The following is a 114,539-nucleotide window of genomic DNA, read 5'->3' as shown; positions in this document are numbered from 1 at the left end:
AACAGGGCGAGGTGGAGCTTCGGCATGGGGCGTCTCCTGGTTGCGCGAGCCTCGATCCGGGCGACCGCCCGGCGAAGGGGGCCGGGCGTCCCCATCGTCCCGCTTCGCCGAGGGCGTCGCAAGCCTCCGGCGGGGGCGTGCGGGACGGTGGGGTCGGGCGTCCTCGGTACGTCAGCGCAGGCCCCAGTACGGGGGCGGCCCGGCGACCGATTCGAGGGTGAACACGCGTTGATTCGGCGGCCAGCCGAGGTTGATGAGCATCTGGAGGTCGATCAAGAGCTGCTTCACGTCGGCCCAGTAGCCGTGCCCGAGGAACGAGGTGTTCGCCTTGCGGGCGTCGATGTTGTCCAGCCCGTCGACGGGGACCACGCCTCGGCCCGCTCGGGGCTCGCCGGGGTGGCGCGCCTGCGAGGCCAGGAGCGCGTTGTCGTCGGGGCAGAAGTAGAGCGAGGTCCGATCGGAACGGCGATGCGCCGCGGGGAGCCGCTGGGTGAACTCCGCGACCGAGACGTCGGGGGCGGCCAGGATGAGCTGGCCGAACGGCCGTTCTCCGGCGGGGAGTTCGGAGTCGAGCGCGTCGAGCGCCCGCAGCGTGACGCGGTTGCCCAGGCTGTGGGCGATGACGTGGACCTTGCCCCGCAGCGCCTCGGGGCGGGCCGCCTGCTCGTCGATCGCTTCCTTCAGGACGGCCGCCAGGTCGTCCACGCTCCGCTCGGCGTTCTGCTCGTCCTGGTCGTAGTCCCACACCGACCCGTGCGACGGCCAGCTGAAGGCCACGGGGACGCCCGCGAAGCGGATGTCGTGGACGATCTGCGCCAGGCGCATCACGGCGAAGTCGAAGGGCGTATTGAAGCCGTGGACGTAGATCAGCACGTCCCGCCGCGAATTTCCGCCGCGAAGCATCGCGCGGAATTCCTGGTCGTCCAGGATGTTCGTGGCGTCGATCAGGAAGAACCGCGTGGGATCGTTCCAATTGAACCACCGGGGCAGTTCCAGCGATCCCTGGACGTGGTTCTCGATGGGGATGTTCACCAGGCAGGAGCCGCGACGGATGGTCGCGTCGAGGTCGTCGCCGAACCGCTCGGAGGGGGTGCCCGTCGCGGCCCGAACCGTTCGATTCGTGGCGAAGAGGATGGAACGCTTGGGCAGGACCAGGAACGGCGAAGCCGGCGCCTGGGGGGCCGGGGCCGCCGCGAAAATCTCGGGCGACATCGGCGCCTGGGGCGCGGGGGCGGTTTTGCTCGGCGCCTGGGGAGAGGGGAGGGGCTCGCCCGGGGCGATGGGGGCGGCGGCGGGAGTGAGGGGAGGAAGCGCGCCGAGCGGGGTCTGGGTGGCGAGCGCGATCGGCGGCGCTTCGAGTCGAAGCCCCGGCGGCAAGACTCCAACGGACGACTCCGAGAACTCCTGATCCTCGCCGACCCGGCCCGTCAGGAGATACCACATCTGGGCGACCCCGGGGCCGACGTCGAGGGCCGCGTGTGGGACGACGATCGACACCTCCACGACGCCGTCGCCCCCGGCGAGAACCGCCGACGAGGCGAATCGGAACTGGCCTTCTGGGTCGCGAAACTCATCGCCCCGGCCGTCCAGGTACCTCGGCGCTTCCGGGGGGCGTCGGGGGCCTGGGGATCGGCGATGGCGGGGTACGTGATCGCCCGAACCTCCAGGTCGACCCGGTCCGTGCCCGGATAAAGGAGCACCGTCGCGACCAGGCGGTCGCCGGGCGGTTCTTGCGAGCCGTTCGGCGTCAGCGTGAGGTTGAGGAGGGCGGCCCTCGGTGGCGCGGGGAGCGCGAGTTGACCAAATGCCGGTGTGCCGAGCAGCCCGACCGCCCAGACGAGGATCGTACCAGGACCGAAGTGGCGCCTTTTCATACTGCCTCCGCGAGTCGTTGACGACTCGACATTCCGAACCCGCTTTCCCAGGAGCCGCGAAGCGTGGTTTCGGGGCTCTGCGGGCTCTGTGCAGTATGGATTGGATACTTTTGGCGGCCTCATGTCCAATGGGAAACGCCTGATTTGGACGAGAATCGTCCGATTCGCGCCGGGGCCTGGCAATCCCCGGCACGGTCGGGAGGTCAGCGAGGGCTGGGGGGGTCGTTGGTCCCGGCGACTTGCTGGACGTCGGCGTCGCGGGGCTGCTTCGCCAGGGCGCGACGGGGGTCGGGGAGGGGCTTTTCGATGACGAACGTATCGGCGACCTCGCCGGCGATCGTCCACGCGCGGTAGGTGAGGCGGCGCGTGACCTCGTCGATCTCGATGGTCTGGTAGGTGGAGGTCCTGGTGCGGCCGAACTCGATGTACTCGCGTTGCGGCTGGTCGACGACGAACTTGTCGCCGGAGACGGCCACGACGTAGGTGGTCCCCTCCTCGGATGTCGAGACCCGCTGATGATTTCGCATCGGCGGGGTGCGGAGGTAGGCGTGGTCGTGGCCCTGGAGGACCATGTCGACGTGGTGGCGGTCGAAGACGGGTACCCAGGCGTCGCGGATGACGGGGTTGTCGCGGGTGGGGTGCGAGGGATAGATCGGGTGGTGGAAGATCACGAACTTCCAGTCCTCCCGACAGCCGGCGAGGGCCTGGTCGAGCCAATCGGCCTGGCGACGGGCCTCGGTCTCGCTCATGACGGCCGAGGTGCTGTCGAGCACCGCGAAGAACGCGCCGCCGTACCGGAAGGTGTAGGCCAGGCCGGGGGTCAGGTCGGGGGGGCCGTCCTGGGGGAGCCGGAACACGGAGTTGTAGAGCCAGGGGCCGCGGTCCAGATACTCATGGTTTCCGGCCGCGGGCATCAGCGGCACGCGATCGAAGATCGCCGCGGCGCGGAGGAAGAAGTGGTCCCAGTTGGTCCGTTCGTTGCCGCGATCGACGAGGTCGCCGGCCAGGAGGATGAAGTCCATGCCGGGGTGGCGTCGGTAGGCGGCCGTGAGCAGCTTCCCCCACGACTCGAAGCCGGTCTGGGCGTCTCCCAGATAAAGGAACTCCATCCGACGGGGCCGGGCGGGGCCGGTCTTGACGGTCCGCCAGGGGCCCCAGTTCTTCGGCGAGCCGTCGCCCACGGAATAGTAGTAGACCGTGTCCGGCTCCAGGCCGTCGATCACGACGGCGTGCCGCTGCACGACGGGGTCGTTGAGCAGGCCGTCGGCCCGCAAGGGGCGGGCCTGGCCCTGGATGGTCCGCGTGCCGACGAGGTCGGGGGGGGAGGTCGGGTCGTCCTCGGGCGTCTGATATTTCGCCGGGGCGATGCGGACGACGCTCGACGTGACTTCCGGGGAGGTCCGCCAGCCGACGACCAGTTGCCGGGTCGGATCCTCGCCGAAGCTGATGACGGTCTGGTCGGGCACGTTCGTCGAGACGGAGTGGGTCTTCCAGACCCGTCCGCCGGCCAGCAAGGCCGCGTGGCGCCGGTCGTGCGCGGGCTGGAGGAGGACCGAGCCCTCGAGTTCGGCGGGCAGCTCCCGGATCGGCCGGAGCCCGTCGTTGGTCGCGCTGACGCCTTCGCTCGCGAGGACCGCCTTCCAGGGCGAATCCGCGTCGTGGACCAGGGCGATCGAGGAGGCGTCGAGGGGATCGCGGCCGGGGGCGGCCTGGACGAAGGCGACATAATGGGACTGGGGCGAGCGGTCCAGGCCGTTGACGCCAAGGCCGACCCAGCCGGCGGGGAACGTCTTGCGCCGGACGTCCCAGGGGCGACCGTCGACGTGGATCGTCAGGCCTGAGCGTCGGAAACCCTGATCGTCGAGCCAGAAGGGGGCCGATTCCGAGGGGGAGGCGACGGCGACCATCACCGGGGCCTCGGCGCGGAACCGGACCGCGTTGCGCCCCAGCGCGTCCCGTTCGGCGGGGTCGAGCCAGGGGAGGAGCATGGCCTGGCGGGTCGCGGCGGCGGTCAACTCGCGTTCCGACTTGATCTGGCTGAGCCGTACGCCGGCGGCGTCCAGCGAGGCCCGGACGCCCGGGAGGCTCTCGACGGGCGCGGAGTCCCGGCAGCCGGCCGAAGCCAGCGCCAGCAGAACGAGCCACACTCGGCATCGCTTCCATTCGTGCATGTTCCGCCGTCCCTCCTGGATCTGGCGCTAGGTCTTGGAGAATGATAGATACCGCATCGGGCCGACTCTTCAAATGGCGATTTGTCGCCGCCGACGCTCCTTCCCCGATTGAGACGAAGTATGCTCCCGGCCGAATCCCCCCCGTTCGCCCCGCTTCCGCTCATCTGGGCCGCCGGGGAGTCGGTCGACCTGAGAATCTGGGCGGTCGTGCTGGGCGTGGGGCTGACGCTCCTGATCGCCGAGCTGGTCCGGATGGGCCTCCGGGCGCGTCGGGAATCGCGAGACGCCTCGGCGCGGCCCGCCTCGACGGGGCCGATCGTCAACCCCACCCTCGGGGTCGTCCCGCTCCGCCTGGAGCCGAACGAGCCGAACTCGGGGAATCCTCGCTATTTCCGCTATCTGGGGCCGTTTCGCGACGAGGATCGGGCACCGGAACGGCCGGCGATGCCCTGGCGTCGGGTCGCGTGTCCGCCCCTGCGGGGGCGGGTCGTCCTGGTCTCGCTGTTCGTCGGCGCGGACGGCCGGGGATGGAGCGAGGAGGAGATCGCCCGCCACCTCGGGGCCCTCGAACGCGCGGCGAAGTGGATGGAGGAGCAGGCCGGCGATTATGGGGCGGCGGTCGGAGTGGGAGTGTCGGACGTTTATTTCCAGGTCGACGGCGAATCGACGCCCGAGACCGACGTGGTGATCGCCCAGAGCGGGGGCGAGGTCGGGCTGTTCGAGGCCGACATGACGGTTCGCGCCCTGACCTTGATGAGCCGGGCGGCGGCGGCGCAAGGGTTCCGCGACGCCGTCGATTTCGTCCAGGAGGTCGCCGCGAGGCTCCCCGACGCGACCGTCGCCTGGCTGTTGCACCTCCGGCTGGCGGGGCGATCTTACGCCGTGCCCCTGGACCGGACGGAACTCGACGGCGTGAGCCTGGCCTTCTGCCACGCTCGCCAGGCCAATTTCACCGAGCCCCTGATCCGTCCCCCCGTCCCCCGCGCGGCGGTGATCGCGCATGAGATCCTGCACCTGTTCGGCGCCCAGGACAAGTACGGCTGGCCCCTGAGCCACTTTCCCCCCCGGTCCGTGACCCGTCGCGACGTCATGCGCCTGGACTCGGAGCGGCTCTCGGAGCTTCGCGTCGACCCCCTGACCGCCGCCGAGCTGGGGTGGACGGCCTGAGCGGCTTCCGCGGCTTCTTCCGCAGTTCCGCGATCGAGAGGTCTACGGGTCTGGATTTCGCCGCTGGATTGCCGGGAGGATCGGGGCTAAGATTTCGGTCGGGGTCCTTTCCTCCCCGCTCGTCCTTCCCCGCGGGGTTCGACTTCCCAGCCGAGGAGTCGGGGCATGTCCCATCCCGCCAGCGACCACCCGCTCTACGACCCCGAATTCGACTTCGGAGACGACCTGTCCGACGAGGAAGCCGCCTATCGCGTCGAGCTCGTCGGGAGCCGGGTGGATGCGGCGACGGTCGAGCTGCTGGATTTCCCATCGGCGATCGCGGCTCGCGAAACGGGCCGCTCGCCGGCGGAGTCTCCGGTCGCGGGCCGATCGTCCGGCTGGGGCGCGATGGTCCTCTGGATCGGCCTGGCGATGAGCCTCGGCGGCGTCGTCCTGGGGGGCGGGCGGCTCAAGGACCTGATCCGGGAGGGCCCCAGGACGAATTACGGCGTGATCCTCGGCCAGGGATCGGTAAGGGGCGATCTCGGCCTGATCCGGGGGGACCGGGGGTGGGTCGGGTATCGGATGGGGTCGGAAGGCTGGAACGGAGGAACGTCGGGGGGGACGATCTTCCTCTCGTCCCCGGGCGCGAAATTCGTCGACGTCGTCGGCTTCGGCGAGGTCCACGGCCGGATCGAGGAGATGGAGACGCGCGGCCTGGGCGTCGCCTTGCGGGGCGAGAGCGCCTGGACCGCCACCTCCTTGCTGGTCGCGGCGGGGCTCGTGCAGTCGACCTTGTGGGCGATCGCCCTGGGGCTCGCCGTGATGCGTCGCCGCGCGGCCTGGGCGTGCCTGGTCCTCATGGCCTGCGGGGATCTGGTCGAGGCCGCGATCTGGCTACAACTCGAGACCTGGCACGCGACCGCGGTGGGTTCGCTGGCCTTTCCCATCCTCATGCTCCTCGTCCTCACCCGCCCCGAGGTGAGAGCCTATTTCGACCCGGCCTTCGACCCGTCGCCGCCCGAGACGGTCAAGCTGGCGAAGCCGGGCCGGTCCCAGGCCTGGGCCGATCTCGCGTGAGTCGGACCCCGCGTCGACTTGCCGAGCCGGGCCGTCGCCGCAACAATGGGACCGGACCAACCGACTCGCCACTACCCGATCGGACGATTCGCCGTGCCCACCCCCGAAACCGCGACGGCTCCCCCCGCTCCCGCTCCCGCCCCCTCGCCTTCGTCTTCGTCCGAGGACAAGTCGAACCAGCGCGTGCGGCGCATGTTCGCGTCGATCGCGAAGCGGTACGACCTGCTGAATCACCTGCTGAGCTTGAACATCGACCGTTCCTGGCGACGGTTCACCACCCGGACCGTCCCGCCGACGCCGGGCGTGCCGGTCCTCGACTGCTGCACCGGGACGGCCGACCTCGCCTTGCAGTACGACAAGGCGGGCCAAGGCCGGTCGCCGATCGTCGGGGCTGATTTCTGCCGCGAGATGCTGCTGGTGGGCGAACGGAAGGTGAAGAAAGCCGGGGCCGAGGGCCGCGTTACGCTCGTCGAGGGGGACGCCCAGCACTTGCCCGTCCCCAGCGACACCTTCGGCGTGGTCAGCGTGGCGTTCGGCCTCCGCAACGTCCGCGACACCGTCGCCGGGCTGGACGAGCTGATCCGCGCGGCGAAGCCGGGGGGCAAGGTGGCCGTCCTGGAATTCTCCCGACCTCGGGGACGCATCCTGGGGCCGCTGTACATGACGTTCTTCCGCAAGGTCCTCCCCCGGATCGGCCAGGCGGTCGCCCCGAATCAGGACTCCGCGTACCACTACCTGCCGAAGACGGTCCTGGAATTCCCCGACGGCCAGGACCTGCTGGATCTCATGGGCTCGCGGGGGCTGGTCCACCTGGAGATGCACCCGCTGACGTTCGGGATCGCCACGCTTTACGTCGGCGTCAAGCCGATCGCCCGCTCATGACGACCGCCGGTCGAGTCGTCCTGATCACCGGCGCGTCCGCCGGCCTGGGCGCGACGATCGCCCGCGAGGTCGTGCGCCGCGGCCGGGCGCGTGCGCTCGTGCTGGTCGCGCGGCGGGCCGACCGCCTGGACGCGCTCGCCGCCGAGCTGCGGCGAGATTCCCCGGCCCTCGAAGTCCTGACGATCCCGGCCGACCTCTCCGAGCCCGACGCCTGCGCCCGAGTGGCGGTCGAGGCGGTCGAGCGACTGGGGGGCGTGGACGTCCTGGTGAACAACGCCGGGCTCGGCCTGCCCACCCTGTTCGCCGACGCGCCCGCCGAGGACATCGCGAGACAGATCGCCGTCAACTTCCAGGCCCCGATCCTCCTGACCCGGCATCTGGTCGCGTCGCTGACTTCGAGGCGGGGGACGGTGATCAACGTCGGGTCGGCGATCACCTGCGTGGCGAACTCGGCCCTGGGGGTCTACGGCGCGACCAAGGCCGGGCTCGCGTACTGGAACGACGCGATCCGGCGGGAGCTGGCGCGAGACGGCGTGACCGTCTGCCTGGTCGAGCCGGGTCCGATCCGGACCGAGTTCTCCGAGGCGTTCGGGAAACTGGCCCGCGAGGGGGCCTCGGCGCATCCGGTGGTGGAGACGCCCTCGCCCTGGATGACGGCCGACGTGGAGGATGTGGCCCGTCGCGTCGTCGATCTGCTGGATCGGCCTCGACGGCGGCTTTCGGTGCTTCGGCGGATGGTCTGGCCGTTCCGGATCCTGGGGGCGGCGGCCTGGGCGTTTCCGGCGCTCGGGGATTGGTTCGTGACGCGGGTTTTCGGCGTCGATCAGGCTTCGGGACGTGCAAGGGAGGCTCGCTGAGCCGATGTCGATCGCATTGCGGCGCGTCCGCGACTATCTGGAGTTGGTGCGGTTCAGCCACACGCTGTTCGCCCTGCCGTTCGCCCTGATGGGCGCCGTGCTGGCGGCCTGGGGGCCGGACGGCCTGTCGGGGAGGCCCCGCGACTGGCTGGGCGTCCTCCTTTGCATGGCGACGGCCCGGTCGGCGGCGATGGCCTTCAACCGGCTCGTCGACCGCGACCTCGACGCCCGAAACCCGCGCACCGCCGGGCGGCACATCCCGCGGGGAGCGCTCTCGCCGGCGGCCGTCGCCCTGTTCACCCTCTTCTGCGCCGGGGCGTTCGTGGCCTCGACCCTGATCTTCCTGCCGAACCCCTGGCCGCTGCGGCTGGCGGTCCCGGTGCTGCTCTGGCTGCTGGCCTACTCCTACACGAAACGGTTCACCAGCCTGGCGCATTTCTGGCTGGGGGCCTCGCTGAGCCTCTCGCCGATCGCCGCCTGGATCGCCCTGCGCGGCGACATCGCCTGGCCCCCGGTCTGGCTCGGCCTGGCCGTCTTCTGGTGGGTCTCGGGCTTCGACCTGATCTACGCCTGCCAGGACGCCGATTACGACCGCAAGGCCGGGCTGAACAGCGTCCCGGCGCGGCTGGGGATCGGCGGGGCGCTCCGGCTGGCGGCCGTCTGCCACGCATTGATGATCGTCGGCCTCGTCGGGCTGGGCGTCTCTTATCCGCTGGGCGCGATCTACTGGGCCGGTGTCGCCGCCGCCGTGGTCCTCCTGGTCTACGAGCACTCGCTGGTGCGGCCGGACGACCTCGACCGCGTGAACCTGGCGTTCTTCCACGTGAACGTGATCATCAGCGTCGGCCTGCTGCTGGCGACGCTCCTGGACCTGGCCGTCTGACGCGGAGACTTCGGCTCCGTCGGACGCGACCTCCCGGCAGACGTTGCCGTATCGTTCAATCAGGACTAAAATTCGAGAAGCCGCCCGGATCGCGGGCCGAACCGATATCGAGGATGGGAGCAGACATGGCCGAAGACGTCGCTCGTCTGAAGGTGATTCGCGAGAAGGTGGAGGCCGGTGAGCGGCTCAGCTTCGAAGACGGCCTGGCGCTTGAGGCGTCGCACGACATCCTCGAGATCGGCGCGCTGGCGAATCTCGTCCGCGAGCGGAAGAACGGCAATCTCGGGTTCTACAACGTCAACACGCACATCAACCCGACCAACGTCTGCGTCTACACCTGCGACTTCTGCGCCTTCCGGGCCGACCTCGACGAGCCCAAGGCGTACGTGATGTACCGCGACCAAGTGACCGAGCGCGCCCGCCAGGCGAGCGAGCGGGGCGCGACCGAGATCCACATCGTCGGCGGCCTGCACCACAAGCTGAAGCTCGACTACTACTGCGACGTCATCCGCTGGATCCGGGAGGTCGCCCCCGAGATCCACGTGAAGGCGTACACCGCCGTGGAGATCGAGTTCTTCGCCAAGATCACCCGGATCTCCACCGAGGAGGTCCTCAAGCGCCTGATCGACGCCGGGCTGGGGAGCCTCCCCGGCGGCGGGGCCGAGATCTTCCATCCCGAGGTCCGCGAGAAGATCTGCGGGGCCAAGGCGACCACCGAGCAGTGGCTCGACGTCCACCGCAATGCGCACCGGCTGGGGCTGCACTCCAACGCCACCATGCTCTACGGCCATATCGACGGCCCGGTCCACCGGATCGACCACATGGTCCGGCTCCGCGAGCTGCAGGACGAGACCGGCGGCTTCCAGACCTTCATCCCCCTGGCGTTCCACCCCGACAACTCCGAGATGTCCGAGATCCCCAAGCCCTCGGGGATGATGGACCTCAAGACGATGGCCATCAGCCGCCTGATGCTGGACAACTTCCCGCACATCAAGGCGTACTGGATCATGCTGGGGCTCAAGACGGCGCAGGTCGCGCTGTCGTTCGGGGCCGACGACCTGGACGGCACCGTGGTCCACGAGAAGATCTACCACGAGGCGGGCGCCGAGACTCCCCAGGAGTCGACCGTCGACGAGATCCGCCGCCTGATCACCGAAGCCGGTCGCGTTCCCATCGAGCGCGACACGCTCTATCGGGAGATCCGCCGCGAGGGGGGCCGCTGGACCGCCGGGGCGAAGATCAAGACCCCCTCCCTGGCCATCCTGAACTCCTGATTGGCCTTGCCCGGCTTCCCGACGGCTGGCATCCTCCCGGCGATCGCCGGCGCGCACGAGGCGCGTCGGCGTTTCTCGCCGAAAGGAAGCGGCCATGCAACCGATCCTGTTCGAACTGCTCGGATTCAAGGTCCACGCCTACGGCCTCATGATGGCCCTCGCCTGCGCCTCGGCGCTGGCGATCGCCGTCTGGCGGGCGCGACGCGACGGGATCGACCCGGACGCCGTGTATGAGCTGGCGACCTGGCTGTTCCTCGGCGGCGTGGTCGGGGCGAGGGCGCTTTACGTCGCGGTCTGGCCCGAGTCGATCCGCTCGCCGCTGGACCTGTTCCGGGTCTGGGAGGGAGGGGGCGTCTTCTACGGCTGCATCCTCGGCGGTTTCGGCGGGACGATGCTCTATTACCGTCGTCGGCCGTTCCCGTTCCTGAAGATGGCCGACGCCGTGGCCCCCGCCCTGGCGATCGGGGCCTTTTTCGGCCGGATCGGCTGCCATCTCAACGGTTGCTGCCACGGGGCGGCCACACAGGCCGCGTGGGGCGTCCGGTTCCCCTACGGCTCGCACGCCTGGGCCGAGCACGTCGACCGCGGGCTGATCCCGCCCGACGCCGCATGGTCGCTGCCGGTGCATCCCACCCAGCTCCTCGCGGCCGCGGCCGGACTCGCGCTGCTGGCGGCGTTGACGGCCTACCTGCCGTTCCGGCGTCGTCCCGGCCAGGTGATGGCGCTCCTGATGATCGCCTACCCGATCAGCCGGTGGCCCGTCGAGGTCCTCCGCGGCGACGACGCGGGCCTGGTCGCGGGCCTCACCATCTCCCAGCTCATCAGCCTGGGACTCTGCGCGGGCGGCGTGATCCTCTGGGTTCGGCTGCGACGCGATGCGGGCGAGGCGTCGCCGGCCGCACCCTCGCTGGAAGCCCGCGTGGCCGCGACCTGACCGAAACAGGATCACTCCTCGGATGGACCCAAGTCTTTACGTCGCGCCTTGGTCTCGCTGTGCTTCCGCTTGGAGGCGAGTCGGCGCTTCTGGGAGCCGAGGGTCGGCCTGGAGGGTCGGCGCGGCTTGGGGCGTTCGCAGGCCCTGGCGATCAGCTCGACCAGGCGTTCGACGGCGTCGCGGCGGTTGGTCTCCTGCGTCCGCCCGGATTGGGCGAGGATCGTCAGGAAGCCGTCGCCGCCGATGCGACGGCCGGCCATCGTGAGCAGGCGGGCGCGGACGTCCTCCGGCAGCGACGGCGAGGCTGTCGCGTTGAACCGGAGGCGGACGGCCGTGGAGACCTTGTTGACGTTCTGCCCCCCGGGGCCGGACGATCGGATGAACTCGAATTCGAGTTCGTCGTCGTCCAGGGACACCCGGCCGTTGACTTCGATCATCGTCCCGTCCAGCCTGCTCGAGAGGAAACGCGCGATCGCCGCTTCTTCTAAGTGTACTCCGAGGTCCTGGAAATTGCTCCGGGACTTCGCGTCGTCGCTGGGGGATACTGGATATCCTCATGGCGGCTTCACACAATCTTCATGACCCGGGATTATACTGGGAAAGCCTCCGGTGCGTTCTCGGACGTCCCTGGTGAGGCGATCTTGAAAGGATCGGGCCGACCGCCGAGGGGCGGAGCGGCCTCGACCCCCTCCCCGATACGAGGATGCGGACCCATGCGGTCTTGGCGTGAACGAGCCTGGCTCCCGGCCTTGTCGGCGGCCCTGGCGGTCGCCGGCGGTTGCGGCGGCGGCGACGCGGGCCCGACGGCGACGATCATCATCGACGGGTCCAGCACCGTCTTCCGGATCAGCAAGGCGGCGCAGGAGGCGTTCGCGGACGTCGATCCCGGCGTGACGGTGGTCGTGGACAACCACGGGACCGGCGGCGGCTTCAGCCGCTACCTCCAGGGTGAGGTCGACATCGTCGACGCCTCGCGCGACGCCAAGCCCGATGAGGAATCCAAGGCCCGGAGCCAGGGGATCGAGTGGACCCGCCTTCTCGTCGGCTACGACGGGATCACCCTGGCGGTCAACGCGAAGAACGACTTCGCCAGGGCGCTCACCGTCGAGCAGCTCAAGAAGCTGTGGGAGCCCGACTCGAAGGTCCAGACCTGGAAGGACCTCGACCCGACCTGGCCCGACCGCAAGATCGTCCTCTACTCGCCCGACAACGACTCCGGCACCTTCGAGTTCTTCACCGAGGCCGTCGTCGGTAAGGCGGGGTTGCAGCGCGAGGGGGTCCAGCAGAACTCCGACGACAACATCCTCATCAGCGGCGTCGCCGGCGACCCGGACGGGATCGGCTACTTCGGCTACGCCTACTACGCGGCCAACCGGAATCGGCTCAACGCGCTGGCCGTGCAGGCCGGCCCCGACGCCCCGGCCGTGGTCCCGAGCCCAGAGAGCATCGCCGACAAGTCGTACCGGCCGCTCTCGCGACCGCTCTACCTGTTCGTGAAGAATTCGGCGGCGAGGCGGCCCGAGGTCGGCCGATTCCTGAAGTTCTACCTGGACGAGATCTCGACGCTCGCCCCGGCGGGGGGGTACGATCCCCCGACCCCCGAGGACGATCGGGCCAACCACGAGGCGCTCGCCCGCCTGAACCCCGCGGTGGGGACGGGCGGAGACGCGGCCTCGCCCGCGGCCGAGACGCCCGAGGCCCCCTGAGCGACCGAGCCCCCCAAGACGACAGCCCCGGGCCCTGACACGATCATGATGCAAGCCGCGTCGCCGACCCCGCCGAATACCATCGCGCCGGAACTGGAAGACGATTCGTGGGGCGGGCAGTCGCGGATCTCGGCCATCGCCGAGGTCCTCGCGCCCGTCCTGCTGGGCGTCTGCGGGCTGGTCACGGTGCTGACGACCCTCGGCATCCTGCTGGTGCTGGTCGTGCAGAGCGTCGAATTCTTCCTCGCGGCGCGAGTTGGGGTGGTGGATTTTCTCTTCGGCGCCACGCTCAAGCCCGAGGCCTCGCCCCCGAAGTACGGCATCCTGCCGCTGATCTGGGGGACGTTCATGATCGCCTTCGGCTCGACGGCCATCGCGCTTCCGATCGGGCTCATGAGCGCGATCTACCTGAGCGAGTACGCCCCCCGGACGGTTCGCGCGGTCCTCAAGCCGACGCTGGAACTCCTCGCGGGCGTGCCGACGATCGTCTACGGTTACCTGGCCTTGCTCCTCATCACGCCGGTCCTCAAGGCGGTGCTGGAGCCGATGGGCCTGCGGGTGGAGCAGTTCAACGCGCTTTCGGCGTGCATCGTGGTGGGGGTGATGATCGTCCCCCTGGTCTCGTCGCTGAGCGAGGACGTCCTCTCGGCCGTGCCTCGGGGCCTGCGCGAGGCGGCCTACGGGCTGGGGGCGACGAAGTTCGAGGTCTCGACGCGGATCGTCCTGCCGGCGGGGCTCTCGGGGGTGGTCGCCTCGTTCATCCTGGCGATCAGCCGGGCGGTGGGCGAGACGATGGCCGTGGTGCTGGCGGCCGGGATGATGCCCCAGATCACGCTCAATCCGCTGACGTCGGTCGAGACGATGACCACCTACATCGTCCAGGTGATCGGCGGCGAGGCCTCGTACGGCACGCCCAAGTACCTGTCGCTCTTCGCGGTGGGCCTGACGCTGTTCGGGATCACGCTGACGCTCAACATCCTTTCCAGCCTGGTGCTCAGGCGCTATCGCGAGGTCTACCAATGAGCGACGCGGCGGCCGACGCGTTCCGACCGCATCGCCGGCTGCGACGGTGGCTGGGGCCGATCTTCGGCGCGGCCTGCCTGCTGGCGACCCTGACCGGCGTGGTCGTCCTGACGATCCTGATGCTGGCGATCCTGGCGGCGGCGCTCTCGGGCCCGCCCCACGCCCCCTGGTACGACCTGGGCGCCAACCTCCGGGAGTTGGGTTCGCTGCTGAAGCGGCTGGCCCTCAATCGACAGTCGAGCAACCCGGCGACGGCCGGCTACCACGTCGGGCTGATCGGCAGCCTCTGGCTGCTGGGGCTGGTCGCCGCCATCGGCATCCCGGTGGGCATCGGCGCGGGGGTGTTCCTGGAGGAGTATCTGCCGGCGGGGCGTGTGCGGCGGATCATCCAGACCAACATCGCCAACCTGGCGGGCGTCCCCTCGATCGTCTACGGGATCCTCGGGCTGGCCCTGTTCGTCCGGGCGTTCGGGGTCAACGGGCTGGCGTTGGGGCCGTCGCTCCTGGCGGGCGTCCTGACGCTGGGGCTGCTGATCCTGCCGACGATCGTGATCACGACCCAGGAGGCGCTCCGCACCGTGCCGCCGTCGCTCCGCCAGGCGGCGCTGGCCCTGGGGGCGACGCGGTGGCAGGTGGTCAGCGGCCACGTCCTGCCGGCCGCCCTGCCGGGGATCATGACCGGCACGATCCTGGGGCTCTCGCGGGCCGTGGGCGAGACGGCCCCGCTCCTGATGGTGGGCGCCGCCGGATCGCTGCTGCGGGCGCCCCGGGGGCCGCTCGACCGCTACACGGCCCTCCCGGTGGAGATCTACAACTACGCCAAGGAGCCGAATCGGGAGTTCCAGGCGGTCGCCGCGGGCGGTATCCTGATCCTGGTGGTGTTGCTGCTGTCCATGAACGCGGTCGCCATCCTGATCCGCAATCGCTTCCGGCGCGCCCGCTGAGCCGAACCCCGCGCCCTCTTTCTCCAACCAACCCCGGCGACCCGACCATGAACGCCCACGAGACCCGCGTGAAGCAGGCCCCGCCCGTTCCCGACGCCGAGGCGGCGGGCGACGCCTCCCCCGCGCCGCGGCCCGAAGACCCCACGGTCCTGCAGACCCGCGGGCTGTACGTCTGGTACGGCCGCTCGCTGGCCCTGAACCACATTGACATCGAGATCCCCCGCCACAAGATCACCGCCATGATCGGCCCCTCGGGCTGCGGCAAGAGCACGCTCCTGCGCTGCTTCAACCGCATGAACGACCTGATCCCCGACGCCCGGATGGAGGGCGAGGTCCGGTTCGACGGCGTGCCGATCGACGGGCCCAAGGTCGACGCGGTGGCGCTGCGGCGGCGGATCGGCATGGTCTTCCAGAAGCCCAACCCGTTCCCCAAGAGCATCTACAACAACATCGCCTGGGGCGCGCGGATCAACGGCTACCGGGGCGACATGGACGAGCTGGTCGAGCGCTCGCTCCGCCGCGCCGCGCTGTGGGACGAGGTCAAGAACAAGATCCACCGCTCGGGCCTGGAGCTCTCCGGCGGCCAGCAGCAGCGTCTCTGCATCGCGCGGACGCTGGCGGTCGAGCCCGAGGTGATCCTCATGGACGAGCCCTGCTCGGCGCTCGACCCGATCTCGACGGCCCGGGTCGAGGACCTGATGGACGACCTCAAGGACGATTACACGATCGTGATCGTCACCCACAACATGCAGCAGGCCCGCCGCGTCAGCGACATGACCGCCTGCCTCATGCCCGACGAGGCCGCCACCGACGGCCACCGGACCGGCATCCTCGTGGAGTTCAGCCCGACCGACCTCCTGTTCACCAACCCCAAGGACAAGCGGACCGAGGCGTACATCACCGGCCGCATCGGTTGATCGTCCCGCGCGACGTCACGTCGCGAGCATCCGAATTCCGCCCCGCCCGCCCCCTTCGAGGCGATTTCCCATCATGCCCGATTGGCGAGACTCGCTGGACCGCTGGCTCGACTCGAACGCCGAGCGGATGCGATCGGTCCGGCGGCACCTCCACTCCCACCCCGAGCCCAGCCGCGAGGAATACCAGACGGCCCGATTCCTCGCAGAGCGGCTGGATGAGGCCGGGGTCCCGTACTCGTTCGTCCCGTCTCGTCGGGGGATCCTGGCCGGGACGCTCGATTCCTCCCGCCCCCTCGCTGCCTTCCGCGCCGATATCGACGCCCTGCCGATCACCGACGCCAAGGACGCCCCCTATCGGTCGCACCGCGAGGGGGTGATGCACGCCTGCGGCCACGACGCGCACGCCGCGATGGCGCTGGGGGCGGCCGAGGCGCTCTGGGCCTGCCGCGACACGCTGCCGAAGCCGGACTGCTGGCGCGTCGTCTTCCAGCCGGCCGAGGAGGTCGGCGAGGGGGCCCGCGAGATGGTCGCCGCCGGGGCCATGGAGGGGGTCCGCGCGGTCACGGCGCTGCACGTCGACCCCGAGCGGCCGGTCGGCCGGGTCGGCTGCCGTCGGCGGGAGATGACCGCCTTCTGCCAGGAGCTGCGGGTCGTCGTCCGGGGCGTCGGCGGCCACGCGGCGAGGCCGCACCAGGCCAGCGACCCGCTGCTCGCCGCCGCCCAGTTCATCACGACGGTCTACCAGGCGATCCCGCGGAGCGTCGACGCCCGCGACCCGACCGTCGTGACCTTCGGCAGCCTCCAGGCGGGCTCGGGAGGGAACGTCATCCCCGAGGAGGCCGTCATCCGAGGGACGATCCGCACGCTCACCAGGCAATCCTCGCAGCGCGTCGCCGAGCGGCTCAAGCAGATCGCCGACGGCCTCGGCGCGGCGACCGAGACGATCTTCTCGCTGGCCCTCAGCCAGAGCACCGACGGCGTGTTCAACGACCCCGCCGTGACGGCCGTCTGCACCGGGGCGGCGGCCGAGATCCTCGGCGCCGGGAACGTCGAGGAGATTCGCCTTCCCAGCATGGGGGGGGAGGATTTTTCGGGGTATCTGGAAACGACCCCCGGCTGCCTGCTCCGCCTGGGCGTGGCCAGCCCGGGAGTGACCGCCCCCCACCTCCACTCGCCGCTCTTCGACATCGACGAGCGGGCCCTGACGCTGGGAGCGAAGATCTTGGCCCGATCGGCCGTCCTCATGGCCGAGGCCTTCGCCGGGGCTCGCGACGAGGAGGATTCATGATTTCTTCACGTCGGGTTCATCACGGCGACAACGCCGCCGGTACACTTGTCTGTGGAGATGAACGACTTCGGGCCGCGAAGCCCGCGAACCGGACGCGACGACCATGCCCAAGCCGAAAATCCTGATCGTCGAGGACGAGCGCTCGCTCGTCGAGATCCTCTGCTGCAATCTCGAACGCGAGGGCTATGAGACGATCATCGCCGGCGACGGCGTCGAGGCGCTCCGGCAAGCCAACCTGAAGTCGCCCGACCTGATCGTGCTCGACCTGATGCTCCCGCTCAAGGGGGGCCTGGACGTCTGCCGCGAGCTGAAGTCGAGCCCCCGCACGAAGGACGTGCCGGTCGTCATGGTCACCGCCCGCGCCGAGGAGTCCGACCAGCTGGTGGGATTCGCGACCGGCGCCGACGATTACGTGACGAAGCCCTACAGCATGAAAGTGCTGATCCAGCGGATCAAGAAGGAGTTGCGCCGGGCCCAGACCCGGGAGGAGGTCCCCGCGGGCTCCCAACTCGCCAGCCAGGGGGTGCGGATCGACCGCCACGGTCACCGGGCGTTCTCCGGCGATCAGGAACTGGTCCTGACCCCGACCGAGTTCCGGCTCCTGGAGGTCTTGCTCCGCCAGATCGGCCGCGCGTTCACCCGCTACGAGCTGATGGACGCGGCGATCGGCGAGGACGCCGTGGTCCTGGAGCGGACGATCGACGTCCACATCAAGAGCCTGCGGAAGAAACTCGGCACGGCCGGCGACCTCATTGAAACCGTTCGCGGCGTGGGGTATCGCTTCCACGAGCCGCGACTTGTGGACGCCTGACCGCGGCGTCGACGACCGCTTCGTCGCTGCGGGCTCGCCGGACCGGCGTCTCCGCCAGGCGCTCCGGGACGAGCTCGGCCCGGACGACCGCCACCTCGCGCGGGGCCTCGATCCCCAGTCGCACCTGGCCCCCCTCCAGCCGAACGACCGTCACGCAGACGTCGTTGCCGATATAGAGCCTCTCCATGAGCTTCCGCGTCAAGACCAGCATGGTGTCGTCCCTCCGATGGTCCCTGATGCTCGTCCCCAGCTCTTGATGCTCCCGCCGAGGAAGCGACCGACTCCGGTCATCAGGGTGTCTGCTGGAAATCTAGGTCACGACCCCCTAGGATTGTGAGTCGATCGGCGAGAATGCGCAAAATTTCGGAGTCGCGTCCGCCCGGGGGACGCTCCCCGGAGACTCCCGATCCCGGAGGCCCTCCCACCCGCCCCGCGAGCGGGTCCGCCACTCGGGCGGCCGGTGCGGCCTGGTCCGGTTCGATTCGATCTGGTTCGCGATCCGCCTTGCTCGGAAAGGGTGACGATGTCTGCTGCTCATTCGGCCGTGATCATCATCGGCTCGGGGTCCGCCGGGCTCACCGCCGCGATCTACGCCTCGCGCGCCAACCTGGCCCCCCTGGTCTTCGAAGGGAAGGAGCCCGGGGGCCAGCTCACGCTCACGACCACGGTCGACAACTTTCCCGGCTTCCCCGACGGCATCGACGGGCCGGAGTTGATGGACCGGATGCGCAAGCAGGCGCAGCGGTTCGGCGCCGACACCCGCTGGGAGACCGTCTTCGAGGTCGACCTCTCGAAGCGGCCGTTCACCGTCAAGACCACCGACGACCCCAGCGGCGACCCCTCCAGCGGCGAGATCCGCACCTACACCGCCGACTCGGTGATCATCGCCACCGGCGCCGCGGCCCGCTGGCTGGGCGTCGAGGGGCCTTACCGGGGCAACGGCGTCACCACCTGCGCCACCTGCGACGGCGCGCTCTACAAGGGGAAGGAGATCGCCGTCGTCGGCGGCGGCGACTCGGCCATCGAGGAGGCCACCTTCCTCACCCGGTTCGCCACCAAGGTCACCCTGATCCACCGCCGCGAGGAGTACCGCGCGTCCAAGATCATGCAGGAGCGGCTCAAGGATCATCCCAAGATCGAGTACGCCTTCAATTCGGTGGTCGAGGAGATCCTGGGCGATACGTCCGACGGCCCCCCGAGCCTCCAGGGCGTCCGGCTCCGCTCCACCGTGGACGACTCCCGGCGCGACCTGAAGATCGCCGGGCTGTTCCTGGCGATCGGCCACGACCCCAATTCGGCCATCTTCAAGGGCCAGGTCGCGATGACCCCTTCGGGCTACGTCCTCACCCGGACCGCCCTGGCCTGGCAGGAATCCGGAGCGCCGGAAGGCCTGCTTGAGAAGCTCCTCGACTACGGCACGGCGACCAGCGTCGAAGGGGTCTTCGCCTGCGGCGACGTGGTCGACACGCACTATCGACAGGCCATCACCGCCGCCGGCTCCGGCTGCTCCGCGGCGATGGACTGCGAGAAGTGGCTGGAGACCCAGCACAGATGACCCGCCGCCTCGCCCCCCGCCGGATCAGGGCGGGGGCGCGGCCGAGGCGGGGGGGGCGACGGGCGTGATCGGCGCCGCGGCGCGGGGGAGCCGGACGGTGAACCGCGACCCGGAGCTGAGCCGGCTGGCGACTTCCACCCGCCCGTCGAGCGACGAGACCAGGTGCTTGACGATCGCCAGCCCCAGGCCGGTCCCCCCTAGCTCTCGGCTCCTCGCCCTGTCGACGCGGTAGAATCGCTCGAAGATCCGCCCCTGGTCTTCCCGGGGGATGCCGACGCCGGTGTCGCTCACCTCGACGGCGACCTCCCCGGCCGTGGCTGAACACACGACCTTCACGCGGCCCCCCGGCGGCGTGTACTTGATCGCGTTGTCGATCAGGTTGTCCACGATTTGACGCATCGCCTCCTCGTCGGCGAGGACCGTGACCCCGCGATCGAGCCCCCCCGCGTCGATCGACAAGGTGAGGTCGCCGGCCTCGGCGCGGTCGCGATGGGCCTCCACCAGGCGTTCGAGCACCGGGATCAGGACCAGCGGTTCGTGGCGGAAGACGTCCTGGTTCGCCTCCAGGCGGGCCAGGGCGAGCATGTCGCGGATCAAGGCGTCGAGCCGGTCGATCTGCTCGGCGATCCGTTCGAGGAACCGCCGATTCACGGCCGGGTCCTCGAGCGCCCAGTCGATCAGGGTTTCGGCGTAGGCCTTGATCGACGCCAGCGGCGTCTTCAACTCGTGCGAGGCGTTCGCGACGAAATCCTGGCGCATGCGTTCGAGACGTCGGAGGTCGGTCACGTCGTGGAAGACCAGCACCGCGCCGGCCGCCTGCCCCCCCGGCAGCGGTGAGCCCCGGACCGACAGGATGCGAGGCGCGAGGCGCAGGACGTCCCGGCCCGGCAGTGCGAACTCGGCGAGGTAGGCGTCCGGGTGGACCAGGCGGAAGGTGGCTTCGACGGCGTCGTGGACCTGCGGGCTGCGGATCAGCTCGGGCATCAGGCGGCCGACCGACGAGGCGTCCAGGCCGAAGAGGGCGTCGGCGCTGGCGTTGGCGAAGAGGAGTCGGCGCCGTGGGTCGACGGCGAGCACGGCTTCCGCCATCGCCCCCAGGACCACCCGGAGCTGCTGACGATCGGCTTCCAGCCGTCGCGTCCGCTCGTGGACCTCCGGCGCCGCGGCGTTGAAAGCGGCGACCAGGGCGCCCAGCCTCCCCGACGGCAGGACGAGGACCGGGCGGGCGCGTCGCCCTTCGGCCAGTCGAGCCAGCCCCCGAGCCACGTCCCTCGCCGCCCGCGCCCGCCTGAGGACGATCGCGAGGATCGCGACCGCCGCGACGGCGACGAGGGTCGATGCGAGGTACGCCATCATCGTCCATCCAGGCCCGGGCGGCTCATTCCATCATCACGTCCTTTTAGTATCACGTCTTCGGGCGAGCGGGTCAACGGTCCAGGGCCGACCCGGCTCCGAGGCCGAGCGACGGCGACGGCCTCGCCAGGTCGTCGGCGTGCGTCACCCGGTTGCGGCCCTCGCGCTTCGACACATACAGGGCTCGATCCGCGCTCTCCACCAGGCTCACGGCCGAGGTCTGCGGGCCGACGTCCTTGTGCCGGAGGGTGGCCGCCCCGAAGCTCGCCCGGATCGGCCGGGTCTCCCAGGGGTGGGCCTCCAGGGTGAGCCGCACTCGCTCGGCCATCGCCGACGCGCCGTCGCGCCCGGTCCCCGGGAGCAGGATCGCGAACTCCTCGCCTCCGTAACGCGCCACCACGTCATGGTCGCGGACGCAACTGCGGACGATCAGGGCGACCTGCCGCAGCACCTCGTCGCCCGCGGCGTGGCCGTAGGCGTCGTTGAACGCCTTGAAGCCGTCGACGTCCAGGAGCACGAACGACAGCGCGAGCCGGTGCCGCACCGCGAACGAATACGAGACGTCGAGGGAATCGATCAGGAATCGACGATTCCAGAGTTCGGTCAGCGGATCGGTCGAGGCCACGCGCTTCAGGCGGTGGAGGTCGTCCTCCAGGCCGGTCCCCTTGCTTCGGAGCGAGTCGATGGTCGCGCGGGCCTCCTCCAGCCGCAGGCGGAGCAGGTGGATCTCCGCCATCAAGGCCGGCGTCGCCTCGACCTCGTCGTCCCGCTCGTGCCGTGGGTCTTCGAACCAGTTCATATAGCCTTCCCGTGCGGTGTCCGGCCCTCGTCGGCATCGCCCGGGCCTCGCCTGGTGGGTTCCTCTCCCTCGGGCGGGGAGGCGCGGCGTCTCCAATCGGGCCGCCGGGGTAGGGGGCTCGATCCGGTCGCGCCGGCCTTTTGGCCCGCTACCAGGAGAGTAGGCCGCGGCGACGGTTCCGGACGGGGAGTTTCCTGGTTTCAGCGCGTCGGAGGATCTGTTGCGTGCATGCAACCGAATTCGCCGGCTGGTCACTCCGACGGCTCAACTGCTGGCGCTCCGGTAGGAGCGGAGCGCGACCTGGAAGAACCGTCGGCTGACCCAGAGCGAGGCCAGCGCGACGGCCACGGTCCAGGCGACCATCCACGGCTCCAGCACGCGCACCATCACGTTCGCCGGCACGTTCGAGACCAGCAGGATCGGGATGATGAACGTGAAGAAATTCCCGAGCGGCTCGGCCCAGCGCCCGGAGAAGATCTCGCGGGGGTAGCGGGCGAGGCTGGAGAAGAGCCACCACATCTCCATCAGGCTCGTGTTCCGCACCATCCAGACCGAGACCGAGGTCAGCATCATCATGAAGCTGTAGGCGATGGCGACGCCGCAGGCGAAGGTCGCGAAGAACGCCGCCACCCGCGCCGGGTCGAACGCCCAGTCTTTCTGGACCAGGGCGACGACCATGAGGATCGCTCCCATCAGCAGGTTGGGCGCGGTCCCCCAGTCGATGCGGCGGCAGGAGACGAGGAACTGCTCGTCGATCGGCTTGAGCAGCAGGAAGTCGAGGTCGCCCGTCCGGACCAGTTCGGCGAACTCGTTGCAGTTCTCCAGAAACAGGGTCTCGATCAGGCCGTTGAGCGCGAAGAAGCAGCCGACGAAGAAGAAGTAGTCGGGCTCGCTCCAGGCCGCGATGTGGCTGGTCTTGGCGAAGACGGTCCGGTAGAAGGCGATCAGGATGCCCATCCAGAGCAGCTCGACCGACACCTTGACCAGGAAGTTGCCGCGGAAGGCCATCTCGCGGGCCAGCGTGAAGCGGGCGAGCCCGCCCAGCAGCCGCGTGTATCGGGGGACGCCAGGGAGCACGGGTCAGCCTCCGTAGGCGCTGTAGCGCCGCAGGCCCGCGCGGTAGAGCGTCCGCGCCAGGACGAAAAACGCGACCGCCCAGAACAGCTCCAGGCCCAGGTGGAGGATCAGCTCCGTTCCCCGGATCTTCCCCTGGAACACCACGGCCGGGAAGTACGCCATGTACTGGAAGGGGAGCACCTTGAGGATCCCCGACCACGGCTGCGGCAGCAGGTCCAGCGGGAGCATGTGGCCGGAGATGAAGAAGTTGAGCGTCATCACGATGTAGAGCAGCGACGTCACCTCCAGGAACCAGAACCCGACCATCCCCACGCTGGCCTCGAAGTAGAAGCCGACCAGGAACGAGAGGATGAGCGAGACCGCGTAGGCCGCCAGCGTGGCCGCGTCCGGGAAGCCGTCGAAGTAGCCCCGGCAGAGGTAGAACAGCCCCGCATACGGAAGGAACGACATCGTGATGTAGGCGGCCTTGTGCGCCACCCGCGACGCGAGCAAGAAGCCGGTCAGGTCGAGCGGCTGGATGAGATAGCGTTTGAGGGTCCCTTCGCGGACCTCGCGGGCGACGCCCGCCGCCAGGCCCGGCATGCTGGAGAACATCCGGCTGATGTTCGTGAGCAGGAGGTACGCGATCATCTCGCGATAGCGGAACCCTCCCAGCTCGTCCTGGCCGGAGCCCTCGTAGATCGCCTTCCAGAGCAGGATCGTGGTGACGATCGGCAGGAAGCGGAGGATCGTGGCCAGGAAGAAGTCGCCGCGGTAGGTCATCCGTTCGATGAGCGAGACGCGGAAGATCCGCGCGTACTTGACCATCGACTGGAGGAAGCCGGGTCGGGCGGGGGCCGGCGCGGGCCCGCCGAACTCCGGCGCGAGGCGGTCCTGGGTCTCGGTAGGCTGCGCCGTGGTCGCGTCAGGCGGCGTCATGGGCGAGCCGGGCCTCCTCGAAGACCTTGGCGATGACTTCCTCCAGCGGGGGGTCTTCCACGCTGACGTCGGCCAGGGCGTGTTGGTTGAGCACGGCGCCGAGGGCCTCGGCCACCCGCGACCGCTCGATGCGGACGTCGGCGAACGGCCCTTCGCGGCGGACCAGCTCGCCGAACCGTTCCAGCCCCTCGGGGGCGGGGCCGTCGAACTGGAGCTTGACCAGTTTCGCCTCCCCGAACCGCTCGACGATGCCGGCGAGCGGGCCGTCGTAGACGAGCTTCCCCTGCGTGATGACGATCACGCGGTCGCAGAGCGCCTCGACGTCGCGCATGTAGTGGCTGGTCAGGAGCATCGTCACGCCCCGGCGTTCGTGGTAGTCCCGCAGGCATTTCTGGATCGCGGCCTGCGCGACGACGTCGAGGCCGATGGTCGGTTCGTCCAGCAGCAGCAGCCGGGGGCCGTGCAGGAGGGCGGCGATCAGCTCCATCTTCATCCGCTCGCCCAGCGAGAGCTCGCGGACGGCCTGGCGGGTCAGCTTCTGGACCCCCAGCAGCTCGACCAGTTCGCCGAGGGTGCGGTCGAACTGGTCCTTGGGGATGGAGTAGATCTCGCGGTGGAGCTGGAAGCTGTCGCCGGCGGGCAAGTCCCACCAGAGCTGGTTCTTCTGGCCCATGACGAGGGCGAACTGGCGGCGGAAGGCGTCCTCCCGGAGCCAGGGGGAGTATCCCAGGACGCGGGCGTCCCCCGAGGTGGGGTAGACCAGTCCGGAGAGCATCTTGAGGGTCGTCGTCTTCCCCGCGCCGTTGGGGCCCAGGAAGGCGACCATCTCGCCGGGCTCGATGGAGAAGCCGATCCGGTCGACGGCCTTGACCTCCTTGTATTCGCGACGATAGAGCCCGCGGAGCGCCCCGAGCAGGCCCTCGCGTTTCTGGAAGACGCGGTACGTCTTCGTGAGATCCTCGACCTCGATGATCGGCATGGGGTGCGGTTTCCTCGCGGGCGTTTCGCGGCGGTACGTCGGTCGGCGGAGATCGACGCCGGGTCAGATGTCGATGTCCTTGGCCGTGTAGGCTTCTTCCATGATGAACTTGAAGCGGGCCTCGGGCTCCTTGCCCATCAGGTCGCTGACGGTGCGCTCGGTGTAGGGCCGGTCCTCTTCGGGGACGACGACGCGGAGGAGGCGGCGGCTGGCCGGGTCCAGCGTGGTCTCGAAGAGGAGTTTCGCGGGCATCTCGCCGAGCCCTTTGAATCGCGTGATGTCGGGCTTCGCGTTCGAGGGGAGCTTGCCCAGGATCCGGTCGCGGTGGGGATCGTCGGAGGCCCAGTAGGTCTCCTTCCCCCAGGAGATCTTGTACAGGGGGGGGCAGCCCAGGAAGATCCGGCCGTCGGCCAGGAGTCCGGGGGTGTGGCGGTAGAAGAAGGTCAGGAGCAGGGTGGCGATGTGGTGGCCGTCGCTGTCGGCGTCGGTCAGGATGATGACCTTGCCGTAGCGGAGGCGGGCCGGGTCGAAATGGTCGTCCATGCCGCAGCCCAGGGCGCTGATCAGGTCGGTCAATTCCTTGTTGTCGAGCACCTTGGCCTTGCCGGCCTGCTCGGCGTTGAGGACCTTGCCGCGGAGCGGGAGGATGGCCTGCACGTCGCGGTCGCGGCCCTGCTTGGCCGACCCGCCTGCGCTGTCGCCCTCGACGATGAACAGCTCGGACTCCTCGGGGTCGGTGCTGTCGCAGTCGGCGAGCTTGCCGGGCAGGTTGAGCTTGCCGCCGACGGCCGTCTTGCGGCGGACCTGGGAGGCGGCGGCCCGGCTCGCCTCGCGGGCCCTGGCCGCCTGGATCACCCGCGCGACGATCGCGTCGCCGACGCTCTTGTTCTGGAGCAGGAACGATTCCAGGCTGGGCCTGACCATCGACTCGACCTGGCTGCGGACTTCCGGGTTGTTGAGCCGGCCCTTGGTCTGGCCCTGGAATTGGGGCTCGTGGATGCAGACCGAGAGGACGGCGGTCAGCCCCTCCCGGACGTCCTCGCGCTTGATCTCCAGGCCCTTCTTGACCAGGTCGTGCGTCTCCATGAACCGCTGCACGGCCGTCCCCACGGCCGCCAGCATCCCCATCTCGTGGGTGCCGCCGTCGCGGGTCGGGATGGTGTTGACGAACGACCGGACATCCTCGTCGGTCGCCTCGGTCCAGGAGAGGGCGAGGTGGCAGCGGATCCCGTCCTGGTCCAGCTCGCGCTCCAGCACGAAGGGGAGGGGGGCGACCCGCACGTCGTTCCGCTGGCGGTTCACGGAGTCGAGGAAGTCGGCCACGCCGCCGTCGTGGCGGAACTCGACGCTGGTCTTGGCCCTCTCGTCGACGAACTGGATCACCAGGCCCTTGTTCAGGTAGGTCTTCACGTCCAGCCGTTCGGCGATCAGCGAGGAGTCGTAGTCGAGGGCCTGGAAGACCTCGACGTCGGGCGTGAAGGTGATCGTCGTCCCGGTGCCGCGCGCCGGCTCGCCGGCCTCGACCGGGCTGAGGGGCTTGCCGCGCTTGTAGCGCTGGGTGTAGGTGCGGCCGTCGCGGCGGATCTCGGCGACGAGGCTCTTGCTCAGGGCGTTGACGACGCTGGCGCCGACGCCGTGGAGCCCGCCGGCCACCTTGTAGGCGTCGTTGTCGAACTTGCCGCCGGCGTGGAGCGTGGTGAAGATCACCTCGAGGGCGCTCTGGCCGGTCTTGGGGTGCTTGTCGACGGGGATGCCGCGGCCGTTGTCGGCGATCGACACGGTCCGGCCGTCTTGGTGGAGGGTCACGACGATCCGGCTGGCGTGGCCGTTCATCACCTCGTCGACGGCGTTGTCGACGATCTCCCAGAGCAGGTGGTGCAGGCCCGCCTTGTCGACGCCGCCGATGTACATGCCCGGCCGGCGGCGGACCGCCTCCAGGCCCTCGAGCACGGTGATGGACTTGGCGTCATACGTCGCGGATCCGTTCGCCATCGCGGTCTGATTCCTCTCGCATCGGCCCGACGAGCTCCGCCGGGACGCGGTATTCTTCGCGGGCGCGGGGGTTCGTCAATCCCGGGGGTCGTCGGATTTGGGTCGGAGGTCGCCGGCCTCGGCCACCTGATCGGGGTGCGGGACGGGCTCGGCCTCGCCCGGAACGAGGCATTCGAGCGACCCGCGCTGGAGGATGGCGTAGCCTCGGCCGCCGCGGCCGGTGACCGGGTACTTGGTCGCCCGGACGATCTGCTCGGCGCCGCGGTTGGTGCGTACGGCGAGCCCTTCGCGCTTCTTGTTCGCCAGCACGAAGCCGATGACCTGGTCCTTGGCGTCGAGCTTGATCGCCGCCACGCCCCTCGCCGCCGCGGAGACGACGTTGGCCTCGGTGACCGGGAAGATCAGGACTCTGGCCTGCTTGGTCGCCAGGCAGACGTTCTCCGAGCCGTCGGTCGCCTCGACGCCGACGACGGAGTCTCCCTTGAGGGTCGGGTCGAGTCGGGCGACGAGCCGGCCCTTCTTCGTGGAGACCGGGGCGAGCGTCGCCAGCGGGAAGCGGAGGATCTTGCCCCCGGCCGTGAGGGCGACGACGTACGGCGGCGGCGGCATCGAGGGCCCGCCGGCGTGGCCGTTGAGCGACCCGTCGGCGTGGCCGTCGCCGTTGACCGCCGCACCGTCGGCCTCGGCATCGAGCGTCCGCTGGACCATCCGCGCCGGGCTCTGGGAGAACCTGGCGAAATCGGGGATGCACCGCGGGTCGTGGCAGACGACGCCGACGAGCCGCTCCTGGTCCTCGAAGGCGAACTGCTTCTGGATCGGGTCGCCGTGGCCGGTCGTCATGGGGATGTCGTTGACGCGGAGGGTGTAGCCGACCCCCCGATCGGTGAACAGCGTGATCGTCTGCCGCGCCCGGGCCCGGTACACCCAGCCGACCTGGTCCCCGTCGCGGACGCGGATGCTGGCCACGTCGGTGAACGACTTCTGCCGCTTCGTCCAGCCTTCGCGAGTGATGATGACCCAGGCGTCCTCGTCGACGATGTAGTCTTCCTCGCGGAACTCCATCGGCGCGGCCGGGGCCTCGATCCTCGTCCGTCGCTCGTCGCCGTAGGTCTTGACGATGTGCTTCAGCTCGGCCTTGATGATCGCCCAACGGGCCGGCTCGTCGTCGAGGAGCCCCTGGATCTCGGCGGCGCGCGTCCGCTTGGCGGCCAGCTCGGCGAGGATGTCCTGGATCTCCAGCTTGCCCAGGCGGTAGAGCTTGGTCTCCAGGATCGCGTCGGCCTGGAGGTCGCTCAGGCCGAAGCGGGCGATCAGCTTGGGGGCGGCGTCGGCCTTGCCGTCGCTGGCGCGGATGATCCGGATCGCTTCGTCAAGATTGTTGAAGACGATCGCGAAGCCTTCGAGGATGTGGATCCTCGCCAGCAGCAGACGCAGCTCGTAGTTGAGCCGCCGCGTCACGACGTCCAACCGGAAGTCGAGGAAGTGCTGGAGGATCGTCTTCAGGTCGAGGCGGCTGGGGACGGCCACCGCGGCCCCCTCGGCGGGGAGCAGGCACGTCAGGTTGACGCCGTAATTCACCTGGAGCGGCGTATTTTTGAAGAGATAGGCCATCGCCGCGTCGGCGTTCGAGCCCGGCTTCAGCTCCAGGACGATGCGGATGTCGTCGGTGCTCAGGTCCTTGACGTTGGTGAGCTGGGGGACCGCCCCCTTGCCGATCAGCTCGCCGATCCGGGCGACGAGCGGGTCCTTTTCGATGCCGTAGGGGATCGAGTCGATGACGATCGTGTTGGGCCGATCCTCGGGACGGGCGAAGGTCCCCCGGAGCTTGAGGCTCCCCTGTCCGGTGGCGTAGATCTTCCGGATGTCCTCGGGAGGGTTGAGGATGACGCCGCCGGTCGGGAAGTCCGGACCCAGGACGTGCCGGGTCAACTTGTCCAGCGGGGCCTCGCGGTTCTCCAGCAAGACCACCAGCGCGTTGCAGACCTCTTTGAGGTTGTGCGGCGGGATGTTCGTCGCCATGCCGACCGCGATGCCCGCAGCGCCGTTGACCAGCAGGTTCGGGAACTGGGCGGGGAGGACGACCGGCTCCTGGGTCGTCGCCATGTAGTTGTCGCGGAAGTCGACGGTCTGCTCGCGAAGCTCGCTCAGCAAGGTCTGGGCGATCGGGGTCAGGCGGCATTCCGTGTACCGGAATGCGGCCGGCGGGTCGCCGTCGATCGAACCGAAGTTGCCGTAGCCCTCGATCAAGGGCTGCCGCAATGAGAACGGCTGGGCCATGCGGACCAGGGCGTCGTAAATCGATGAGTCGCCGTGGGGATGGTAATTCTTCATCACCTCGCCGACGACCGCCGCGCACTTCATGAACCGGCCGTCGGCGGTGATCCGCAGGTCCGACCACATGGCGTACAAGATCCGCCGCTGCACGGGCTTGAGACCGTCTCGGACGTCCGGCAAGGCGCGCGAGGTGATGACGCTCAGGGCGTAGTTGAGATAACGCTCCCGCGCGGCCTCCGCCAGCGGGACATCCTCCGTCAGCGAGCTTCGCCTCGCGCGAAGCTCGCGATCGTTATTCCCCCGGCGGTTCCGTTTCGCCATCGCTGGACCCGACTCCCATCCTGTGCTTCACGAACGCGGCTTCATGCCCCACAGATCAAAGCAACTCCTGAGATCGCCACAATACCAATGTTCGGCCCTCGGCCGCAATTGATAGTGTACGAATTTACAAGTCCGCGTGAGGCGGATCAAGGCGTCGGCGCCAGAGGCGTGGATCGGGATGGTCTCAGGCGGGACTGGACTGGGCGGCCCGGAGGTTCGCCTTCAGGCATTCGAGGCTCCGCCGGGCGGTCTCCTCGGCTCCGGGGGAGAAGTCGAACACTTCGACGGAAACCCAGCGGTCGTAACCGGATTCGACGAGGGCCTTGAAGATCGGGCCGAAGTCGACGTCGCCCATTCCGGGGCCTTGCAGGTTGACGTCCTGGGCGTGGAAGTGGCCGGCGTTTCGAGCGTGGCGGCGGATCAGGTCGGGGACGGTGGCGTCGGTCTCGCCGCTCTGGGCCTTCACGTCCATGTGCAGCTTGAAATGCGGGTGGTCGACCTGGGCGATCAGGGCTTCGGCCTGGGCGCAGGTGTTCAGAAAGTTGGTCTCGGTGGGGGCCAGGGGTTCCAGGCAGAGGTCGATCCCGAGGTCGCCCACCGCCGGCATGATCCGTCGGAAGACTTCCACGGCGTAGCCCTGGGCCTCGTCGAACGAGACGCCCGGCAGCAGGTCGCGCTGCTTGGGAGAGCCGAGGACCAGGAGCGAGCCGCCGAGGTCGCGGGCGGCTTCGGCCAGGGCCACGAAGTACTCTCCCGTCCGGCGTCGGACTTCGGGGTCGGGCGAGGTCAGGTAGAATCCGTCGGTCTTCGCGAGCAGCCAGTGCAGGCCGATCGTCGCCAGGCCGGCGTCCTCGATCGTGCGACGGATCTCGCGTCGACGCTCCGACGAGAGGTCGGTGATGAGCGGGGCGAGGGTGAACGGGGCGAGTTCCAGGCCGTCGTAGCCGATCTCGCGGACGAGCTTGCAGACGTCCTGAAGTTCCCAACCTTCGAACAGCTCGTTGCAGATTCCGAATCGGATCATCGTTTCAACCTCGACGTTCGGCGGCGAGTTCGGCGGCGTGGAGCGTGTTCCGAAGCAGCATGGCGACGGTCATCGGCCCGACGCCCCCCGGAACCGGGGTGATCTTGGCGGCGACCTGGGCGGCCTCGGCGAAATCGACGTCGCCGCAGAGTTTGCCGTCGGCCTTCCGGTGGATCCCGACGTCGATCACGACCGCGTGCGGCTTGATCCAGTCGGCCTTCACCAGCTCCGGCTGACCCATCGCGACGATGAGGATGTCGGCCTCGCGGGCGAACCGGGCCGGGTCCTTGGTGCCGGTGTGGCAGACGGTCACGGTGGCGTCGGCCCCGACCCCTTTCTGCAAGAGCAGGAGCGCGACCGGCTTGCCGACGACTTGCGAGCGACCGAGCACGACGACGTGGGCCCCTCGGGTGTCGACGTCGGAATCCTTCAGCAGTTCGACGATCCCCAGCGGCGTGCACGGGACGAACCGGGGATGCCCCTGGGCCAGCAGGCCGACGTTCATCGTGTGGAAGCCGTCGACGTCCTTCAGCGGGTCGACCCGCTCGATCACCGATCGGGAATCCAGATGCCTGGGCAACGGGAGCTGCACCAGGATGCCGTGGACGGCGGGGTCGGCGTTGAGGCGGTCGACCGTGGCGAGCAGTTCCTCCTGGGTCGTCTCGGCCGGGAGCCGGACGACGTCGCCGTTCATGCCGGCGGCCTTGACGGCGTTCTCCTTGTTGCGGACGTAGACCCGACTCGCCGGATCTTCGCCGACGAGCACGACCGAAAGTCCGGGGATGATCCCCGTCCGGTCCCGGAACTCCGCCACTTCGCCGGCCAACTCGCCGCGAATCCGCTCTGCCAGGGCTTTCCCATCCAGGATCACAGGGGGCACGTTTCGAGTACTCCGATCGCCAAATTCCCCGGGCCGTCGCCGCATCTCCGCAGTCCACCATTATGCAGGAAGGACCGGACGGTGACGAGGGGAACGGTCCGTGATCGTGACGGGCTGGAACGAGCCCGTCACGATCAAGGCCTGGGATCGATCGGGTCGGTCAGGGCTGCGATGCGGGGGGCGCGACGTTTCCGCCCTCCGGGCCGGGATCCGGGATCCGGACGAGGGTGAACTGCCGCTGCTGGCCGTCCGGAGCGTGGACAAGCATCGTCGTCTGCTCTTTGGTCAGGTTGGCGAGGCCGACCTCGTAGACGGGGGTCTTGTCGCCGCCGATCGTCCAGGCGACTCGCTGCGACTCGCGGTCGACCGATCCCGCCAGCGGCGTGGCCTCGTTCGTCTTGAGGTTGTGGTAATTGCCGCGGATCACGCCCTGGTTGTTGATCGCCAACTGGAAGAAGTCGTTGGGTTGAGTTTGATCGCCCTCGACCATGGCGAAGACGCCGATCGGCTGCCACGAAGCGTTCGCGTCGGGTTCGGCTCCGCCGGCCGAGGCGATCTGGCTGGCCTGATCAGCGTATTCCTGAGGCGTCCCGGCCGATTCACCGTTGACGTACACGGCCTGGGGTTGGGCGACCACGTTGCCGCCGTAATCGTACGAGGCGGGCTGGGCGGCCAGGTCCATCTGACCGGCGACGGCGTTATAGCCGGGATTCGCGTACAGCGAAGAGTTGCCGAGGTTCGTCGGCTGCCAGGCCTGGGGATACGCGGCGTACATATTGGGGGTGTAGACCGGATACGCATAGCTCGCGGCGAGGACGGTGTTTCGCTGGGCCGCGAGGGCGGCGTTGGAGGCGTAGTACGTACCATAGCCACTACCATAGCCCCGAGCGGCCGGGACGCCGGCCGCCCCGAATCCCGCGCCGGGCAGCAGGCCGGCCCCGCTCGCCGGCCCGCCGAGACCAGGCCGTCCCGCCCCCGCGCCGGGCAAGGCGCCGATCCCGCTGGCGGGGCCGCCCACGCCGCTGGCACCGACGCCCGGCCGTCCCGCCCCCGCGCCGGGCAAGGCGCCGACCCCGCTGGCGGGGCCGCCAGCGCCGCTGGCACCGACGCCCGGTCGTCCCGCCCCCGCGCCGGGCAAGGCGCCGACCCCGCTGGCGGGGCCGCCAGCGCCGCTGGCACCGACGCCCGGTCGTCCCGCCCCCGCGCCGGGCAAGGCGCCGGCTCCACTGGCGGGTCCGCCCACGCCGCTGGCACCGACGCCCGGCCGTCCCGCGTTCTGGCCATGCCCACTTGCGCCTCCCCGCCCGTGGGGACCCATGGCCGGCGCACCTCCTTGCATCCCGCCGCCAGCGCCGCCGAAGCCGCCCTGCATGCCACGGCCGCCGTGCTGCATCCCGCCGCCGAAGCCGCCCTGCATCCCGCCGCCACTGCCGCCGAAGCCGCCTTGCATGCCGCCGCCGCCGCGCTGCATCCCGCCACCGCCGCCGCCGAAGCCGCCTTGCATGCCGCCGCCGCCGCGCTGCATGCCGCCGCCCCGGCCGCCGCCGCCCCGGCCGCCGCCGCCTCGGCCGCCACGCTGGGCGAAGGTACGAGAATCAAGCGACAGGACCAGGGTGAGCGTCAGGGCGGTGAGAGTCGCAGGTTTGAGGCGCATGGTCTGGCTCCGGGCATCTTGATCGAACAGGTCGCGGGGGGAGCGTGCGTCTGGTCGCTCACTTGGCGGGTTTGGTCCGCGTGATCTTGACGGGCGCCAGGTCGGGAAGTTCCACTTCGTCGAGCATCCGGTCGATCGACTGCCAGGTGAAGGTGTCGTCGTCCACCCGACGAAGAATGTTGGTCTCGGTGAGCGAACCGCCGTCGACCAGGGTTCCGGACCCCTGAATGAGCCAGTTGTCGCCGTCGCGGATCCAGTCGGCCTCGCCGACGCCGCCGTCGGCTTCGAACGTCCAGTTGTGGAGCGATCCGCTTTCGGGGTCGACTCCGATGACCTGGAATCCGGAGAGGGGCATCGCCTTCTCCTGGATGCTGAACTGGGCGTGGAGGAACTTCTTGTTTGGGGACCAGGCGTAGGTGGTCCGGATCTCGGCTCCCTGGCCGCTCGTCGACTTCCACTCGCCGACCAGCCAGGCCAGGTCGGCGATCGAATCCGCGACGTCGGCCGATTCGCTCATCTGCGCGATCAGCCAGCGGCCGTCCTCGCGAACGAGGAGGACCTTGTAGCGGGTCACGGTCGTCGGCTCCACGGGCCCTCGTCGAACGGTCGCCACACCCTCGCCGATCGCCATGCCGCTCGCGAGGAACCGGAGAGTTCCGGGCCGGATCTCCGCCTTCACCTCGGGAGTCTTCTTGAAGAGTTCCGAGAAGCCTTTCTCCAACGCCTCGCGACCGCGGAGCGTCCCCACGGCCTCGCTCTCATATTCGCCTTCGGTGGTCCAGTGCGCGGCAAAGGCCTTGGCATCTCTCGATTCGAAGGCCTTGACGAACGACTGCATGGTCGACCGGATCTCCTTCCGATCTTCAGGACGGTCGACGGCTTCCGTCGGCGGAGCGGTAGCCTGGGTTTGCGCCCGGGCCGTGCCGTCGCCACCGGGAAGGCCCGGCAAGAGGCAGGCGAGGATCAGGACGGACAGATGGCATGCGGCATGAGACGGGGTTCGAGGGGGCATGGGATTTCCGTCCTCCGAATAGCGGGCTTCGATACGAGGGATACGTTATCAGCGCCTGAATCTCGATAGAATCCCCTGCCGATCCGTTCCTGCGTTTCCCTTCGCACACCGGGACGAGTGACGCGCGGCGAGCGCGCTCCAGAGGAAAGCGACGTGCCACCCGGGCGCGTTCCGCTTCATCAGGGAGCTTCACGCGCCACAAAGCCACACTCCGAACAGCCCGACGAATCCAGGGATGAAGATCACGGCCGGATCGACGGGATGTGGTACCTTGAGTGCGACGCCGGGTCGATTCGAACGTGGCGAGCGGTGGAGACGGTCGCTGCGGTTTCCGAACCGCGTCGGCCCGCCGGCCGAAGTCGGCGGGCCGGTCCCCAATCGAGGAGCCGCCCGCCATGATCGATCCAGCGAGCCTTGACCATGCGATCGCCGCCCACGCCAAGTGGAAGTTCCGGCTCCGCGAGGCCATCAACACCGGCCAGAGCGAGTGGACGGTCGAGAAGGTGCGTCCCGACGACCAGTGCGAATTCGGGAAGTGGCTGAACTCGCTGCCGCTGCCCGATCGGATGAGGAAGGAGTGGCGGGAAGTGAAGGTCCTTCACGCAGGATTTCACGCCGCCGCGGCTGATGTGCTGGCCTCCGCCCTCGCCGGGCGGCAGTCGGAGGCGGCCGCCGCGATCGCCCCCGGCGGCGCCTTCGCCGACGTCTCGACGAAGCTGGTCAGGCTCATCACGGAGTGGAAGAAGACCGCGGCCGGCCCTCAGGCCCGATGATCCGCTTCTCGCGGGATCGGTCCCATTCGCCTCGTGGCGCGAGCCGGACGCCGCGCCTGGAACCAGGCGGTGAGACGCGGACGCATTCCGATCCCGGCGGCTCAGAAGAGGCCGAGGACCCAGGATCGGAGCCAGGGGAAGCGCGTGCCGATCGCCGACTGGACGTAGGCGATCGACCAGACGGCGACCCAGGCCAGGACGAGCCAGCCCCGGACGTCGAGTCGGGCGGCGTCTTTCCGGTCAGGATGCGGGATTGTAGTCGTGTTCATAAGCGATCTCGAGTTCTCGCGGCGGGGCGGAGCGGCGGCCCGGCTCGCGGCGGTCCGCGCGGGCGAGCCAGCGCCGGGCGGCCTGATAGACGCGGTCGGGGTCGAGACCGGTCATGCAGGGATGGTCGGGGAGAGGGCAGGTCTTCTGGTGGCAGGGGCGGCAGGGGACGCGCTTGCGGAGGACCAGCGATCGCGTCGACCAGGGCCGCCACTGCATCGGGTTGTTGGTGCCGCTGAAGAGGATCACCGAGAGCGCCCCGGCCGAGGCCGCCAGGTGCGCCGGGCCGGAGTCGGCCCCGATGAAGAGGTCGGTGCGCTCCAGCAGCGCCGTGGTCTGGGGGACGCTCAGCCGGCCCGACCAGTCGAGGAGGCGGTCGTGGGGCGCGAGGAGCCGCGACAGCGGGGGATCTTCCGGTCCCCCCACGATGACGACCCGCCAGCCGTCTTCCAGGAAGCGCTCGGTCAGGGCCTTCCAGTGCCGTTTGGGCCATCGCTTGGCGGCCGTCCCGGCGCCCAGATGGACGGCGAGCATCGGCGGCTGGTCGCGGAACTGCTCGGCCTGGAGCCGGCCGTCGGGCTCGCGATCCGTGGCCTTGGCCGATCGGCTCGGGCGTTCGCGGCGGCGGCCCGAGCGACTGGGCCAGGCGTCGAGCAGCCGCGCGGCGACCTCGGCCCGGTCCTCGTCGCGGACGTGCACAAGAGCGCGGCCGCCGAAGTCGGGCTCGATCCCCAGCGGGGCGAGCAGCGCCAGCCGCGAGCGGACCTCGTGCCGGCCGGGCGTCCACTCGGCGACGTCGGTCAGCAGGAACGAGCCCCCACCCATGGCGAAGCCGACGCGACGCGCCACGCCGCCGATCGCCAGAACGAGGATCGAGAGCACGTCGCCTCGGACGTCGATCCCCAGGTCGTATCGGGCCTCCCGGAGCGACGCCCCCAGACGCCAGACCTCGCCGAGCAGGCCCCGGCGGGTCGGGCTGCGCTCGAACCAGGTCCGCTCGGCGATCCGCACCCGCGCGACGTTGGCGTCGGCCTTGAACACCTCGTGGTTGCTCGGCGAGGCCAGCACGTCGATCTCGGCCTCGGGGTAGGCGTTCCGAAGCTGGGCGATGAGCGGCGCGGTCAGGACGGCGTCGCCCAGGTGGTCGAGCTGGACGACGAGAATCCGGCGCGGCGTCTCGACCACCCGGGTGGGCCGAAGCCGCCGCCAGAGGGGCGCGACGAGGCCGCCGGCCGCGTCGAACGCGCGCACCAGGATCCGCCATCGCAACTTGCTGTAGCGATAGCGCCCGGTCCGAACAGGCTTGAGGTCAGACGGCGACCTGCTCATAAACCTCCGCCGTTAGCTTGGCGACACGCTCCCAAAGGTAGTTCGAAGCGACGTAGGCCGCAAGTCCAGGTCGCGGACCTTCCCGCCAGGCCCGCGCGAGGGCCGCGCCGATCTCGTCGGCCCGCCCGGGTCGCGCGTAGGTCGCACGGTCGCCGAAGTAGGACCGGGTCGAGCCGTGGGGGGTGATCACGACGGCGGCCCCGGCCAACGCCGCCTCCAGCGCCGCCAGCCCAGGGGTCTCGAACCAGCTGCACAGCGCGAAGACCCGCGCGGCGGCGTAGGTGGAGACCAGCAGCGGGTCGTGATGGTCCAGGCCCTCCAGCCAGACGACGCGATCGCCCCCTTCGCGGCGGCACTGCTGCTCGTAGTTCTCGTGCTGCGGGGGCGCCTCGCCGACGACGACCAGCGGGAACCCCAGCCGTCTCGCCGCCCGGATCACCCCCAGCGGGTTCTTGCGGGGCTCGATCCGTCCCACGAACAGGACGAACTCGAAGTCGCCGATTTGCTCGCGGAAGAGTTGGGGCGATCCCCAACCGAAGTCGGGCAACACGCCGTTGGGCACGACGCTCATCCGAGCCCGAGCGACGCCGAAAAGTCGCGCCAGTTGGTCGGCCTCCTCGCCCGAGTTCGGCAAGACCCGGTCCGCCAGCCTCAGCAGGTCGCGACGCCACCCCGGCAGGCTCGGTACGCCCCGGCGGAGCGTCCAGGCCCCGAGCGCGCCGAGCTTGCGGGCCAGGGTCGGTTCCAGGGCCCACAGGGCGCTCGGTTCGTACCAGCAGATGGGCGAGAGGACGACCGGGACGCCTCGGGCCTTCGCGGCCCTCGCCAGCTCCAGGCCCTCGCGCGACATCCCGAACAGGTGGAGCAGCCGCGCGTGGTCGAGGCGGTCGGTCCAGGGGGAGAAGAGCCGGACGGGGACGTCGAGCGCCTCGAGATGCCGACCCGTCTGGACCAGTTGATTCTCGCCGCCGCCGGGCGCCTGGAACGCGAACGACGGCGCGTGCAGGTACGCCGAGCCCGCCGGGAACGGCCCCTGCGACCGCGACGCCAGCCATTGGGCGGCGGTCGGCTCGGTGTCGAAGGCTTCGAGGGGGCGATCGTCCATCAACTCGTCCCCGTCCTTTGATGTTTCCAGCGTCGGAGCCCCTTCTTCACGCGGCCGGCGATCGTCGCGTCCGGGAGTTCGTCGATCGGCGTCACGGTCTCCCAGTCGATCGCCCGGCGGATGATCTGCTTGAGGGAGGCGGGCCGGAGATCGGGCGACGGCGGTCGCACGACGCGCCGGGCGGGCTCCGACCGTCGCTCGTACGCGAGCGTACGCAGGTCGAGGACCGTCTTCGGCCCGTTCAGCGGCAGCAGGCAGCGGAAGTCGCCCCGCTGGATCTCGAGCGCCAGCGGATAGCGGGAGTCCCAGTCCTCGAACTGGACCTCGTAACGACCCGGCCCCCTGGGGATCGCCAGCCACCGCCGCGAGTTTCGCCAGCGCCACCAGCGGGCCATCTCGGTCAGGGTCGTCCGCCAGACGAGCGGTTGCCGCCGGAGGACGGCGGCGAGGGCCATCGGGACCTCGGGCATGCGGCCCAGCCGACGCTCGGGATGGCCGTAGACGAACGCGGGCTCGCCGGCCGCGACCTTCTCCTCCACCACCCTGGCGAGATGCTCGGCGACGACCTTCCCGCCCGACGCGCCGGCGTCGAGGAAAAGGCCCTCGCAGATCGGATGCACGGGGACCTGCAGCACCTTCGAGAACCGCCCGTCCTTCCAGGGGAAGAAGGGGAAGTCGTCGTAGCCGAGCTGGAAGTCGGTCGAGTACGAGTAGCCCAGCGACTCCATCGCGTCGTCGAGCGAGGCGTTCCAGCGGCCGTGGGGGGCGGCGAAGCCCTCGACGGCGAACCCCTTCTCGCGGAGGATTCGATCGGCCCGTTCCAGGTTCCGGAGGTTGGCCTCGGCGTCGCGATAGATGTAATGGTAATGGCCGTGCGATTGGGCGTCGCGGCCCGCCAGGTCGGCGAGGACCTCGGGCTCGTCCTGGTAGGCGTTCGTGCTGACGAAGTGCGTGGTGCAGTCGTCCAGCAGGTTCCGGCCCAGGGCGAAGCGGAAGTAATCCTCGGCGACCGGCTCGTCGAGGTCGACGCGCAGGTTGAACGCCGAGCGATACGGGTGCGGGTAAGGCGCGAGCCGCATCCAGAGGCCGTCGCGGGCCGAGACCGCCTCGCGGAGGCGCGCGATCAGGCGCTCGCGAATCAGGCCCTTCGGATGTCTCGCGACCTGCTCGCGCAGCGTCCACCCCTGGACGTCCCATGCGGCTCGCATCGGCCGATCGTCGATGAGGGCCTGGAACGGGTCGACGGCCTCGCCGTCGCGGAGGGCGTCCACGTCGATCGCGACGTGGGCTGAGGTGAGCAGCGCACGCATCGCCGAGGACGACTCGCGACGGCCGTCGAACAGGACGAACCGGCCTCCCCGGAAGGCGAACGGGTGGGCGTCGTGGACCGTCTCGAAGGCGATCCCCTCTTGCGCCAGGATCAGTTCGAGCCCCGGCGGGGTCTTCCAGAGCAAGAAGGGGAGCGCGGCGGCGTTGGGGCCGAGGACTTCAGACATCCGACCCTCCGTCGCCCCGGGCGACCCAGAGAGCCATCAGCCGGGCGGCCGGCAGCTTTCGGAACAACATCCGTCGCTGCTCAGAGGGCGAGAGCAGATGGACCACCCGGACGTCGGAGAAGGATTTCCGCAACTCCTTGCGCAACCGGCTGGGCCAGAACCATCGCTCCCGGGCGGGGCCGTCCGAGGGGTACATCCACATCCCCCGGCGCTCGTCGATCATCTTGACCAGGGCGCTCGGCATCCACGGCCGCTGGGCGTTGAACGAGGCGAGGCTCTTGTCGACGATCGCCAGCGTCCCTCGCGGGGCCAGCACCCGCCGGGCCTCCGCGATCGTCCCGCTCCAGGACGCCGGATCCAGATGCTCGAAGACCTCGACGGCGATGATCGCGTCGAAGCTCGCCGATCGAAACGGAAGACTCCGGGCGCTGCCGCGCACCCGGTCGATCCCCTCGGCCTCGGCGAGCATGGCCGTCGAGACGTCGACCCCGGCGACGATCGCGCCGCGCTGCTGGAGCGCCCGCGAGAACCGGCCCTTGCCGCAGCCCAGGTCGAGCACGCGGAGGCCCTCGACCGGGCCGATCGCGTCGAGCACCCCGCGGAGGCGGTAGTCCTCGGGGTCGACCGAGTCCTTGAACCGCCAGTGCAGGGCGTCGAACCGGAACGTGACTTCCGCCTCGTGTGCCGAGATCATGCGACCTCCATGTGGTCCAGTTCCCGCAACTTCCATGTGCGGACGGCCGCCGAAACGCCGGACAACGCGCAGAACATCAGGCCTTCGAGCCCGTCGCGGAACCCCTGCTTGTACAGGTACAACTTGAGGAACAGCCAGGCCGGGCGGAGCGTCAAGTCCCTCGCGCGGAACCGGGCGCCGGCGCGGTGCAGGTCGCGGGCTTCGAGCGAGGTGTACTGGTCGATCTTGCGGAGGAAGACCTGGACGTCGGGGAGCGTGCGATGATCGAGCGGTGCCGACATCCGACCGACCTCGCCGTCGAGCCGGACGGTCTCGTGCACCCGCCCCATCCACGCGCCCCGCTCGCGGCGGAAGAGACGCAACGGCAGGTCTTGCTGGGTCCCCGAATAGCCGAAGGGCCGTCCCAGGATCTCGCTCCGGATCGGGATGCGGAAGCCGTCGCGGTCGTTCGTCGGATCGGCGATGGTCCGGCGGATCTCGTCCGCCAGTTCGGGCGTGGCCCGTTCGTCGGCGTCGATCGAGAGGATCCAGTCGCCCGAGCCCGCCACGCGGCCGGCGTTGCGCTGGGAGGCGAAATCGTCGAAGCGACGGACCAGGACGACGTCGGCGAGCCGACGCGCGACGCCCAGGGTGTCGTCCTCGCTCGACGGGTCGACCACGACGATGCGCTCATGGGCGAAGCTGACCGAGGCCAGGCAGCCGGGGAGGTTCGCCTCCTCGTTGCGGGCGACGATCAGGGCGGTGATCCGGGGCTCAGGCATGTGCCGCCCCCTTCCGCGCGATCCCCGCGAGGGCCCTCAGCGGGAAGTAGGCCGCGTAGGCGACGAGCGCCGCGTCCAGCCGCCCGACGGCCGCCAGGACGATCCAGACGTGCCACCGCAGGTCGGCGTGCCCCATGCCGCCGACGAGACTTCGGACGGGCCCGACGATCCACGCGAGCCGGCCGCATCGGGCGGGGCGGGGAGCTTCAGCGCCCCGAGGAGACGATTTCTCCATCGCCTCGCCGGTCAACGACTGAATCAGGAACATGTATTTGCCCGAGGCGAACAGCATGCCGAGGACCAGCCAGATCGGCTCCATCGTGGCCGCGAAGGCCGCCCAGGCGATCGCGGCGTGGAGCGCCACGTCGGCCAGTTCGTCGAGCACCTGATCGAGCCATCGGCCGAACGCCGAGCAGGAGCCCTGGAGCCGCGCGAGGCGGCCGTCGGCGGTGTCGAGCACGAGGGCCGCGGCGAACGCCAGCGCCGTGATCGCGCGGACCGTCCACCCCGATCCGCCGCACGCGACGAGCGCGGCGCCGGCGAGCATGAGCCCCCCCGCGGCCAGGGTCAGCGCGTTCGGGCCGACTCGCGTGGGCCGGAGCGCCGCGGCGAGTCGATCGGCGATCGGGAAGGCCCAGTAGCGGCCGAGAGGCTGGTAGTTCAGCCGGCGGTTCAGCTCCTGTTCGGCCCCGGCGAGGGCTTCGGGGCGGTCGAGCCTCCAGAAGGCGGCGGACTCGGGGTCGCGCCCCCGGCTCACGGCCCGCTTGAGGCGTCGGCCGTCGTAGAGGCGGTCGGTTCGGAGGACGGCCGCGCCGACGGTCGGCGCGGCGTCGACGAGTGTGACGCGGTCGGCCTCGGCGTCGCGGAGCAGGGGGGCGAGGTCGGCGATCTGGCCTCGACCGGCGAGGACGGCGATCGCGCGTCCCGGGCCGACGAGGTCGAGCGCCTGCTCGACCAGGTGGGAGAGCACCGACCGACCCATGAAGACCTCGGCGGCGAGCAGGCCGCGAGGTCCGCTCGGGCGGGCGTCGATCACCAGATTGAGGGCCGGAGCAGCCATCGGATTCGCCTCCTTGCGGTTCTTCGCCCCTGCTCGACCCGTCGGCGGTCGCGAATCCTTCGCGACGATCCGGCGGATCATCATCCGATCACCATTCGAATCGATGGAAGAAGGCTTCCTGGCGTTCGACCCAGCCGTCCCGCCCCGCGTGGAGGTCCCGTCGCGCCTTCACGACCTCGCGCCAGCGCGACGCGGCTTCGAGGAACGACCGGGCGAAGGTCCGACGGCCGCGGATCATCGAGCCGGCGAGCCGGATCGGCAGCCAGCCCAGATGCCTCGCCAGCCGGGCCCCCCGGAGGTTCTTCCAGGCGAAGATCAGCGTATTTCGGATCGCCAGGCCGTCGCAGCGAGACTCGCCCAGTTCGGGCGCGAAGGTCGCGAAGCCCTTGTGATAGGCCATCGATTCCGGGACGTAGTAGCCCCGGAGCCCGGCCATCCAGGCGCGGAAGCCCAGGTCCAGGTCCTCGATCCGTCCGGGGTGGTAGATCGGGTCGTAGCCGCCCAGCTCCAGGAACCGGACGCGGTCGACGGCCAGCACGGGGCCGGCGGCGGCGGTGAGGTCGGCGCGGTCGACGTGGGCCTCGTGGCCCGGCACGCGGCTCATCCCCTGCACCAGTCCGAACCGGGTCCGCACCCGCGTCCGCATCCCCTCGTAGAGCCGGCCGTCGAACGTCCAGCACTGGGGGGCGGAGAAGAACGCGTCGTCGCGCTCGGCGAAGACCCGCAGCAGCGGCGCCACCGAGTCATGGGCGAGCTTTACGTCGTTGTTCAGCAGCAGGACGACGGGCTCGTCCATCTCCTTCAAGGCGTCGTTGAACGACGCGAGGCCCCGGTTGGGGAGGTGGATCACGCGGACGTCGGGATGGCGGCGGGCCAGCCAGTCCCGCGAATCGTCGGCCGAGTCGTTGTCGACGACGACGACGCCGCAGGGGGTCGGCGATCGGCGCGCGGCCTCGAGGACGGAAGGCAGACACTCCTGGAGGAGCGCCCGGCCGTTGTAGTTCAGCACCAGGATCTGGGTGCGATCAGGCGACAAGGGTTCCGTCCCTGGTTCGTCGTCGTGTCGTGCGTCTTGGTTTCGGATGATCCCGCGGAGGGCCGCGTGGAGCCCGGAGGACGTCTTGTCCCCACTCGCCCCGGCGATCGACCGGCCGCAATGCGCCGGTTTGGTTGCGTACGATACGAAAGGCCGCGGACCCGGTCAAGGCCGGGTCCGCGGGTCGTCGAGCGTGTCGGCCGGGGGGCGGTCAGCCGCGGTATTCGGAGCCTCGGAGCGATTCGAGGAGCTTCTTGGTGGCCTTGATCCCCTCGGCCTCGCCGAGCCCGCCGCCCTCGTATTCGATGCCGACGAAGCCGTGGTATCCGGCGTCGGTGACGATCTTCATGATGCGGGCGAAGTCGAGGTTGGATTCCTCGCCCTTGTCGTTGAAGTCGTAGCTCTTGGCCGAGACCCCGTGGGCGTGGGGCATCATCCGGGCGATGGCGTCGTAGACGTCGATCGCGTACTTGCCGTCGGCCTTGGGGAAGTTGCCGAAGTCGGGCAGGGTGCCGAAGCTCGGGTTGTTCACGGCCTTGATCAGGGCGAGGAGGGCGTCGGGGTCGCTGGACGGCCCGCCGTGGTTCTCGCAGATGACGTGGATCTTGTGCTTCACGCCGTAGTCGGCCAGGGCCGAGCAGGCCTCGGCCGCGTTCGCCACGTCCGACTTGCTGTAGTGGCTTCCGGTGTTGACGCGGATGGCGTGGCAGCCCAGCGCGGCGGCGGCGTCGACCCACTTCTTGTGGTTCTCGACGGCCTGCCCCCGCGCGGCCTTCTCCGGAGCGCTCAGGTCGCCCTCGCCGTCGATCATGATCAGGACGTTGGTGACGCCGTGGTCGTCGGCCCGCTTCTTGAGGTCCTTCAGGTAGGCGGAATCGTGCGCCTTGTCCTTGAAGAACTGGTTGACGTATTCGACCCCTTCGATGCCGAATTCCTCGCGGGCGACCTTGGGGAAGTCGAGGTTGTCGAGCTTCTTGGCGAAGAGCGCCTTGTGCAGCGACCACTCGGCCAGGGAGATCTTGAAGTCGCCGATCTTGCCCGGCTTGGGCTTGCCAGTGACCTCGGCGCCGAGGGCCAGGCTCCCGCGCAGGGAGAAGCCCGATCCGAGGCCGAGAAGGGCCCCGCCGGCCGCGGCGCCTCGGAGGAACGAACGACGGCTGAGCGATTCGTGCCGACTCATGAGCGACTCCCTGGGAAAGTGGGGCGGTTCAGGTTCAGGCGAAGGCGATCGACTTCTCGTCGAGGATCCGTTTGAGGGCGTTGGCCGCGTCGGCGAAGCGTTCGGGGCCGGTGAATCCGTAGGAAAGCTCGGCCACGATCAGGTGGGGCTCCAGCACGACGAAGCCGTCGTAGCCGGTGCGCACCGCGTCCTCGAGCAGGCGGGGGATCTGGCCGTCCCCTTCGCCGGCGGGGACGTTGCGGTGCTGCGCCTCGCTGTAGTCCTTGACGTGGAAGTGGGCGACCCGAGGGCGGAGGAGCGTCCAGGCGTCGTCGATCGACTGGCCGACCTCGACGTAGTTCGCCGGGTCGAAGGCGTGCGTGAGCGCCGGGGAGTCGACGGCCGCGAGCAGGTCCTGGACGCGGTCGGCGTGGTCGCCGTAGATCCCCTTCTCGTTCTCCAGGAACAGGACGACTCCGCGGTCGTGGGCGAGGGCGGCCAGCTCGGCCATGCGGTCGACCACGGCCGAGCGGTGGTCCGCCGGGTCGTCGCCGGGGGGCATGTAGAAGCTGAAGACGCGGATCCTGGGGCACTCGTGGAAGTCGGCCAGGTCGAGCGCCCGAGCGAAGCGGCCGAGGTGTTCGTCGAACGGGTCGGTGATCCGGATCTTGCCGATCGGCGAGCCGATGGCGCTGAGGCCGAAGCCGGCGTCGCGCAGCCGGGACCGGAACTCCTGGTGTTGCTCCTCGGAGAGGTCGAGGACGTTGGCGCCGTGGATGGCGCGGAACTCGATGTTCTTGACGCCGTGTCGCGTCAGGACCTCGATCTGTTCCTTCGGATCCTGGGAGATCTCGTCGGCGAAGGCGCTGAGGCGGATCATCGGGGCGTCTCTCGCGTCGCGTCGGTCGTGTCGTTCGCTTGCCTTATCCGCGATGATAGCACTTCGGCGAGAAACCTCCAGGGGCCGGTGGTGCGGGGCGGGGCTTCGGAGTACGATACGTCCGGTCGATCGACGACGAACCGGATCACTCGCCCGGCCCCTTGGGACGCCTGCTCATGTGGACGCTCGTTTTCACGTTCCTGGTCTACTGGCTCGTGGCCTTCGTGGGCTGCTTCACCGCGGTCGAGATCGCGCAGGACGCCCTGTACGACGAGGTGACGCCCAGGGCCGGCCTCAAGGTGACGCTGGCGTCGGTGATCCTGGCGCTGGTGATGACCTATTATCACCCGTCGTTCGAGACGATGTTCACCGCGAACCTGCTGTCGACGGTGCTCCAGGGGATCGTCTGGTTCGGCGTCTTCACGCTGGTCCTCCAGTTCCACCCGTGGCACGCGCTGGGGCTGGGGCTGCTGCTGATGTGCCTGGTCTCGCCCCTGGCGACGATGGGCGTCGACAGCATGCTCGCCCCCGACGACCAGGTCCGCCGCATCCGCGCGGGGACGTCGGCCGCGACCAAGCCGGTGCGCGGCTCGCTCTCGCCGACCGGCTCGGCACCCGGCTCGGCAGCCGTTGCGGAACCGGAAGCCGCGGCGGAACCGACGGAACCGGCGGCGAAGACGCCCTGACCCGTCGTCGCCGTCTCGTTACGGCAGGCTCCGGAGCACGACCTGCAGGCCGTCCGCCAGACGGTCCGCGCTCTCCAGGGCGTGGGCGTGGAGCGCCCAGAAGTCCTTGATGGCCGACGGCCGTCCCCAGAGCGCACGGAGGGCCGCGCCGACGCGGTAGCTCCCCGACGTGTTGAGGAGCCTGCCGACCTCCCGCGGCAGTTCGGTCCGGGCGTCGTCGCTGACGACCCGGAGCGACAGGAAAGGGACGTGGCGCTCGCGGGCGGCGAGGGCCGCGGCGAAGGTCTCCATGTCGATCAGGTCGGCCCGATGCATCTCGCGCAGCTCGGCCTTCTCTCGGACGCTGGAGATGACGCGGTCGACCATCAGCAGGCGGTCGACCGTGCGGACCCCGGCGACCGGCCCGACGAGTCCCGGGCCGACCTCGACGACCGCCCCCGTGCCGTCGGTCGTCGAGCGGGCGAGGACCAGGTCGTTGCGGTTCAGGGCGGGGTCGAGCGCCCCGGCGAACCCGGCCGAGACGATCACGCGCGGGCGGTGGCCGGCGAGCAGGTGCTCGACGCCCCGGCGGGCCGCGTCGCGGCCGACGCCCGAGGCGACGACGGCCAGGATGCGGCCCTCCAACTCCCCTTCCACCACCGTCAAGGAGCGGGCGGTGTAGCGGCGGACCTTCGCCAGCTTGTCGATCAGGTGGCCCGCCTCCATCGGCATCGCCATGACGACGCCGACGTCGGCCGGGGGTGGGGCGGGAGCCAGAGTCCCGGGTTCAGGGGCGATCAAAGGAACTGCCACTTGACCAGTTTGAGGGTGTCGCCCAGCCGGCTGTTGACGCCCAGGGCGGCCGAGGTTTCGAAGCCCGAATGCATCATGCAGTTCTCGCAGCGCGGGTCCTTGCCCGGGCCGTAGTCTTCCCACTCGGTCTTGTTGAGCAGGTCGCCGAACGTGGGGTGGTGGATGTCGGTGATGAGGTAGCAGGGGCCCTTCCATCCCTTGATATTGCGGGTGGGGTTGGCCCAGGCGGTGCAGGAGAGCTCGCGCTTCCCCTGGAGGAATTCCAGGTAGATCGGCGAGGAGTAGAAGCGGTACTTGCGGAACATGGCCTCGGCCGCCCGGAACTTGGCCCGGATGTCGGCGCGGGTCATGAACATCTCCTTCGAGTCGACCGCGGCGTAGCCGTAGCCGGGGGAGATCAGGAAGCCGTCGACGTCGAGGCTCGTGAGATAGCCGAAGAGGTCGTCCAGCTCCTTCATGTCGGTCTCCTGGAAGACCGTCGTGTTGGTGCAGACGAGGAAGCCGGCCTCCTTGGCCGCCTTCACGCCGTCGATCGCCGAGTCGAAGACGCCCTGGCGCTCGACGGCGATGTCGTGGCTCTCACGCATGCCGTCGAAATGGACGTTGAAGAAGAAGCGGGGGTTCGGCTTGAAGTCCTGGATCTTCTTGCGGATGAACATCCCGTTGGTGCAGAGGTAGACGACCTTCTTGCGCTCCAGGATCTTGGCGGTCAATTCGCCGATCCCGGGATAGATCATCGGCTCGCCGCCGCAGATCGAGACGACCGGCGCGCCGCACTCGTCGACCGCCGCGAGGCACTCGTCGATCGAGAGTTTCTGCTTGATCGTCTGGGAGTACTCGCGGATCCGCCCGCAGCCGGTGCAGGTCAGGTTGCAGGCGTGAAGCGGCTCCAGCATCAGGACCATCGGGAACTTCTTGGCCCTGGAAATCTTCTTTTTGGCGATGTAGCCGGCGATCCGACTCGTCATCTGCAATGGGAAACGCATGCGGCGATCACTCCCTTGTACGGCTTGCCTGCCACGTGGCCCGAGCTGACCTGAGCCGACTGAACCGAATCGAATCGAATCGAGCGAATCCGACGAGCGACGAGGCTCGTCAGGCGAGCGGTCGGGGGCGGCCGGGATGCGGCTCGCCAGCGCGCCGGTCGAGAGTCCGTGGTCCTGGGCGAGCGCCTGGCCGTAGCGAGCGATCGCCATGAGCGGGAAGGAGACGCTGTAGAGGTGATACTTCAGGTAGAAGACGCGGGGGAAGCCGGTCCCGGTGAACTCGGGCTCGTTCCACGAACCGTCTTGCAGCTGCGTATCGACGAGGAACTGGACCCCCCGGGCGACGGCCGGGCTGGCGACGCGGCCGGCGGCGATCAGGCCGAGCACGGCCCAGGCGGTCTGCGAGGCGGTCGGCGTCCCCGTCCCCTTCAGGTCGGGCTCGTCGTAGGTCCGGCAGGTCTCTCCCCAGCCGCCGCACGGCTGCTGGACCGATTCCAACCAGTCCGCCCCCTTGACCAGCGCCGGGGCGTCCATCGCGTGGCCGATCGACTTGAGCCCCTGGAGGACCTGCCAGGTCCCGTAGATGTAGTTCACGCCCCAGCGGCCGTACCAGCAGCCCTCCGGCTCCTGGTTCCGCCAGAGGTAGTCCAGCCCCCTGGCGACGGCCGGGTGGTCGATCGGATAGCCGAGGTCGCCCAGCGACTCGATCACGCGGGCGGTGATGTCCGGGCAGCTCGGGTCGAGCATCGCGTTGTGGTCGGCGAACGGGACCTTGGTGAGGACCTCGTTGTCGATGTCGACGTCGAACGCCGCCCATCCGCCGTCGCGGTTCTGCATCGCGAGCAGCCAGTTGGTCCCGCGGGCGATCGACTCGGCGATCGGGGCCTCGTCCGCGCCTGGCGAGCGCAAAAGGGCCATCAGCACCATCGCCGTGTCGTCGATGTCGGGATAGAAGGCGTTGGCGTACTCGAACGGCCAGCCGCTCGGCTCGACGCCGGGCCGGCGCACCTGCCAGTCGCCCCCGCGACGCAGTTCCTTGCCGATCAGCCAGTGGGCCGCTTTCTCGATCGCCGGGGCGTCGGCCGGCTCGTCGGCGTCCGCGAGCGCGATGGTGGTGATCGCCGTGTCCCAGACGGGCGAGACGCAGGGCTGGAAACGGGTCGTCTCCCCCTCGTCGATCCGCAGGTCGTCGAGCTGCCGCCAGGCCCAGGCCACCGTCGGCGAGGAATCCTCGTAGTCCAGGCAGCGGAGCGCCAGGATCGTGTAGACCATGGGAGGGTAGATCGCGCCCAGGCCGTCGGAGTCCTCGAAATGCTCCAGCATCCACCGGTGCGCCGCCTGGACCCCCCGGCGACGCAGCGAGGTCGGGAGCAGCCGATCGGCCCACTTCAGGCCGCGATCGACCGACATAAAGAAGCGGCCCCAGGAGAACAGGGGGTGGCGCGGGCGGACCCACGCCTTCGTCCCGGCGACGAACAACTCGCCGATCCCGAGCTCGGGCGCGAGCTTCCGGACCGGCTTGTAGTGCGAGACGATCGACAGCGGGACCACGATCGACCGGGTCCAGGCCGACATCGCGCTCAGACTGTAGTTGAACCGCGACGGGATCAGGACGACCTCGGGCGGGACCGTCGGGCAGTCGTCGTAAGAGATCTGCCCCAGCAGCGCGAGGTAGAACCGCGTGAAGCTGTTGCACGCCGACGCGCCGCCCAACGCCAGGATCGCCTCGCGCGCCTTGACCATCGCCGGGTGGTCGACGGGGGTGCCGGTGATCTTGAGCGCGAAGTATCCCTTGACCGAGGTGCTGATCTCGGCGGCGCCGCCGGGGTAGTTCGGCCAGCCGCCGTCCGGGAGCTGATTCTCCAGGAGATAGCGGGCGCATCGCCGGCAGACCGCTTCCCTCTCGCGACCGAAATAGGTCATCAAGAGGATGTATTCGGATTCGAGGAGGGTGTCGCCTTCGAGCTCGGCGATCCAGTGGCCGTCGGCCTGCTGGCGTTCCAGCAGCCAGTTGCGCGTTCGTTCGAGAGCCGCTTCGTGACCGCTGGCGGGCGCCGCCTCGCGATGCATCGACGACCGGACGAAGGAATGGGCCGTGCCGCCCTGGGATCCGCCTCCCTCCTTGTTGGCGATCATGCGTTCTCGATCCTCTTGATTTGAATCTCGTCGTGATCCCGCTCGTGGGCTCCCGGAGATCGACGGTGATCGCCGGCGCGCGGGGAGGCTTCGGAGACGCTCCCCCCTGAGTGGGAGGTCATCCTAAGCGGCCCCTGGAGATTCGATCAAGGTCAAACCCGCTCAAGATTTGCGGCCTGACGACCGACGATCGCGTCGTTGGCACGGAGAGCTTGCCCAGCTTCTTCAGTGTCGCGCCGCGCCAGGCGAATCGGCTCAATCGGCGAGGAAATTCGACTCGATCCGAAAGTCGCGGAGCAAGGGGATGGACCGCAGGAGGGCGTCCATACGGGCCTGATCCTCGCCCGGGGAGAGCGAGCCGCTGACCTGGACGACGTCCCCCCGGACCTCGACGCGATCGACGTGCGCGGTGTCGCCGGCGTGGCGTCGGATCTGGTTGAGGAAGTACGGCTCCAGGTCGCTCGGCCGTGCCTTGGCCTTCAGGGGGTTGGGGTGGTTCTCGTCGGGAAGGGGGAATTCCAGCTTGTCGACGACCTCGCGGACGCCGGGCGTCTGCTGGACGGCGCGGAAGGCGAGCATCGCCTCATACGCGGACGGGACTTTCCCGGAGATCGTCACCACGTCGTCGGCCGCTTGCGTGTCGATGGGGAGGCCTCGGAGCGCCGGACGACGTTCGATCGCCTGCTCGACCCGCGTCCCGAGCGGATCGCCGACGCCAGGGCGAGCGGGGGCTGGGGCGGGGACCGCCTGGGGGGGCGGTGGGGGAGGGACGGGGCGTTGCAGCTCGATCGGACGGCCGTCGAGGGGCTTCGGGGGGGGCGGGGGAGTCGTGCGGCTGACGACCCGGAGGTCGCTCGCCACGCGGGTCACGCCGGGGACGCGACTCGCCTCCTGTTCGATGATCCACTTGTCCTCTTCGCTCGCGACGTCGCCGGAAAGCGACACCTGGCCGAACTCATCGACGGCGAGCTGGATTCGCCCTTTCACCGGGGCCGCGGCTCGGCGGATCGCCTCGTCGGGCGTCGGGGCGGGCCGACCCGCGAGAGCGACTCCGGGTACGTCGACGCGTGGAGGGAGACTGAGGATGGGGGGCTCGAACCCGTAGAATGGGTCGTCGAGGCGACCGAAGAGCGGCTCGGGATAGACGAACGTCGGGGCGGGACCGAGCGGGGAGGCCGCGACGACAGCGCCCCCCCCGTAGGTCTGTTCGAGCGCGACGCGGTGGGCCTCGCGCGTGTCGATCACCAGGTCGTCGTGGGGGACGAGCCCCAGGTCGATGACCGTTCGGATCGCCAGGTCGTGGAGGCCCTTGGTCCCGACCTTGCCCGAGAGGATGATCTCGCCCTGCCGCCCGACGTCGACCCGGATCGGGTAGGGGAGGAGGAGCGGGTTCGCCCGGAGCGCGTCGACGACGGTCTGCGCAGGGGACGGCCCCTGTTCGTAGGCCAGGGTCGGCCGAGGGGCCGAGCAAGCGGCCAGGGCCGCGAGGACGATGAATCGAAGGCGCCGGGACATGATGCTCGCCCCTTCCTTGTCGACGTGCGGTGCGAAGCAATGCGCGAACTGCGGACGGCCCCCACGATGAAGTTTATAGGCGACTCTCGGGCCGTGGCAAGCCGATCCCCCGGCTACGCCTTCCATGTAGTCGCGATCAACGCCGAAAGGCCGACGCTCCGGGGGAGCGTCGGCCTTTCGTTGGGTCCGCGTCGGCTTGTCGGCCCGCCGTCAGGGGAGCGGCGGGAGGTCGACGGCCTCGGGAAGCTCGGGGAGTTCTTCGGTCGTGGGCGCCGGGCTCGGGGCCGGTGCCGGGGCCGGCGTCGGAGACGTCGCGGGGGCCCGCCGGCCGGGATGGCGGCCGGGTCGGTCCGGGGGGCCGGCGTCTGCGAGAGGATGGGGGCCTCGCCGGCCGGTCGGTACGGAGGAATCGGGGTCGGCGAGGGTCCCAGCGGCCCGATCGGGGCGGGCATCGCGGGGAGCGGGTCGCCGGGCTCGAGGTTCGGCGGCGGCTGCGGCGCCACCGGGTCGGGCGTGGCGGGGCCCACGACTCGCTCGGGGTACATCGGGCCGTCCGGCGGGATCGGGATCTGCTTGTGGCCTTCCTGAATGTCGCGGGCCTGGACGTACGCCTTGCGGGGGTTGGGCCCTTCGGCGACCGCGATGTTGTTGTAGGCCAGGAGCGTCCCCTTGGCTTCTTCCAGGGCGACGATCGAGATGTTGTAGGTCGTCTTGTACTGGGCCTCGAGAGCGACGGCCTGGGCGTACTGGCTGACGGCGTCGAGGAAGCGGTCGATGGTGATCCGGCCTTCCTCGTAATAGGCCCGCTGGGCGGCGAGGCGTTCGGCCGCGGCGGCCCGGAGCCGCGAGGCGGTCTTGAACTGCTTGAAGTTGGCGTCGACTTCCAGGAAGAACCGGCTCAGCGAGTGGACCGTCTGGTGGATGACCTGCTGGAGGTAGGCCCGCTGGCGGAGCAAGGTGTACTGGGCCTGCCGCGTGCTGGCCAGCGGGGCCCGCATGCCGAGCGGCATCTGGAACGACCAGCCGACCTGCCAGGTCCGGAAGTTGTTGTAGAAGCCCGGGTTCCCCGCGACGCCGGCGGCCCGCTGCTGGGCGGCGATCACCGGTTCCAGGGCCTTGATCGTGGCCCCCGTCATGACCGCCTCGGCCGAGTCCAGGTTCTGTCCGAACCCGTTGAACTGGTAGAGGACGTTCAGGCTGAGCTGGGGGAGGAGCTGGTTGCGGGTGATCAGGAGCTGGAGCTCGGCGATCCGCACCAGGAGCTGCTGCTGGACGATGTCGGGCTGGAAGGTGACCATCTGGGCCAGGCTCGAATCCCAGTCGGGCTCCAGGCGGGCCTCGGTCGGCGGCGTGACCGGGATGATCCGGCGGTTGTCGGCCGGGGGGAGCCCCAGGATATTCCGCAACTGCCGCTCGGTGGTGATGACGTCGGCCGTCTTGGTGACCAGGTCGAGGTTGAACTGCTCCAGCCGCTGCTGGGCCTCGGCGACGTCGGCCACGGTCCCCTTGCCGACGACCAGCTCGGCCTGCTCGCGGTTGACGATCTCGCGGGCCAGCTCGACGGCCTTCTCGGCCGACCAGAGCTGGACGTGCTGCTGGGCCAGGGCCCAGTACTGCTGCTCGATCGACCGGACCTGGGCCATGACGTCGGCCTTGAACGCCCAGACGGCCGCGTCGGCGTTGAGCCGGGCGACGACGATCGGGGCGCGGTTGGCCTCCAGGCCGACCGGCGGGCCGGCCTGCTGGCCGGGCATCGGCGCGCTGCCCATCAGGGGCTGGGTCAAGGATAGCTGCAGGTTCGTCGTGTACGCCGACGGCGTGACCAGGAACGTGCTGTTCTGGTACAGCCAGTTGACGTTGTGGACGATGCCGATCTGGGCGCCGGTGGCCGTCCGCTTCTGGAGGCCGATCTGGAAGTTCGCCGTGTCCTGCACCGAGATGACCGGCGTCCTCGTCCCGGCGAGCTGGAACGTGCCGCCCTGGATCGCGTTGTTGAACGGCTGGGAGCTCTTGCCGTAGGTCATGTTGGTGATGAACGCCGTGTCGAAGGCGCTCAGGGCCTGGGCGATCTGGGTCTCCTGGATGGCCGGGTCGTAGACCGACCGCAGCGTCCCGGCGCCCAGGGCGCTGGCGATGCCCGCGCCGGCCCCCGTGTTCAACGGCTGGGGCTCGAACCCGCCGACCGGGATGCCCTGCGCACCGAAGGCGATGACCCGGACCACCTCGGAGTTGTCGAGGCCGATCCGGATCGCCTCCTGCAACGTCATCGGCCAGATCTCGTCGGCCTCGGGATCGTTCGTCGTCCGTGGCTTGGCGATCTTGGGGATGGGCAGCGGCGCGCCGCTGGAGAGGAAGTCGGCCTGCTTGACTTCCTTATCCTCCAGGGCCATCTTCCCCATGTTGTCGTGGGGGACGGACTTGGACTGGTCGATGTAGGGAAGTCTCTGGCAACCGGATGAGCCCACCCAGGCCGCCAGCACGGCCATATGAGTCCATCGGTTCCTTCGTAAAGTCAATCGCATGGCCAGCCGTCCTTGACTAAGATCGCCATGTGACGCGTCACTCGAGGCGTGGGAACACGCCGCGCCATCCCTGGCTTGGCTCACGGAGTCTACCGCCCACGACTCGACCGTCGCCGTCGCATTCGGGCCGACTCGGTCGCGACCCAGCTCTGACACCCACGAGGGCGGCCGAGGCGAGGTGCGATGGCCGACCCTTCGTGCCGAAAACAAGTTGTGTGCGAACGAACATCAGACGATGCGACCTCGACCCCCGGAAATGTGCGGAGAGTCGGCCTGTCGAATGGTATCGGACGTTCGTGTTTTGAGACTTGAGGCGATGAGGCGGATATTACGGGTTGGGCCGATTCTGCTCCAGGCGAAAAAACGAAGGGCCGGAAAGTGTGGCCGGTCGACCCGAGACCTCGCGCATCGTCCACGACGCCATAAAGGGACAGGCAAGCTCAGGCCGTTCCCGCCGGGGCCTGAGATTGCGCAGCATCGTCGCCCGCCGACGCCTCCGTCGCCCGGTCGTACCCGGCGAACGGTCCCCCGCCCAGCGGGAACTCGACGTAAGGCATGCCGAACAGCCGCTTGAAGTAGATCACCTCGCCCGGGTCGGTCTTCTCCAGGTAATGGCCGGCGAACTGGAGCCCGAATCCCCCCAGGAACAGCCCGAGCCCCAGGACGAAGATCGGGAACGAGACCAGATACGCATAGACCGGGAAGAGGAGCACGCCCAGGATCGTCAGCGGGATGCCGATCAGGTGCAGCACGAAGCTCACGACGCTGAGGTGCCGCTGGAGCCAGTGGACGACAAGGGGGTGCGGCGGTTCTGGCGGAGGGATCATGGGGGACCTGGGGCTCTCGAGGCTGGCGGTCGTGGTGCGGCTTGACGCTCGCCGCGGCTTACGGTTAGCCTCCTCCATCTTAACGGCCGTCGCGACGATCCGGGAGGCGGCCCCCCCGACGCGGACCTGGCCGCGTAAAGAGAGGACGTCGAACGCGTGGGCGGCATCGATCCCGAACGGTTCCTGAGATTGGTGCGAGGCGAGATCAAGGGGCCGACGGCGAGCGCCGCCCGGATGGGCCTGGGTCTCGCCGCCGCCGCCTACGGGCTCGGCGTCGCCGCCCGCAACGCGGCCTTCGACCGCGGCCTCAAGGCCGTACACCGGGCGCGGGTCCCGGTCGTTTCGGTCGGCAACCTGACCCTCGGCGGGACCGGCAAGACGCCGATGGTCGAGTGGCTGGCCCGCTGGTATCGCGCCCGCGACGTGCGCGTCTGCCTCATCAGCCGGGGCTACGGTCGGGCCGACGCCGTCAACGACGAGGCGCTCGTGCTGGAGGAGAACCTCCCGGACGTCCCCCACCTCCAGGACCCCGACCGCGTCCGGCTCGCGGAGATCGCCGTGGACGAGTTGGAGACCGAGCTGATCGTCCTCGACGACGGTTTCCAGCACCGCCGGCTGGCCCGCGACCTCGACCTCGTGCTGCTCGACGCGCTCGACCCGTTCGGCCTCGGCCGTCTCTTCCCGCGCGGGCTGCTGCGCGAGCCCGCGACGTCCCTGAAACGAGCGGACGCCGTGATCGTCACCCGGGCCGACCTCGCGCCGGCCGACCGGCTCGCCGCGATCCGGTCGGAAGTCCGCCGCCGCAACGCCACGATCCCGATCCTGGAAGCCCGCCACGCGCCTCGCGACCTCGTCGACGGCGACGGGTCCGCCTCGTCGCTCGACGGCCTCGACGGCCGCGAGGTCGCCGCCTTCTGCGGGCTTGGCAATCCCGAAGGATTCCGCCGGAGCCTCGAATCGCTCGGCTGTCGGATCGCCGACCTGCGAGTCTTCCCGGACCACCATCCCTACTCCGCCGAGGACGTCGCCGATCTCGTCCGATGGGCCGGGGCGTCGGGGGCGAATCTCGTCTTGACCACGCAGAAGGATTTGGTGAAGCTCCGCCTCTCGAATCTCGGGGACGCCCCCCTTCGCGCGCTCCGGATCGGCCTTGAACTCCTGGACGACGCCCGCCCGCTGGAAGACCTGCTGGCGGCCTTGCTCCCCGAGTCCCGGCCTGTCGCGGACGCATAACGAGGGAGACGACCCCGGAGGCTCGGGCGTCCGGCATGGATCGCCGGATGGATCCGCCATGGAAGGGTCCGGCCCCGAATGAACATCGTCGTTTTCTGCCCCAGCCTCATCGGCGACACCGTCATGGCGACGCCCACCTTCCGCGCCCTGCGGAAGCATTTCCCAGCGGGTCGGCTGACGGCCGTCGTCAAGCCGAACGTCGCCCCCGTCCTCGACGGGCTCGACTGGTTCGACGAGACGATCCTGTTCCACCCCCGCTCCAAACTTCGCGAGCAGCGGACCCCGGCGCTCGTCCGGCGTCTGCGGGCCGATCGCCCCGACGCGGCGGTGCTGCTCCCCAACTCCATCCGCACGGCCTGGATCTCCCGGCTCTCGGGGATTAAGCGCCGGGTCGGCTACGAGCGTTACGCCCGGGGTTGGTTGCTGACCGACCGCCTGGCTCCCCCTCGCGACGCCAAGGGGAAGCTGCTGCCGTGCCCGATCGTCGAGTACTACCTGGCCCTCGCCCACGCGCTGGGATGCCCCGGCGACGGCGTCCGCCTGGAGCTGGCCACGACGCCGGCCGACGAGGCCGCCGCCGACGAGGCGCTCGCGACGCTGGGGGTGGACGTCTCCTCCGGACTGGTCTGCCTGAACAACGGCGGCGCGTTCGGTCCGTCGAAAGCCTGGCCCGTCGAGTATTTCGGCGTCCTCGCCCGCCGCCTCGCCGAGGAGGCGGGAGTCGCGGTCGTCGCGCTCTGCGGCCCCTCCGAGCGCGAGGAGTCGCGGCGGATGGCCGAGCTGGCCGCGCATCCGAAGGTCGTCAGCCTGGCGGACCGGCCCCTGAGCCTCGGGCTGTCCAAGGCCCTGGTGCGGCGTGCGGACCTGCTCGTCACGACCGATTCCGGGCCCCGGCATTTCGCCGCCGCATTCGGCACCCCGGTCGTCACGCTGTTCGGGCCCACTCGTATCGAATGGACCAGGACCAATCATCCACACGCGATTCATCTGTATCACCCCGTCCCGTGCGGGCCTTGCCAGCGCCCCGTATGCCCGCTGGGGCATCACCGCTGCATGAAGCTGCTCACGCCCGACCGCGTGTTCGACGCGGCGACGCGGACGTTGACGGGCCGACGAAGTCCTCGATCAACCCACTTGCGCCTCGAGACCAAGGAGACTTCATGGCGACCTGGCTGATCACCGGAGCACGCGGCTGGCTGGGCGGGTACGTCCTGGACGCGCTGGAGCGGGCCTCGGGAACGGGCGACCGGATCGTTGTCCTGGGTCGGAGCCGTCCGGAATCCCTCCGCGGCGTGCTGTTCGTTTCGGCCGACCTCCGCGAGCCCGAAGGCCTCGCCCGCGCCGTGCGCGAGATCGAGCCGGACTACGTGGTCCACGCGGCGGGGAAGACGCCGCCGGCCCCCGACGCGGAGCTGTACGAGACGAACTTCTGGGGAACCGACCGGCTCCTCAGCGCGCTGAGGACGCTGGACCGGCCCGTCCGCGTCGTCGTCGCCGGCTCGGCCGCCGAGCTGGGGCCGGTCGCCGCCGCCGACCTCCCCGTGGTCGAGGACCACCCCTGCCGGCCGATGACCGCGTACGGCCGCAGCAAGATGATGGCGACGGCCTCGGCCCTGGCCGATCGCGGGCCGCTGGAGGTCGTCGTCGGCCGCCTGTTCAACCCGATCGGGCCGGGGATGCCGGAATCGCTGGCCTTCGGCCGGTTCGCCGCCCAGCTCGCCTCGCCGGCCGCCGACCCGGTCCCCCTCCTGGCGGGACGGCTCGACGCCCGCCGCGACTTCGTCGACGTCCGCGACGCGGCCCGCGCCCTCATCGAACTGGCGCGACGTGGAACGCCCCGGCGCGTCTACAACATCGGCTCCGGCCGCTCGCGGACGATCCGGGAAGGGCTCGACCTGCTGGTTCGCCTGAGCGGTCGATCGGCCCGAGTCGAGGTCGATCCGGATGCGACGCGGCGTCGCGAACCGGACGACTCCCGCGCGTGCATCGACCGGATCGCCGGCGAGATCGGCTGGCGGCCCTCGACGACCTTCGAACGGTCGATGGAGGACCTCTGGGCCGCCGTCGCGCCGCGAGGCTGCACGGTCCTGCCATTGACGGCCTGAAGGGTGCACCTATAATCGCCGTCGCGGCCGAGGATCGGCGCGCGGAAGGCTCGGGTCAAGGAGGATCAGGGTGGCGCATCGTCGCTGGTTCATCGGCATCCTGACGTTCGCCGCACTCCTCCACGTCGCGGCGATCCACCGCACGCTCGTCCCGGCCCAGGACGGCCTGAAGTTCCTGGCCGCCGCCCGCCGCTTCCAGTCCGATCCCTGGATCGACGTGATCAAGGGGACGGACCAGCACCCGCTCTATCCCGCGCTGATCGCGGCCGTCGAGCCCGTTTCGGCGGCGCTGCTGGGCCCCGGCCCGGACGCCTGGCGAATCGCCGCGCAGGGAGTGTCGGCCCTGGCCTCGCTCCTGCTGCTGTTCCCGCTCTTCGCGCTGGCTCGGGCGATCTTCGACGAACGCGTGGCGTTGATCGCCGTGATCCTCTACGTGCTGCTTCCCGTCCCCGGCGAGGTCGGCCGCGACACCCTGGGCAACGCCCTGGGCCTGCTGGGGATGACGGCGACGCTCGCGCTCGGGGCGGCGGCGATCCGTCGCGATTCGTGGCGGCTCGCCCTGGCCGCCGGGCTCGCCGGCGGCGTCGGCTACCTGGCGAGGCCCGAGGCGATCCTCGCGCCGATGGCCGTCGGGCTGGCCTGGACCCTCTACCTGGCGCGGACTCGCGGGGCGAGTGCGGTCGCGACCGCCCCGGCCTTGCCGGCCCTCGGGCTGGCCGTCCTGGTCTGCGTCGGCTCGTACGCGCTGGCGAAAGGGCAGGTTTCCGAGAAGCTCGCCCTGCGCCACGCCGCGTCGCTGGGCCCGCAGGCCGCCGCCCGTCGTTCGACGCCCCAGCCGCTGCCTCAGGGACTCGCCGAGGCCGGCCTGGACCTCTCCGCCAAGGAGGAGTCGGACGACAAGACCCTGGGCGGGCCGGTCGCCGCCCTCGTCTGGGTCGGCCGGAAATGGTGGGACGAGATGTGCTGGGGCTTCGCGATCATGGCCGTCTGGGGGCTGGCCCGCCGCCGCGCCGTCCAGCGGCTCTGCGACCGCGAGCCGGGCGCCGGCGGGGCCGAGGGGCTCGTGCTGGGCGTCTTCGCCGCGACCTACGTCCTCGTCCTCGTGCGACACGGATCGAGCCTGGGTTACCTGTCGAGCCGCCACGTCTTGCCGCTGGTGGCGGCGTCGTCGATCTGGGCGGGGGCGGGGGTCTTCGTCTGCGTCCGCGGGCTAGGGATGAAGCTCGCCGTCCCGCCGCGAGCGTGGCGGGGCGCGGTGGCCGTGGTGACGGCGTTCGTCGCCCTGATCCTGGTCGTCTACCAACTCCGCACGGGGCACGAGAGTCGTCGGGGCCACTGGGAGGCCGGTCGCTGGCTGGTCGCGAACGCCCGGGCCGGCGAGCAGATCCTCGACACCCGCGGCTGGGCCCGGTTCGTGGCCGACCGGGCGGACGGGTACGACTACTGGCACGTCCGCCAGGCGCTCTCGGATCGGAGCCTCGCCTACGTCGTCGTGGGTCGCGACGAGCTGCGGGCGAAGAGTCGACGCGCCGAGAGCCTCAATGCACTGCTGGCCTTCGCGGCGACGCCCGTCCGCGACTTCCCGGTGATCGTCGACGGCCGCGACGTCGGGACGCGGATCTACCGCATGAATCAACCGATCTCCTGGGAAGGCTTCACGCCATGAGCTTGCGAGCGTTCTGGAAACGCCTGATCCGGGGCTCGCGATGGTCGTGGATCAACGATCGTTACCGCGAGGCGCTGCCGGCCGACTTCGACGCCTCCGTCATGGCGATCGTCAGTCGCGACCGGCTCCACGCCAAGCAGGGGCGGTCGACGGCCCGCGTCGTCCTGCACGGGGCCGAGCGGCGCGTCTCGGTCTACCTCAAGCGGCATTTCCGGCTCCCGCTGGCGGCCCGGCTTGCGGCGACCGTCGACCCGTCCGGGAGGCATTCGCCGGGCGCGGCCGAGTGGTCCCACCTGGAGCGGGCGCGGGCGCTGGGCGTCCCGGTCCCGGAGGTCGTCGCGGTCGGCGAACGGATCGGTCCCTGGGGGGGTCTCCAGAGCTACCTGGCGGTCGCCGAACTCCCCGGACGTGAGTTGAACGAGGTCCTCCCCGACCTGGAGCGATCGCTCGACCCGGAATCGTTCGCGGCCATGAAGCGGCGGATCGTCGGGGAGATGGCCCGGATCGCCGCGACCTTGCACCGGGCCCGGACGTTCCACAAGGATCTCTATCTCTGCCACTTCTTCCTGAACCTGGAGAAAGCGGCGCGCGATCCTCGGGACGTCGAGCTGACGCTGATCGACCTTCACCGGCTCCGCGAGCACCGGCTGATGGCCGACCGTTGGCGCTGGAAGGACCTGGGACAGCTCCTCTACTCGATCGAGGGGGTCGCCGGCGTCTCCTCGCGCGACGTCCTCCGGTTCTGGATGCACTACAAGAAAGCGGCGGGGATGCGACGGCCGGCGTGGCAGGCCCGGATGATCCGGCTCAAGGCGGCGCGGTATTCCTCGCACAACGCGCACTGACCGGGAAAGCCGGAGAATCCCGGGAAAAGCTCCAGTCGCGGGCGTCCCGGACGCGATTATCAGACGATGAGGGCTCGCCGGACGCGGGCCGGCGGCGGCAGGACGCGGAGACGGTTCCCATGAGGCTGGCCCTGAACTTTCCGAGAGTCGATCCCACGAAAGGCGGGGCCGAGACCTACATCGTCGACCTCTGCCGCAGTCTCACGCGCTCGGGTCACCAGGTCGACCTGTTCACGTCGAGCTGGGCCGAGGGGGCGTTGCCGGCCGAGGTCCGCTGCATCCGGGTCGAGTCGCCGGGCCGCACCCGCCGCGAGCAGGTCGCCGGCTTCGCCGAGGCGTCGGCCAGGCTCCTCAAGAACGCCGATTACGACTGCACCATCGGGTTCATCAACACCTACGAGCACGACGTCATCATCCCCCAGGGGGGCGTGCACCGCGGCAGCCTGCGGGCGAATTCGCTGCGGTTCGGCAACGCCCTGACCCGGCGGCTCTACGTCATGGGGAAGGTGCTGAATCCCAAGTTCTGGACCTACCGCGCGATCGAGAAACGGCAGTACGCCGCCGACCGCGGGGCGCGGGTCGTCGCGGCCAGCCGGATGGTGGCCCGGCACGTCCAGGAATTCGAGGGGGTTCCGAAGTCGCGGATCCACGTCGTCCCCAACGCGATCGACCCCGACCGGGTCCTGGTGCCGCAGCCGGGGGCCTTGCGGTGCGTCTTTCGGGACCGGATCGGCCTGGCGCCGGACGACCTCGTCGGCCTGTTCGTGGGCCACAACTACGCGCTCAAGGGGCTGGAACCGTTGATCCGAGGGCTGGCCGCCCGGAACAAGCCCGGCGTCCGGCCGATCCACCTGCTCATCTGCGGCGGCGGCCGTCCGGGCTGGTATCGCCGACTTGCGCAACGGCTGGGGGTGGGGGAGTTCGTCCACTTCCTGGGCTTCCACGACGACGTCCGCGAGTGCTACTGGTCGAGCGACTTCTTCATCTCGCCCACCTACTACGACCCTTGCTCGCTCGTCGTGCTGGAGGCGCTCGCCTGCGGCTTGCCGGCCGTCACGACCGCGTGCAACGGGGCCAGTGAGCTGATGGACCACGGCCGGCAGGGATTCGTGCTGTCGGCCCCGGACGCCCGCGACGAACTGGTCGCCGCGCTTGACGGGATGGCCGACGAGTCCCGCCGCCGCGCGATGTCGATCGAAGCGGCGAAGCTCGGCCGCGAGTGGACGTTCGACCGCCACGTCGAGGCGCTGGTGAAGGTATTCCGCGAGGTCGCCGCCGCCAGGGCGAAATCCGCGACCCACGGCAGGAGGCCCGCTTCCGGGCCGCACGCCGCGAAGGTCGGGAATCGGAAGAAGGCCGGGCGGGGATGAGTCGAACCGCATCCGCGCCGGCCGGCTCGCGATCGAGACGAAGAGACCCAGGGAAGGGGGACCGACGATGAAAGCCGTGATCCTGGCGGGGGGCAAGGGGACGCGACTGCGACCCTACACCCACGTCCTGCCCAAGCCGTTGATGCCGCTGGGGGAGGACGACCCGATGCCGATCATCGAGGTGGTCCTCCGCCAGCTCGCGCGGTTCGGATTCCGCGACGTGACGATCATCACCGGCTACCTGACCGAGCTGATCGAGACCTTCTGCGGCGACGGCCGGAAGTTCGGGGCGAAGATCGGCTATCGCCGCGAGGTCGCCCCGCTCGGGACGGCCGGCGGCCTCACGCTGGTCCGGCGCCCCGAGGAGCCGGTGCTCGTCATCAACGGCGACATCCTCACGACGCTCGACTACGGCGCGATGTACGACTTCCATCGCGAGCGCGGGGCGTCCGCGACGATCGCGTCGTACCCCCGCGAGGTCAAGATCGACTTCGGCGTCCTCCAGTTCGGAGACGACCCCCACATCCTGACGGGATACCGCGAGAAGCCCGAGTATTCCTTCCAGGTCAGCATGGGCGTCTACATCCTGGAGCCGCACGCCTGGGACTATCTCGTCCCCGGCCAGGCCGTCACCATGCCTGAGCTGCTGGAGGCGATGCGCACGACCGGGCGTCCCGTCAACTGCTACAAGCAGGACTGCTACTGGCTCGACATCGGCCGTCACGACGACTACGCGACGGCTAATGAGATCTTCGACAACCGCCGCGCCGCGTTCCTGGGACAGCCCGACGAGGCCGTCCTGAAGATCGGCCGCGACCAGTGACCGGAGGCCCCGCGTTGACCTGGACCTATCCCGCCGCCGCCCTCGCCGCCTACCTGATCGGGGCGATCCCGTTCGGGTACCTGATCTATTACTCCCTCACCAGGGAGGACGTGCGCAAGGTCGGCTCGGGCAACATCGGGGCGACGAACCTCGGCCGGTTGCTGGGCTTCCGTTTTTTCGTGCTGGTCTTCCTCCTCGACGTGCTCAAGGGGCTCCTGCCGACCCTGGGCGTGCCTCGGCTGTTCGAGACCCTGGGCTGGCCCGTCCCCCCGACCTCCCGGTCGCGGCGGCGATCGGGGCGATCCTCGGGCACAACTTCCCGGTCTACCTTGGCTTCCAGGGGGGCAAGGGAGTGGCGACGAGCCTGGGCGCGCTGCTGGCGCTGGAGCCGGTTGCGTGCGGCGCGGCGACGGCCGCGTTCTTCACGGTCTTCCTGATCAGCCGGTACGTCTCGCTCTCGTCGATGATCGGCGGGCTGGCGTTCGCCGCCGCGTATTTCGGCCGCGCCGACGAGCCGTGGAGCCGCGAGCATCGCGCGATGAGCGTCCTGGTGGTGGCGGTCGTCGTCCTCCTGATCGCCAGGCACCGCAAGAACATCGGCCGCCTGCTGGCGGGGACGGAGAATCGGGTGAATCTCGGCCGCCGCAAGCCGGAGGGGCCGTCCCCCTCGCAACCCTCGGGGATGGTCCGCCCGGCGGTGCTCGCGACGCTGGCCGTCGCCGCGGCCCTGCTGTTCGCGGCCGGCGCCCTGATCGTCCAGCGGGCGCAGGCGCCCGTCGAGGCGGTCGCGGGGCCATGGCTGTTGCGCGAGACCCACCGCGAGGCTACCGGCCAGCAGCGTGCCACGCGCGTCGCCTTCGACGAGGCTGGCGAACGGCTCGCCGTGCTCTGCCCGCGCTACAACCACGTCATCGTCTACCGCGTGGACGAGGAGGCGAAACTCTCGCCCCTTTCGGAGATCGCGGTCGACGGCCGCCCGGTCGCCATCGCGGTCGTCGGCGGGAACGTCGCGGTCCTCCAACGCCCGGTGAACGACGCCAAGCATCTCGGCCCCGGTTGGTTCGACGTCTTCACGCTCGAAGGCGATCGTGTCGGGGCTCGCATCGAGGCGGGCTACTACCCGGACGACCTCGCGGCCACGCCCGAGGGCGCCTTCCTGATGGTGCTGACCTCCGGTCGGGGCGAAGGGGACGCCGCGAAGCCCGCTCCCGAGCTGACCGTCCACGCCACCTCCGCCATTCTCGACTCGTCCACCTCGGCGCCCGTTGGCCGCCTGGCGTTCGGCGACGACGACGACCCCGATCGGCTGACCCTCTCGCGACAGGGGAGGCGGGCCCTCGTGACGATGGCCCGCGCGAAGCAGGCGGTCGCGATCGACCTCGCCGACCCGAGTAGCCCCCAGGCCGTCGGCCGGATGAATCTCAAGGACGGCGACGCGCCGCACGTCTCGCGGTCGCAGGACGGCGACTGGATCCTCATTCCCGCCGTCGACGAGCACGATGCCGTGGCGTTGGCCGCGAGGCCGAACCCCGATCACGCGGCCTCCGACGCCGGGACGGACACCGCCGCCTACCTCGTCGTCTCGCAGCCCGAGGACTCGACGCTCGACCTCGTGCAGGTCGCCCCGACGGTTCTGCTGGGCCGATTCCCGGTCCTGGGACCGTTGAACCTGGGGGGCGCCGAGACCTCGGCCCTGGCCTTCAACGACCGTCGCCGAATCCTCGCCGCGGCGACCAAGCCGGGCGCCGTCCACGTGATCCGGCTCGAATCGCGGATGGACCCCGCCGCCGCACCCCCGCCTTCGCGGATCGCCGCGTCTCGCTGAATTCGGCCCGGCCGACGCCCTACGTCCCGTCCGGCTCTCGCGCCGTTCCTCGCCCGGCGCCAAGAAATCCCGGCGCGGTGCGAATAGAATGAGAGGGGAGCCCGTCTCCGCCTGGAGGGCCACCCGCCCGGCGGTGGACCGGCACGCCCGCAGGGAGCCGCCGACGATGAGCCGCACGTCGACTTCGAGACCGATCCCCTGGTTCTGCCCGTCCTGTCTCAAGACGGGAGCGGAAGCGCCCAAGGACGACCTCTGCGCCCATTGCGGCGATCGCATGGTCGCGCAGGGATACTGCCCGGTGTGCGAGGACTTCCAGCCTCGGGAGGCCGGGGCACTCTGCCCGAAGCACGACCTGCCGCTGGAAGAGGACGCCCCGGCCCCCGCCTGGAGCCGGGCGACGGGTCCCTGGGTGATGGTGGCCCGGTTCACCGACGCCCTGGCGTGCCAGGCCCCCCGCATCCGCCTGGAAGCGGAGGGGATCCCGACCGTCGTCGACGGCGAACGCATGGGGAGCAAGTCGATGTACCACGTCGCCACCGGCGGCGTGAAGCTGAGCGTCCCGGCGAGCCTGGAGTCCGAGGCCCGCGTGATCCTCTCACAGACGTGGTCGCAAGACGCCGCCGATCTGGGGATCGAGGACGACGACTGGGACGACCTGGACGAGGACGGATTGGGCGCCGGCGGCAGCGGCGGCAGCGGCGGCGATGCCCCCCCCGTGGCGTTCCTGTTCTCTCCGCTCCTCGTCCTCGGCCTTGTGATCCTGGGAGTCGTCCTCGTCGTCGGCCTGTCCGCGATCCTCGGCTTGCTGGCCGGCGAGTAAGCCTCAGCGGGCGGCGGGTCGCTCGCCGGTGGTCGCCACGGCGGCCGGCGACGGCGCGGCGGCCGGGCCGGATTTCCAGGCCGTCACCCGGATGTCGGGCTTGAGAAAGCCGCTCGGGTCGTGGAACGAAACCCCCACGACCTCGTCGGCGGCTCCCTCATGGAACAGCCGGACGACGCCGTTCACGTCGCGCGGCAGGCTGCTGACGAGGAATCCGCCCGCCGCGTTCTGCCAGACCAGCCGATGATTGGCCGCCTCCCCTTCCTTGTACTGGACCCGCATGACGGGCGGGTCGACCTTGTAGAAGAGGGCCGTCAGCTTGCCCAGGAGCGACAGCTCGAACTTGGCCTTGAGGAACACGAGGCCCTCGCCGGCGGCTGGCGGCGAGTACGACTTCGCGAAGGTCATCGGGGTCTCCTCCAGCCGTTCCGCGCCCCGCCATCGGGGCTCGGCGCGGCGCTCGAGGAGCAGGAGGTCGCCGTCCCCCTCGACGCAGTCGTACCAGCGATACATCTCGATCCAGGTCCGCGAGTCGACGACGCAGGGGTGCTCGAAGTCGATCGCGTAGTGCGAATAGAGGATGAACTTCGGGGCGCGGGGGCCGCGATAGTGCTCGGCGCACATCTGGTCGAGCCGGGGCGTGTAGGCGGTGTACGATTGGAAGACCGGCCGGGGCCGCCAGTTGAGGTCGTTGGCCCAGACGAACGAGGTCTCCCACGGATAGACGTCGACGCTCTGCGACCCGATCCGGTCGCGCATCGCGGCCGGCAGGGCCCGCTCCTGCTTGAGCTTGGCGTCATAGTTGAACATGTTCGACCGGGTCTGCCCCAGGTTGCAGAGGGCGATCCAGTTGGACGCCCCCCGGGTCACGACCTTGAGGGCCGACGTGGGAGCGTACCAGAACCCCGAGGCCAGCGCGAGCGCCACGGCGAGGGTGGCGACGGCCCGCGTCCGGAGCGTCCGGCTCGCGGCGGGGAGCACCAGGGCGGTCAGGCTGACCATCACCGGCCAGGAGGCCAGGAAGTGGCCGGTCGACTGGCGGACGACAGCCCCCTTGTAGAGGACGAACATCGGCACGAGCATGATCGCGAACGCCGGCGCGAGCGCCGAGCGTCGCGCCAGGCTGACGAGGAGGCCGATCACCGTGAGCGACAGCATCGCGACGACCGCCCTCACGCTCGTCGCCGGGTCGTCGACGGTCATCTGCGACGAGTAGGCCGAGGCCAGGTCCTTGGACGCCTGGAGGAACGGCCAGAGGGCGCTGAGCGGGCCGCCGTAGATCCGGAAGAAGAACGCCATCGAGCCGAAATACACCAGGCCCAGCAGCGCCACCCGGAGCAGCACGCGGGGGCTGTGGTCGCGGGCGATCCGGAACAGCACCCACATCCCGAGCGAGCCGGTGCAGGCGACGCCGACGTTGAACTTGGTCAGGATCGCGGCCCCGGCGAGGAACGCCGCGGGGATCGCCCAGGAGGGCCGGCGGTCGAGCTCGGCGAGCAGGAGGAACCCGGCGACGGGCAGGATGGTCACGCCCGTGAGGGCGAAGTTGAACTCGTTGTCGAGCGCGATCCCGCTCATGGCCATCGTCGCGGCGAAGACCAGCGGCGTCAGGTAGCCCTTCACCCGGAAGAGGAGGAGGCCTACCGAGGTCCACCAGAACAGGTGGAGACCGAGGCGCAGAATCACGGCGTGCACGTTGAGGCTGCCGTATTCCTTGGGCACCAGCGCGAAGCCGAGAGGGCCGTAGGTGAAGACGAAGTCGCGACCGTGGACGAGCCCCTTGGCCGCCGAGAGGTGCAGGGCGGTGCCCCAGGAGGGGTCCAGGCCCACGCCCATGTGCGAGATCCACATGGGGATCGTCACCAGGACGAAGGCGACGAGCAGGAGCACGCGCCAGGCCACGCCGATGGCGGTTTGCGCCTCGGCCTCGTTCCGCTCGGTTTCGATCATGGACCCATCCTTTGAGTCGACTGGAGGTCCCGCGCCGAGTCGGGGCCTCGCGGATCCGCCCCGTCCTGGGGCGGGCTTTCACCTGGCGCGGTTGGTCGCCCGCCGCAGCGGCGAGACGAGGGCGTACCCGTACCAGTAGAGATAGCGAGGCAGCCACTTCATGAGCTGGAAGCGCGACTCCCCGGCCGTGCGGTCACGCCAGGTGCTGGGGGTTTCGGCGATGGGCACGCCGAGGCGGAAGGCCTTTGCGGTCAGCTCCAGGGCCAGCTCGAAGCCGCCTGTGCTCTCGATCCCCATCTCGCGGACGAGGGCCGCGTCGTAGAGGCGGAAGTTGTTGGTCGCGTCGTGGGTCGGGAAGCGGGCGATCGTCCAGAGCGACTGGCCCGCCAGGCGGCTGAGGGTCCGCTTGAGCAGCGGCCCCCCCTCCTGCTTCCCACCCTTCATGTAGCGGCTCGGGCAGACGACGCGGTGGCCCTGCTCGTACAGCTCGAGCATCCGGGGGACGACCCGGAGGTCGTCCGAGAGGTCGGCCATGACGATCAGGGCGGGCCCCTCGCCGACCTCGTCGAATCCGGTCTTGATCGCGCCGACGACGCCCCGACCGTGGCGGTTCTTCACCAGCCGCAACCAGGGACGGTCCTTCGCGAAGGCGGTCGCCACGGGGACGGTCGTGTCCTCGTCGAAGTCGTAGACGACGTGAAGCGTGTACGGCCGGGGGACGTCGCGCTCGATCTCGGCCAGCAGCGCGGGGAAGTTCTCCCCCTCGTTGTAGACCGGCACGACCAGGGCCAGGGGCTTGTCGACGCGGGGGCCCGCCCCGCTCGCGGCGAGGCGGTCGTCCCGTCGGGCTTCCGTCGTCTGCGACGTCATCAGATGACTCCGGCTTCGAGCTGCTTGCCGACCCAGGGGATGACCTCGTCGAGGATCTCGTCGAGCGGCGTGTCGGCCGAGAAGCCGATCAGGTCGCGGGCCTTGTCGACGGTCGGGATCCGGCACTGCACGTCGTACTGGAACGGCTTGTCGGAGACCGTGCGGAAGGGCTTCCATTCGCCGTGGATCTTCTTCCAGATCAGCTCGGCGAGTTCCAGGACGTTCGTCGAGGCCGCCGTGGAGAGGTTGAAGTCCTCGTTCATCGCCGCCGGGTGCTCGACGCAGAGGCGGATGCCCCGGGCGAGGTCGCCGCCGTAGGTGTAGTGGCGGACCTGGGAGCCGTCGCCGAGGATGTGGAGCGGGTCCTGGCCCTTGAGGACCTTCTGGACCAGGTCCGGGACGACGTGGCTCATCGCCAGCTTGACGTTGCCCGAGAGGATCTCGACGTCGCACTTCGCCCGGCGCTCGCCGATGCCGACGCAGTTGAACGGGCGGGCGATCGTGAAGGGCAGGCCGTACTGCTCGTACGCCCCCTGGGCGAAGTACTCCACGGCCAGCTTCTGGAAGCCGTAGGTCGAGGCCGGCGGCGGGCAGGCCCGATGTTCCCCTTCGCGGCTGGGGAACCGGACGGCGTTCTCGAAGACCATCGACGACGAGATGACGGTGATCTTCTTGAGCCTGGCGTGCTGGTACGCCCAGATGGCCGCGTCGAACGTCGAGGCGGTGATCCGCTCGTTCTCGGCCAGGAGGTCGTAAGCGAACGTGTGGAAGTAGCTGATGCCGCCGATCATGGCCGCGCCGGCGATGATGTGATCGCAATCGGCCAGCAGTTCCTTCATCAGCCCGACGTCCTTGGCGTCGCCGCGGACGAGCTGGTAGTTCGGGTTGTCCTGGCTGGCCTGCTCCAGGTCGCCGTACTTGGAGAAGTTGTCCACGCCGACGACCTGATGGCCGTTGGCGAGCAGCTCCTCCACGAGATAGCCGCCGATGAACCCGGCCGATCCTGTCACCATGATCTTCATGCAACGGTCCCTCTCGGGCCTGGCGTCGGGCGCGAGGCCGAACTCGATACGGAGAATTCCGGAGTCCGGCCGAGCGGCCGGCCGGTCGATCACTCGGATCGGGACGCCCGACGCGGCCCGTCCCTGGGTCCTCGGCGTCAGGCGGCGTTGGCGGTCCGGGGCTCGGCGCCCTCGGTCGACGTCCGCTTCAAAAAGTTGAAGACGTCGATCGTCGGCTGGCGGGGGGTGAGCCCGCGGTACTCGTCGTGGCAGGCCCCGAGGAACAGCACGTCGGCCTCCTCGAGCGCGGTTTCGAGCGAGACGAACGAGGGGTCTTCGATGTAAGGGTCGGTGCAGAGTACCTTCCGGCTCTCGAACGTCAAGACCTTCCGGAGCTTGTAGGCGAGCGAGTCGCGGGGGTCGTCGCTGTTCCCCTTGAACGCCATGCCCAGGATCGCGACGGTCGCGGTCGACAGGTCGTAGCTGGCCTTCGCCGACTCGACGAGGAACGTGGGCAGCCCCTCGTTGATCATCATCGCCGCCTGGCCCAGCACGAAGTCGTTGTGGTTGAACGCGGCGAGCTGCATCGTGTCCTTGAGCAGGCACGGGCCCCCCGCGAACCCGGCCCCCGGGAACCCGGCCATGCGCGGATAGTCGGTCGTCATCGCCTTGCGGACCCGGTCGAAGTCGGCGCCGAACTTCTCGGCGATGACGTAGAACTGGTTGGCGATCGCGAAGTTGATGTAGCGGTAGCTGTTGCAGAACAGCTTGCAGAGCTCCGCCTCGACCGGCGGGATCTCGATCTGCTTCGCGCCGAGGAGGGCGAACAGGGCCGAGGCCCGCCGCGCCGCCGAAGGCGTGACCCCGCCGATGATCTGGGGGAGGCTCCCGGTCTCCTCGAGCGCGTAGCCCTGGGCGATCCGCTCGGGGCAGTGGGCCACGTCGATCCGCAGGCCGCGCTCGCGGGTCCGCTTGTCCAGCCGGCTGGTGACGCCGGGGAAGACGGTGCTCCGGAGGATCAGGAGCTGGCCGTCGTGCATCCGGCCCAGGATCGACTCCATCGCGCGGTCGAAGGTTCGGACCTCGGGGCTGAGGAACTCGTCGACGGGGGTGCCGATCGTGACGACGACGGTGTCGCTCCGGCCGACCGCGTCGGGGTCCATGGTCACGGTCAGGCGGCCGTCGGCCAGAACTTCGGTCAGGGATTCGTCGGCGCCCCGCTCCAGGAACGGCATCCGTCCCTCGGCGACGCTTCGCACGCGGGACTCGGTGTTGTCGAGCAGGGTGACCCGCGCGCCGGCCGTCGAGAGGGCGATGCCCAGCGGGAGGCCGATGTGGCCGCAGCCCCCGACGATGCAGACGGAGTGTTTCATCTCGAAAATCCCTTCTCGGAGATCGTTTGCGGGGCGTCGCGAGGGGACGTAGGCCGTCTCGGCGGGCTTCGCCGATGTGGGCCTCGCACCCCGGGCCGTCCGGCCCTCCCCTCGGAAGCGACCTGTCGCTCGCATCCTTGCCAGCTTCGGTTGATCTCGACCCGGAGGGACGGCCCATGACCGACCCGTCGGGCCGCTCGGCCCGGTCTCCCGGCGACGTGGCCGGGCCTCTGCGACTCCCGATCGACGCACGGAGTCGGACTCCAGGCGCCGTCGGGAGCGTTTCATACCCTTATTCCATCGGTTCAACAAGACCGACGCTTGATCTTAACCGCTGCAACCCGAGCGACCGCCGGGGAGGTCGGTCACCACCGCCTCCCGCGCCGTCCTCTCAGGGCCGACTGGTCCCAGTACCAGGGCGCGCTGACGCGTTGGAAGACCCGGAATCCGGATCCGAACACCACGAAGATCATGAACAGGAAGATCAGCGGCATCAAGGCCGGCAGGATCGCCAGGAGCAGTCCCAGGACCCAGAGCGCCACCCAGCCCTTGATGATGAGACCGACGACGTCCATCACCCGAATTTTCGATCCCAGTTCCTGGAGCTTCCCGGCCGCGACGACCAGGTCGTCGAGGATCGTCCGCGACGGGGACGCGGAGTCGAAGCCCGAGCGGGGCCTGCGAGGAGCCGACGGCTCCCGAAGGTCGGCCAGGGAGTCGCGCGAGCCCTCGATCAATTCGGCCGCGCCGATCGGATCGGTCGTGAGGATCCGCTCCGCCTCCTCCAACTCATGATTCACGACCCGCAGCTCGCGGCTGTAAAGGTCCCCCGCGCCGCCGGAAGGCCCGCCCCCGCCGACGCGGATCGAAACCGCCGACGCCTCACGACGGGCGTCCTTGAGCGCCTTGGCCGCGACCTCATGGGCCAGGTTGAGGCGGTCGAGGTTCGTCTTGCAGACGCTCGAATCGCGCAGCAGGTCTTCCAGTCTCCCCGTCGACAACAGCTCGCGGGCTTCCTCGCTGGGCCGCACGCTGAAAGTCGAGGCCGATTTCAGCCTCGCCTCGGCCCGGTTCCAGACCTCCATCACAGCCAGCCAGCGCTCCCAGAGCCGGTCCAGGTCGCCGGCCACCTGCTCGTAAAGCGCCTTCGTGGCTCCGGCCATCGGCTCGACGAAGTCGGGATCGGTGCTCGGCAGGGTCTTGTGCCGGGTCCGCAGCGCGTCGATCTGGTCCATCAGGCCGACGGCCTGCTCGCGGAAGCTCCGGAACTGCTCATCCGCGGTCGCCCGAATCTGGCGGTTCCGCCGATACATCGCCACGAGCGCCGCCACGCCGAGGCCCCCGAACAGGAGGATCAGGATCAGCGGCAGCCGGATCTCCGGCAGGACGGACATGGACCCCATCGACGGTCTCCCCCTCGACTCGAATGGACCTTCGCGACGCCCCCGCGCGGGCCGACGGGATCACTTCGTCGTGGTTGGTCGGGCGTTGGACGAAATCGCCGGCGACGGCGAAAATCTCATTGTCGTGCGAAAACCGTTCCAAAACGCTAGGCTAGGATAAATCTCTCACCGCCTCGACCCCAGATCTGGAGACGATGGATGAAGATCACCTGCCGAGTCCGGGGGGCTGTGTGGGATCCGGAGACCGACCGCGAAGCCCCGATCCCGGACGGCCTCGACGGCTCCCACTTCGAGGATTTCGCGCTGGAGCCTTATCTGGACGAGGAGATCGCCGACCTGGGCGTCGTCGGCGGCGAGATCCGCGCCGTCGTCCGGGACGGGTCGGCGGCGATCCAGATCGAATTCCACGCGCCGGAGGCCCTCGACGACGAGGCGATCGAAGCCCTCCGGGAGTTCGCCTCGGACCAGATGTCGGACGGAATCGGCGAGCACGGCTTCGACGTCGTCCTGGACGGCCGCGGCTGGCTGCTCGTCCCCGCCGGCGGCCCGATCGAGGTCGAGCAGGTCGACGACGGCCGCTACGTCCCGCCCCCTTCCGCCGTGGCGATCGCGGCGCGAGACGGCGACCTGGACGGCCTGCGGCTGGCCCTCTCCGACGGCGGGGCGGACCTCGACGCCACCCATCAGGGATACACCGGGCTGCATCTCGCGATCATCTACGGCCAGCCCGAGACCGCCTTGCTGCTGATCGACCAGGGGGCCGACCCCGGCAAGCTGGACCCCTCGGGAGACGCCCCCCTGGACTCCTGCGCCCTGTCCAGCTCGCTCGACGACGAGGACTCCGCGCGGGTGGCGGAGGCGCTGCTCGCCGCCGGGGCCGACCCGGACCGCGTGGGCTCCACCGGGGGGACGCCGAGGATCCTCGCCGAGCTTCGCGGCAAGCCGAAGCTGCTGGAGGTGCTCTCCTCGCGGCGATGACGGACGGCCGGCTCGCCTCGGTTCCGCCGCGAGCGCTCGCCGATTACCATGGGGAGCCCCGGCCGATCGCCCGGGACCACCCACGAACCGGAGTCCACCCCATGCCGCGACGCTCGCCGTTCTTCCGCGCCTCGAACCTCGTCCCGAGCCTGCTCGCCCTGACCCTGGCCGTCGGCTGGGCCTGGCGCGAGACGGTCCATGCGCGGGAAGGGAAGCCCGTCACCCGGTCGCAGACCGTGAACGTCGAGGACGTGGCGATGTCGGTCTACCTCGATGAAGGGAAGCCCGTCGGCCAGGTTGGGCTCTATCTGGAGGGCGAGACCCAGGCCAGCGCCGGCCTCGTCACGGGCCGTTTCGTGATCGACCCGGGCAAGTCGCCCCACCCGCCCCACGTCCACCCCGACGAGGAGATCCTGATCGTCGAATCCGGCCACGGCGAGATCTTCTGCGACGGCAAGACCACGAAGGTCGGCCCCGGCTCCGTGATGTTCTCCGCGCCCGACGTGCCGCACAACATCACCAACACCGGCGCCGAGCCCCTCACGTTCTACTTCATGAAGTGGCTCCCCAAGAAGGCGAAGTGAACCCCGCTCCGCTCGGCTCCGCGAGGCCGCCATGCTCAACGTCCACCACCTCAACTTCGGCACGCTCCACGTCCCGCCGAACCCCAGGGCGAGCTGCCACGGCCTGCTGCTGGAGCATGAGACGGGCCTGGCCCTCGTGGACGCCGGGATCGGGCTCCAAGATTGCCGGCGACCCGAGGAACGCCTCGGCCGCGCGCTGATCGACGCGTCGGGGTTCCAGTTCGACGAGTCCGAGACGGCCATCCGCCGCGTGGAAGCCCTGGGCTACCGGGCGGACGACGTCAGGCACATCATCCTGACCCACGCCGACCCGGACCACGCCGGCGGGCTGGCCGACTTCCCCGACGCCGACATCCACATCTCCGAGGAGGAGTACGCCAACCTCCTCCGGGGGAACCCCCGCTACGCCCCCGCCCAGTTCGAGCACGCCCCGCGCTGGAAGGTGCACGCGAGCGAAGCCCGGTCCTGGTTCGACCTGCCGGCGCGGCGGCTGGACCTGGGTTTCGATTCGGAAGTCCTGCTCGTGCCCCTTTTCGGCCACACGCTCGGCCACTGCGGCGTGGCCGTCGCGGTCGGCGACCGCTGGCTGCTCCACGTCGGCGACGCCTACTACCTGCGGGCCGAGCTGGCCGACGACCATCACCCCATCTCGGCCCTGGCCGCGATGCGGGCCGACGACGACGCGATGCGTCGAGCGAGCCACCAATCGCTCCGTCGGCTCGCGGCCGATCATCCCGACCGGATCGCCCTGTTCGGCTACCATGATTTCGGCGAGTTCCCGGCGGAGTCCGTCGTCCGTTGAGCCGCCGCTCTAGCGGGGGGGCTCGACCCGGCGGCGGCGGGGCGTTAGATTGCTTCCATGCCCCGTGATGGAACCCCGACCGCCGAGCGTCCCGCCGATCCTCTACGGCCCGACGCTCGCCCTCCCCGTGATCGTCGGAGCGCGACCGTGCCAGCAGCCCGCCCCTCGCCAGCCCGGACCCTGGTCGCCGGGCTCCTCCTTCTCACAGCCCTGGCGTCGCCCTCGACGGCCGTCGCCGAGCCCCCGCCCCCCTGGGAGTTCCACGACGGCGACCGCGTCGTCCTCGTCGGCGACACGTTCATCGAGCGCGAACAGCGGGACGGATATCTCGAAACCGTCCTCGTGCTCGCCAACCCGGACAAGAATCTGACCTTCCGCAACCTGGGCTGGAGCGGCGACACGGTCCGCGGCCTCTCCCGCGCCGGCTTCGACCCGCCGGAGGCCGGCTTCAAGCAGCTCGTCGAGCAGGTGACGACGGCCAAACCGACCGTGCTCGTCGTCGGCTACGGCATGGCCGATTCGTTCGACGGCGAGGCCGGACTTTCGCGGTTCGTCGAGGGCTACAACGCCTTTCTGGACGCCGTCGCGCCCACCAAGGCCCGGCTCGTCCTCCTCGCGCCGCTCCCCCACGAGGCCCTGCCGGCCCCGTTGCCGGACCCCTCCGCGCACAACCGCGACCTGGAACGCTACGCCGACGCCGTCCGCAATATCGCCAAGGAGCGAGACGCGGCGTTCCTCGACCTGTTCCATGCGGTCCAGGAGGATCGCGAGCGGCGCGTGAGGACGGACGACGGCGCCTCCACTCCCGACACCGACAACGGCATCCATCCCACGGCGATCGGCTTCTGGCGGCTGGCGAACCTGCCCCTCCTGAACCCCCTCGCCGGGTCGGTCGGCTTCGCGGATCTTCGCGACAAGCTCGCCGAGCAGGACGGAGCCCGGCACGTCGCCGACGACGCCCGCCTCCCCCTGCCGGCCTCGCCCGAGTCGGGACTGTCGCCGGACGAGGCTCGCACTCTCCAGCCGAAGAACCTGAAGCCCGGCCGGTACACGCTCAAGATCGATGGCCGCGCGGTGCTCACCCGGGACGCCCAGGAATGGGCCGAAGGCCAGCTCCTCCCCCCCGGCCCCGAAGCGGAGCAGGTCGAGAAGCTCCGTCAAACGATCGTGGCCAAGAACCTTCTGTTCTTCTATCGCTGGCGGCCCCAGAACATCACCTACCTGTTCGGCTTTCGCAAGCATGAGCAGGGGCGGAACGCCGTCGAGATCCCGCAGTTCGACCCGCTCGTCGAGGCGAAGGAGACGGAGATCGCCGAGCTTCGCAAGCCCGTCCCGCACACTTACGAGCTGGTCCGAGAGAACGAGGCGTCCCGATGAGCATCCGATCCCGGCGCGGGAGCGCCTTCTCGTGGAACAACGCCGCCGCGACGTCGGCCCTGGCGTTCGCCGTCCTTTTCCTGTCCACGTCGTCCGCGTCACGCGCGCAGAACGCCGTCGGCCCGCCGCCGGACCCGGACCCGGAGGTGGAACGCCAGTCGTTCATCGTGGCCGACGGGTTCGAGGTCAACCTGTACGCGGCCGATCCCCTGATCGCCAAGCCGGTCCAGATGAACTTCGACGCCGCCGGGCGGCTCTGGATCGCCAGCTCCGAGGTCTACCCCCAGATCAAGCCCGGCCAGGAGGCGAACGACAAGATCCTCGTCCTGGAGGATAAGGACGGCGACGGCCAGGCCGAGTCGACCACCGTCTTCGCCGACGGCCTGCTGATCCCCACCGGCCTGGAGCCGGGCGACGGCGGCGTCTACGTCGCCAACAGCACCGAACTGCTCCACCTCAAGGACACCGACGGCGACGGTAAGGCCGACTCCACCCGCGTGGTCCTCTCGGGCTTCGGCACCGAGGACACCCACCACCTGCTGCATACGCTGCGGTGGGGACACGATGGGATGCTCTACTTTAACCAGTCGATCTACATTCACAGCCACCTGGAGACGCCCCACGGGGTCCGTCGGCTCAACGGCGGCGGGATCTGGCGGTTCCGCCCCGAGACGATGGAGCTGGACGTCTTCATCCGGGGGCTGGTCAACACCTGGGGCCACCAGATCGACGCCTGGGGCCAGTCGTTCGCGACCGACGGCGCCGGCGGCGAAGGGATCAACTACTGCCTCCCGGGCGCATCCTACGTCACGGCGGTCGACGCCGTCCGCATCCTCAAGGGGCTCAACCCCGGCAGCCCCAAATACTGCGGGCTTGAGGTCGCCAGCGGGCGGCACCTGCCCGACTCGTGGCAGGGGAGCCTGCTCACGAACGACTTCCGGGGCAACCGCGTCTGCCGGTTCGTGATCTCCGACGACGGCGCCGGCTTCGCCTCGCGCGAGCAGTCCGAGCTGATCAAGACCACGCACGTCTCGTTCCGGCCCATCGACGTCCTCATGGGCCCCGACGGCGCGATCTACATCGCCGACTGGTACAACCCGATCATCCAGCACGGCGAGGTCGACTTCCGCGACCCCCGCCGCGACCACACCCGGGGCCGCATCTGGCGGGTCACCGCCAAGGACCGCCCGCTCGTCGAGCGGCCCCGGCTGGTCGACGCCGACGTCCCCCACCTGCTCGAAGCCCTCAAGGCGCCCGAGGAGTACACCCGCCGCCAGTCCAAGCGCGTCCTCAAGGAGCGCGGGGCCGCCGCCGTCGTCCCGGCCCTCGCCGCCTGGGTCGCCGCGCTCGACTCGGCCGACGCCGACTTCGAGCGGAACCGGCTGGAAGGGCTCTGGACCTATCAGGCGCTCGACGTCGCCGAGCCCGCGCTGCTGGACCAGGCCCTCGCCTCGAACGACGCCCGCGTCCGCGCCGCGGCCGCCCGGATCGTCCCCTTCTGGAAGGGCCGGGTCTCCGATCCCGACGCCCTCCTCGCCCCGCTCGCGACCGACGAGAACCCGAGGGTCCGCCTCGAATCCGTCCGCTCGCTGGCCCGGATGCCGAGCGAGAAGGCGGCGTCGCTGGCCTTCCAGGCGCTCGACAAGCCGGTCGACGGCTTCCTCGACTACGCCCTCTGGCTGACCGCCCGCGACCTGGCCCCCGCCTGGCTCCCCGCCGTGCAGGCCGGCCGCTTCGACTTCGACGGCCACGCCGCCCGCCTCGTCTTCGCGCTCCAGGCGCTGGGCTCGCCCGATGTCCTCCAGCCGCTCCTGACGCTGTACAAGCAAGGCCGCGTCCCTCACGAGCAGGACGCCGCGGCGCTCAACCTGATCGCCGCCGTCGGCGGGCCGCCCGAGCTGGGCCTGCTGCTGGACCTGATCGAGAAGAAGGACGCCATGCCGACCGCGCGGCAGGCCGCCTTGCTCAACGCCCTGGTCCGCGCCGGCCGGGAGCGCAAGATCGTCCCCGCCGGCGACCTGGAGCGGATCGCGCCGCTCCTGTCCCAGCCCGACGAGGCCCTGCGGTCGGCGGCCGTCGCGGCGGTCGGTGCCTGGAAGGTCGGCGGCCTTCGGCCCCGGCTCGCCGAACTGGCCCTCGCCGCCGACTCCCCCGCGTCCCTCCGCATGGAGGCGATTCGCGGCCTGATCGCCTTCGGCGACGCCGAATCCACGCGACTGGTGGCCGGGCTCGCCGAGCCCGGCGCCGATCCGGTCGGCCGGACGCTGGCGATCGCCAGCCTCGCCGGCCACGATCCGACGGCCGTCGCCGACCGCGCAGCGTCCTGGATGTCCGAGCTGAAGGCCGACCGCCTCGGCGAGGCGCAGGCCGTCCTCAACAGCTTCCTCGACCGTCGCGACGGGCCCGCCGCGCTGGCGAAGGCCCTCGACGCCGTCAAGCTCGACTCCGACCTGGCCAAGCTCGCCGTCCGCGACATTCGCGCCAGCGGACGCTCGGCGCAGGACCTGATCGACGCCCTCGCCCGTTCCGGCTCGCTGAACGACGCCAACCGGACCTATTCGACCGAGGAGAAGTCCGCGATCCTCGCAGCCATTTCCCAGGGCGACCCCGCCCGGGGCGAGGCCGTCTTCCGCCGCGAGGCGATGACCTGCCTCAAGTGCCACGCCGTCGCCGGCGCCGGCGGCCAGGTCGGCCCCAGCCTGGAGAGCATCGGCGCCAGCGCCCCCCTCGACTACCTGCTCGACTCGCTCCTGGAGCCGAACAAGGCCGTCAAGGAGAACTACCACGCCACCGTCGTCGCCACCGACGAGGGCCGGATCGTCACCGGCATCCGCGTCCGGCAGACCGACTCGGAACTGGTCCTCCGCGACGCCGACGATCAGGAGATCGCCGTCCCCCTCGACTCGATCGAGGAGCAGAAGATCGCCGGATCGATCATGCCCGCCGGGCTTGTCGACCCGCTGACCCAGGCCGAGCTGGTCGACCTCGTTTCCTTCCTCTCGCGACTCGGCAAGATCGGCGACTACGCGGTGAGCCAGGATCGCATCCTCCGCCGCTGGCGCGTCCTCGCCGCCACGCCGGAGGCCGCCACGGCGATGATCCGGACCAGCCTGGAATCCGTGATCCAGAACGAGTCGCTCGGCTGGAAGCCGCTCTACGCCAGCGTCGGCGGCCGGCTGATCTCGCAGGAGCTGCCGGTGAACCCCCGCGTGAACGCCGCCCCGCCGATCGCGCTGGTGCGGACCGACGTGGAGGTCACGACGCCCGGCCCGATCCGCCTCAAGTTCGACTCGGCTCGCGATCTCGCGTTCTGGGTCGACGGCCGCCGCGTCGAGCCCGACCCGGGCTCGCCCGACGCGCTGACGCTCGATCTCGATCGCGGCGTCCATGCGGTCTACGTCGCCTTCGAGCCCGGCCGCCGCGAGGCCGGCGTCCGCGGCGTCCTCGAAGACGTCGAAGGCTCCCCCGCGAAGGCCCGCCCCGTGCTGGGCAAGTAACCCTCATGCTCCTTCGCCCTTCCTCGTCGCGGGGAAGGGCGGGGGAGCGATCCGGCACCTCTCGGAAAGGGTCGACCATGCCCGATCAGCCGCCAGGCCCGCCCGCGCCGACGCCCCCTCCGACGGACCCGAATGCCTGTCGGCCCGCATGTCCGGTGTGCGGCGGGCGGCTGGTCGAACGGCGGGGGAAGCTCCTCTGCTCGCGCTGCCATACGATCTGCGAGACCTGCTGCGAGGGGGGTCGGGGGTGATTTGACATGACCGGACCGCTCCTCTCGGGAACCCTGAAGGCCCTCGATCCGGGATCGCCCCGGTACGCCACCGAGGTCGTCGACGCCGTGCTCGCCGGTGCCGAGCGCGCGGGGGCCAGCGACGTCCACATCCGGCCCCTGGCCGACGGCCTCGACGTCCGGTGGCGGATCGACGGCGTTCTCCACCCGGTCGCCGTCCTGCCCAAGGCGGGATCGCCCAACGTCGTGGCCCGCCTGAAGGTCTTGGCCGAGCTGCTCACGTACAAGACCGACGCCCCCCAGGAAGGCCGCATTCGCCGCGCCCCGGACCGGGTCGAGATGCGGCTCTCCACGTTTCCCACGCTCCACGGCGAGAAGGCCGTCGTCCGGCTGTTCGGCGGACCCGGCCGATTCCTGGTGCTGGATGACCTGGGCCTCCCCGAGGAGGTCCGCGAGACCCTCTCCCGCCTGCTCGACGAGACCTCCGGCGCGATCGTGCTCGCCGGCCCGGCCGGCAGCGGCAAGACCACCACGATCTACGCCTGCCTCCGCGAGCTGGCACGCCGCACCGACGGCCGTCGCAGCCTGGCGACGCTGGAAGACCCGATCGAGTCCGCGCTCGACGGCGTCTCGCAGTCGCAGGTCGACGTGGCCGCCGGGCTGACGCTCGAAGCGGGCCTCCGCGCCCTGCTTCGGCAAGACCCCGAGGTCCTCGCGGTCGGCGAGATCCGCGACCGGGCGACCGCCGAGACCACGCTCCAGGCCGCGCTCACCGGCCACCTCACCCTGACGACCTTCCACGCCGGCAGCGCGTGCGAGGTCGTCGGCCGCCTGCTCGACATGGGGATCGAGCCCTACGCGATCCGCAGCGGCCTCCGCGCCATGGTCGCCCTCCGCCTGGCCCGCAAGCTCTGCCCCTCCTGCTCGATCGAGACCGACGACCCGACCGCCTTTCTGGGGATCCCCGTCGCCTCCGCCCGGATCGCCCGCGGGTGCGCCGAGTGCGGCGGGTCGGGCTACTCCGGCCGCCTCGTCCTGGCCGAGATGCTCCCCCCGCTCGACGACGATCTCGGCCGGGCCGTCCTCGCCCGCGCCGACGTCCGCCGCCTCGAAGCGATCGCCGTCGAGGCCGGCATGAAAACCCGCTGGGCGCGCGCCTCCGCCGCCGTCGCGGAAGGCCGGACCTCCCCCGCCGAGATCCGCCGCGTTCTCGGCATGGACGGCCGTTTCCCCATCTCTTCCTGATCCCGCCCGACCCTGTCCGACAAATGTCGGAATTCCGTCGTCGCGGTGCTTGACGCCCTTTGACAGATGTGATAGACATGATTCTGTCACAAATGTCCGAGGCTGCGAGGCGGCTGTGGGCGAGGACGAACCGCGGGGGTGGCCGGATGGCGAGCACCGGGTCTGAAGGCGGCGGCGGGGTCGGTCGGCCGGTGACGGTCGAGGAGCTGGTCGCGCTCAACGAGGAGATCGCGGCCCTGGTGAAGGCCGGGTCGCCGCTGGAGGCGGGGCTGGGCCGCACGAGCGGCGAGCTTCCGGGCCGGCTCCGGGGGATCGCCGCGACGCTGGCGGGTCGGATGAAGCGCGGCGAGAGCCTGGTGGAGGCGCTCGACGCCGAGGCCGGATCGATCCCGCCCTTGTATCGCGCCGTGGTCGAGGCGGGGGTGCGGACGGGCGACGTGGGGAAGGCCCTGGCGGGGATGTCGAGCTACCTTCGGGGGTTCGTCGAGGCCCGCAATACGGTCGGCCTGGCCCTGTGGTATCCGCTGGTCGTCGCGACCCTGGCCTACGCGTTGTTCGTGGGACTCGTGGTCGTCGTCGCCCCGCGGTTCGCCGAGGCCTTCGCGTCGCTCGGCCTGCCGGCGACGCGGGCGCTCGAGTTCGTCGAGGGGATCGGCCGGACCGCCTGGCTCTGGTGGCCGATCTGGCCGATCGTGCTGGTGGCGATCGCCGTCGCCTGGGTGCGGTCGGGGAGGGCCTCGCGGCTGGACGCCTCCTCCTGGACGTTCCTGGGCCTCTTCCCCTGGATGCGTTCGCTGGTGCGGGACTATCAGTCGGCCGGGTTCGCCGACCTGCTCGCCCTGCTGCTGGAGAATCAGGTCGCGTATCCCAGGGCCGTCTCCCTGGCCGCCGAGGCGACGGGCGACGCCTCGCTGATCGCCGACGCACGCGGCCTCTCCCTCGAACTGGAGCGGGGAGCCTCGGCGCGGCAGGCGGTCGCGGACGGGGGCTTCCGATCGTTCGCCCCGATGCTCCGCTGGGTCCTGACGCACGGCCATTCCGAGGGCTCGGTGGTGGGGGCCCTCCGCAACCTGGCACCGATGTACCGCGCCCGCGCCGCGTTCAAGGCCGAGAAAATCCGCATCTTCCTGCCGTCGCTCATCATGATCGTCGTGGGGACGTCGGCGACCTTGCTCTACGCCCTCTCCCTGTTTCTGCCGCTGACCGGGATGCTGCGCGAGCTTGCGGGCCCCTGACCCGGGCGGTCGCGCTCCCCTCGTAAGGCCCGAACCGACCTACCCGAAGCCGAGGCGTGTCAGCCATGACGGAACCGCGAGACGAGAAGCAGACGGGCGGGGAGCTGACCCCGGACGAAGCGACCCGGTTGTCGCAGCACCTCGCCGGCGTCGCCAGGTCCGGGCTCCCGCTGGGGCCCGGCCTGCGGGCCCTGGCCGAGGAGACCCCGCGCGGGGCCTTCCGCGACGCCCTCCGGGGCCTGGCCGACGCCATCGAACGGGGCGTTCCGCTGGAGCAGGCGATCGCCAGCGAGGCGGGGGCGATCCCGCCCCACCTCCGCGGCCTCATCCGGGCGGGGCTCCGCACGGGCGACCTCGGCGAGGTCCTCGGCCGGTTCTCCGCCGTCGCGACCGTCGGTGCCGAGCTGAAGCGATCGTTCTGGCTCGGCCTGGCCTACCCGCTGTTCGCGATCGCCCTGGCCGTCGTGCTCTGGGTCCTCGTCGACGTGCTGATCGTGTCCAGGTTCGAAAACATCTTCATGGACTTCGGCATCTCCCTCCCGGTGATGACCCGCGTCCTCCTGTTCGTCTCGCACGCCGCGCGGACGGGATGGCCGATCCTGGCGGCGCTCCTGGCGGTCCTGTTAGGCGCCTGGCTGTTCACCGGGCTGGTCCTCTCGCGGGCGACGCGCAACAGCCTGTTCGCCCGGATGCCGATCATCGGGGCGCTCTGGCGATACACCTCGTGGGCCGAATTCTGCCACCTGCTGGCGATGCTCCTGGAATCCAAGCTGCCGCTCCCCGAGGCGCTCCGGCTCACCGGGGCGGGGGTCGAGGACGCGGACGTGCACCTGGCCTGCCGCGCGATGGCGCTCCAGGTGGAGAAGGGGGCGGCACTCTCGACCGCCATGGAAGGGGAATCGATCGCGACGCCGAGGGGTCCGTTCGGGCCGCTAGACCCGGGCGAGCCCAAGCCGGCGACGTCCGAGGGGGGCGCCGGGGACGCCGATTTCGAGGGCTCGCCCGCGCCGGCGCTGGACGACCTGGTCGACGCCAGGGCTGGCGCCCGGGCGATCCGCCGCGCGATGCCCCGGGGGCTCCCCAGGCTCCTGCGCTGGGCCGAGGACCGGGCGGCGACCGTCGAGGTGCTGAAGATGGCCGCCGAGACGTTCCAGGCCCGCTCCCGCGCCGAGTCCTCGTTCGGCGGCGCCGTGCTGGCGTTCCTGGCGATGGTCGGCGTCTTCCTCGGCGTCGCCGTCATCGTGATCGGCATGTTCCTCCCCCTGATCACGCTCGTGTCCAAGCTCTCGGGCTGAGGCCGGATCGCTCTTGAGGAGATGAGATCATATGAGAAGCCTTGCGAGATTGGCGAGCCTCAGGGTCTGCGACGAGTCGACGGCCCTGCGATTCGCGCAGGCGGCGTGCTTCGCGGCGGGCGCGGCGATCCTGCCGGTCGCCCTGCTGGGCCTCGCGCGGTTCGAGCCCTCGCGGGTCGAGATGTTGCTGGGCTGCCTGGCGGCGTCCGCCGTGAGCGTCGGATTCGTGACGTTGGGGCTGATCCTCGAGGTCCTGGTCGTACTTCGGAGTCGTTGACATGAGCCAGGCGCGGGAGACGGGCGGTTCGGGTTCAGCGGGTCCACCGGTCGACCTACCGGGGCCGACGGTCGCCGGCGGCGAGCCGTTGCGACTGTGGCACCTGCTGATCCTCGTGTTCGGAGTGGCGCTCTTCTTCGGCGCCTTCGCCGCGATCGGCGGCTGGGCCGTCGTGCTGCTCATCCTCCTGACGCTGGCGCTGATCGTCGGCCTGGTGGTGGTGGGGGTCCGCGGCCGCGCCGGGCAGAGATACTCGCTGCTCTGGATGCTGGCGATCGCCGCCGACCATCGCATGCCGCTGGCGACGACGGTGGAAGCCTTCGCGAACCAGTATCGCGGCCGGTTCCGCCGCCGCCTGTCGCGCCTGGCCGCGTCCCTCGAACAGGGGGCCTCGCTCTCCGAGGCCCTGCGCGGAGAGCCCGGCCTGATCCCGGCGGAGGCGGCCTTGCTCGTCCAAATCGGCGAGGATTCCGGGCGGGTGGGGCCGGCACTTCGCAAGGCGGCCGAGGTCCAGTCGACCCGGTCGGCGACCGGCACGACGCTCGGCTCGCAGGCGGCATACCTGCTGGGCGTGCTCCTGATCATGCAGGTGATCACGTCCTTCCTCCTCTATTTCATCGTGCCGAAGTTCGAGGCGATCTTCAACGACTTCGGCGTCCCCCTGCCCGCGTCGACGATCCTCCTCATCAGCGGTTCGCATTTCATGGTCGAGCGGCTGCTCGTCCCGATCTGGCTGCCGCTGCTGACGGTGGCCCTGATGCTCATCATCCCTCGCGCCCTGGCCGGCGGGGCGAGCGTCGACATCCCGCTGATCGGCCGCCTGTTCCGGCGTCGGCACGCGGCCCTCATCCTGCGCTCCCTGGCGATGACCGCCGAGGCCGATCGCCCCATTGAGAAGGGGCTGAAAATCCTGGCGAGCCGGTATCCGACCGGATGGGTCCGGCGGCGGCTCGCCTCGGTCGAACAGGAAGTGGCCCGCGGCGGCGACTGGCGCGACACGCTGCTGCGACACGGGCTCATCCGCCCGGCCGACCGCGAGGTCCTGACGTCGGCCGCGGCCGTCGGCAACCTCCCCTGGGCGATGACCGACCTGGCCGACGCGATCGACCGCCGCGCCGGGTTGAGGCTCGCCCTGCTGACGCAGGCGCTCTGGCCGCTCGTGATCCTGTCGATCGGGGCGCTCGTCTTGTTCCTGGCGATCGGGTTCTTCACCCCCTTGGTCGAGCTGATCGGGAGGCTTTCGGGATGATCGCGGTACGAGGGCGGCGGGCTCGCCGCGGGTCGTTGTTGATCGAGGCGGCGATGTCGGCCGTGATGCTGATGATCGCCATGACGCTGATCACGAAAGTGATCGGCGCCGTCGCCTCCGAGCGCCGGACGTGGGACCGACGCCAGTCGGCCGCCGTCGAGGCCGCCAACGTCGTGGAATTTCTGAAGGCCCGTCCCTTCGACGGCCTGACGCCCGACTCCGCCAGGGAGGTCGCCGCGAGGTCCCAGGCCGCCTCGCGCCTGCCGGGCGCCGAGGTGACGGCGGAGGTGACGGGCGACGACGCGGCCGGCGGCCCGGGGTCGAAGCGCGTCGCCGTCCAGGTCCGCTGGCGCAACCGGGCCGGCGACTTCGACGCCCCCGTCAAACTCACGACCTGGGTCCATCGCCGGAAGGAGGGGTCATGAGGGCTTCCGCAAGTCATCGAGCATCGGCCTCGCGTCGCGGCGTGACCCTGGTGGAGCTGGCGGTCCTGCTGGCGGCCGTGGCGGTGATGCTGGGACTGGGCGTGATGGTCCTGGGCCTGACGATGCGCCTGGAGGCCGACGGCCGCGCCGCGTTCGAGCGGTCGGAGACGCTCGGCCGCCTGGCCCGCCGCTTCCGGTCCGACGTCCACGACGCGCGGGGCCTGGCGCTCGACGGCCGGGTCCTCCGCCTGGAGCCGCACACCGGCCGGGGCGTGGAGTACCGCGTCGACGAGCGCGGAGACCTCGCGCGAGTCGTCGTCGAGGAGGGGAAGGACGCGGCCCGCGAGCCGTACCGCATCCCCCAGGCGATCGGCGCCAGGCTGGAGCTTCGCGAGATCGACGGCCGGCGGTTCGCGGCGTTGGCCGTCGACGTCCAGCCTCGTCCGGATCGCCTCGACCCGGTGCGGACCGTCGAGATCCTGGCCCTGGCCGCGCCGGCCGCCGCGAGCGCCACCCAACCCGAAGGAGCCAAGCCGTGAAGACCCCCCCAAGGCGGACTCGCCGGCGCGGGCTGACTTCCGTGGCCGTCCTCATCCTCCTGTTCGTGATCGCCCTGATCAGCGCCGAGCTGGTCCGGCTGGGCGTCGCCTATCGCGACCGGACGAGCTCGAACGAGCGGGCGATGCAGGCCGATCTGCTGGCCGACGCGGGCGTCGACCGGGCGCTCGCCCGGCTCTCGGCCGAGCCCGGCTACCAGGGCGAGCGCTGGGAGATCCCGGCCGATGCCCTGGACGCGGCGGCCGTGGTGACGATCCGCGTGGAGACGAACCCGACCGGCGGCGGGGCGCGGGTGGTCCGCGTCCAGGCCGACTACCCCCCCGACCCCCCGCGCCGCGCCCGATCGAGCCGCGAGGTCGACGTGCCCGAAACGCCCTGACATCCTAGCGATCGAGGAGTCCCGACATGATCCCGCGTATTCTGGATTCGCCCGCACGCCGACGGCGGGGCTTCACGCTGATCGAGCTGCTGGTGGTCATCGCCATCATCGCCGTCCTGGTCGCCCTCCTGCTGCCCGCCGTGCAGGCGGCCCGCGAGGCCGCCCGCCGCGTGACCTGCGTCAACAACCTGATGCAGATCGGCGTGGCGCTGCACAACTACGAGGGGGCCTTCGAGGTCCTCCCCCCCGGCGTCGTCGACGAGGGGAAGGGGCCGGTCCTCGACCAGCCCAAGGGCTACGGCTTCAACTGGCTCGCCCGGCTGACGCCCTACATGGAGCTGAAGAACGTCTACAATCACTTCAACTTCAACATCAGTCTTTACGACCAGTCCAACTTCACGACGCGGCATAACCTGGTCCGCTCGTTCCTCTGCCCGTCCGACGGCGCGAATCTGATGCGCAACCCGCAGGGGATCCCGCTGTCGAACTACGCCGGCGTGCACCACGACGTCGAGGCCCCGATCGCCGCCGACAACCGAGGCGTCCTCTTCCTCAACAGCGCCATCCGGTATGAGGAGATCACCGACGGGACCAGCCAGACGCTGTTCGTCGGCGAGAAGCGCAACGACGGCCTCGACCTGGGCTGGGCGTCGGGGACGCGGGCGACCCTCCGCAACACCGGGACGCTCGTCAACGCGTCGGCGAGCCAGCCGGTCTGGACCGAGGACGGCCCGGTCGATCCGGGGAGCCTCCTGCGCCCCGGCGACGAAAAGCAGGCGACCGAGGACGCCCTCAAGTTCGTCGGCGGGTTCGGCAGCCCGCACCCGGGCGGGGCCAACTTCGTCTTCGGCGACGGCTCGGTCCGGTTCATGAAAAGCTCGATCTCGGCCGAGGTCTTCCGCCGGCTCGGCAACCGGGCCGACGGCGAGATGCTGAGCGACGATTCGTACTGACCCCGCGCGTCGGTGAGGGAGACGAACCATGAGACGCCGGACCGGCTTCACCCTGATCGAGATGATCGCCGTGCTGGGGATCATCGCGGTGATCCTCTCGCTCCTGCTCCCCGCCCTCCTGTGGGGGAACGAGGCCGCGCGACGGATCCAGTGCATCAACAATCTGAAGCAGATCCACCTGGCCCTCCAGAGCTATCAGGGGACGTTCGAGGTCTATCCCCCGGGCGTGGTGGACGACGCGCGACCGTTCTCGGAGTCGGCCGCGACGTACCGCATGGGCTGGGCGGCGTCGCTCCTCCCCTTCGCCGAGCAGCAAGGCGTCTACGGCGCGATCAACTTCAGCCTCGGCGCGACGGACTCGGGCAACTCGACGGCGCGTCGGATCACGATGTCGACGTTGCGATGCCCGGACGCCGACCCGAGGGGCAACTGGGCCGCGGCGTCCTGGGGACTCCTGGGGACGGCCCCGGCGCAGCCCGCCGCGTGGGAGATGGGCCGGACGAGCTACGCGGCGGTGCACCACGACGTGGAGAAGGCGATCGACGTGGACGACCACGGCGTCTTCTTCCTCAACAGCCGGCTTCGCGCGGCCGACGTCTCGGACGGGCTCTCGCAGACGTTGTTCTTCGGGGAGGTCGCCTACCCGACGGCCGCCGGCTGGTTCCTGGGGGGCCGCAGCTCGCTCCGCAACACGGGCTCGCCGATCAACGGGGTCGACGTCGCGGCGCTGGGGGACGCGGGACGGTCGGAAGCGTGGCTCGCCTCGCCCCGGACGCCCGCCGCGCTGGAGGAGGGGATCGCCGACGGGACGCTCGTCGCGCCCCCCGGCTACGTCGGCGGATTCAGCAGCAATCACCGGGGCGACGGCGCGGTCTTCGCGTTCGGCGACGGCTCGGTCCGGTTCCTGAGGGCCTCGATCGCCCCGGCCGTCTATCGCGCGCTCGGGCATCGGTCGGACGGGGAGGAGATCGATGACGATGCGTACTGAGGCCGCCCCGCGACGACTCGCCGGGTTCACGCTGATCGAACTGATGATCGTCGTCGGCGTCATCAGCGTGCTCATCTCGCTGCTGCTGCCGGCCGTGCAATCGGCCCGCGAAGCCGCCCGGCGGATCCAGTGCACGAACAACCTGCTGCAACTGGGCGTCGCCCTGGAGAACTACGCCGCGTCCAACCGGGTCTATCCCCCCGGCGTGGTCGACTTTCAGGGGCCGATCACGAACGACCCGACCGGCTACCGCTTCGGATGGGCGGCGCGGATCCTGCCGTTCCTGGAGCGGCGGAACGTCTACAATCACCTGAATTTCATGCTCGGCGCGTATGCCGGCGGGAACGCCTCCGCGATCGAGCTGCGAATCGGCACCTTCTCCTGTCCCTCGAATCCGTTCTCCCAGGCGATGAACTACGCCGCATGTCATCATGACGTGGAGAAGGCGATCGACGTGGACGACCACGGCGTCTTCTTCCTCAACAGCCACATCACGCGTGCGGATCTGGTCGACGGCCCCGCGTACACGATCCTGGTGGGCGAGACGTCGATGGCCGGCGTCCTCGGCACCTGGGCGATGGGGACCTCGGCCACGATTCGCAACGCCGGATGGGGCGTCAACCAGGAAGACGCGCAGGAACTCGTGATGCAGAAGCGGGGGGCCGTGGCCGGTCGCCTGTTCGATCCGGTCGTCCTCCAGGCGATGATCGAGGACGGCACGCTCACCCCCGAACTGGTCGGCGGCTTCTCCAGCAAGCACCCCGGCGGGGCCAATTTCCTCATGGGCGACGGCTCCGTGCGCTATCTCAAGTCGCGCATCAACCGCGCCGTCCTCCGCTCCCTCGCCCATCGCTCCGACGGCGCCCTCGTCGACGGCGACGCCTACTGAGAGCCCGGCGGGGAGCCAGACCGCGCAGGCGCCGGATGAAGCAGAAGACGCGCGAGTCAGCCGTCGGGATTCGCAATCCGGCCGCCTGAAGCGCCGACGGTCTTGGTGCTCGTCACCCCCTCATCCGGCCCTGCGGGCCACCTTCCCCCGCGAGGGGGAAAGGACGTTGGGGGGCGCGAGGCGTGGCGTCATTCGACGGTCATTACGCCGTTCATGACCATCCAGTGGCCGGGGAAGCTGCAAAGGTAGGGGTAGCGGCCGGGGGTGTCCGGGGCCTTGAAGTGGATGACGGCTTTCTTGTCGGGGTCGACGATGTCGACGTAGGCGAGGACGTCATCGGTCTGGGGGATGTAGTTCCGCATCGCGGCGTCGGGCTCGGCGATGATCTTGTTGACGAGGTCGCCGACCGTCGCCAGCGAGCCGGGGCGGAGCAGCACCCAGTTGTGGGGGACGACGTCGGGGTTGGTGAAGGTCAGCCGGATGGTCTCGCCGGCCTTCACCTTGAACGCCGGGACCGTGTACGTCAGGTTCTTCCCGGCGGCGATCTCGACCGCGCGGGCCTTGGGGAGCTTGGCGGCCCAGGGGTTGGGGGCCTTCTTGAATTTCAGGGCGGCCATGTCGGCGAGGATCGGCTGGGCCGCGATCGTCTTCGGCTCGGGCCGGTAGCCCTCGAACTCGGTGAACGGCGGCGCGAGCTTGTGGACGGTCGCGAAGAGTTCCTGGGGCGCATCCCCGCCGACGTCCAGGCGCAGGTGGAGCGTGTTCACCGGCTGGAGGTCGGGGATCTCCAGGAACAGCGTCCGGCCGTCGCCCAGGACGTGGGCCGAGCGGATCGGCAGGACGTCGTGCCCCGGCGTCCCTGGGTGCCGGGTCGAGTATTCCAGCGAGCCGTAGCCGCTGCTGTATCGGTAGTTCCAGGCCTGCGCGAAGCACGCGCCGGGCTGGGCGACGACGGCCGGGTCGACGGGGAGGTGGAACGTCAGGACCACGCCGTTCTCGACCGCCCGGATCGACTTCGGCGTCTGGACCGGGTCGCCGGTGTAGCGGAGCCGCTGGAAGCAGCCGTCGAGCGACGAATAGGTCCCCCAGCCGGCCTGGCCGCAGACGTAAAGCTGGCCGTCTCGCGGGCTGAACCGGCCGCGATGGATGCCGGAGAGATAGTCGCCGGGGAGCGGGACGACGGCTCCCTGGGGCTGGCCGTCGACCTCGTCGCGAAGGACCAGGAAGGCCGCCGCCCCGCCGAACGACAGGTGGACGAGGTTCCCCTGGAACGGCGTCCAGCGGTCGCCCGTCACCTCGACCTGGGCCGAGCTGGAGTTGTCGATCCCGCGCGGGAGGTAGACGAGGGGGAGGGCGGGGGGCCTGTCATCTTTGGGGCCGGGGTAGCCGTAATGGGCGCCGGGCCGGATCTCGCAGATCTGCGAGGTGGGGACCCATTCGCCTTCGGACTGGGGCGTGGTGAGGACGCCGGCCCTGGTGAGCCCGAGCCCGTCCGGGTTGCGGAAGCCGGTGGCGAGCACCTCGGGGGGGCCGCCGTCGGCGGGGACGCGAAGCAGGCCCTGGGGGCCGGAGGCCGTGTAGAAGTTCCCGGCCGCGTCGCGTTCGAGCCCGCAGACGAAGTCGTGGCCGGACGGGGAGGTCAGGTAGGCGTTGTTGACGCAGCGGTGGAAATCGGCCTCGCCGTCGCCGTCGAGGTCTTGCAGTTCGGTGATCTGGTCTCGGCCCACGACGTAGACCTTGCCGTCGGCGACGACCACCCCCTGCGGCTGGTGCAGGCCCGAGGCGTACCGCCGCCAGGCCACGTTCGCCAGGTCGTCGTTCAGGCCCTCGACCCGCCAGACGTCCCCTTCCATCGTGGCGATCATCGCCGTGCCGTCGGGCAGGAAGTCGAGCCCGCCGAAGAACATCAGGGCCTTCCACGGGTTCTCGAACGGCGGCTCGATCGTGTCGATCGCGAACGGTCGAGACTGGCCGAGCTTGCCGTGGGTGACGAGCACCTGGGGCCATTGCGCGGCCCCGCCGCGCGTGAGGTCGCGGAGCCGGTGCGAGGCGGCCGGGCCGGCCTCCCGCACGAACCGGCCGGACTCGTCCACCCAGGGGGCGTCGAGCCAGTCCTCGCCGTCGATCGTGTACGAGAAGATCACGCGCTTGCCGTGTCGGTAGTATCCCTTGTAGACGAACGGCCCGCCGGGCGCGGCGGCTTCGGGCCGTGGCAGGGGCTGGCCGTCCTGGATCAGGCCCTCCATGAAGCCGTGGCGGACGCTGGAGAAGCGGACGAAGCCGCCGGTCCAGAGCGCCTCATAGGTCAGCGTCTGGGGGTTGAAGCAGGCGGAGAGCTCGCCGTTCTCGCCCAGCCGCAGGCAGACGGCCTTGGGGATGGTGAGGCCCTCGGCCCGGAAGACGCCCGCCAGGACCGAGCCCAGGTCGCTCTCATTCCAGCGGCCGTCGGCCCAGGTGGACTCGTTCTGGTTGCCCCAGTGGCCCGACTTGCCGCCGTCGAGGCCGGGGTACATCGGCAGCAGCGACGGCGGATTCGCCTGCTTGCGGAAGTGGTCCGCCTCCTTGGCGTAGAAGTCGAAGACCCGGTTCCGGTTCACATGGTCGTCGGCGCTGGTGTAGAACTCGGGGCGGAGGGGCTTCTGGTCGTACGCGAACTCGGCCGGGGCGTGGGCGTGCGCCGGCGGGGTCAGCGAGGGGGTCATCACCCCCTCGGCCCCCAGGGTCAACAGGAAGCTGACAAGGTCGCTCCGCTCGCGAGGGGACATCGAGGAGGCCAGGCCCTCGGGCATCAGGGTGCCCAGGGGCTTGACCTCCTCGATCGAGTCTTTCGCGATCGGGACGACTTCGCCGGAGGCCGCGTCGCGGACCTGGACCTCGGCCGGGGTCTCCGCCGCCTTGTAACCCTGGACGAACCGGCCGTCGTCGAGGGCGAAGGCGAACGCCTCGTAGCCCTCCTTGACCGTGCGCCGGGGCCAGAGCACCGAGGCGATGATCTCCTCGGGCGTCGTCGTCCGGGTCAACGTGGTCAGCTCGGGACCGATCCCTCCACCCACCTCGCCCACCTTGTGGCAGGAGAAGCAGGTGAAGCGGACGTCGGTAAACGCCGACGCGCCCCGAGTGGGGTCGCCCTCGCGTCTTGCGGCTTCCAGCACGGTCGCGACTTCCTGCGCCTCCGCCGGCGAGAGCCCGGCCGCGGCGGCCGGGGCGGGCAGGGGGGGACCGGCGTGCGCGGGGTGGGTCTGGGGCCGGGCGCCGCGCCGTCGAGCTGGGGGACGAGCCAATCCAGGCCGTCGAGGTTGTCGCGGAGCCGCTCCTCGGCGTCGTCCTGCGTGTGGCCGAGGATGCCGATCAGGCCCGTGTAGCCGCTCTCCCGGATCGTGCGGAGGATCTCCAGGTCGAGCCCGCCCTGGCCCAGCGGCAGGATCTTGCGGGCCCCTCCGTCGCCGCCGGGGTCCATGCCGTTGATGTTCAGGGCCAGGAGATACGGCATCATCGTCTGCAACAGCGGCTTCAGGCGGTCGACGTGCGGGTGCCCGTGGTGCAGGTTGTAGACGAGGCCGACGTTCGCGACCCCGTCCTGCTTCAGCCGCTCGATGATCGCGATCTGGTTCTCAGGCTCGCCGAACCAGCCGCCGTGGTTGTAGAGGGCCACGGTGCAGCCGATCTCGGCGGCGGCCTGGGCCAGCGGCTTGATCCGCGCGACCCCTTCGGCCACGCGACGCTCCTGCTCGGCTCCCTCAGCCGGGTCGGCCCCGAGATCCGTCAGAATCCAGAGCTGAGACTTGAGGCCGTGCCGCTTGAGCAGGTCCAGGATGCGCCTGGAGTCGTCGTTCAGCTCGCCGGGGCACCAGAACGCGTCGAGCGCGACGCCGTGCCGCTTGAGGGCCTCGACCTCCTGGTCGAACGTCGGGACGTGCTCGGCCCGCCAGTCGTAGGCGAAGTGCGTGAAGCCCAGACGTTCCAGCATCGCCGCCCGCTCCTCGGGGGTGCGATTCTTGGAATCGAAGGGGACGATGCACCAGGCCGTCAGGTTGTCGCGGGCGAAGATCCCGGCGGCCTTCGCGTCCTTCGGCGTGCCCGCTTCGGGCGAGTCCTGGGCTTCGGGCTGTTGCGCCTGCACCCGGACCACGTCGGCGCCGAAGAGGCCGAGGAGGGCGAGGAGAAAGGCCCGGGCGATCGTCCGCGAGCGGGGGCGGGGCGAAGGCGGCTTCGGCATGTGTAAACCCTTGGTGACCGGGCGGGGGCCGGGGGATGTTCGGCGAAGGGCGACGGCGCGCCTCCACATCCCCAGGGTATCGCCCGGCCGCCATCGGGGCAACCGGTGGGGGGCGGCCCCGAATCAGGGAGTCGTCCGCCAGTATTCCGGCAGGTCGGGCTTCGTGGCGAGCAGGATTTCGAGGATCGCCTTGCGTTCCTCGGGGGTGCGACGGGCATAGGCCGGCGACCGATCCTGACCGCTGAGGACTTCCCAGAGCCGACGGTACGTCCGCTCCTTGACGGGGGCGGGGAGGGCGTCGAACGCCTTGGAGTAGATCAAGTAGCTGCACGGATACTTGAACAGGCGGGTCGACAGGTCGAAGTCGCGGAGCGATCGGCCCTGCGGGTCGCGAGGCCCCCGCGCGGCGAACTCGGCGGCGAACGGGGACGAGCCCTCGACCCGATCGGTGAGCTCGGTCTCCTCGACGAACAGCATGTACTTCACGAGATGCTCGGCCGGGCTCTCGAAGCGCCGGGCGGTGCTCTCGGAGAGGGCGTCCTCGGGCTCGCCGAACGCCTTGTTGATCTCCTTGGCGTACTGCATCGCCAGCTTCGCCTGGTAGTTCGCCACGGCGATCAGGTTCTGCATCTTGACCTGATGCTCCAGCACCAGGAGCGCGACGACGTCGCTGTGGGACGAGAGGTACGGCCTGACGTTCAGCCGCTTCGAGACGTCCATCAGGCTGGCTTCGGCCCGAGCGTCGGGCGCCAGGGTTCCGTCCTCCAGCCTCGTGAGGATGTTCCCCATGTGCGGCTGGGAACCCGTCGTCCCCGTGACGTACCAGCCCCCCCAGCGTTCCTTCAGGGGGCTCTCATGGGTGCTGATGTAGCTCCCCGCGCTGAAGACGGGGCGGCCGGAGGGCTCGGTCGGGATCGACCGGACGAGGTGGCCGGGGACGTCCTGCGTCTTCCCGGAGACGTGGCACTGGAGGCAGTCGTGCGTCCGTCGCTCGATCTCGGGCGTCTCGTCCGCCGTCTGGTCGAGCAGGTAGAAGACCGCCCCCAGCTCGGGGTCCACGGCCGAGAACTCGATCGATTCCCCCCCCTTGACGTACCCGATGTAGACCTCGTCGTTGAAATACAAGGCCCGGGGCGTCTGCGGAGAGATCCGAGAACTCTGGAAACTCGTCTTCGAGAAGACGAGGACCTGAGAGGAGACCGGGATGTCCAGCGCCTGGAGGACGGCTCGCAGATACCCCTGCGGTCCCTCTTTCTCCAGCACGAGCTTCTTGGACTCGACGAGCTTCTGCAGCCCGGCGACGGGGTCCTGGGCCTCGGCCGACATGTAATTGATCGGCTCGCGCTCGTACGGCAGGTCGGCCCTGGCGACGACGCAGCAGGCCGCCAGGGCGACCGCCACGCATCCTCGCGCCAGCATCCGGCGCGTGAGGGCCCCAGGGGCCGTTCCCCGGCGGTTGTTTCGTCGACCGTCTCCGGCAAGCGGCGGGGGCGGAGAGGGTCGGGATCCAACATGGTTTCTCGAATAGTTTACCATGAGGTCTAGATTACCCTCCGTCAAAGGGTGAGCCAAACAAGATCCGGGCGATTCGTGGATTTTGTGCACCTACGCGTACGCGGTCCGCCGTTGACAGGAATCCGCATCGCGCCCCTAATCCGACTCCCGCCGGGAGGGTCCCGGGTGGGCAGGCTGCGGGGAGGGGGGGCGAGCGGGCGATGGAGCGACGGAAACGCGCCTTGCGGATGCTGGTTTTCGCGGCCTGGGCGGCGTCAGTCGTGCTGGCCCTTCGTTTCGGCGCCACCGCGTTCGATACCAATCCCGAGCATCTCGTCGGCCTCCTGGGCCTGGCCTACCTCGCGGCCTGGGGGCCGTTCTTCGTCTTCTCGACGCACGGCCCCGCCGGGACGCTGGGGCGATTCGCGCTCTGCACGGCGACGCTCGGGCTCGCGCTCGGCGCGCTGGAACTCCCGGCGCTGTTGCGACTGATCGATTATCGCGTCGTCTTCACGGCGCCGACGCCCCCCTGGCGGCGTTCGGGGAACCAGCCCGATGCGGACCTGATCTACGTCCGCGAGCCCCACCAGCGGACTCGGTTCCGCTACGACGGCGCCGAATTGTACGGACTTCGCGGCGCGAAGCCCTGGCGGCGGTACAACTGCGAGCTGATCACCGACGCCAACGGCTTCCGAAACCCGACCGACGCCGACCGCTCCGACGTCGTGGTCGTCGGCGATTCGTTCATCGAAGGGCTCCATGTCGAGGCCGACGACCTGGTGACGACCCGGCTGGCGGGGCTCCTCGGCCGGGGCGTCGTCAACCTGGGACGCACCGGCTACGGCCCGCAGCAGGAGTGGAACGTCCTCAGACGCTTCGGGGTGGGCTATCGGCCGTCCGCCTGCGTCTGGGCCTTCTACGAGGGGAACGACCTCCAGGATCTTCACGAGTACGACGCGAACCAGAAGAACCTGCGCTACATCCTCGACAGCCGCCGGGCCGAGGGGGCCTACGGCCGGAGCTTCGCCCGCAACGGCCTCGGGTTCCTCATCAGGAACTGGATCCGTCCCGATCCGACCCGGCCCGCCGAGGCGTACACGGGGCTGTTCCACGACCGCGACGGTCGCGAAATCCCGCTCTACTTCGGCACGGGCATTCAGCATGGGTCCGGGGGACCGGATTTCCCGCGCGGGGACTCGCCCGAGTTGAAGCGGGTGCAGGCCATCCTGGCCGACGCGTACGCGCTCTGCCGCGAGAACGGCGTCGATTTGGTCGTCGCGTTCGTGCCCGCCAAGCTGCGGGTCTACCGCGACTTCTGCCGGTTCGCGGCCGACTCCCCCTGCAACGATTGGCCGTCCGACGACCTGCCGGACGACCTTCGGCGGGCGGTCGAGGAGATCGCGCCGGACGTCGGCTTCGTGGACCTCACCGGGCCGTTCCGCGCGTCGGCCGCGTCGGGCGGGCTGGCCTATCTCCCCGACGACACCCACTGGTCGGAGGAAGGGCATCGCATCGCGGCCGAGGCGATCGCCCCCGTGCTGGAGCGTCGCCTCGGCCGTCTCGCGGGCGATCCGGTCGTCGCGCCCGCGAGGCGCTGATTTCGATCGCGATCGCGGATCAGGCGAACGACGTCCCGGCGACGACGAACGTCTTGGTCATCATCTTGCGGAGCAGCATGACCTCGCCGATGTGGCGGGCCTCATCCTGCATGGCGATCAGGATCGTGCGGCGGGCCGAGCGCTCGGGCTTGCCCGGGTCGGCGGCGTCGAGCTGGTCCGGCGTCAGGCCGGCGAAGACCTCGCGGAGCCGTCGGTGCTGCTCCGACAGGGCCGTCGTCACCACCGCCAGCGGCGGCCATTCCTCGGTGCGGATATGCGCCGGGTTGCTCTCCCAGCTGAACATCTTGAGCCAGTTCTCGGGGAGCTGCGCCGGGACTCCCAGGGCCCGCGAGGCCAGGAATTCGGCCACCACGAAGTTGTGGCCGGCGTGCCACAGGCAGGAGTTCTGAAGGTTCGGCGGCGCCCATCTTGCGTGTACGTCGTCCAGGCCCTTGAGCACGTCGAGAGTCTTGGTGCGGACGTCGTCCCACAGGGTCAGTAGCGTCTGGTCGGACATTGGTCTTTCGCAACGCCCGGATCGGTCCGGGCGGCGTCTCCTGGAAGGGTGGATTGGCTCCGATTCCCGGACCCGGACGGGTTGGGGGGGCCAAGCTGACATCCTCTAAGGTCCGCCGGAAGGGCGCCGGTGGCAAGCCCATTCCGCGTGACGGCCTCGATCGGGGGTTCCCTCGGCCGGGATCCTCGCGGATAATCTGAACAAATGTCGCTTGGGTGCGGCGGATTATCCTTGCGTTCGAGCTGGGGCGGTCGGGATGATTCTAGGGAATCGAACGCCGGGGCGGGACGCGCGGATCACTTCGCAGTGAGGGGGCCGGTTCTCACCGGATCTCGGACATGAAATCCAGCAAGTCGGGCGGTCGGAAGTCCTCCGGGAGCGGGAAGGGTCAGGGGGGCGCCGTCGCGGCTCCGCGCCCGGTCATCCTCGATTTCGTGCAAAATCGGATCGCGGCCTATGACGGGATGATGGGAGGCGGCGTGGGGGTCCGGAAGGACCGCCACGGCTACACGCTCTTCCGCGAGGACTGCGGCGAGCCGCTCGCTCGGCTTCGGCCCCAGGCCGACGGCCGGTTCGCGGTCCTCTACTGGAACGTCTTCAACGAGCGCTGGCGGTCGGTCGGCGACTTCGGCGACGTCGTCCTGACCCTCGACGACGCCCTCGAATACATCGCCAAGGACCCCATGGACTGCTTCTGGCGCTGAGCCGCGATCGGGGGTCGATCTCGGCCCCGCCGCTCGTCCGGTCACGATCCCTCGCCGGACGCCGGGAGGTAGGTGGCGGCCAGGGCGAGGAACCGCGAGACCTCGCGATCGCGCCAGGCCTCGTCCTCGCCCAGCTCCTCGGCCATGATCGCGGCGACCCGGGGGGCGGCTTCGATGCAGGCGCGGGCGTCCAGGAACAGGGCGCGGGTGCGCCGGGACAGGACGTCCTCGATCGTCCTCGCGGCCTCGTGGCGGACTCCCCAGACGACCTCGGCTTCGAGGTAGGGGAGCCGTTCGTGCAGCTTCCGACCGGCTTCGGGCGATGCGTCGACGATCGCCCGGATGTCGGCCGCCTCGGAGCCGTAGAGCGCCAGGGTTTCCTCCTTCGCGGCGGGGTGTTCGGTCCAGCCGTGGAGATGGAGGGACTCGGTCTTGCTGGGCTTGCGCGGCAGGCCGCCGACCTCGGCCGCGTGGTCCACGACGTCGCGGCCCATGACCCGGTAGGTGGTCCATTTCCCTCCCGTGATCGTGATCAGGCCCGAGTCCGAGACGACGACGGCGTGCTCGCGCGAGAGCTTCTTGGTCTGGCCGCCGCGCCCCGCCTCGGCGTTGATCAGCGGCCGGAGGCCGGCGAACTGGCTCCGCACGTCCTCGCGACGGGGCGTCTTGCTCAGATACCGCCCGGCGTGCTCCATCAGGAACTCCAGCTCCTCGGCCAGCGGCCGGGGCTCGCGGGGCGTGGCCGACAGCGGGACGTCGGTCGTCCCGATGAGCGTGCGGTCGTGCCAGGGGATCGCGAACAGGACCCGGCCGTCGTCGGTCTTGGGGATCATCACCGCCGCATCGCCCGGCAGGAACGACCGGTCCAGCACGATGTGCGCCCCCTGGCTCGGGGCCAGCAGGGCCGAGGCGTCGGGCTGGTCGAGCCGCCGCACCGCGTCGACGTAGACCCCCGTGGCGTTGACGACCGACCGCGCGCGGATCTCGAAGGTCTCGCCCGTCTCCTCGTCCTTCGCCCGCACGCCGACGATCCGGCCCATCTCCTTGACGAGCCCGACCACCGCGAAATGATTGAGGATCGAGGCCCCCAGGTCGGCCGCCGTCCTGGCCAGCGAGATCGCCAGCCGGGCGTCGTCGAACTGGCCGTCGGTGTAGAGGATGCCGCCGCGAAGGCCGGACTCGCGGATCGTCGGCGTCCGCCGCAGGACCTCCGCGCGTGAGAGCCATCTCGACCGGCCCAGGCTGAGGCGGCCCGCCAGCCGGTCGTACAGCCAGAGCCCGATCCCATAAAACGGCAGTTGCCAGTAGCGGTACGCGGGCACGATGAAGTCGCGGGAATGCACCACGTGCGGGGCGTTGCGCGCGAGGAGGCCGCGTTCACGGAGCGCCTCGCGGACCAGCGGGACGTTCCCCTGGGCGAGATAGCGGACCCCGCCGTGGACCAGCTTCGTGCTCCGGCTCGACGTGCCGTGGGCGAAGTCGACCGCCTCCAGCAAGAGCGTCCGGTAGCCTCGCGAGGCCGCATCGACCGCGGCCCCCAGCCCGGTCGCGCCCCCGCCGATGATGACGACGTCCCAGATCCCCCCGGCGCGGACGCGATCCAGATTTTCTCCGCGCGACAACGTATTCGGCGACATGGCGATTCCAGGCGTTTCCCGAGGCGACGGCGTTCGCAACGACCGCGCGGTCGCACCCCGATCCCTCGATTGTCCGGTCCCGGGCCTCGGTTTGCCAGACGCCTGACATCGGCCGCGCCGGAACCTTTTTCCTAGATTCCTCAAGTTCCGGCCCGGAAAGGCCGGGAGCCGCGGTTGACCGCCCCGAGCGACGGCCGTATGATCCGCCCCGATTTGACCGGGCTCGGTCGAGATGCGCTTCAAGGATCGACAAGACGAAATGGAGGTCGTCGCATGGGCGTCGCACTAGGATGGGTGGCCGCGGCCCTGGCCGCCGCGGGCGCAGGCTCGCCGCCGGATGAAGCCGCCAGGCCGGAAATCACCTACCGGATTCGTTCCGTCGCGGTGCGCGGCCTCGACTGGCGCCAGGCCGGCGCCGGGCTGAAATCGGTCGCCCAGCACAACGCCGTGAGCGTCTGGACCTCCCCGGACGACTTCCTCGACCGCCTCTCCGGCGTCGACCAGGGCGTCGCCGTCGCCCCGGTCGCGGTGAAGGGGAAGGCGCAGAGCCCCGTCCACATCACCACCCGCAAGAACCAGGAGTTCGTGACGCAGGTGGTCTGGAAGGGCAAGGACAAGGCCCCCCGACCCATCACCGAGAAGGTCCGCGAGGGCCTCGCCGCCACCATCGTCGGCCGCAAGCTCGACCAGGGCGTGCTGGCCCAGGTCGTCATCGACGACGTCGACGTCCGAAGCGTCCACAACATTGGGTCGCCCGCCGACAAAAAGGCCGTCGCCCACGTGCACGCCGACTGCGACAAGCCGGCCGCCGTGACGGTGACCGTCTCGGCCTCGATGGACGCCGACCCCAAAATCGACGCCGACGCCGTGAAGGCGAACCATCATCCCAGTAAGGCGATCGCGATCCTGGCCCAGTGCAAGGAGAAGGGCAAGGAAAAGTCGCCCTGCTGCCAGGCCGAAGCCGCCCCCGCCGCCAAGACCGATGAGGCGACCGGCCGGGCGAGCTGGACTCCGGCCGAGCCCCAGGTCCAGATCCCCGAGGTCGGCCGGGCCGCCGCCGCCGGCGAGTGGCTGATCCCCGACGGCGAGGTCCTCGTCGTCGCCTTCGGCCCGCACACCGTGGCCGACGCCGACGGCAGGGCCGTCGTCCGCGAACACCTCGCCGTGATCTCGGCCGAGGTCGCCGACGACGACACGCCGGCTCCTCCCCAGGCCGGCATCGCGCCCGAAGACGCCCATCCGGCGACGACGGATCGCCCCGAGGTCCCGCGCACCGCGGCGGCCCTCCCCGAACTCCCCAGCCGCACGCTCCCGCAGGGCGTCCACGTCGACGGCACCCCCGCGCCGCTCCCCGCCCTCCCCGAAGACGAGGAGCCCGCCGCCGCGGCCGACGACGCCTCCTCCGAGCCCGTCCCCAGCCCCCAGTCCCGCCGCAAGCCCAAGCCCGCCGCCAGGCCGACGATCCCGGCCCCGGACAAGGACCAGGACGCGGCCCCGGCCCCGAGCTCGGCCCCGGCGACGCCCGCGATCGAAACCCCGACTCCTCAGCCGCCGGAACGACCGGCGACGGAGGCCGTGAAGACCGACGCGAAGGCGATCAAGTCGTCGTTCCGCCTGCCGTCGATCAAGGGGCTGGAGGCCTTGCAGCCGCTGAATTCGCTGGTCGGCTCGAACGTCTTCCCGATCCCCTTCCAGGGCGCCCAGTTCCTGATGCCCCTCAAGGCCCTGGCCGTGAAGCTGCCGTTCAACCAGAAGCTGGAATTCGAGCTCATCGGCCGGATCGTCAGCGACCCCGAGGCCAGCGACGCCCACTTCGTCGTCGGCAACTGACCAGGCCCGGCCGAACCCGACCGGAAGCCGTTCGATCCACCGGAAGCCGTCGAGGCTCGCCCCGCAGGGCGGTCCTTCGACGGCTTCTTCGTCGAAATCGCCGCTGCGCCGATTCTTCCATCGCACGGGGCTTCGAAACGAAGGAAGGAAGGTGAGCCCGGATCGGCTCGACCTTCCTTCTCATCGAAGTTCCTGAACGACCGGCGTTTCGCCGCGACCAATCTCAAGAGGAAGGGAGATGGGTCGCGGAAACCGGGTCGGAATGAGTGGGCGATACAGGATTCGAACCTGTGACCTCATGCGTGTCGAGCATGCGCTCTAGCCAACTGAGCTAATCGCCCGGGGTCCCTTGGTTTGGAGCTTGTCGCCCCGGGAGCCTTAATATAGAGACCTCGAGGCCGGCGGTCAATCCCCGGGAGCATCAATCCGCTCCGAACCGCCTCGTGCGGTCCGGTCCCGGTGGTCTCGGCCCCTCCGTCGAGCCGGTTTCCACGCGGCGGAGCGAAGCCCCGAAGTCGCGCGGGACGCCCGCCCGTGAAGAGCCTCTACCCGACCGAGGGCGTTTCGTATAGGATCGAGGAGAGCGAGGTCGTAAGAGGAGAGGGAATGATCAGCAGCAGTTACAACCTGACCCATCTGAGAGTGCTCGAGGCGGAGAGCATCCACATCATCCGCGAGGTCGCCGCCGAGTTCGAGCGGCCGGTGATGCTCTATTCGATCGGCAAGGACTCCGCCGTCATGCTCCGGCTGGCGCAGAAGGCGTTCTACCCAGGCCGGCTCCCGTTCCCGCTGCTGCACGTCGATACGACCTGGAAGTTCCGGGCGATGATCGAGTTCCGCGACCGGTTCTGCCGCGAGCAGGGGCTCGACCTGAAGATCTGGGTCAACCAGGAAGGGGTGGAACAGGGCATCAACCCGTTCGACCACGGATCGAAGACGCATACCGACGTCATGAAGACGGCGGCGCTCAAGCAGGCGTTGAACCACTACCAGTTCGACGCCGCGTTCGGTGGCGCCCGTCGCGACGAGGAGAAGAGCCGGGCCAAGGAACGCGTCTACAGCTTCCGCGACCGGCTCCACCAGTGGGACCCCAAGAACCAGCGGCCGGAGCTCTGGGACCTGTACAATTCCAAGGTGGAAAAGGGCGAGAGCATCCGCGCCTTCCCGCTGAGCAACTGGACCGAGCTGGACGTCTGGCAATACGTCCACCTGGAGAACATCCCGATCGTCCCGCTCTACTTCGCCGAGGTCCGCCCGGTCGTCGAACGCGACGGCACGCTCATCATGGTGGACGACGACCGGATGCGGCTGCGGCCCGGCGAGGAGCCGATGCTCAAGCGGGTGCGGTTCCGCACCCTGGGCTGCTACCCCCTCACGGGGGCGATCGAAAGCGACGCGACGACGCTGCCGGAGATCATCGAGGAGATGCTGCTGGCCAGGAACTCCGAGCGGCAGGGCCGGATGATCGACCACGACGAGACGGGGTCGATGGAGCAGAAGAAGCGCGAGGGGTACTTCTGAAGATGCAAGCTGTTGACCTGAGCCAGGAAGACATCCACTCCTACCTCGCCCGCCATCAGAAGAAAGAACTGCTGCGCTTCCTCACGTGCGGCAGCGTCGACGACGGCAAGAGCACGGTCATCGGCCGGCTCCTGCACGACACCAAGACGATCTATGAGGACCAGCTCGCCGCCGTGAAGCGCGACAGCGAGAAGGTCGGCACCACCGGCGCCGGCGAGGTCGACCTCGCCCTGCTGACCGACGGCCTGAAGGCCGAGCGCGAGCAGGGGATCACCATCGACGTCGCCTATCGCTACTTCTCGACCGACCGCCGCAAGTTCATCATCGCCGACACCCCCGGCCACGAGCAGTACACCCGCAACATGGCCACCGGCGCCTCGACGTGCCAGCTGGCCATCATCCTGATCGACGCCCGACACGGCGTCATGACCCAGACCCGCCGGCACTCGTTCATCGTGTCGCTCCTGGGCATCCGCCACGTCGTCGTCGCCGTCAACAAGATGGACCTCGTCGACTACTCGCGGGACGTCTTCGAGCGGATCAAGGACGACTACACCGGCTTCGTCGCCAAGCTCGAGCTGCGCGACATCACCTTCATCCCCATGTCGGCCCTGAAGGGCGACAACATCGTCGCCAAGAGCGACGCGATGCCGTGGTACGCCGGCCCGCCGCTGCTGGACCACCTGGAGACGGTGCACATCGCCAGCGACCGCAACATGACCGACATGCGGTTCCCGGTGCAGTACGTCATCCGCCCCAACCTCGACTTCCGCGGCTTCGCCGGCACCGTGGCGTCCGGCATCGTCCGCAAGGGCGACGAGGTCGTGGTGCTGCCGTCGGGCACGCGCACCCGGGTGAAGTCGATCGTGACCTACGACGGCGAGCTGGAAGAAGCCTTCGCGCCCCAGGCGGTGACGGTCACTCTGGCCGACGAGGTGGACGTCAGCCGCGGCGACATGCTGGTGCGGCCGGACTCCCAGCCGCACCTGACCAGCGAGATCGAGGCGATGGTGGTCTGGATGACCGAGCAACCGCTCGTCCCCGGCCGATCGTACACGCTCAAGCACACCACGCGGCAGGTGTCGGCGGAGGTCTCGGCCTTCCGCTACGGCGTCGACGTCAACACCCTGGAGCACCGCGAGATCACCCGCCTGGGGCTGAACGAGGTCGGCCACGTCCAGCTCAGCCTGACCCGGGCGCTGGCCTGCGACCCCTACTCCATCAATCACGCGACCGGGGCGTTCATCCTCATCGACCGGCTGACGAACGACACGGTCGGCGCGGGCATGATCCTGGAGGCCGGCGGGAGTCGACCGCCGGGCGACGTCTGGGCGTCCGAGCCGGCGGCCCGCCTCAAGCAGCGCGGAAGCCTGGTCGAGCCGGCCGAGCGCGAGCAGCGCTACCACCAGGTGCCGGTCACGGTCTTACTGGTCGGCCTGACCGGCAGCGGCAAGAGCCGGATCGCCTTCGGGCTGGAACGCCGCCTGTGGGACGAGGGCCGGGCGGTGACGGTGCTCTACGGCCAGAACATGCGCCAGGGGCTGAACCGCGACCTGGGGTTCACCGCCGACGACCGCTCGGAGAACCTGCGGCGGTCGGCCGAGGTGGCGAAACTGCTCAACGACGCGGGGATCATCACGATCGCGGCCTTCGTCGCACCCCATGAGGCGGTACGCGAACGGACGAAGCAGCTCATCGGCCGGGACCGCATCCTGGAGGTCTACTGCACCGCGCCGATGGAAGTGCTCCGAGATCGCGACCAGAGCGGCGCGTATCGGATGGCCGACGAGGGCAAGATCGCGCAGATGCCCGGCGTGACGGCGGCGTTCGAGGAACCAAAATCGCCGGACCTCGTGCTCCAGACCGATCAAATCAATGTGGATGAATGCGTCGACCGCATCATCGAGTTGATGAAGTCGAGGGGCTGTCTGCCCACCTGATCCGGGGCGGGCCGGTGGAGCTTGAAGCGGACGTCGGCGGGTCTCGATCCGACGTCCGTTCCGCCTTCAGGTGCGGCTTCCATTCGTCCCCGTCATCAAGCGGCGACGGACCGAGCGCTCGCCGGACGTTCCTGGCCCGACGCCGCCGTTCGGCTCGGACTGCACGTCCACGGACCTGGCGTACGCCACGACGAGTTCGGACGCGTCGAGCGAGGGGGGACTCGGTCGACGCAAGGGGGACGACCTGGCGTCGTCCCGGGACGAGGCGGAGGGAGTGGGCGATACAGGATTCGAACCTGTGACCTCATGCGTGTCGAGCATGCGCTCTAGCCAACTGAGCTAATCGCCCGGAGATTGAGGCTGGGAGCCGTTCGCCCCCGGGGTTCCCCACTATAGAGATCCTCGGGGGCGTGGGTCAAGAGAGCGGCGGGGAGACGTCGGATTTTCCTCTCCCCGGGGGGCGGATCAGGATTCGAGGATCTCGGCGGACTTCTTCTCGGCGAGGTCGTTGACCTTGCCCTCGAACTTCTTGGTGAGGGCCTGGATCTCTTCCTTGCAGGTGGTGAGGTCGTCCTCGGTGAGGATCTTGTCGGTCTGCTCCTGGTCGCCCTGCTTGTTGGCGTCTCGGCGGATGTTGCGGATCGAGACGCGGGCCTCCTCGGCGAGGTCCTTGACGCGACCGACGAGCTTCTTGCGCTGCTCGACGGAGAGCGGGGGGATGTTCAGGCGGACGGCCTTGCCGTCGGAGTTGGGGGTGAGGCCCAGCTCGCTGACCTGGATGGCCCGGATGATGTCGCCGACGACGGAGGGGTCGAAGGGGCGGATCAGGATCTGCTGGGGCTCGGGCGTGCTCAGGTTCGCAAGCTGCTTGAGCGGGGTGAACGAGCCGTAGTACTCGACCCGGACCGATTCGACGAGCCCCACGTTGGCCCTCCCGGTGCGGATGCCCCGGAGCTGGTCGATCAGCAGGGTGACGCTCTTCTCCATCCGATCTTCGGCTTCGAGGGCGATTTCTTCGATGCTCATCGGAACGGCTCCCAGGCTCGTCGGCGGACGCGTTGAATCGGGTCGGATCGAATCGGAATGAACGGAGAGGCCCGGGCGTCGACGTGGGACGTCGGACGCCCGCGCGATCAATCCGCCAGCTTACCCGGATCGCGGCCTGCGGGCAAAGGCCCCCTGGGGGCTGGCGTGAGGAGCGGGGCGGTTCGGAGGGGTCGGGCCGGGATCAGGCGGAGGCCGCCGCGCCGGCCCGAGGCCGGGGGGAGACGCCGACCCAGGTGCCGATCGGCTCGCCGCAGACGGCCCGCTGGATGTTCCCTTCCTTCTTGAAGTTGAACACGAGGATCGGCAGCCGGTTCTCCATGCACATGCCGATGGCCGTCATGTCCATGACCTTGAGCTCGTCGCGGAGCACCTGGTCGTACGAGAGGGACTCGTAGAGCAGGGCGTGGGGGTTCTTCTCGGGGTCGGCCGAGTAGACGCCGTCGACGCGGGTGGCCTTCATGAGGACGTCGACCCCCAACTCCTTGCCGCGGAGGGCGGCGGCGGTGTCGGTGGTGACGAACGGGCTGCCGGTCCCGGTCGCCAGGACGACGACGCGGCCCTTGGCCAGGTGGGAGAGCGCCCGGCGGCGGATGAACGGCTCGGCGATCTCGTCCATCCGGATCGTGGTCTGGAGCCGGGTCTCGCAGCCCAGGCTCTCGAGCGCGTCCTGGAGGGCCAGGCCGTTGATGACGGTGGCCGTCATCCCCATGTAGTGGGCGGTCGCCTCCTTGATGACGTCCGAGCCCCGGCTGAGCTGGGCGCCGCGGAGGATGTTGCCGCCGCCGACGACGATGGCGATCTCGACGCCGAGCGAGGCGACCCGCGTCACCTGGCGGGCGATCCGGCTGACCTCCTCCACGCTGATCCCCCCCTCGCCGGGGCGGCAGAAGCTCTCGCCGGAGAGCTTCAGGAGGATGCGTCGGAAGGCGGGGCGCTCGGTCGAGGCGGGGGAGTCCATGTCCTTTTCCTTCATTGCGGATCGGGGCGGCGCGAGGGGTCCATCCGGCCTCGGAGCGGGGGGACGAACGCGCCGGACGCCAGGGCCGAAGGCGTCCGGCGCGTCGAAGTTCGGCTCAGCGAGCCTCGCCGACGATGAAGCGGGCGAAGCGGGCGATCGAGATGTTCTCGCCGACGCGGGCGTTGACGGCCATGATGACGTCCTTGACGCTCTTCGTGTCGTCTCGGATGAACGGCTGGTCCATCAGGACCGACTCGGCGTACCACGAGTCGAGCTTGCCGACGGCGATCTTCTCCTGGATGGCCTCGGGCTTGTCGGCCACCTGGCTGATGAAGATCCGCTTCTGCTCGGCGACGGCGTCGGCCGGCACGTCCTCGCGGCGGACGTACTTGGGGTTGACCGCCATGACGTGCAGGGCGAGGTCCTTGGCGAGCTGCTTGAACTCGTCGTTGCGGGCGACGAAGTCGGTCTCGCAGTTCAGCTCGACCAGGACGCCCGACTTCGAGTCGTGGTGGATGTACGCCTCGACGCGGCCGGCGGTGGCGGCGCGCCCGGCGCGAAGTTCGGCCTGCTTGAGCCCACGCTCCTTGGCCAGGGTTTCGGCCTTGGCCAGGTCGCCGTCGGCCTCGGTCAGGAGCTTCTTGCACTCCATCAGGCCCAGTCCGGTCTTCTTGCGGAACTCATTGACAACCTGAGCCGTGATCGCGGCCATTCGGGAACTCTCCTCTTGCTTTCGGTCGACTCGTGGCTTCGAGCGGATCTGTGCGGGGGGTGTCGCGCGTCCGATCGATCCCGGGAAGCGTCGGTCGAAGGACCGTCGAAACGGATCGGCTGGCCGATCGGGGGGATCGGGACGGCGCGAGGGGCCGGCCGCCGTCGCGGAGACGGCGGCCGGTTGATGGTCCGATGGCGGACCCTCGCGGGGCGAGGGTCAGGCGCCTTCGCCGGTCGGCTCGGCGGCCGGGGCCTCGTCCTTCGGCTCGGCGGACGCCGACTCGGCGGGCTGCTCGACAGGGGCCGGGGCCGACTCGACGGCCGGGGCCGCTTCGGCGACGGGAGCCGCCTCGGCGACAGGGGCTGCGTCGGCGGCCGGGGCCGCGTCGACGGCCGGGGCCGCTTCGGCGACCGGGGCGGGGGCGACGGGGGCCGGAGCCGGGACCGGGGCCTGTCCGGGGCCCGACGGGGGACGGGGCCGCTGCCGCCGCCGCCGCCCATGCGGATGCCGTCGCGGGGACCGCCGGGTCCACGGCGACCGCCACGGTCGTCACGGCCGCGACGCGGGCCGCGCTCCTCGCGCTCTTCCACCTGCGGCGGCAGGTCGGGGGCGATGGCCTTGCCCTCGATGATCGCGTCGTTCAGCCGCTTGATCAGCAGCTCGATCGACCGCATGCTGTCGTCGTTGGCCGGGACCGGCAGGTCGACCAGGTCCGGATCGCAGTCCGTGTCCAGGAGCGCGACGACCTTGACGCCCAGCTTGCGGGCCTCGGCGACGGCGATGTGCTCGCGACGCGGGTCGACCACCAGCAGGGCCTCGGGGAGCCGCGTCATGTTGCGGATGCCGCTGAGGTTACGCTCGATCTTCCGACGCTCGCGGGTGAGCGTGGAGATCATCTTCTTGGAGTAGCTCGCGGCCTGCTCGCCGTCGAGGATCGTCTCCAGCTCCTCAAGCCGTTCCAGCCGGCTGCGGATCGTCCGGAAGTTGGTCAGCGTGCCGCCCAGCCAACGCTCGGTGACGTAGGGCATGCCGCTGCGGGTGCATTCCTCGACGAGCGTCTCGGAAGCCTGCCGCTTGGTTCCGACGAACAGGATCAGCCCGTTCTGCGAGGCGACCTTGTGGAAGTACTTGGTGGCGCGAAGCAGCCCGCGCACCGTCTCCTTCAAGTCGATGATGTGGATCAGGTTGCGCTTGCCGTAGATGTACGGCTTCATCTTCGGGTTCCAGCGGCTGGCCCGGTGGCCGAAGTGTACGCCGGCGTCGATCAGATCTTTGACGACCAAAGACACGAATTCCACCTCTCTTGACGACGATTTCGATCCAGCCGCGCTCCCCGGAGCGTCGCGCCCGGGGCGGCCTTGCCAGGGTCGAATGGAAACGAGGTCACATGGGTACTGTGTGCCGATCCAGCCTGACGCGAACACGACGAGCCCGACGCCGCGCAACGCCCGCGAGGAGCGAACGCAAGCCCGAGTCCTGACGGTCTTCGCGCAACGACCGCGCACCCCCCTCTCTTCCAAGGGAGACTCAGTCTATCGCCCCTTGACCGGCTCGTCAAATGCCGCCGCCGGGGCATGGCCCTGCTCTCCACGCCGAATCTCGTTCGCGACCGCCGGACCGGGCGCATTGTCCTGGTGGGGCGTTCCGTCGCGCCTCCTCCTCGACGCCGCCTTGCACGCGGTGCCGAGACGGTCGAATGTCGACCGCCCACCCGACCCCGGCGAACGAGATCGACGAGGAGAAAACGCCGAAGGAAGCCAATCCACGGGGCGGTTGGATCTATCAAAAGGACTTTGAAAATAAGAAGTTGCGTCCGATGGGTTCGTCCGGCCGCGGCGCGAACGAACCCAATTTTGAACCCAATCGCCGTGATGCCGGCAGCAGGGGCTTCAGATGACCTTCCGGTCCCGCCGAACAAGGTCGCCGAGGCGAAAAACGCCGAAGGAAGCCAATCCATGGTGCGGCGGTATCCAGATAAACCTATTTGGTGGCAATGGTTTACGTCCGATGGGTTCGTTCGACCGCGCGCGAACGAACCCAATTTTGAACCCAATCGCCGCGACGTCGGCCGGGGGGTCTCAGAGGATGCCGTGCAGCGGGCCTCCGGGGGCGGCGAGGCGGTCGACGCGGGCTTCGGTCTCGGGGTCGTCGATCAGGGGGGGGGCGTGGTGGGGCTTGATGCGGGCGTCGATCACGAGCGGGCCGGTGCATCCCCAGTGCTTGTCCTGGACGAACTCGCCGATCCCGTGGACGTCGACGGCCGGGTTGGACCGGGTGAAGACGACCCAGAGGAAGTTCGTGAGGTTGCGGGCGGTGAACTCGGCGTCGTCGACCACCACGATCATCGGGAAGGCCCGGATCGGGTCGTCGGGGCCGAAGGAGGCGGAGAACTCCCGGATCCGGGTGGCGTCGGGCTCGAACTTCGGGCCGGAGACGGCCAGGACGCCGGGGATGACCAGTCGGGGGTCGCGGAAGCCGTCGGGGAGCCGCAAGCCGGGGGGAAGCTCGCGGGGAAGTTCCCGGCGCCTGGGGCCGGCGGCGGCCATCACGACCTTCGAGCCCTGGTTCAGCCCGTGGCCGGAGTAGTCCAGGGTGTCCATGGTGGTCCGGGTCTGGAAGTGGAGGTCCCTCGTCCAGTCGATCCGTTCGAGCAGGTGGCGGAGGAAGGCGGCGATGTCGTTGATGTCCAGATCCGGGTCGTCCTCGCGGGCGACGATCAGGAGGTACTTGGCCAGCGAGAGCTGACCCTGGCCGAGCACGGCGTTGGCGACGGTCAGGATCTCCTGGGGCTGGCGGACCTCGGCGTAGGGGACGTAGCGCTCGCTGGCGATCGCCAGGAGCAGGGGGTGGACGCCGGCGGCGTCGACGGCGTGGACGGCGTGGAGGCCGGGAAGGACGGTGGGGATGATCGGCCCGGTCAGGTCGTGGATCAGCTCGCCGAACGTCGTGTCCTCCTGCGGGGGGCGGCCGACCGACGTGAACGGCCAGACGGCCCCCTCGCGATGATAGACCCGGTCCACCCGGAGGAAGGGGAAGTCGTGGGCCAGGCTGTAATAGCCGAGGTGGTCGCCGAACGGACCCTCGGGCTTGCGGGCGTCGGGGTCGACGATCCCGGAGATGACGAAGTCGGCCTCGGCGGGCATCGCCAGCCGCCCCTCGGGGGCCACCATCGCCACGCGACGCCCCCCCAGCGCCCCCGCGAAGGCCAGCTCGGGGAGTCCCTCCGGGAGCGGCATCACGGCGGCGACGCTCATGGCGGGGGGCCCGCCGACCACCACGTTGACCCGCAGCGGCTCGCCCCGGCGGATCGCCGCCGCGTGGTGGACGCCGATCCCGCGATGGATCTGGTAATGGAGTCCGACCTCCCGATCCCTCTCGTAGGCGTTCCCCGAGAGCTGGACTCGGTACATTCCGAGGTTCGACCGCGCCAGCCCGGGGCGGTCCGGGTCCTCGGTGTAGACCAGCGGCAGCGTGACGAACGGGCCGCCGTCGTCCGGCCAGGAGGTCAGCGCGGGGAGCTGCGAGATGGTCGTCTGGTGCGCGAGGATGGGGCCCCGGCGGACCTTTCGGGGGAGGAGCCGCAGCGCGGTCGCGGGCAGGCCGCGATAGCGCCAGGGCCGCTTCATCGCCGCCGAGGGGTCCACCTTCACCTCGACCAGTCGGCGGACCGATTCGAGGGTGTCGCGGAACAGGAACCGGGCGCGGTCGATGGTCCCGAACAGGTTCCCGACCATGGGGAACGGCGTCCCCTTCACCCGAGAGAAGTAGACCGCGGGCCCCCCCGCCTGATACACCCGGCGCTGGATCGCGGCGACTTCGAGATGGGGGTCGACCTCCTCGTCGACGTCGACGAGCTGGCCGGTCCGTCGGAGGTCCTGGACGCATTCGGCGAGCGAGCGATAGCCCATCCGGGCGGTTCCTCGGGGGGGGGAAGTGGGGGAGGGTCGGCGGTCTCCTCCAGGATACGAGGAAGCGGCGCGAACGTCGACCGGCGAAGGTTCCGGGTTGACCGCGCCGGCCGCCGGGCCGGACAATCGCGGTCGTCGAGAACCCGAACGCCCCAGGGGAGATGCAGCCGATGAGCCGACCGCCGATCGACCTCCGGTCCGACACCGTGACCAGGCCGACCCCCGCGATGCGCCGGGCGATGGCGGAGGCCGAGGTCGGCGACGACGTCTACGGCGAGGACCCGACGATCCGGGCGCTGGAGGCCCGGACGGCCGCGCTGCTCGGCAAGGAAGCGGCCGTGTTCACGCCCTCGGGCACGATGGCCAACCAGATCGCCGTGGGCCTCCACACCCGGCCCGGCGACGAACTCCTTTGCGCGGAGTCTTCCCACCTCTACCTGTGGGAGGCCGGCGGGATCGCCCGTCACTGGGGCGTCACGGCCCGGACCTTCCCCGGCGATGCGGGCCTGCTCAGGCTGGCGGATATCGAGGACGAGGTGCGGCCCGACGACCTGCACATGGTGCGCACCCGGCTGGTCGCCCTGGAGAACACCCACAACCGGGGAGGGGGCCGGGTCCACCCGATCGAGGACGTGACGGCCGTCTCGCGGTGGGCGAAGGGGGAGGGCCTGGCGAGGCACCTCGACGGCGCCCGGCTGATGAACGCCGTGGTCGCTTCGGGGGTCCCGGCGGACGAGTGGGGAAGCTGGTTCGACACGGTCTCGATCTGCTTCTCCAAGGGCCTCGGCGCGCCGGTGGGCTCGGCCCTGGCCGGGACGGCCGAGGCGATGGACCGGGCTCGCAAGCTCCGCAAATTCCTGGGAGGCGCGATGCGCCAGGCGGGAATCCTGGCGGCCGGGGCCCTGTACGCGCTCGACCACCACGTCGATCGGCTGGCCGAGGACCACGCCCACGCCCGGCTGCTCGCCGACGTCTTCGAGGAGGTGGAGGGGCTGGCCCTGGAGTTCGACGGCGTGGAGACGAACCTGGTCTGGGTCGCGGTCGATCCCGAGCTGGGGACCGCGGACGACATCGCCGCCCACCTGAAATCGCACGGCGTCCTGGTGGCCGCGCTGGGCCCGCAAACCATCCGGGCCTGCACCCACCTGGACGTCTCCCGCGCCGACGTGCAACGCGCCGCCGAGGCGATCCGCACCATCACCCCGGAGGCCCTCGCGGCCGAGACCGTCGTCTACTGAGCGCCGGCCGAGGGGGCGAGCCGATCAGGCGCTGGGCTTCGAAAACGAAGACGGCCGAGGCGTCGCGGGTTGGTTCCGGGACGCCTCGGCCGTGGATTCAGGCGGCTTCGATCAGGGATCGGGCCGGGGTCACTGCTGCTCGTAGGTGACGACGGCCGCCTGGGCGGGGACCTGGACCTGGATCGGGATCGTCGCGTCGACCGCGACGGTCTCCGGGGCGGCCGGCTGCGTCGGCGTCGCGTCGACGACCGGGGCCACGACGGGCGTCTCCTCGGTCGTCCGCACGAGGTTCACGCGGACCCAGCCCGAGGGGTCGACCGGCGAGACCGACTGGATGGCCAGGCCCGGCAGGCGGACGTTGTCGAGGTTCGCGTCGAGCGGCTGGGTGCGGAGCCGGCCGAGCACGGCGGTGATGACCAGGGCGCCGCTGAAGCGGTTGAGGGGCTTGGCCTCGGCCTCGGCCTCGGCGTCGCGGATCGCCAGCACCTGGGCCGTCGGCGGGACGGTGATGTCCTCGATCTTGCCACCGACGTGGTACGAAGTCGCGGAGCGGGGCTCCACGTTGTAGGAGAGCGCGATCTCCGCCTGGGGCAGCTTCATGCGCAGGACCTTGGCGCCGGCGCCGAGGGCCGAGCCCGCCTGGGTCGACGGGTCGGGGGCGGGGAGGTCGATCTCGATGTCCTTGACCAGGGCGACCAGGAACCCGCGGGCGTCGGCGGCGAACTCGGGCGGCTGGGCCGGGCGGCGGATCCGCAGGGCCTGGACCTTGGGGTTCTTGGCCTTCACGGCCTCCTCGACGGCCTTGAGGTAGGTCGGGAAGTCGACGTTGGTGGTGATCGTCACGGCCTGGGCCGGGGGCGTGCCGGGGGGCACGTCATGGGTGACGATCATGACGTTCTGGACGTTCTGGACCCCCGGCCGGCGGAACAGGGCGTCGACCGCGCTGGTGAGGACCGAGCCGACGTGGATGTCGGCGGTCAGCCCGGCGTCGGGGGCGGCGAGCCGCGCCGGCTGCGGGGCGTCGGCCCCGCGCTGGGCGTCGCCGGTGCGGGACTGGAACAGGCCGCCGACGTAGACGGCGTCGGGCCGAGACCGCATCGACAGCCCGGAGACGAGGAACTCCTGAATGGCCAGCAGGTTGTCGCCGATCAGGTACTGCTGGATCTGGGCGTTGCGCTGGGCGATCTCGCCGGCGATCCGCTCCTGGGCTTCCTCCTGGGCCTCCTGGGGGATTCGCTGCCGGAACTCGGCCAGCGCCTTCTGATAGGCCTCGTTCGTGATCCGGTCCTGGTTGTAGCCGACCAGCCCGGCGATCGCCCGCATGAACCCGCCGCCCGCCTGGGGCGTGGTGCAGATCTGGGCGTTGACGTTGTGCGAGGCGATCGGGGTGAGCGACAGGCCCCCGCTGCTGATCAGGGCGTAGACCGTCTGCTCGGCCCAGTCGAGGGAGGTCGCGGAGAACTGGTACATCCGGGCGGCGCGACGGCCCTGGTCGTCGGCGGCCACCTGGTTCTGGAAGTCGTGGATCGGCGTGGTGCTCTGGAGGAGCTGCTTGTTGTAGAAGAGGATGCCGTCATCGCTGGGGAGCAGGCCGAAGCCCGTCTTGGGGCCGGCCGTCACCTGCGACCAGTAGCCCTTGCGGTAGACCGGGCCGGTGGTGACCAGGTTGGCGTCGAAGATCGGCTGGACGATCGAGAGGTCGGCGGTGATGTCGAGGTTCGGCTGATTGAACAGGCCGTTGATCGCGGCCTGAAGCTCGGCCGAGGGCTGCCACGGCTGCGCGGCGTTCCGCTCGCTCAACTCGCCCAGGGCGCGGTGGATCTCCTTCAGGCCGTCCTGCCGCTGGGTGACCGTGGACGCCGCGTGGTACTTCGACAGCGCCTGGCCGAGGTCCTCGCCGACGAAATCGACCCATCGCTGGCGGTTCGCCTGCAGGGCCGGATCGTCGGTGGGCGGGAGGCCCCGGAGCCGGTCGTTGAGCCGACGCTCGGCCCAGGCGAGCTGGACGCGGGGGCGGAGCCAGGATCGAAGCTCCTCACGGATCGTCTGGGCCGGCTGCCAGGGGACGGGCGCCAGCGCGGCCGACATCTGGTAGAGCTGGTTCAACGGGACGAGGCGGGCTTCCGGAGTCTGGGCCTCCGAATACGTCTTGAGCTGCCCGAGGATGGCCTCGAAGAAGACCCCCCAGCCCGGGGCGTTGGGGTCGCTGGGGACGTCCTTGCGGTCCCAGGCATGGTTGACGTCTCGGATCGCTTTCTCGACGTTTGCATAGGTGGAGGGCGCCGGTGCCGCCGATGCGCTCGGCGTTCCGAAGAGACCCAGGGCCGCGGCGATCGCCGCCAGGACCGAGGTCGATACGAGTCGTTGCATGAATAAACTCCCAGGGTGGTTTTCCGCCCTCCGTGGAGAGGCCGATCAAAGGGTCTATCGCTCGGGCGCGGCATCGAGTTGACGGTTTCCCGGGTGCCCCTCGACGTTGCGGAGACAACCTGAGCATGTCAACGGATACACGGAGGTTTCGGGTTCTCAAGGTTATCTGAAAGATACACCGTCTGGTTGGACTGCGTAAGCCGCGCCAAGGTTTCGCTGGTCGTATGGGGGGGATGCGCGGGCCTTGCCGGAACTTGTCGCCTGCAGTGTTGCGAATCCCGTACCAGCCGGCATCGGTTCATCCGAGGCGGCCCACTTCGGACCGCCCGGGGGACCGGATCGCCAAGGAGCAAGGGGGCGTGGTACGATCGGTAAGGCGGCGGCCGCCTCCTCCCGGACTCCTCGCCTTGCGAGGGGCGAGGTCCCCGGCCCGGTCCGTCGGCCGATCGTCCTACTCCATCCATTCTCCAGCGAAGGTCATCCCCGTCGGAGTCCCGCGGGCGATGCGAGGGCCCGTCATGGGATGCACGATTCGTCGAGGCCAGTCACCACGCGGCGGCCGCGTGGTTTGGATCTTCGGGGTTGCAGCGTGGGCCGCTCTCGCCCTCGCCGTGGCGGGTTGCGGCAAGGAGGGCGACGGCGAGGTTTCCGAACCCGCCGGGACCGCAAGCCCCGGTGCAACACGTCCGGCCGGGAAGACCGCCGCCAGGTCGTCGACCTCGGCGGCGGCGAAGAAGCCGGCCCGCGCGGTCTCTTCCATCGCCGGCGACCGCGTGACCCTGCTCTCGGACTCCGCGACCCTCTCCAAGCAGACCGAGTCGAGCCCGTTCCGCTTCACCGAGGTCGCCCAGGAATGGGGGGTGGATTTCGTCCACTTCTCGGGGATGAACGATGAGAAGCACTTCCCCACCGCCAACGGCTCCGGCGTCGCCGTCTTCGACCATGACGG

Annotated in this window: 95 protein-coding genes, 2 tRNA genes and 2 pseudogenes (2 of these 99 cut by a window edge); 50 read left to right on the top strand and 49 right to left on the bottom strand. The window is 69.9% G+C overall.

The annotated features are described in order from the left end of the window. The 3 genes from VT85_RS20520 to VT85_RS20505 all read right to left on the bottom strand — a co-directional run. Positions 1–26 carry the start of a DUF1080 domain-containing protein gene (locus VT85_RS20520; RefSeq protein ID WP_068419573.1) on the bottom strand. It extends 727 nt beyond the left edge of the window, so the window shows 26 of its 753 coding nt (coding positions 1–26); it begins with the start codon at positions 24–26; its stop codon lies off the left edge, out of view. A gap of 145 nt (positions 27–171) precedes the next feature. Continuing rightward, on the bottom strand, positions 172–1,503 hold the full coding sequence (locus VT85_RS20515; protein WP_156512978.1) for an alpha/beta fold hydrolase: 1,332 nt from the start codon (positions 1,501–1,503) through the stop codon (positions 172–174). A 574-nt stretch (positions 1,504–2,077) separates the two neighbouring features. Further along, positions 2,078–4,045, bottom strand: coding sequence for a purple acid phosphatase family protein (locus tag VT85_RS20505; protein WP_082858771.1), 1,968 nt, complete (start codon positions 4,043–4,045; stop codon positions 2,078–2,080). Between the two features lie 120 nt (positions 4,046–4,165). Between VT85_RS20505 and VT85_RS20500 the strand changes: the two genes are divergently transcribed. The 7 genes from VT85_RS20500 (at position 4,166) to lgt (ending at position 11,101) form a co-directional block, all read left to right on the top strand. Further along, the gene (locus VT85_RS20500; protein WP_068419563.1) at positions 4,166–5,212 is read left to right on the top strand and encodes a hypothetical protein; all 1,047 of its coding nucleotides are present in this window, start codon (positions 4,166–4,168) and stop codon (positions 5,210–5,212) included. Positions 5,213–5,377: 165 nt separating this feature from the next. Next, positions 5,378–6,271: a hypothetical protein gene (locus VT85_RS20495; protein WP_068419561.1), complete on the top strand. Its 894-nt coding sequence runs from the start codon at positions 5,378–5,380 to the stop codon at positions 6,269–6,271. A 93-nt stretch (positions 6,272–6,364) separates the two neighbouring features. Beyond that, on the top strand, positions 6,365–7,153 hold the full coding sequence (locus VT85_RS20490) for a ubiquinone/menaquinone biosynthesis methyltransferase (RefSeq protein WP_255376957.1): 789 nt from the start codon (positions 6,365–6,367) through the stop codon (positions 7,151–7,153). Beyond that, positions 7,150–8,010 (top strand): SDR family NAD(P)-dependent oxidoreductase, encoded by an 861-nt coding sequence (locus tag VT85_RS20485; protein WP_068419556.1) that lies wholly within the window; start codon positions 7,150–7,152, stop codon positions 8,008–8,010. Before VT85_RS20490 ends, VT85_RS20485 begins: the two co-directional genes overlap by 4 nt. 4 nt (positions 8,011–8,014) lie before the next feature. Next, positions 8,015–8,893, top strand: a complete 879-nt coding sequence (locus tag VT85_RS20480; protein WP_068419554.1) for a UbiA-like polyprenyltransferase — start codon at positions 8,015–8,017, stop codon at positions 8,891–8,893. A 125-nt stretch (positions 8,894–9,018) separates the two neighbouring features. Then, positions 9,019–10,167 (top strand): aminofutalosine synthase MqnE, encoded by a 1,149-nt coding sequence (mqnE, locus tag VT85_RS20475; RefSeq protein WP_068419552.1) that lies wholly within the window; start codon positions 9,019–9,021, stop codon positions 10,165–10,167. Between the two features lie 94 nt (positions 10,168–10,261). Beyond that, on the top strand, positions 10,262–11,101 hold the full coding sequence (gene lgt / locus VT85_RS20470) for a prolipoprotein diacylglyceryl transferase (RefSeq protein WP_068419550.1): 840 nt from the start codon (positions 10,262–10,264) through the stop codon (positions 11,099–11,101). Between the two features lie 11 nt (positions 11,102–11,112). On the opposite strand, the gene arfB is transcribed toward lgt, so the two are convergent. Continuing rightward, positions 11,113–11,538, bottom strand: coding sequence for an alternative ribosome rescue aminoacyl-tRNA hydrolase ArfB (gene arfB, locus VT85_RS20465; protein WP_068419548.1), 426 nt, complete (start codon positions 11,536–11,538; stop codon positions 11,113–11,115). A gap of 276 nt (positions 11,539–11,814) precedes the next feature. On the opposite strand from arfB, the gene VT85_RS20460 reads away from it, so the two are divergent. The 6 genes from VT85_RS20460 (at position 11,815) to VT85_RS20435 (ending at position 17,790) form a co-directional block, all read left to right on the top strand. After that, positions 11,815–12,807 carry a PstS family phosphate ABC transporter substrate-binding protein gene (locus VT85_RS20460; RefSeq protein WP_068419546.1) on the top strand — a complete coding sequence of 331 codons (993 nt, stop codon included), beginning with the start codon at positions 11,815–11,817 and terminating at the stop codon, positions 12,805–12,807. Positions 12,808–12,855: 48 nt separating this feature from the next. Next, complete coding sequence (gene pstC, locus VT85_RS20455) at positions 12,856–13,830, top strand: phosphate ABC transporter permease subunit PstC (RefSeq protein WP_082859025.1); 975 nt, start codon at positions 12,856–12,858, stop codon at positions 13,828–13,830. Further along, the gene (gene pstA, locus VT85_RS20450; protein ID WP_068419544.1) at positions 13,827–14,774 is read left to right on the top strand and encodes a phosphate ABC transporter permease PstA; all 948 of its coding nucleotides are present in this window, start codon (positions 13,827–13,829) and stop codon (positions 14,772–14,774) included. Before pstC ends, pstA begins: the two co-directional genes overlap by 4 nt. A gap of 47 nt (positions 14,775–14,821) precedes the next feature. Then, positions 14,822–15,691: a phosphate ABC transporter ATP-binding protein PstB gene (gene pstB, locus VT85_RS20445; RefSeq protein WP_082858769.1), complete on the top strand. Its 870-nt coding sequence runs from the start codon at positions 14,822–14,824 to the stop codon at positions 15,689–15,691. A gap of 73 nt (positions 15,692–15,764) precedes the next feature. Further along, positions 15,765–16,979 (top strand): M20 family metallopeptidase, encoded by a 1,215-nt coding sequence (locus VT85_RS20440; RefSeq protein WP_068419542.1) that lies wholly within the window; start codon positions 15,765–15,767, stop codon positions 16,977–16,979. Positions 16,980–17,082: 103 nt separating this feature from the next. Next, the gene (locus VT85_RS20435; RefSeq protein WP_068419541.1) at positions 17,083–17,790 is read left to right on the top strand and encodes a winged helix-turn-helix domain-containing protein; all 708 of its coding nucleotides are present in this window, start codon (positions 17,083–17,085) and stop codon (positions 17,788–17,790) included. Here the strand turns inward: VT85_RS20435 and VT85_RS30085 are convergent. Then, complete coding sequence (locus tag VT85_RS30085) at positions 17,729–18,001, bottom strand: carbon storage regulator (RefSeq protein ID WP_068419535.1); 273 nt, start codon at positions 17,999–18,001, stop codon at positions 17,729–17,731. The genes VT85_RS20435 and VT85_RS30085 overlap by 62 nt on opposite strands. A gap of 312 nt (positions 18,002–18,313) precedes the next feature. On the opposite strand from VT85_RS30085, the gene trxB reads away from it, so the two are divergent. Then, positions 18,314–19,345, top strand: a complete 1,032-nt coding sequence (gene trxB, locus VT85_RS20425) for a thioredoxin-disulfide reductase (RefSeq protein ID WP_068419533.1) — start codon at positions 18,314–18,316, stop codon at positions 19,343–19,345. 24 nt (positions 19,346–19,369) lie between these two features. Here trxB and VT85_RS20420 read toward each other — a convergent pair whose 3' ends face one another. The 11 genes from VT85_RS20420 to VT85_RS20365 form a co-directional block, all read right to left on the bottom strand. After that, on the bottom strand, positions 19,370–20,701 hold the full coding sequence (locus tag VT85_RS20420) for a sensor histidine kinase (RefSeq protein ID WP_197490903.1): 1,332 nt from the start codon (positions 20,699–20,701) through the stop codon (positions 19,370–19,372). Positions 20,702–20,771: 70 nt separating this feature from the next. After that, positions 20,772–21,497 (bottom strand): GGDEF domain-containing protein, encoded by a 726-nt coding sequence (locus VT85_RS20415; RefSeq protein WP_068419531.1) that lies wholly within the window; start codon positions 21,495–21,497, stop codon positions 20,772–20,774. Between the two features lie 264 nt (positions 21,498–21,761). Beyond that, positions 21,762–22,574 (bottom strand): ABC transporter permease, encoded by an 813-nt coding sequence (locus VT85_RS20410; RefSeq protein WP_068419529.1) that lies wholly within the window; start codon positions 22,572–22,574, stop codon positions 21,762–21,764. Positions 22,575–22,577: 3 nt separating this feature from the next. Further along, complete coding sequence (locus VT85_RS20405) at positions 22,578–23,492, bottom strand: ABC transporter permease (RefSeq protein WP_068419526.1); 915 nt, start codon at positions 23,490–23,492, stop codon at positions 22,578–22,580. Further along, positions 23,479–24,471 carry an ATP-binding cassette domain-containing protein gene (locus VT85_RS20400; protein ID WP_068419524.1) on the bottom strand — a complete coding sequence of 331 codons (993 nt, stop codon included), beginning with the start codon at positions 24,469–24,471 and terminating at the stop codon, positions 23,479–23,481. The genes VT85_RS20405 and VT85_RS20400 overlap by 14 nt, the downstream gene beginning before the upstream one ends. A gap of 63 nt (positions 24,472–24,534) precedes the next feature. Then, complete coding sequence (locus VT85_RS20395) at positions 24,535–26,463, bottom strand: type IIA DNA topoisomerase subunit B (RefSeq protein WP_068419522.1); 1,929 nt, start codon at positions 26,461–26,463, stop codon at positions 24,535–24,537. Between the two features lie 75 nt (positions 26,464–26,538). Further along, positions 26,539–29,058 (bottom strand): DNA topoisomerase (ATP-hydrolyzing) subunit A, encoded by a 2,520-nt coding sequence (locus VT85_RS20390; protein WP_068419520.1) that lies wholly within the window; start codon positions 29,056–29,058, stop codon positions 26,539–26,541. A gap of 184 nt (positions 29,059–29,242) precedes the next feature. Next, entirely contained in the window at positions 29,243–30,082 is an 840-nt protein-coding gene (locus tag VT85_RS20385; RefSeq protein ID WP_068419518.1) for a sugar phosphate isomerase/epimerase family protein, read from the bottom strand. A gap of 4 nt (positions 30,083–30,086) precedes the next feature. After that, positions 30,087–30,962 (bottom strand): bifunctional methylenetetrahydrofolate dehydrogenase/methenyltetrahydrofolate cyclohydrolase FolD, encoded by an 876-nt coding sequence (folD, locus tag VT85_RS20380; RefSeq protein WP_068419516.1) that lies wholly within the window; start codon positions 30,960–30,962, stop codon positions 30,087–30,089. Between the two features lie 160 nt (positions 30,963–31,122). Further along, entirely contained in the window at positions 31,123–32,616 is a 1,494-nt protein-coding gene (locus tag VT85_RS29755) for a hypothetical protein (protein ID WP_156512977.1), read from the bottom strand. A 58-nt stretch (positions 32,617–32,674) separates the two neighbouring features. Next, a complete protein-coding gene (locus VT85_RS20365; protein ID WP_082858768.1) occupies positions 32,675–33,628 on the bottom strand; it encodes a YybH family protein in 954 nt (317 codons plus the stop codon). A gap of 395 nt (positions 33,629–34,023) precedes the next feature. Here VT85_RS20365 and VT85_RS20360 point away from each other — a divergent pair, with 395 nt between their 5' ends. Beyond that, positions 34,024–34,401, top strand: a complete 378-nt coding sequence (locus VT85_RS20360; protein WP_068419508.1) for a CZB domain-containing protein — start codon at positions 34,024–34,026, stop codon at positions 34,399–34,401. A 101-nt stretch (positions 34,402–34,502) separates the two neighbouring features. Here VT85_RS20360 and VT85_RS27835 read toward each other — a convergent pair whose 3' ends face one another. The 10 genes from VT85_RS27835 to VT85_RS20315 all read right to left on the bottom strand — a co-directional run bounded on the left by VT85_RS27835 (position 34,503) and on the right by VT85_RS20315 (position 44,188). Next, positions 34,503–34,670 (bottom strand): hypothetical protein, encoded by a 168-nt coding sequence (locus tag VT85_RS27835; RefSeq protein ID WP_156512976.1) that lies wholly within the window; start codon positions 34,668–34,670, stop codon positions 34,503–34,505. Then, positions 34,642–35,997 carry a glycosyltransferase family 9 protein gene (locus VT85_RS20355; RefSeq protein ID WP_082858767.1) on the bottom strand — a complete coding sequence of 452 codons (1,356 nt, stop codon included), beginning with the start codon at positions 35,995–35,997 and terminating at the stop codon, positions 34,642–34,644. The genes VT85_RS27835 and VT85_RS20355 overlap by 29 nt, the downstream gene beginning before the upstream one ends. Continuing rightward, a complete protein-coding gene (locus VT85_RS20350) occupies positions 35,978–37,102 on the bottom strand; it encodes a glycosyltransferase (RefSeq protein ID WP_068419507.1) in 1,125 nt (374 codons plus the stop codon). Before VT85_RS20350 ends, VT85_RS20355 begins: the two co-directional genes overlap by 20 nt. Beyond that, positions 37,102–38,598, bottom strand: coding sequence for a hypothetical protein (locus VT85_RS20345; RefSeq protein WP_068419505.1), 1,497 nt, complete (start codon positions 38,596–38,598; stop codon positions 37,102–37,104). The genes VT85_RS20350 and VT85_RS20345 overlap by 1 nt, the downstream gene beginning before the upstream one ends. After that, a complete protein-coding gene (locus tag VT85_RS20340; protein WP_068419503.1) occupies positions 38,591–39,292 on the bottom strand; it encodes a class I SAM-dependent methyltransferase in 702 nt (233 codons plus the stop codon). The genes VT85_RS20345 and VT85_RS20340 overlap by 8 nt, the downstream gene beginning before the upstream one ends. Then, positions 39,289–40,053, bottom strand: a complete 765-nt coding sequence (locus VT85_RS20335; protein WP_068419501.1) for a glycosyltransferase family 2 protein — start codon at positions 40,051–40,053, stop codon at positions 39,289–39,291. The genes VT85_RS20340 and VT85_RS20335 overlap by 4 nt, the downstream gene beginning before the upstream one ends. Then, complete coding sequence (locus VT85_RS20330) at positions 40,046–41,113, bottom strand: CDP-alcohol phosphatidyltransferase family protein (protein WP_068422395.1); 1,068 nt, start codon at positions 41,111–41,113, stop codon at positions 40,046–40,048. The genes VT85_RS20335 and VT85_RS20330 overlap by 8 nt, the downstream gene beginning before the upstream one ends. Positions 41,114–41,201: 88 nt before the next feature. Further along, positions 41,202–42,149, bottom strand: coding sequence for a glycosyltransferase family 2 protein (locus tag VT85_RS20325; RefSeq protein ID WP_068419499.1), 948 nt, complete (start codon positions 42,147–42,149; stop codon positions 41,202–41,204). A gap of 211 nt (positions 42,150–42,360) precedes the next feature. Continuing rightward, positions 42,361–43,329 (bottom strand): sugar phosphate isomerase/epimerase family protein, encoded by a 969-nt coding sequence (locus tag VT85_RS20320; protein ID WP_068419497.1) that lies wholly within the window; start codon positions 43,327–43,329, stop codon positions 42,361–42,363. A gap of 34 nt (positions 43,330–43,363) precedes the next feature. Then, positions 43,364–44,188 carry a sugar phosphate isomerase/epimerase family protein gene (locus VT85_RS20315; protein WP_068419495.1) on the bottom strand — a complete coding sequence of 275 codons (825 nt, stop codon included), beginning with the start codon at positions 44,186–44,188 and terminating at the stop codon, positions 43,364–43,366. 176 nt (positions 44,189–44,364) lie between these two features. Here VT85_RS20315 and VT85_RS20310 point away from each other — a divergent pair, with 176 nt between their 5' ends. Continuing rightward, positions 44,365–44,874: a hypothetical protein gene (locus tag VT85_RS20310; protein ID WP_156512975.1), complete on the top strand. Its 510-nt coding sequence runs from the start codon at positions 44,365–44,367 to the stop codon at positions 44,872–44,874. Between the two features lie 18 nt (positions 44,875–44,892). On the opposite strand, the gene VT85_RS20305 is transcribed toward VT85_RS20310, so the two are convergent. From VT85_RS20305 to VT85_RS20285, 5 genes are all read right to left on the bottom strand, one after another. Continuing rightward, positions 44,893–45,591, bottom strand: a complete 699-nt coding sequence (locus VT85_RS20305; protein ID WP_082858766.1) for a hypothetical protein — start codon at positions 45,589–45,591, stop codon at positions 44,893–44,895. Between the two features lie 59 nt (positions 45,592–45,650). After that, on the bottom strand, positions 45,651–48,788 hold the full coding sequence (gene shc, locus VT85_RS28680; protein WP_197490901.1) for a squalene--hopene cyclase: 3,138 nt from the start codon (positions 48,786–48,788) through the stop codon (positions 45,651–45,653). Positions 48,789–49,043: 255 nt separating this feature from the next. Further along, positions 49,044–50,303 (bottom strand): BON domain-containing protein, encoded by a 1,260-nt coding sequence (locus tag VT85_RS20295; protein ID WP_068419491.1) that lies wholly within the window; start codon positions 50,301–50,303, stop codon positions 49,044–49,046. Between the two features lie 113 nt (positions 50,304–50,416). Next, entirely contained in the window at positions 50,417–52,789 is a 2,373-nt protein-coding gene (locus VT85_RS20290; protein ID WP_068419489.1) for a TolC family protein, read from the bottom strand. A gap of 476 nt (positions 52,790–53,265) precedes the next feature. Next, a complete protein-coding gene (locus VT85_RS20285; RefSeq protein WP_156512974.1) occupies positions 53,266–53,652 on the bottom strand; it encodes an Mpo1-like protein in 387 nt (128 codons plus the stop codon). Between the two features lie 156 nt (positions 53,653–53,808). Between VT85_RS20285 and lpxK the strand changes: the two genes are divergently transcribed. The 10 genes and pseudogenes from lpxK (at position 53,809) to VT85_RS20235 (ending at position 64,339) form a co-directional block, all read left to right on the top strand. After that, positions 53,809–54,885, top strand: a complete 1,077-nt coding sequence (gene lpxK, locus VT85_RS20280; protein WP_197490900.1) for a tetraacyldisaccharide 4'-kinase — start codon at positions 53,809–53,811, stop codon at positions 54,883–54,885. A gap of 78 nt (positions 54,886–54,963) precedes the next feature. Beyond that, positions 54,964–56,061, top strand: a complete 1,098-nt coding sequence (gene waaF, locus VT85_RS20275; RefSeq protein WP_068419487.1) for a lipopolysaccharide heptosyltransferase II — start codon at positions 54,964–54,966, stop codon at positions 56,059–56,061. Continuing rightward, entirely contained in the window at positions 56,046–56,990 is a 945-nt protein-coding gene (locus VT85_RS20270; protein WP_068419485.1) for an NAD-dependent epimerase/dehydratase family protein, read from the top strand. The genes waaF and VT85_RS20270 overlap by 16 nt, the downstream gene beginning before the upstream one ends. Positions 56,991–57,060: 70 nt before the next feature. Beyond that, positions 57,061–58,656: a glycosyltransferase family 39 protein gene (locus VT85_RS20265; protein WP_068419483.1), complete on the top strand. Its 1,596-nt coding sequence runs from the start codon at positions 57,061–57,063 to the stop codon at positions 58,654–58,656. Then, positions 58,653–59,501 carry a lipopolysaccharide kinase InaA family protein gene (locus VT85_RS20260; RefSeq protein ID WP_068419481.1) on the top strand — a complete coding sequence of 283 codons (849 nt, stop codon included), beginning with the start codon at positions 58,653–58,655 and terminating at the stop codon, positions 59,499–59,501. The genes VT85_RS20265 and VT85_RS20260 overlap by 4 nt, the downstream gene beginning before the upstream one ends. A gap of 119 nt (positions 59,502–59,620) precedes the next feature. Next, entirely contained in the window at positions 59,621–60,871 is a 1,251-nt protein-coding gene (locus VT85_RS20255; protein ID WP_068419479.1) for a glycosyltransferase family 4 protein, read from the top strand. A 67-nt stretch (positions 60,872–60,938) separates the two neighbouring features. Continuing rightward, positions 60,939–61,694, top strand: coding sequence for a sugar phosphate nucleotidyltransferase (locus tag VT85_RS20250; protein ID WP_068419477.1), 756 nt, complete (start codon positions 60,939–60,941; stop codon positions 61,692–61,694). After that, positions 61,691–61,924: pseudogene (locus VT85_RS29700) on the top strand (glycerol-3-phosphate acyltransferase); the annotation flags it as partial. The gene VT85_RS20250 and the pseudogene VT85_RS29700, both read left to right, overlap by 4 nt. A gap of 26 nt (positions 61,925–61,950) precedes the next feature. Then, positions 61,951–63,519: a glycerol-3-phosphate acyltransferase gene (locus VT85_RS20240; RefSeq protein WP_315850950.1), complete on the top strand. Its 1,569-nt coding sequence runs from the start codon at positions 61,951–61,953 to the stop codon at positions 63,517–63,519. Between the two features lie 166 nt (positions 63,520–63,685). Beyond that, positions 63,686–64,339 (top strand): hypothetical protein, encoded by a 654-nt coding sequence (locus tag VT85_RS20235; RefSeq protein ID WP_068419470.1) that lies wholly within the window; start codon positions 63,686–63,688, stop codon positions 64,337–64,339. 3 nt (positions 64,340–64,342) lie between these two features. Here the strand turns inward: VT85_RS20235 and VT85_RS20230 are convergent, their stop codons facing one another. The 5 genes from VT85_RS20230 to VT85_RS20210 all read right to left on the bottom strand — a co-directional run bounded on the left by VT85_RS20230 (position 64,343) and on the right by VT85_RS20210 (position 70,936). Next, complete coding sequence (locus tag VT85_RS20230) at positions 64,343–66,289, bottom strand: hypothetical protein (protein WP_068419468.1); 1,947 nt, start codon at positions 66,287–66,289, stop codon at positions 64,343–64,345. A gap of 78 nt (positions 66,290–66,367) precedes the next feature. Further along, entirely contained in the window at positions 66,368–67,159 is a 792-nt protein-coding gene (locus VT85_RS20225; RefSeq protein ID WP_082858764.1) for a glycosyltransferase, read from the bottom strand. After that, positions 67,159–68,181 (bottom strand): NAD-dependent epimerase/dehydratase family protein, encoded by a 1,023-nt coding sequence (locus VT85_RS20220; protein ID WP_068422386.1) that lies wholly within the window; start codon positions 68,179–68,181, stop codon positions 67,159–67,161. Before VT85_RS20220 ends, VT85_RS20225 begins: the two co-directional genes overlap by 1 nt. Before the next feature lie 137 nt (positions 68,182–68,318). Continuing rightward, the gene (locus VT85_RS20215) at positions 68,319–69,533 is read right to left on the bottom strand and encodes a nucleotide sugar dehydrogenase (RefSeq protein WP_068419466.1); all 1,215 of its coding nucleotides are present in this window, start codon (positions 69,531–69,533) and stop codon (positions 68,319–68,321) included. A 365-nt stretch (positions 69,534–69,898) separates the two neighbouring features. Continuing rightward, complete coding sequence (locus VT85_RS20210; RefSeq protein WP_156512973.1) at positions 69,899–70,936, bottom strand: hypothetical protein; 1,038 nt, start codon at positions 70,934–70,936, stop codon at positions 69,899–69,901. 198 nt (positions 70,937–71,134) lie between these two features. On the opposite strand from VT85_RS20210, the gene VT85_RS20205 reads away from it, so the two are divergent. The 16 genes from VT85_RS20205 (at position 71,135) to VT85_RS20130 (ending at position 87,897) form a co-directional block, all read left to right on the top strand. Beyond that, positions 71,135–71,914, top strand: a complete 780-nt coding sequence (locus tag VT85_RS20205; RefSeq protein WP_156512972.1) for an ankyrin repeat domain-containing protein — start codon at positions 71,135–71,137, stop codon at positions 71,912–71,914. A gap of 101 nt (positions 71,915–72,015) precedes the next feature. Next, positions 72,016–72,498: a cupin domain-containing protein gene (locus VT85_RS20200; protein ID WP_068419460.1), complete on the top strand. Its 483-nt coding sequence runs from the start codon at positions 72,016–72,018 to the stop codon at positions 72,496–72,498. A gap of 31 nt (positions 72,499–72,529) precedes the next feature. Beyond that, the gene (locus VT85_RS20195) at positions 72,530–73,300 is read left to right on the top strand and encodes an MBL fold metallo-hydrolase (protein ID WP_068419458.1); all 771 of its coding nucleotides are present in this window, start codon (positions 72,530–72,532) and stop codon (positions 73,298–73,300) included. A 147-nt stretch (positions 73,301–73,447) separates the two neighbouring features. Beyond that, positions 73,448–74,677, top strand: a complete 1,230-nt coding sequence (locus VT85_RS20190; RefSeq protein ID WP_068419456.1) for an SGNH/GDSL hydrolase family protein — start codon at positions 73,448–73,450, stop codon at positions 74,675–74,677. Beyond that, positions 74,674–78,174: a PVC-type heme-binding CxxCH protein gene (locus VT85_RS20185; protein ID WP_082858762.1), complete on the top strand. Its 3,501-nt coding sequence runs from the start codon at positions 74,674–74,676 to the stop codon at positions 78,172–78,174. Before VT85_RS20190 ends, VT85_RS20185 begins: the two co-directional genes overlap by 4 nt. Positions 78,175–78,431: 257 nt before the next feature. Further along, positions 78,432–79,649, top strand: a complete 1,218-nt coding sequence (locus tag VT85_RS20180) for a GspE/PulE family protein (RefSeq protein WP_068419454.1) — start codon at positions 78,432–78,434, stop codon at positions 79,647–79,649. A gap of 77 nt (positions 79,650–79,726) precedes the next feature. Then, the gene (locus tag VT85_RS20175; RefSeq protein ID WP_082858761.1) at positions 79,727–80,884 is read left to right on the top strand and encodes a type II secretion system F family protein; all 1,158 of its coding nucleotides are present in this window, start codon (positions 79,727–79,729) and stop codon (positions 80,882–80,884) included. Positions 80,885–80,949: 65 nt separating this feature from the next. Further along, complete coding sequence (locus VT85_RS20170) at positions 80,950–82,179, top strand: type II secretion system F family protein (protein ID WP_068419449.1); 1,230 nt, start codon at positions 80,950–80,952, stop codon at positions 82,177–82,179. A gap of 31 nt (positions 82,180–82,210) precedes the next feature. Then, on the top strand, positions 82,211–82,456 hold the full coding sequence (locus VT85_RS20165) for a hypothetical protein (RefSeq protein ID WP_156512971.1): 246 nt from the start codon (positions 82,211–82,213) through the stop codon (positions 82,454–82,456). Position 82,457: 1 nt separating this feature from the next. Continuing rightward, a complete protein-coding gene (locus VT85_RS20160; protein WP_082858760.1) occupies positions 82,458–83,705 on the top strand; it encodes a type II secretion system F family protein in 1,248 nt (415 codons plus the stop codon). After that, on the top strand, positions 83,702–84,130 hold the full coding sequence (locus tag VT85_RS20155; RefSeq protein WP_156512970.1) for a hypothetical protein: 429 nt from the start codon (positions 83,702–83,704) through the stop codon (positions 84,128–84,130). The genes VT85_RS20160 and VT85_RS20155 overlap by 4 nt, the downstream gene beginning before the upstream one ends. Beyond that, positions 84,127–84,669, top strand: coding sequence for a hypothetical protein (locus VT85_RS20150; protein WP_156512969.1), 543 nt, complete (start codon positions 84,127–84,129; stop codon positions 84,667–84,669). Before VT85_RS20155 ends, VT85_RS20150 begins: the two co-directional genes overlap by 4 nt. Next, on the top strand, positions 84,666–85,067 hold the full coding sequence (locus tag VT85_RS20145) for a hypothetical protein (RefSeq protein ID WP_068419439.1): 402 nt from the start codon (positions 84,666–84,668) through the stop codon (positions 85,065–85,067). Before VT85_RS20150 ends, VT85_RS20145 begins: the two co-directional genes overlap by 4 nt. A gap of 26 nt (positions 85,068–85,093) precedes the next feature. After that, on the top strand, positions 85,094–86,020 hold the full coding sequence (locus VT85_RS20140; protein WP_068419437.1) for a DUF1559 domain-containing protein: 927 nt from the start codon (positions 85,094–85,096) through the stop codon (positions 86,018–86,020). A 28-nt stretch (positions 86,021–86,048) separates the two neighbouring features. Further along, positions 86,049–87,008 (top strand): DUF1559 domain-containing protein, encoded by a 960-nt coding sequence (locus tag VT85_RS20135; RefSeq protein ID WP_068419434.1) that lies wholly within the window; start codon positions 86,049–86,051, stop codon positions 87,006–87,008. Further along, positions 86,992–87,897, top strand: a complete 906-nt coding sequence (locus VT85_RS20130; protein ID WP_082858759.1) for a DUF1559 domain-containing protein — start codon at positions 86,992–86,994, stop codon at positions 87,895–87,897. The genes VT85_RS20135 and VT85_RS20130 overlap by 17 nt, the downstream gene beginning before the upstream one ends. Positions 87,898–88,085: 188 nt before the next feature. Here the strand turns inward: VT85_RS20130 and VT85_RS20125 are convergent, their stop codons facing one another. The 3 genes and pseudogenes from VT85_RS20125 to VT85_RS20120 all read right to left on the bottom strand — a co-directional run bounded on the left by VT85_RS20125 (position 88,086) and on the right by VT85_RS20120 (position 93,514). After that, a complete protein-coding gene (locus VT85_RS20125; RefSeq protein ID WP_197490898.1) occupies positions 88,086–91,049 on the bottom strand; it encodes a DUF6797 domain-containing protein in 2,964 nt (987 codons plus the stop codon). A 197-nt stretch (positions 91,050–91,246) separates the two neighbouring features. After that, positions 91,247–91,864, bottom strand: a pseudogene (locus tag VT85_RS29330) (sugar phosphate isomerase/epimerase family protein); the annotation flags it as partial. Between the two features lie 372 nt (positions 91,865–92,236). Beyond that, positions 92,237–93,514, bottom strand: a complete 1,278-nt coding sequence (locus tag VT85_RS20120; RefSeq protein ID WP_156512968.1) for a hypothetical protein — start codon at positions 93,512–93,514, stop codon at positions 92,237–92,239. A gap of 314 nt (positions 93,515–93,828) precedes the next feature. Here VT85_RS20120 and VT85_RS20115 point away from each other — a divergent pair, with 314 nt between their 5' ends. Beyond that, positions 93,829–95,205, top strand: a complete 1,377-nt coding sequence (locus VT85_RS20115) for an alginate O-acetyltransferase AlgX-related protein (protein ID WP_082858758.1) — start codon at positions 93,829–93,831, stop codon at positions 95,203–95,205. Positions 95,206–95,224: 19 nt separating this feature from the next. On the opposite strand, the gene VT85_RS20110 is transcribed toward VT85_RS20115, so the two are convergent. Beyond that, positions 95,225–95,722, bottom strand: coding sequence for a DinB family protein (locus VT85_RS20110; RefSeq protein ID WP_068419425.1), 498 nt, complete (start codon positions 95,720–95,722; stop codon positions 95,225–95,227). 338 nt (positions 95,723–96,060) lie between these two features. Between VT85_RS20110 and VT85_RS20105 the strand changes: the two genes are divergently transcribed. After that, positions 96,061–96,426 (top strand): hypothetical protein, encoded by a 366-nt coding sequence (locus VT85_RS20105; protein WP_068419423.1) that lies wholly within the window; start codon positions 96,061–96,063, stop codon positions 96,424–96,426. 41 nt (positions 96,427–96,467) lie between these two features. Here the strand turns inward: VT85_RS20105 and VT85_RS20100 are convergent, their stop codons facing one another. After that, complete coding sequence (locus VT85_RS20100) at positions 96,468–98,063, bottom strand: glycerol-3-phosphate dehydrogenase/oxidase (RefSeq protein WP_082858756.1); 1,596 nt, start codon at positions 98,061–98,063, stop codon at positions 96,468–96,470. 273 nt (positions 98,064–98,336) lie between these two features. Here VT85_RS20100 and VT85_RS20095 point away from each other — a divergent pair, with 273 nt between their 5' ends. Then, on the top strand, positions 98,337–99,893 hold the full coding sequence (locus VT85_RS20095) for a hypothetical protein (protein ID WP_156512967.1): 1,557 nt from the start codon (positions 98,337–98,339) through the stop codon (positions 99,891–99,893). A 267-nt stretch (positions 99,894–100,160) separates the two neighbouring features. Here the strand turns inward: VT85_RS20095 and VT85_RS20090 are convergent. Next, positions 100,161–100,234: transfer RNA gene (locus VT85_RS20090), tRNA-Val, on the bottom strand. 265 nt (positions 100,235–100,499) lie between these two features. Here VT85_RS20090 and cysD point away from each other — a divergent pair. Next, positions 100,500–101,414, top strand: coding sequence for a sulfate adenylyltransferase subunit CysD (gene cysD / locus VT85_RS20085; protein ID WP_068419419.1), 915 nt, complete (start codon positions 100,500–100,502; stop codon positions 101,412–101,414). A gap of 2 nt (positions 101,415–101,416) precedes the next feature. After that, the gene (gene cysN, locus VT85_RS20080) at positions 101,417–103,354 is read left to right on the top strand and encodes a sulfate adenylyltransferase subunit CysN (RefSeq protein WP_068419417.1); all 1,938 of its coding nucleotides are present in this window, start codon (positions 101,417–101,419) and stop codon (positions 103,352–103,354) included. 275 nt (positions 103,355–103,629) lie between these two features. Here cysN and VT85_RS20075 read toward each other — a convergent pair. The 5 genes from VT85_RS20075 to rpsB all read right to left on the bottom strand — a co-directional run bounded on the left by VT85_RS20075 (position 103,630) and on the right by rpsB (position 107,363). Next, a tRNA-Val gene (locus VT85_RS20075) sits at positions 103,630–103,703 on the bottom strand. Positions 103,704–103,819: 116 nt separating this feature from the next. Beyond that, positions 103,820–104,380 carry a ribosome recycling factor gene (frr, locus tag VT85_RS20070; protein ID WP_068419415.1) on the bottom strand — a complete coding sequence of 187 codons (561 nt, stop codon included), beginning with the start codon at positions 104,378–104,380 and terminating at the stop codon, positions 103,820–103,822. Between the two features lie 202 nt (positions 104,381–104,582). Beyond that, a complete protein-coding gene (gene pyrH, locus VT85_RS20065; protein ID WP_068422377.1) occupies positions 104,583–105,359 on the bottom strand; it encodes a UMP kinase in 777 nt (258 codons plus the stop codon). A 115-nt stretch (positions 105,360–105,474) separates the two neighbouring features. Further along, the gene (locus VT85_RS20060; RefSeq protein WP_068419413.1) at positions 105,475–106,071 is read right to left on the bottom strand and encodes a translation elongation factor Ts; all 597 of its coding nucleotides are present in this window, start codon (positions 106,069–106,071) and stop codon (positions 105,475–105,477) included. Beyond that, positions 106,011–107,363 carry a 30S ribosomal protein S2 gene (rpsB, locus tag VT85_RS28675; RefSeq protein ID WP_197490897.1) on the bottom strand — a complete coding sequence of 451 codons (1,353 nt, stop codon included), beginning with the start codon at positions 107,361–107,363 and terminating at the stop codon, positions 106,011–106,013. The genes VT85_RS20060 and rpsB overlap by 61 nt, the downstream gene beginning before the upstream one ends. Positions 107,364–107,770: 407 nt before the next feature. On the opposite strand from rpsB, the gene VT85_RS27825 reads away from it, so the two are divergent. Further along, positions 107,771–107,971, top strand: a complete 201-nt coding sequence (locus VT85_RS27825; protein ID WP_156512966.1) for a hypothetical protein — start codon at positions 107,771–107,773, stop codon at positions 107,969–107,971. A 181-nt stretch (positions 107,972–108,152) separates the two neighbouring features. Here the strand turns inward: VT85_RS27825 and VT85_RS20050 are convergent, their stop codons facing one another. Further along, positions 108,153–109,982, bottom strand: coding sequence for a UbiD family decarboxylase (locus tag VT85_RS20050; protein ID WP_068419411.1), 1,830 nt, complete (start codon positions 109,980–109,982; stop codon positions 108,153–108,155). A 170-nt stretch (positions 109,983–110,152) separates the two neighbouring features. Here VT85_RS20050 and ltaE point away from each other — a divergent pair, with 170 nt between their 5' ends. Beyond that, positions 110,153–111,220 (top strand): low-specificity L-threonine aldolase, encoded by a 1,068-nt coding sequence (gene ltaE / locus VT85_RS20045; RefSeq protein WP_068422374.1) that lies wholly within the window; start codon positions 110,153–110,155, stop codon positions 111,218–111,220. A 129-nt stretch (positions 111,221–111,349) separates the two neighbouring features. Here ltaE and VT85_RS20040 read toward each other — a convergent pair whose 3' ends face one another. After that, positions 111,350–113,590 carry a hypothetical protein gene (locus VT85_RS20040; RefSeq protein ID WP_068419408.1) on the bottom strand — a complete coding sequence of 747 codons (2,241 nt, stop codon included), beginning with the start codon at positions 113,588–113,590 and terminating at the stop codon, positions 111,350–111,352. 563 nt (positions 113,591–114,153) lie between these two features. Here VT85_RS20040 and VT85_RS20035 point away from each other — a divergent pair. Beyond that, positions 114,154–114,539, top strand: partial view of a CRTAC1 family protein gene (locus tag VT85_RS20035; protein ID WP_068419406.1) — the start only. Its footprint extends 1,666 nt past the window's final position; only the first 386 of its 2,052 coding nucleotides appear in the window; the start codon lies at positions 114,154–114,156; the stop codon falls past the right edge of the window.

Origin of the sequence: Planctomyces sp. SH-PL62, assembly GCF_001610895.1 — a bacterium.
Taxonomy (GTDB): domain Bacteria; phylum Planctomycetota; class Planctomycetia; order Isosphaerales; family Isosphaeraceae; genus Paludisphaera.
Note: the sequence above shows the minus strand (reverse complement) of the source record. Positions and strands in the feature narration are given on the sequence as shown.

What these genes read in the sequence shown, in the direction of transcription:
- VT85_RS20505 (WP_082858771.1), bottom strand. Translation starts at nt 4,045, where the DNA reads ATGCACGAATGGAAGCGATGCCGAGTGTGGCTCGTTCTGCTGGCGCTG.
- VT85_RS20500 (WP_068419563.1), top strand. Translation starts at nt 4,166, where the DNA reads ATGCTCCCGGCCGAATCCCCCCCGTTCGCCCCGCTTCCGCTCATCTGG.
- VT85_RS20495 (WP_068419561.1), top strand. Translation starts at nt 5,378, where the DNA reads ATGTCCCATCCCGCCAGCGACCACCCGCTCTACGACCCCGAATTCGAC.
- VT85_RS20485 (WP_068419556.1), top strand. Translation starts at nt 7,150, where the DNA reads ATGACGACCGCCGGTCGAGTCGTCCTGATCACCGGCGCGTCCGCCGGC.
- VT85_RS20480 (WP_068419554.1), top strand. Translation starts at nt 8,015, where the DNA reads ATGTCGATCGCATTGCGGCGCGTCCGCGACTATCTGGAGTTGGTGCGG.
- mqnE (WP_068419552.1), top strand. Translation starts at nt 9,019, where the DNA reads ATGGCCGAAGACGTCGCTCGTCTGAAGGTGATTCGCGAGAAGGTGGAG.
- lgt (WP_068419550.1), top strand. Translation starts at nt 10,262, where the DNA reads ATGCAACCGATCCTGTTCGAACTGCTCGGATTCAAGGTCCACGCCTAC.
- arfB (WP_068419548.1), bottom strand. Translation starts at nt 11,538, where the DNA reads ATGATCGAAGTCAACGGCCGGGTGTCCCTGGACGACGACGAACTCGAA.
- VT85_RS20460 (WP_068419546.1), top strand. Translation starts at nt 11,815, where the DNA reads ATGCGGTCTTGGCGTGAACGAGCCTGGCTCCCGGCCTTGTCGGCGGCC.
- pstC (WP_082859025.1), top strand. Translation starts at nt 12,856, where the DNA reads ATGCAAGCCGCGTCGCCGACCCCGCCGAATACCATCGCGCCGGAACTG.
- pstA (WP_068419544.1), top strand. Translation starts at nt 13,827, where the DNA reads ATGAGCGACGCGGCGGCCGACGCGTTCCGACCGCATCGCCGGCTGCGA.
- pstB (WP_082858769.1), top strand. Translation starts at nt 14,822, where the DNA reads ATGAACGCCCACGAGACCCGCGTGAAGCAGGCCCCGCCCGTTCCCGAC.
- VT85_RS20440 (WP_068419542.1), top strand. Translation starts at nt 15,765, where the DNA reads ATGCCCGATTGGCGAGACTCGCTGGACCGCTGGCTCGACTCGAACGCC.
- VT85_RS20435 (WP_068419541.1), top strand. Translation starts at nt 17,083, where the DNA reads ATGCCCAAGCCGAAAATCCTGATCGTCGAGGACGAGCGCTCGCTCGTC.
- VT85_RS30085 (WP_068419535.1), bottom strand. Translation starts at nt 18,001, where the DNA reads ATGCTGGTCTTGACGCGGAAGCTCATGGAGAGGCTCTATATCGGCAAC.
- trxB (WP_068419533.1), top strand. Translation starts at nt 18,314, where the DNA reads ATGTCTGCTGCTCATTCGGCCGTGATCATCATCGGCTCGGGGTCCGCC.
- VT85_RS20420 (WP_197490903.1), bottom strand. Translation starts at nt 20,701, where the DNA reads ATGATGGCGTACCTCGCATCGACCCTCGTCGCCGTCGCGGCGGTCGCG.
- VT85_RS20415 (WP_068419531.1), bottom strand. Translation starts at nt 21,497, where the DNA reads ATGAACTGGTTCGAAGACCCACGGCACGAGCGGGACGACGAGGTCGAG.
- VT85_RS20405 (WP_068419526.1), bottom strand. Translation starts at nt 23,492, where the DNA reads ATGACGCCGCCTGACGCGACCACGGCGCAGCCTACCGAGACCCAGGAC.
- VT85_RS20400 (WP_068419524.1), bottom strand. Translation starts at nt 24,471, where the DNA reads ATGCCGATCATCGAGGTCGAGGATCTCACGAAGACGTACCGCGTCTTC.
- VT85_RS20395 (WP_068419522.1), bottom strand. Translation starts at nt 26,463, where the DNA reads ATGGCGAACGGATCCGCGACGTATGACGCCAAGTCCATCACCGTGCTC.
- VT85_RS20390 (WP_068419520.1), bottom strand. Translation starts at nt 29,058, where the DNA reads ATGGCGAAACGGAACCGCCGGGGGAATAACGATCGCGAGCTTCGCGCG.
- VT85_RS20385 (WP_068419518.1), bottom strand. Translation starts at nt 30,082, where the DNA reads ATGATCCGATTCGGAATCTGCAACGAGCTGTTCGAAGGTTGGGAACTT.
- VT85_RS29755 (WP_156512977.1), bottom strand. Translation starts at nt 32,616, where the DNA reads ATGCGCCTCAAACCTGCGACTCTCACCGCCCTGACGCTCACCCTGGTC.
- VT85_RS20365 (WP_082858768.1), bottom strand. Translation starts at nt 33,628, where the DNA reads ATGCCCCCTCGAACCCCGTCTCATGCCGCATGCCATCTGTCCGTCCTG.
- VT85_RS20360 (WP_068419508.1), top strand. Translation starts at nt 34,024, where the DNA reads ATGATCGATCCAGCGAGCCTTGACCATGCGATCGCCGCCCACGCCAAG.
- VT85_RS27835 (WP_156512976.1), bottom strand. Translation starts at nt 34,670, where the DNA reads ATGAACACGACTACAATCCCGCATCCTGACCGGAAAGACGCCGCCCGA.
- VT85_RS20355 (WP_082858767.1), bottom strand. Translation starts at nt 35,997, where the DNA reads ATGAGCAGGTCGCCGTCTGACCTCAAGCCTGTTCGGACCGGGCGCTAT.
- VT85_RS20350 (WP_068419507.1), bottom strand. Translation starts at nt 37,102, where the DNA reads ATGGACGATCGCCCCCTCGAAGCCTTCGACACCGAGCCGACCGCCGCC.
- VT85_RS20345 (WP_068419505.1), bottom strand. Translation starts at nt 38,598, where the DNA reads ATGTCTGAAGTCCTCGGCCCCAACGCCGCCGCGCTCCCCTTCTTGCTC.
- VT85_RS20340 (WP_068419503.1), bottom strand. Translation starts at nt 39,292, where the DNA reads ATGATCTCGGCACACGAGGCGGAAGTCACGTTCCGGTTCGACGCCCTG.
- VT85_RS20335 (WP_068419501.1), bottom strand. Translation starts at nt 40,053, where the DNA reads ATGCCTGAGCCCCGGATCACCGCCCTGATCGTCGCCCGCAACGAGGAG.
- VT85_RS20330 (WP_068422395.1), bottom strand. Translation starts at nt 41,113, where the DNA reads ATGGCTGCTCCGGCCCTCAATCTGGTGATCGACGCCCGCCCGAGCGGA.
- VT85_RS20320 (WP_068419497.1), bottom strand. Translation starts at nt 43,329, where the DNA reads ATGAGTCGGCACGAATCGCTCAGCCGTCGTTCGTTCCTCCGAGGCGCC.
- VT85_RS20315 (WP_068419495.1), bottom strand. Translation starts at nt 44,188, where the DNA reads ATGATCCGCCTCAGCGCCTTCGCCGACGAGATCTCCCAGGATCCGAAG.
- VT85_RS20310 (WP_156512975.1), top strand. Translation starts at nt 44,365, where the DNA reads ATGTGGACGCTCGTTTTCACGTTCCTGGTCTACTGGCTCGTGGCCTTC.
- VT85_RS20305 (WP_082858766.1), bottom strand. Translation starts at nt 45,591, where the DNA reads ATGGCGATGCCGATGGAGGCGGGCCACCTGATCGACAAGCTGGCGAAG.
- shc (WP_197490901.1), bottom strand. Translation starts at nt 48,788, where the DNA reads ATGATCGCCAACAAGGAGGGAGGCGGATCCCAGGGCGGCACGGCCCAT.
- VT85_RS20295 (WP_068419491.1), bottom strand. Translation starts at nt 50,303, where the DNA reads ATGTCCCGGCGCCTTCGATTCATCGTCCTCGCGGCCCTGGCCGCTTGC.
- VT85_RS20290 (WP_068419489.1), bottom strand. Translation starts at nt 52,789, where the DNA reads ATGGCCGTGCTGGCGGCCTGGGTGGGCTCATCCGGTTGCCAGAGACTT.
- VT85_RS20285 (WP_156512974.1), bottom strand. Translation starts at nt 53,652, where the DNA reads ATGATCCCTCCGCCAGAACCGCCGCACCCCCTTGTCGTCCACTGGCTC.
- waaF (WP_068419487.1), top strand. Translation starts at nt 54,964, where the DNA reads ATGAACATCGTCGTTTTCTGCCCCAGCCTCATCGGCGACACCGTCATG.
- VT85_RS20270 (WP_068419485.1), top strand. Translation starts at nt 56,046, where the DNA reads ATGGCGACCTGGCTGATCACCGGAGCACGCGGCTGGCTGGGCGGGTAC.
- VT85_RS20260 (WP_068419481.1), top strand. Translation starts at nt 58,653, where the DNA reads ATGAGCTTGCGAGCGTTCTGGAAACGCCTGATCCGGGGCTCGCGATGG.
- VT85_RS20255 (WP_068419479.1), top strand. Translation starts at nt 59,621, where the DNA reads ATGAGGCTGGCCCTGAACTTTCCGAGAGTCGATCCCACGAAAGGCGGG.
- VT85_RS20250 (WP_068419477.1), top strand. Translation starts at nt 60,939, where the DNA reads ATGAAAGCCGTGATCCTGGCGGGGGGCAAGGGGACGCGACTGCGACCC.
- VT85_RS20235 (WP_068419470.1), top strand. Translation starts at nt 63,686, where the DNA reads ATGAGCCGCACGTCGACTTCGAGACCGATCCCCTGGTTCTGCCCGTCC.
- VT85_RS20230 (WP_068419468.1), bottom strand. Translation starts at nt 66,289, where the DNA reads ATGATCGAAACCGAGCGGAACGAGGCCGAGGCGCAAACCGCCATCGGC.
- VT85_RS20225 (WP_082858764.1), bottom strand. Translation starts at nt 67,159, where the DNA reads ATGACGTCGCAGACGACGGAAGCCCGACGGGACGACCGCCTCGCCGCG.
- VT85_RS20220 (WP_068422386.1), bottom strand. Translation starts at nt 68,181, where the DNA reads ATGAAGATCATGGTGACAGGATCGGCCGGGTTCATCGGCGGCTATCTC.
- VT85_RS20215 (WP_068419466.1), bottom strand. Translation starts at nt 69,533, where the DNA reads ATGAAACACTCCGTCTGCATCGTCGGGGGCTGCGGCCACATCGGCCTC.
- VT85_RS20210 (WP_156512973.1), bottom strand. Translation starts at nt 70,936, where the DNA reads ATGGGGTCCATGTCCGTCCTGCCGGAGATCCGGCTGCCGCTGATCCTG.
- VT85_RS20205 (WP_156512972.1), top strand. Translation starts at nt 71,135, where the DNA reads ATGAAGATCACCTGCCGAGTCCGGGGGGCTGTGTGGGATCCGGAGACC.
- VT85_RS20200 (WP_068419460.1), top strand. Translation starts at nt 72,016, where the DNA reads ATGCCGCGACGCTCGCCGTTCTTCCGCGCCTCGAACCTCGTCCCGAGC.
- VT85_RS20195 (WP_068419458.1), top strand. Translation starts at nt 72,530, where the DNA reads ATGCTCAACGTCCACCACCTCAACTTCGGCACGCTCCACGTCCCGCCG.
- VT85_RS20185 (WP_082858762.1), top strand. Translation starts at nt 74,674, where the DNA reads ATGAGCATCCGATCCCGGCGCGGGAGCGCCTTCTCGTGGAACAACGCC.
- VT85_RS20180 (WP_068419454.1), top strand. Translation starts at nt 78,432, where the DNA reads ATGACCGGACCGCTCCTCTCGGGAACCCTGAAGGCCCTCGATCCGGGA.
- VT85_RS20175 (WP_082858761.1), top strand. Translation starts at nt 79,727, where the DNA reads ATGATTCTGTCACAAATGTCCGAGGCTGCGAGGCGGCTGTGGGCGAGG.
- VT85_RS20170 (WP_068419449.1), top strand. Translation starts at nt 80,950, where the DNA reads ATGACGGAACCGCGAGACGAGAAGCAGACGGGCGGGGAGCTGACCCCG.
- VT85_RS20165 (WP_156512971.1), top strand. Translation starts at nt 82,211, where the DNA reads ATGAGAAGCCTTGCGAGATTGGCGAGCCTCAGGGTCTGCGACGAGTCG.
- VT85_RS20160 (WP_082858760.1), top strand. Translation starts at nt 82,458, where the DNA reads ATGAGCCAGGCGCGGGAGACGGGCGGTTCGGGTTCAGCGGGTCCACCG.
- VT85_RS20155 (WP_156512970.1), top strand. Translation starts at nt 83,702, where the DNA reads ATGATCGCGGTACGAGGGCGGCGGGCTCGCCGCGGGTCGTTGTTGATC.
- VT85_RS20150 (WP_156512969.1), top strand. Translation starts at nt 84,127, where the DNA reads ATGAGGGCTTCCGCAAGTCATCGAGCATCGGCCTCGCGTCGCGGCGTG.
- VT85_RS20140 (WP_068419437.1), top strand. Translation starts at nt 85,094, where the DNA reads ATGATCCCGCGTATTCTGGATTCGCCCGCACGCCGACGGCGGGGCTTC.
- VT85_RS20135 (WP_068419434.1), top strand. Translation starts at nt 86,049, where the DNA reads ATGAGACGCCGGACCGGCTTCACCCTGATCGAGATGATCGCCGTGCTG.
- VT85_RS20130 (WP_082858759.1), top strand. Translation starts at nt 86,992, where the DNA reads ATGACGATGCGTACTGAGGCCGCCCCGCGACGACTCGCCGGGTTCACG.
- VT85_RS20115 (WP_082858758.1), top strand. Translation starts at nt 93,829, where the DNA reads ATGGAGCGACGGAAACGCGCCTTGCGGATGCTGGTTTTCGCGGCCTGG.
- VT85_RS20110 (WP_068419425.1), bottom strand. Translation starts at nt 95,722, where the DNA reads ATGTCCGACCAGACGCTACTGACCCTGTGGGACGACGTCCGCACCAAG.
- VT85_RS20105 (WP_068419423.1), top strand. Translation starts at nt 96,061, where the DNA reads ATGAAATCCAGCAAGTCGGGCGGTCGGAAGTCCTCCGGGAGCGGGAAG.
- VT85_RS20100 (WP_082858756.1), bottom strand. Translation starts at nt 98,063, where the DNA reads ATGTCGCCGAATACGTTGTCGCGCGGAGAAAATCTGGATCGCGTCCGC.
- VT85_RS20095 (WP_156512967.1), top strand. Translation starts at nt 98,337, where the DNA reads ATGGGCGTCGCACTAGGATGGGTGGCCGCGGCCCTGGCCGCCGCGGGC.
- cysD (WP_068419419.1), top strand. Translation starts at nt 100,500, where the DNA reads ATGATCAGCAGCAGTTACAACCTGACCCATCTGAGAGTGCTCGAGGCG.
- cysN (WP_068419417.1), top strand. Translation starts at nt 101,417, where the DNA reads ATGCAAGCTGTTGACCTGAGCCAGGAAGACATCCACTCCTACCTCGCC.
- frr (WP_068419415.1), bottom strand. Translation starts at nt 104,380, where the DNA reads ATGAGCATCGAAGAAATCGCCCTCGAAGCCGAAGATCGGATGGAGAAG.
- pyrH (WP_068422377.1), bottom strand. Translation starts at nt 105,359, where the DNA reads ATGGACTCCCCCGCCTCGACCGAGCGCCCCGCCTTCCGACGCATCCTC.
- VT85_RS20060 (WP_068419413.1), bottom strand. Translation starts at nt 106,071, where the DNA reads ATGGCCGCGATCACGGCTCAGGTTGTCAATGAGTTCCGCAAGAAGACC.
- VT85_RS27825 (WP_156512966.1), top strand. Translation starts at nt 107,771, where the DNA reads ATGTCGACCGCCCACCCGACCCCGGCGAACGAGATCGACGAGGAGAAA.
- VT85_RS20050 (WP_068419411.1), bottom strand. Translation starts at nt 109,982, where the DNA reads ATGGGCTATCGCTCGCTCGCCGAATGCGTCCAGGACCTCCGACGGACC.
- ltaE (WP_068422374.1), top strand. Translation starts at nt 110,153, where the DNA reads ATGAGCCGACCGCCGATCGACCTCCGGTCCGACACCGTGACCAGGCCG.
- VT85_RS20040 (WP_068419408.1), bottom strand. Translation starts at nt 113,590, where the DNA reads ATGCAACGACTCGTATCGACCTCGGTCCTGGCGGCGATCGCCGCGGCC.